Genomic DNA, 115343 nt, shown 5'->3' with positions numbered 1-115343 from the left:
GTTCAGATAATTGCAACAAGAGAGCCGAAAATCGCGTATTAAGAGTAGCTCGCGCATTCGACGCGGCGGACAATAGATCAGGGGGGGGGGTATCGCCATGTATGACTTCGGGCCCGGTTCATCCTTTCCCGGCGGGGGCGGCGGATTCGATTTTATGTTTACGGTTGTGCCAATCATCATTATTATCGGGTTCATTTTTATGTTCGGGCTGATTGTTTATTCGATCATCATTCATTTCCGCAATGCTCGCGCTCCTCAAGAGAGCGCCTATGCAAGAATTATAGCCAAGAGGATGGATGTCCAAAGCCACAGCAATCACAATCATAATCACCATCACAATCACCATCATCATCATCATCAAGAGAATCATATCGGCCACACCAGCTCATCTTCGCACACGTATTATTACATCACACTCGAGTTCGACAACGGCTCGCGCAAAGAATTTCTGGATGTCAAAGGATTGTATGGACTGGTTGTGGAGGGTGATGCGGGTTACGCCGCGACCAAAGGCGACTGGATTGTCGCCTTCGAACGCAGCGCGGGGTAAGTTCAGAATGCGAGACTATCCGATCCTCTTCTCCATGCAGAGGCTGGAGGCACAGCCGATATATTCCCCGAAGGCAGGAATCTCGTGAAAGCCCAGCCTCTTATAGAAGGCAATCGCCTCAACCTGCGGAGCGCCCGTCTCCAGCCTGATGATCGAGCAGCCAAGCTCCAGCGCTTGCTGCTCCAGGTACTGGTACAGCTGACGAGCGACGCCATGTCTCCTCATCCGGGGATCTACATAGAACCGCTTCAGCTCCACAGACATCCCGTCCAGCTGCCGCAGACCTGCGCAGCCTACCGGCTCTCCATCTCCGTAGGCCAAGACGAATACCATCTCTCTTGTCTTCGGATCGTCGAAATCAACGACAAATATCTCCTCTGGAGGATACAATCCTTCCAAATAGCGGTCCAGCTCACGGATGAGCGCCGCAAGCCCGGGATTTCCGGCCGTCACTCTCTCAATGACAAGCTTCTCCATGCTCTAGCCTTCTCTCCCCGACATCTGCTTCTCGAACCAGTCCCATCCGAAGCCGACCTGCTCCGGCTTATGCGAATCGGATCCATATACGCATGGAATACCCAGCTTCACGCATTCCGCCAGGAACCACTCCGGCACATACGGCTTGCCGCAGGTTGCCACTCGCATCCCAGCCGTGTTGACGTCTACGCCAACGCCGGATTTCACCAGCAGCGGCAGCATCCCTTCCAAGCGGCTGCGAATGAGGCTCTCGTCAATCTCTGGAAGTGCCTGATGGAACTTCTCGATCAGATTAATATGGCCGATCCGCTTGCGCATCGGGAATCTCCCCGCCCATTCAATCGCAGCTTCGACATGGTCATAATATTCATTCACAACCCGCTCCATGGAGCCATAATACGACAGCAGCTGCTCCTCGAAGTGCTCCGCTTTGAAATCGATGCAGCGCATTCCGTCTCTTCCTGGCAAGTAGTGCACCGAATAGACGACATCCTCCAGCTCATCCTGCCATCTGTCCAGCATGCGCTCCGTATAGTCCAATCTTCCCGGCAAATAGTCGAATTCCAGCCCGGCTGCTACCTCAATCTTGCCTTCATAGGCCCGTTTCATCTCTTGTACATAGGCCATGTAAAGCGAAAGCTCTTCCTCCGGCATCGCTAGCTCGTCCCATATGTCATGATCGGCAATCCATCCTTGCGGCAACGGAGGATGCTCGCTAATCGTGTAACGCTCAAATCCAAGCTCAATCGCCCGATTCAGATACAGCTCCTGCGCCGCATCGCTGCCATGATAACAAAACCTGGTATGCGTATGCCCATCCCACTTCAGCATGTTTGTCTCGCTCCTGTCCCTGCCCCTGTTCCCATCTGATTCCAATACCGCAGCGAGGCTTCTTTTTCAACTAGCGTATCATGCGGCGAGCCTGGCGTAAATATCGTCAAAAGTCATAGAAGCCTCCCTATTTTCCGACATTCCGATAAATCTGCGGCATATCGGCTCGAAATAAAGGGTTTTTTGGGGTTATGTCGAATAGGAGGAAGTTGAAGACGTATTGGAAAATGTAGGAGGAAAAACATGAAGTGGATGTCGAAGCGATTCACGTTCGTCGTCATACCGGACGCGAATCAATCTGTCCAGCGCTACAGCGTGCCTGGACTTATCATCGTACTCATACCCGCCCTTATTATACTGCTGGCGATTTGCGCAGCCCTGTTCATCGTATTATTTTCGGGAAAGGCCAGCCATCTCAACAATGTGTTGCATCAGCTGTCCCTCTCCGAGTCGGGTTATGAGGAGCAGTTGAAGGAACGAGAGGATCTAATCGCGGCGCTGGAGGCCGACGTATCCGCCTTGTCCGCTCAAGCGAAGCATGTCGAGAGCAAAATGTCCGAAATTACCGAGCTTGAGCTGCAGTTGAAGGAGATTGCGGGCATTCAAGAGACTGAGGTGCGGATCTCATCCGGCGTAACCATGGAGGAAGGCGGCCAAGGCGGCGAAGAGCTTTTGTTGCCCGCCAATGCGGATGATTCTCTTGCAGCGGAGACGCTCCAGGATCTGTCCACGATGTCCTCGCAGATGGACGAGCTGAAGCCAAGTCTGGAAGCAACGAAGGAAGCGCTCCTGAAGCACCAGCGCATACTGGAAATTACGCCAACAATATGGCCGGCCGATTCCCGCAAAATCACGTCCACCTTCGGCGTGCGCCGCGATCCGTTCACGGGACGGGCAGCCGTGCATTCAGGTCTGGATCTGGGCGGCAATCGCGGAGATCCGATCTATGCTGCGGCAGACGGCGTGATAACCTTGTCAGAGAGATCGTATCCCCATGGCAACAACATCATAATCGACCATGGACGCAGCATTGAGACCCGTTATCTGCATCTGAACAAGCGGCTGGTCGAGGTTGGCGACAAGGTGAAGAAAGGTGATCTGATCGGCGAGCTTGGCAACACGGGCCGAAGCACAGGGCCCCATCTTCATTACGAGGTAATCGTAGGCGGCGAGCATGTCGATCCTATGCCCTATCTACAAGAAGACAGAGAGGAAAAGTGACCATGTTCAAAAGCAGCAAATCGGGAAGCGGAAAAATCAATCCGGATACGACGGATACGCTAATTGGCGAAGGCACCATCTTCGAAGGCAAAATTAAATCCGAAGCCAGCATCCGCATTGAAGGCAGCATCATCGGTGACATTATCTCGAGTGGGGATGTGATCGTAGGAGAAAACGGTGTAGCCAACTCGAACATTACAGCTCGTGACCTGGTGCTTGCCGGACAGCTGAACGGCGATGTCGAAGCAAGAGGCAAGCTCACGATCTGCGCCACAGGTATCTTGAACGGCAATATTACGGCTCAATCGCTTATTATAGAATCCGGCGGCGTATTCAACGGCAGCAGCAAGATGGCAGCCTCTCCTGCGACTGCAGCCCAATCCCAGAAGGAACTAAAAGCAACCTCATAATGAAAGAACCGAAAACGGCCGCTCTTGCGCCAGTCTTCGGTTCTTTTTTCTATCTAGGGACCGCTGGCGATTTTAACAAACCTTCATATCGCCTTGACATTCCCTTCACATTCATTCGCTACACTGAACCTGATCCGATAACCGTGATGAGGAGGAGTAAGCGATGAAACTGCCATTCCGTAACACGATCCTGATGCTAGTGGCTGCCGTCACGCTGTACGGCGCACTAGCGAGCCCCCCTGCACCGGAGCAAGCGTCTATCGTAGCGCCGGTTCTATCCGCCCATTCTCAGTCCGCATTCAAGCTGGCATCCGCGAAGAGCGCTGCCTACACGCCGCTCCATGAGCTGGTGAATGAATACAGCGGCCAACTGACCTATAACCGAGAAACCGATACCATCGATCTGACCGTAGACGGCGCGAATTTTTCCCTCCTGCTGAAGAGCGGAAGCGTCCTCCAGAACGGCTATGAAGCCCCTGGAGACTACTACATGGAGAACAGGCTTATCTATATAAGCGCAGATCAGTTCGCGAAGCTGGCTGCGCTTACCTTCATCAGCTCTTAATGTTGCGATGCTTCTCTATCCAATTGACGCCAAACTCAACCAAGCTGCGAATCGGCATAAGCCGCACGTCCGCATCTCCAACTTTCCCTACACGAACCGCTTCGCCATATTCCTGCTCGAACGCTTCTCCGATGATATCAAAGTCGCCTGAATCATAATCCAGATCCTGATATACGGTCCATTCGCGCTGACCATTCACGAGACATGGCGCTCCTTGCTGGCGGTGTTGCTTGATCGCATACTCTCCTCTATGCTCCGACAAGTGCAGGGAGGTATTCCGATTGTAGCCTACGCCCAGCAGCATGACCCACCCGTCCAGCTCATATAGTCTGGCCAGCGGCGATTGCTCGCCCAAACTATCCGTTAAGGCATGATTCTCTGTTATTCGGCGTGCATGCTGACCGCGAGCGGCGAACGACACTTGCGGATGCGAGCTTCTCAGCGTTCCCTCCTGCTTGCGGAAGCATTCTGCCATACTGCCCATATGCCTGGAAGGCGTCAGATGCGCTTCGAACGGCGGCATCTCCTCCCGGATAATAGGCCACCACGATTCCGGCACGGGCGGATTCTGCCAATCCGAGGGCTCCGATAGATCCGACGTATGCGTCGGCATGACCAGCGTGCCTTGCGGTCCCAACGCATGCTCCAGCGCAAGTACCACGGCGGAAGGACCTCCTACAATCCAGCGATTCGTCGACTTCAAAGAAGCGTGAACGATTAGTGACATGCCCGCTCCCACACCTAGCGACTGGAAGTCCCTAGCCATTCCCGATACAGTTAACGGCAATTGTTGTATATTCATAGGCTTACTCAGCCTCCCCTTTCGCATTCGCCTACAGCGATTATTGTATCGCTATTCAAGCGCAAAGCGCCAATCTTCATTTGATTATAGTCAAAAAATACAAAAAACCATGTCAACACAGCGCTTGGCTGCGGTGACATGGCTATCATCTCAACTCGTATTTATATCTGTCGAATGGCCCTGCGGGTTACAGCTGATCCGCATTCTTCAAGGCATGATCCCAGCTAGGAAAATAGAACAGCGCATTCCGCATTAACTCAGGATCACTCTGCTTCACCTGCTTCTTGCTGGTAGACCCTCCGCTCGATTGCAGCTGCTTAATCCGGCGAACGACTTCGTCCGCGCCAAGTGTGAATTCCATCGGCTTCGCTCCTTTCCTAGGTTGCCCCCACTCTCTAGTTTTTCATATCAAGGGAGATCTATACCTAAGAAAGAGCAATTTATGGAAACTGCTAGAACTGGAAGTAAATAAAGCTGCTTGATTCGCCCTTCATCAGCAAGAAGAGCAGCACAATGGCAATAACCGCATAAACCGCGCCACGTATGATGGAAGGCACGTTGAACTGCCATGCCAGCGACCATCTCTGGAATCGGGATACGACGATATATTCGATGATGTGAAGCAGATACAGTCCCGCCGCTACCGCGAGCAGCAGCAGATGCTGCTTCGTGAATTGAATGCCGTCCAGCATCGTCATCTTCTTGAGCATGTAGATAGCGTCAGACCAGCTATTCGCACGGAAGAATACCCAGCCGACGACCGTCAGATGGAAGAATACAAATACTGCAAATACTTTGTAAATCCGGTTATTGAGCGCATTCTTCCATCCGAGGCGCGCAATGCCCTTGGCATACATCCGATGCCCTGCCGACAGCAAGCCGTGGTACAAGCCCCAGATGATGAATGTCCAAGCCGCGCCATGCCAGATGCCGGATATTGTCATCGCGGCAATGAGATTGGCATAAATCCGCCAATTCGCCACACGCGAGCCGCCGAGCGGGATAAAGATATAGTCACGAATCCATTGGGACAGCGTAATATGCCATCTTCTCCAGAAATCTGCCGGATTCGCGCTTAGGTAAGGCGTCTTGAAGTTCAGATCGAGGCGCAAGCCAAGCAGGAAGCCAATGCCGACCGCCATCTCGCTGTAAGCCGAGAAGTCAAAGTATATCTGGAACGCGAATAGGTAGGAAGCGATCCAGGACTCGACGCCGCTAAGCGTCTGCGCCTTGGAAAAGTAGTCGTTCACATACGGCGCGATCTGCTCAACGATCATCACTTTCTTGAACAAGCCGAGCAGAATAAACGCCAGTCCCAGCTTTACGCGCGGCGCGCGGAACAAGATGGTGCTGATCTTGCGCAGCTGCGGAATAAAGTCGTTGCCCCGCAGAATCGGACCTGCCGCCGAATGCGCGAACAGGGAAATAAAAACCCAAAACTCCAATAGCGAGCGGCTGGGCTTCAGCTGTCCTCTATGTACATCTACGAGATAAGCAATGAGCTGGAACGAGTAGAAGGATATCCCGATCGGCAGCGCAATGCTGCGGTCGTCGAACGCCGTTCCTTGCAGCGAGAAGGTCATTCCCAGCATGCTCTCGATATTCTCCAGCAGGAACATAGAATATTTGAAGAACAGCAGGTTACTTAGTACGACCGCTAGTCCGAGGCCAAGCGCCAGCTTGCCCCGTGGCCCCTGCAAACCCTTGGAGATAAAGTACACAGACGCAACGATTGCGCCGAACAACAGGAAGTAGCCAACTCCCGCATAGGCATAGAATGCCGCATTCGCCAACGCGAGAATGATCATTCTTCCGCGAGGAATCGCATAATACAAACCAAAGACGACGGCCAGGAATAATAGAAATGTAGGTGAATTAAATAACATGATTAGGCCTCCTTGCCCGTCCAGGCGTCCCAAATGATACGGGCAAGCAGTTGATTGCCTTCTTTGGTCAGATGAACATGATCAGTAAATAAGTCCGGTTCAATACGATCCTGCAGCATGACATATTCCGCGCCAAGCTCCGATAGATAAGAATCGATTTTTTCCATATTGGCCACATAGCCGGGATGCACAACTTCCTTCTTGGACAGCTCGCCGTTGCTTCCGGCGACAAATACAAGCAGCCGCTTCCCTTGCTGATGCTCGGCGATCCGGTTCATGAAGTAGACGCTCCAATTGTTCTCCGTCATATCGAACGGCTCCGGATTAAAGAAATTCAAATATTGCGGCGATGTAATCCATTTCTCCGAAAATTGCTTTTCGTTCCATGCGCGCGGGTCGCCCATCACGTCGCTTTCCTTGCCCATTTGCTTAATGGCTTCCGGAATAACGGTCTTATATTTGATAACCGGCACCCAATCCGAGAGGGCGGCGATCGCGTTATGCTCGGTTTCCTTCCAGCCCGTCATATGCTTGTAGCCGGCCGCTTCCAGATGCGGCAGCACCTTCTCGAATGTAGCCGAATCTTCTCTTTTCAAATCATCACCCAGCCAAAATACCTTCCGTACCCCGGGATTCCCCCCTACAAACGAGGAGTAGGTCAGTCCGATCATGACGTTATCCGTCTTAATGCCATGCTCGTCCAGCATAAGAAGCAGCGTTAATGCGTCGCCCGCCATCATCGAAGGCGCCGACAGATTGAATACCGCCTGCAGCTTGCCGTCTCCATCCGCAGTGGCAGAATCGGACAAGTATCTCCCCAAGGAATGCTCCGAGCTTTCATTCGTGCCCCAAGCGACGGAGTTGCCGATCAGAATCGCATAGTCAGTCAAGCCCTCGTCCTTAATATGGCGGGCAAGTTCTTCGACCGCGATGCCCATCACCTTGGAGTCTGCAAGGAACATATCATAGTTCAGCCTGTGCTTATATACGGTATCCAGCTTCACCATATAGCTTGCCGCAAACTGTGCCACAATGAAAAAAAGTAACGCAAATGCAATGCCGTAATATCCATATCTTGCCTTTCGAAGCTTGGCGTATGGCGCTTTTGCTCGCGCAGGCCGTTCATTTGTCTGCGAAGAAGTGTTTAATTCGGGATTCATAGTCGTCCTGCAAGCCTCTTTTCACCTAATAATGTGTGGATGTCGAATAATGTCACTACCATTTATACCACGCATGGCGGGAATTGGATAGATGTGTTGTCAATCCCGATTGCGGCCCGCTATAATGAGTCGTTGAGATTCGGGGAGGCTATCGCTGCATGCTGCTCGCACTAGGTATTTTTGTATTTACTATAACATTTGTGATATGGCAACCGAAGGGATTGGCTATTCGGCAGCAGGCGGCGCTGCAATCGCCCTTCTGCTGGGAGCAGGCGTATCCATCTTCTTCGCCAATGACGGAGCTGTGCTTATTCTGACGCCGATCGTGCTGGCTATGGTTAGAGCGCTGCAATTCGATGAACGGATGGTACTGCCCTTTGTTATGGCTGGCGGATTCATCTCGGATACGGCCTCACTCCCGCTAGTCATCAGTAACTTGGTCAATATCTTGTCGGCTGACTTCTTCGGGATCGGATTTATGGCGTATGCCAGCCGCATTTGTGCTGCTGATCACCGCGCGCAAGAGCGAAATGGTCCGTACGCGCGAGGTGCTCGTTAGAGCGCCATGGTCCATCGTAGTCTTCTCCGTCGGTATGTATGTTGTAGTCTACGGCCTTCGCAACGTCGGGTTGACCGACCAGCTTGGTCTGGTGTTCCAGTGGGCTGTCGATCAAGGCTTGTTCGCCGCTACAATGGTCGTCGGCTTCTGCGCCGCGTTCCTCTCCTCGATCATGAACAACCTGCCGACGGTCATGATCAACGTGCTTGCGATTGAGGGTGTCTCCGCCGAAGGCACGCTGCGGGAAGCTATGATTTACGCCAATGTCATCGGTTCCGACCTGGGTCCCAAGATGACTCCCATCGGATCGCTGGCGACGCTCTTATGGCTCCATGTCTTGTCCAGGAAAGGGATGCGGATTACATGGGGCTACTATTTCAAGGTCGGACTCATCCTGACGCTGCCCGTCTTATTCCTAACGCTGCTGGGCTTATATTTGTTGCTTTTTTCCATCCACTAATTTGTGACAAAATAGATAAGAGAAAGGTATCTCTAAAGTGGCGCCTGCCCTTAAAGAGATACCTTTTGTAATTGATGCATGAAAGCCTGGCCCTGCTCTTAAACTACCCCGTCCATTTTGTGCCTTGCCTAACGTAGCAATCACTGGGAGCGTGCTGCTCGGATCGGCTCTCTATTGACCGCTATCCCCCAACTCCAAGCGCTCCGCCAGCGGCGCCCAGCACGACAATTATCCATGGCGGCAGCTTCCAATAGGAAAGCAGTACAAACAGGATCGCGGCGAAGGCAACGTCCTGCGGAGAGCCTATGGCGCTCGTCCAGATCGGGTCATAAAACGCGGCAAACAGCAGGCCGACGACTGCGGCATTAATGCCGGCAAGCGCCCGGCGTGCCAGCGGGATCCCCCGCAGCGTATCCCAGAAGGGAAGCACGCCCGCGACCAGCAAGAAAGCAGGCAGGAAGATCGCGATCGTAGCCATTGCCGCGCCTAGGGGGCCTGCCATGACGGCCCCAAGATAAGCCGCGAACGTAAAGAGCGGCCCTGGCACAGCTTGCGCCGCGCCGTATCCGGCCAGAAACTGCTCGGCGTTTACCCAGCCCCGGCCCGCTATCTCATCCTCCAGCAGCGGGAGAACGACATGCCCGCCCCCGAATACGAGAGAGCCCGAGCGATAGAAGCTGTCGGCCATCGCCATCATACTCCCCGAATCCCGCAGCAAGGGCAGAACAACCAGCAAGCAAGCGAATAGCGTTAGGCAAACAAAGCCGAAGCGACGCGATAGCGTCGTGCGATGCCCCAGCGCCGCTTCTCCCTGCTTCATCGCTCCGGCTTCGTCCGGATGATTCCGGCATAACCATATTCCTGCTGCTCCTGCCACTGCAATAATAGCGATCTGGGTATAGGCAGTCGGCCAGATCAAGGCTGAAGACGCCGACGCGGCAGCTATCGTAGCCAGCAGCCGCCCCGAGGCCAGCTTCTGACCCATACCCACGATGGCATGAGCAACAATCGCAACCGCCACAAGCTTCAGCCCGTGCAGCCATCCGCTCCCGTCCATTCCCGATGCTTGCATATACCATCCGAAGAGCATCAGGGCTAGTACAGAGGGCCACGTAAAACCGATAAACGACAGTACCCCGCCAAGCAGCCCTCCCCGCTTCAGCCCGATACCAATACCGACCTGGCTGCTTGCTGGGCCGGGAAGGAACTGGCATAACGCAACCAGCTCCGCATATTCCTGCTCGCCAAGCCACTTCCGACGGCGCACATATTCATCATGAAAATAACCTAAGTGGGCAATAGGCCCGCCGAAGGAAGTCAAACCGAGTTTTGTCGATACCCCTAACAGCTCCAGCCATACCGCCATCTTGCTTTTCACGTATGAGGTCCTCCCTGTTCATTCCGAACTTATAGCTACCGTCATTGTAAGATAAGAGCAAGCGATTGGGAAGAAGCATGTTTCACAGCGGCAGACAAGAGCACTTAGCGGACAACGCTTATCCAGCTAGCGTGCTTCCATCCTTCTTCGAACGGACCGCTTCGAGACATGCCCGTAAGCTTGCTGCCGTCGTCACGATGAAAAATGCGAGCGCCGCAAGCGGCAGCAGCGACCATTCCAGCAGTGTTCTCTCCTGCAAGGTTTGCAAGCCGATCGCCAGCAGGCCGCCTATGAACGACACCCCGGCAATATGAATCAGTGTCCGCTGCAATCGAATCGTCATCGAGCTTCTGATTGCTAACCACGCGGTTATCGGCAGCACCTGCAGCGCGTGAAACCCAAGTCCGTGGAACCAGATCAGATTGCCTTCCAAGCCGATGAATCTGCCGCCGTTAATGGATATGCAGATACCGCCTGCAAAAGAAAACAATACGGCAACCATGGCATAACGAACGCTCAACACTACGCTTGGCTGCAGCTGCGAGGCGCGCTTTCGGAAAAACGCCGCCGCGAAGCCCAAATAAAACACGACCAGCAGCATAGCGGCCATTCCAAAGCCATTCGCGACCGCAAGATCAAAGGCGGAGCCATCCATTGCGAACCGGGGATTAACTCCGCGGATATGCTGAACCGTCTCGGCGAAATAAGAAAATAGCGCAAGCGCAATGTAAGACCATCGGAAGAACGCTCTGCTCTTCCGTCCCCATCCAGCGAACGGGCTAACGGCTGCCGTCGATAGCAAGAAAATGCCGAGTGCCGCATTGAACGATACAGCTTTGGCCATGCCAGAGCCCGGCGTTTCGTCCGTGCCTAGCAGAAGCGCGCCTAAGCCGCATACAAGCGCCAGCGCGAAGCCCAGAAGTCCCGTAACGACCATCCACTTCTCGCCTTTAAACCATAACGGTTGATCCGTCATCTTAACCATTCCTCCTGTAAAATCTGATAGCTCAACTTTACAGAAGGAACAGCGGCTCAGTTACGGTCGGAGGCTGTATCTTGCGTTACGACATTGGTATATGGCGAAGCCAGACCGCAGTCGCATTGGCGGTCATCCTACAGACAGAATTTGGCCATCGCCTCCAGGACTCCCTCTCCATAACTCTGCTTGCATACATAATCAGCTTCCGCTTTCAGCTCTTCATGCGCGTTCGCGACGGCTACGCCAATCCCGGCATATTGAAGCATATCCAGATCGTTAAGCTGATTGCCGAGCGCCATAATTTCCTCGCGCTTAATGTTCAGCCGCTCCGCAATTTTGCGCAGGGCTGTCCCTTTGCTTTGTCCGCTTGACATGATCTCCCAATAGTCCGCCTCCGACTGGAAGGCGGCAAATCGGGCATGGACAGGCTCGTGCAGCGCCCAAACTTGGCGAATGACCGACATATCTCCGATTAGAATGACCTTCTGAACATAAGCTTCCTTCCACTCGTTGTCGCCTTCATCTAATTGGATGCAGCGGACACGCTCCTTTTCCTCATAGCGGTGGACCGCCTCAGACGGGCGGAAGACGAACACGCCATCCTCGCGGAACAGGAACGCATCGAGGTCGGCTTGGCTTGCATCCGCAAGCAGTGCATTCACGTCTCCAGCCAGGAAGGAGGCCGACTCCATCACCTCTCCCTTCTGAGCAATCACGGAGCCGTTGCACAAGATATAAGGCATCCCCAGTGTCAATTCGCGTTCAAACGAGGCGGCTGTCAGCAGCGGCCTGCCCGTCGCGAAGGTGAACAGCCCGCCACGCTTTGTGAATGCAGCTACGGCTTCCTTAACCGGTTGCGTCAGCTGATGCTCAGGCGACAACAACGTGCCGTCCAGATCGCTCACTATAAGACGTATCGTCACCTTACTCCCTCCCAAACAAGCTCTAATCGCATTCAAGTCCCATTTTGCGGCAACAAAAAAACCGCGTCGCCACACGAAGCGAACGGATGACTCGGACCCGTTCATCGCCTGATTCCTCGGTTATCTCGTCAACTCCATATTAGCTATTGCCATACTCGCATGTTATGTCCAGAAGCTCGGATGTCCGACGGAGACATAATCCGCTCCGCTATCCAGCGCTTCTTGAATCTCTTCTTCATAACGAATCAATCCGCCGACAATAAGCGGTCTGTTCACCTTGGCTTTCACTTCACGGATAATGCGCGGCATGAGGCCCGGCATCAGCTCCACTTCGTCAGGCTTGCTCGTGCCCGTCAGCCGAATTCCCGTCTCCACCGCAGCGGTATCGATCGCGAATACACGTTGAATGCTGCGAATGCCAGCTTGCTTGGCTGCCGCGATAATATGGCTCTTCGTCGTCACGATGCCGTCCACGCCAAATTCTCTTGCGATATAGTGAACGGCAGAAGCGTCCCGCCCAAGGCCGTTCACCATCTCCATATGGACATAGACCTGCTTATCCATGCTATGCAACTGACGCACAATATCGCCAAGCGTTGTAATGTCGCCGGTCATGAGAATGACGCGTGAGAGCGAAGCGCTCCATACATGCGACAATTGCTCCTCGTTCGTAATCGAGGCAATGATCGGGCTGCCCATCTTCCATACCTCCCCTTATATGCTACTTGATGCCCGAATGAATAAAGCTGTTCATGAACTGGCGCTGGAACACCATAAATCCGAGCAGCAGCGGCAGGATCACCAGCATCGTCGCCGCCGTTACCTCGCTCCATTGCGCCCCTGTCTCGAAGGATTGGGCGAAGATCGCCAGACCGACCGTAAGCGGCCGGTTCTCAACGGAATTTGTAATGATCAGCGGCCAAAGGAAGTTGTTCCAATGATAGCTGACTGAGACGAGCCCGAAGGAAACATAGGCTGGTCTCGCCAGCGGCATATAGATGCGCCACAGGATTTGCCATAGACTGCAGCCCTCCATGCGGGCTGCTTCATCCAGCTCGAACGGAATCGTCTTGAACATCTGCCTGAGCAGAAACACTCCGAATGCGGAGGCGAAATACGGAATCATAATGCCTAGCTTCGTATCCAGCAAGGACAAATCCCTTAGCACCGTATAGTTGGGGAAGATGAGAATGTCGGCTGGAATCATGATTTGAGCGAGAAACAGCAGGAAGATAGCCGACTTGCCCCAAAACTCTACCCGCGCAAAGGCAAACGCAGCCATCGACACCGTTAGAAACTGTACGGTAAATACGCCGGCAACGATCACTATCGTGTTCAAATAATAAGTGCTGAACGGCGCAGCGTTCCATACATGAGTAAAGTTAGAGAGTGTGAAATCGATCGAAATCGATGACGACAGCGCCAGCCGTTTCGGACGAAAGGCGGTCCATACGGTCCATACCAGCGGAATCAGCCAGACTGCCGCCATTATATACATCAAGCCATAGCTTATTTTCTTCATCATTATGCGCTTCCTCCTATCGGTAATGAATGCGGCGGTCGAAGCCGAAAAACTGTATAGCCGCAAGCAATAGCAGGAGAATAATCATAACCGTCGTCAGAGCCGACGCCATGCCTTGGTCCCAGAAGCTGAAGGCCGTTTCATAAATGTAGAACAGCAATAGATTGCTGGCGTTCTCCGGGCCGCCTTTGGTCATAATCCAAAGGTGATCGACCAGCTTGAATGAATTGGTGAGCGCAATAATCGAGACGAACAGCGTCGTCGGCATAAGCAGCGGGAATGTAATCCGCCAGAATACGCGCCATGCTGGAACGCCGTCCACTCTCGCGGATTCATACAGCTCCTCGGAGATATTCTGCAGTCCAGCCAGATAGAACAGCATAAAATAGCCGGCTTCCTTCCATACAATCATGATAATCATTGCCCACATGACCAGATCCGGCGTACCGAGCCAGTTGGGGCCCTTGATGCCGAAGGTTTCGAGAAAACGGCTGACGATGCCGTATTCCGGGGTATAGATGAACAGCCAGATGTTGCCGATTGCAATCATCGGCACGACTGTCGGGTAGAAAAACGCGGTTCGCACCAGTCCTCTGGCCCGCATAACTTTGTTCGCAAACATCGCCATCAGGAGAGACAGCAGGATGCTGGTCGGCACCGTGCCGATCGCGAACCAAATATTGTTTTTGACCACTTTCCAAAACACGCTATCTTCCGCCATGCTGTTGTAGTTGTCCAGCCCGATATAAGAAGGCTGCGGAGTGCCGAGATCAGCCTGGAACAGGCTGAGCTTCAGCGCCCCCGCAACCGGATAGAGCGTGAACACAAGGAGGAAGATGAGCGAGGGGAGCAGGAGCATCCACGCGAACGCGTTAAGCTTCCATGCCCGTCTGCGCCTTGTCGCCATCTTCATGTCATAACCCCCTGCTTATTTGTTGAATGGCGCTAGCGCTTTGTCCGCTTCTTCCTGTGCCTTCTTCAGCGCAGTAGCGGAATCAGAAGAACCTGTCAGTACGGATTGGATGGCGTCGCTGAAAATTTTGGACACCTTGCCGTTGTTATGCGTCGACAGCTCTGCCGAAGCGTATTGCAGCTGATCTCGTGCTACAAGAGCGGCAGGGAATTCCTGCACGTACGTCTTCATCTTGTCTGTCTCATAAGCCGAGATGCGCGGCGCTACATAGCCTGTATCGATACTCCACTGTGCTATGCGCTCCGGCTCCGTCATGAACTTGATGAATTTCCAAGCCGCTTGCTTCTTCGCTTCGCTGATGCCTTTGAACATATAGAAGTTGCCGCCGCCTGTCGGCGTGCCGTATTGCTTGTTTTTCGGAAGCATCGCAACGCCGAAGTCGAACTTGGCATTGTTCTTCACGTTCGTCAGGTTGCCTGTCGTATGATACATCATCGCTGTCTTGCCTTCAATAAAGTCGGACGGAACCGTACCCCACTCGATCGCGCCTTCCGGCATCGCCTTATGCACCGCTGCGAGGTCTCTCCAGAATTGCATGGACTGTACGTTTTCCGGTGTATCAAAAAATACTTTCTTGCCGTCTTGCGTCATAATGTTGTCGCCGCTTTGAAGCGCGAATGTCTGGAACATCCAATACAGGAAGCCTGTCGATGGAATTTCAAGACCCCATTGGCTGTCCTTCGTCAGCTTCTTCGCGTAGTCGGCCAGCTCTTCCCAAGTCGCAGGCGCTTTCTCCGGATCAAGGCCAACCGCTTTGAACATTTCTTTATTGTAGAAGAGGACGATTGTACTGCGTTGGAACGGAATTGACCATGTCTTGCCGTCAGTCTGGCCGTTAGCCAGGAAAGCCGGATAGAAATCCTTTAGGTACTCATCGCCGCCGTCAGCCGCAATCAGCTCATCCAGCGGTTCAATCGCATCCATATCCAACAAAGTGAACAGCTCCGTGCTCAGAAGCACCGCGAGATCAGGCGGCGTCTTGCCTTGGATAGCCGCTTGCGCCTTGACCATCGTGTCGGCATAGCTGCCTGTGTATACCGGCTTCACCGTAATGTCTGGATTTTCAGCCATAAAGTCCTTCGCCATGTTCTCGATCACTTCCGTAATCGGGCCGCCTACCGCAACCGGATAATAGAAGCTGAGCTCTACCTTCTCCCCTGACGGCTTGTCTGCTTCCTTAGTCGGAGCCGGTGTTGCTGCGCCGTTGTTGCCGGCATTGCTTGCGGATGGTTTCGCTCCGCCATTGCCGGAACAGCCGACGACAAACATGGCGCAAGCACAAAGGATAATCAGTGCTTTCATCATTGAACGCATGGGTGGATAACTCTCCTTTTTCTTGTCTTTTTTTATATAACATGGCGACCCCCGGTGCCGTGCGCGCTGAAGCGCGTTGAGGCGGAAGAGCTGCCAACGTTATTGCGGCATGTTGCAAAAGAAGGCATTAAAAAAGAAAACACTTATTTGAGCAGAAGTCATCATCACGGCATTCCCCTTGCGGAATAATCGCACGCGAACGACCGTACATCTTTTCAAACAAGGGTTTTCTCATATTCTCAACCCGTGTGCCCTCATATTCTGTTGGTGTCTTGCTTCTAGGACAACTATAGCGCCCAACTATTAAAGCAGTGTCAACGGAATATAGAGATGTTGTAAAGGGGGGAGTGCTGCTGAAAAAAGAAAAAACCCCGGGCTTCATCAGCCCGAGGCTTGCTCTATTGATGATTGGATTAAGGCAGCAATTGCAGCCTTGCCATAAGATTGTACAAAGACTGTACGCTCTCGGCGCGGCTTGCTTGCTCCAGTGGGGCAAAGCGAAGATCGGCGCGCCCGTTCATCAGTCCAAGCTCTAGCGCTTGCCCGACATCACCCTGGGCCCAATCGGCAATAACCCCTTTGTCGCTAATACTGTCTAGTGTTCGGGAAGCCCCGCTGCCCTCCAGCGAGTTCCCTTGCTGTTGCGCCCACTCCGAGGCGCGTACAAGCAGAATCGCCATCTGCTGGCGCGTAATTCGCGCCTCAGGCGCAAAGGCATCCTCCGTAACCCCGCTTACAAGTCCTGCTTGATAGGCTGCCGCAACGGAATCGATATACCATTCTCCGCTGTCCATATCCGTGAACGGCATGTTCCCCTCAGTTGCCTGCAAGCCCAAAGCTCTGACAAGAAGCGCTGTAAATTCCGCGCGCGACACTGCCCGGTCCGGCGCAAAGCTGCCCCCTCCCGTACCTTCCACGATATGCTTGGCAGCGAGTCTCGTAATCGCTGCATGTCCCCAATGGGAGCTTGGCACATCATGGAATGCCGGGCTGTACTCCATGACCGCATAGCGGCTGAAATGCGTGCTGCCCGCTTCTATATATCCGTTGCTCACCTTTCCTCCGGCATAGCGCGGCGTTCCGTCATTCATCAGCTGATAGATGCCCGCAAGCCATAGGTCGGTTCCTTCCTCAAGCTGGAAGCGCAGAGTAGCCTCATCGCTGAAGGATGTCACGAACGTCCGCTTGCCGTCGCGATCAACGGCCTCCAATTTGAAATCCATGATCATACCGCGCTGCTTCATTCCGTCAGCTTGGTTCTGTTTTTCCTCGACAGGGGTCATAGACAGCTCCAATCTGCCCTCCCCGCGCTGTCCTTCAGGCAGTGCTTGCAGCGCTGCCAGCAACAGCTTGGTTGGGAGCTGCAGCGTCCACGAGCCGGATTGAACGGACAAGCCATCCGCTGGAAGCCACTCGCTCAGGCCGCCCGGCATGGACAGCAGCGTCTGCTTGCCGCTAAGCTTCAGCTTGCCGCCTAGCGATGCAATCTCCGCTGCTGTTGGTACATATCTGGACGTATTCTCTGCGCTCTGTCCTCCGTCACTCGGCTGGGTTGGCGTTGTCTGATTCGCTACCGTCACCCGAATAGGAGCCGAATAAACTCTCCAGCTCGATTCCGGCACAGCCTCACCTTCCACCGGCTGGAATAACGGGAAGTCATGATAGAGCTGCACAATCGCATGGCCCGTTTTAGTTCCCTTGATCAGGCTGCCATCCAGTTCCACGGCACCGGAAGCTTCGCCTAGAATCCGAATTCCGCCATTCAGCGGAATGTCCGCTCCTGCCCGTGACGCAATGGCAACAAGCTCATCCCAAGACAGCTCCGCTCTCGGACGCAGCGTATAGCTGCCGTTCGCGCGCAGGCTGCTTAGACCAGTCGGCAGCTCATTCATCCAGTTGGCATAATCCGTAATGATGCCGCCAACGCCGCGCGCTACCAATTCCTGCATGCCGCTCTTCGTATTCACCGTCCAGCCGACGACGGCAACGCCGCGCTGCTTGGCATAAGCGACAAGCTCAGGCGTCATCAGCGTCGTATTGGCCAGCAGGAATGCGCCAAGCTGCACGTTATCCGTGATCAGTTTCTCCGCTTGCACCAGCTCTTTGCCCGCCTCGGGCGTGCCGCCGTCCAGCACGAAGCCAATGCCGACCTGCGAATTCTGTTCCTGCACCCGCTTCAGCACCTCGCTGCTAAAGCTGGAGACATAGACATCCGCCACCATATCGTATTCCTCAATCAGATCGACAAGCTCCCGCTCGTATCCGATTCCTTTCATCTCCAGCGCCAGCACAATATCCTTGTCCTTGGCGTAGGCAAGCAGCTCAGCCAGCGTCGGGATGCGGGCATCCGGGAATTGATCGTAGATCGGCTGCCATGCTGCCTGATCCGTGCGATTGGCCGTCAGCGCCTTCAGCTCCTCAAGCGTCATCTCGCTTGCCCGTCCGCTGCCGTTCGTGGTCCGGTCTACCGTAAAGTCATGCAGCAGCACCAGCTCGCCATCTTTGGTGCGCAGCACATCCGTTTCAATGACATCGGCATTCATCTCTACTGCAAGCTTGAAGGCGTCCATCGTATTCTCCGGCGCCAGCGAGCTCATGCCGCGATGCGCAATGAACAACGGCGGAACGCCAAGCGTCGCTTGCTCGCCATAGCTCTCGATCGCTTCGACCGCCGCTTGCGGCTTGCCTGTCACCAGGCCGGTAACGCCTGCCGCAATCGCTTGGTGAAGATCAGCCTCCTGCTCCATACCGTATGCCCACACCGTGATTCCTCGTGCCGCCAGGTAAGAGGTCAGCTCGGCGCTTGCTGACCGGTAATTCAGCAGCACTGTCAAGCCCGTGCTGTTTCTTACGTTAATGACGATATCGCTCCACTGCTCCCGCTTGATGCTGTTGCCTTGAATGCGTACGACTCCGCGATATTCGTCATTCAGCTCGCGCATGTCCTTCACGACAGCTGCATTCCCCGACACGATCATGACATCCTGCATGCCAAGCTCGCCAAGCAAGCCGTGTACCGCCAGTATAAGCGAACGGTCTTGCAGCTCCAGCATTGGCAGCCTGTGACCGCCCAGCCGCTCCAGCGCATCCTTCAGCTCCATCTTTACATTGGTCGCCATCAGCTTGCCGCCCGATAGGCCAACCGTCAACAGAAAGGCCGAAGTTCCCTCGGTGAAGGTGTCAGACAGCACCCCCGACGCATCTGCCACCGTTGGCGCAGCCGCCAGCTTGCTCTCCGGCTCCTCGGTCAAGAGAACATTCTCCTTCAAGTCGGATACCGGAATCAGATCCGGGCGACCATTCGGTCCGAACAGCAGCAGTCCTGGCGTCGGATTCGGCTGATCGATAAAGTCGGCGCGGCTGTTTTTTGTATCCACTTCGCTAGTACGCTCCAAAGAGTGTCCGCCCGCAACGCCCGGATGGGCTTCCATGCCCATGTACATGCCGGAGCGGTACACGACGACATCGATCAAAGCTTTGTTGCGGTCAAGCAGCAGCACCTCATCGCCCGTATTCGCAAGCTGCATATTGCCGCAGCCCCAGTCGCAATTCGGAATCATTTTCGCCACTTCGGGATCGGATTCGTCAAGCTCGAAATCAGCCTTGATGCCGTAGCGCTCCTCGATTCCCTTAGCATTCTTGGCTACGACAATCACTTCATAAGGAGCAAGCACCGTTCCTTCCGGGAAGTTGTACATCCCTTCCGCAGCCGCTTGTCCTTCCGTTTCTTCATCGCCCAAATAATAACCGCTTATATCGATCGGCTGAGAGGAAATATTGGTCAGCTCGATATACTCGCCCGTAATTTCTTCAAATAGCGGATCATACACCACTTCGGTAATTAGCAGCGTCTGGCTGGTCGGAATCGGGATCGGCCTGTTCGGCAGATCCGGCGGCGCAGCCGCAAAGTCTGCTGCCGGAACGCCGGTATCGCTGATGCGATGAATCGCATTGCCGTTGCCTCCCGCCGCAGCCGTTACTCCTTTGTAAGCAATACCGCGATAGGTCATATCTTTCAAATACGGCACAAAATCAACAACCTCGTTGGCTCTATCCATTAATAGAATCTCGTCGCCGCCATTCGCCAGCTGAATGACGCCGGTGGACCATGCCGTCGGCAGCAAGTCGGGAACAGACGGATCATCCTGAGGCTTGAATACGCCCTCCCACGGCACTTCGAAGTCAGGAGATACGCCGTATGTCTGCTTGAAGATAAGCGCGGATTGGCTGACAACGATAACCTCGCCCGGCTCGATCACCGTGCCGGCAGGGAATTCGGCCATGCCTTCACCGCCGCCTTCGTTAATGCCGTCGCCCAGCTTGAAGCCTCCGATATCCGCCGGCTTCGTGCCGTAGTTGCGCAGAACAATATATTCTTTGCCGTCATCGGCTCCCGGCGCATCATACATGAATTGCGATACGCGAACCGGCGGCCGCTCCGCTGCCGGAGGCTCGGTGCCATAGTTCTCCCATGCCGCCAAATCCAGCTTCAGCATCCGGTCCATGATAAGCGTAGTCGTATATCGGTATTTGTTCGCCCCGGATTCCAGCAGGACATACAGCTCTCCCCCGGCCACGGCTATGCCTTCCGACATGGGCACCGTCACAAGCGAAGCATTCGTTTCTGCAGCGGATTGGCCGTCCAGGAACCACAGCGGCACAGTAACGCCATTCACAACAGCGCTCGCATGCGGCGTTCCTGCCAAATCCGGCGTACGGTAGCGGTATAGCGTGCTGTCATTGGCGCGCCCGTACGAGGTGCTTAAATAGACAGTGCTGTCGTCGAATGCTGCGCCTTGCACTTTTTCACGGATAGAGAACAAATAATCAGGAGTTGCTGTTGTTGTCTGCTCGCCATTCCAGTTGTCTGCGCCCGGAAGGCCTGTGTCCGCCGACAGCTCGTAGCCCGCCATCCAGGCATAATGCGTCTCGCCATCCCGGTTCGCAATATGATGCTGAGGATCGGTCGGATACGACTTTGCCTCATAGAACTCGCCTACCCACAGCACTCCGTCCGCATAGGTCATAAAGGCTGCTTGCAGCGGCACCGGAATGACGCCAGTGAATTGCACCTCTCCGCCATGCTCCGCCGCCCCAATAGCTGCAAGGCTCAATCGGTACAGATAGGTCTCCGACGCGACCCATACATCGTCCCCGATAATTGCTACGCCCCCGGCGTGGCCCAAGTACGGCGTGCCGTCCTCATTCATCAGCGCGAGCGACTTCAGCTGGACGCCTGTCGATTCCTGCATGACCGACAGCACGCCGGGACGGCCGTCATCCATATACGACACGGTTACAAGCCAGTCCAGCCCTTCGTCGTAAGCGATGCCCTGCGGCACCACGCCTTCGGCAAGACCAGGAATAACCGGTCCGGCTTCGCCGATCTCCCAAGTCAGCGCGTATTTCTCCGGCTGTTGGAGAGGCGCGCGTTCCGTCTGCGTCAGCTTCTGATGCCCAGGCTCTGCCGAAGCAACCGAAGACGGAGCGGATTCCTTATCCGATGTGTTCACTGCGCTTACCTGAAAGTCGTACGAGACATTGCCGACCAGCCCGTCAACTCTAAAAGAAAGCTGCGATGCCGGCACTTCAAACTGCAATTGGCCATCCCTATAGATGCGGTAGCTCCACACATCGGATTCTTCATTCGGAGACCAGCTGAGGCCTACCGACCCCTCGCCTGCATCAGCGGTAAGTCCAGCAGGAGACTGTGGCGCTTCGGCATTCACGACCGGCTTCGGCGGAGCTTGTCCCGCCACTACATAACCCGGCGTCGGCGCCTGCAAGCCGCCGATCAGCTCCATAGCCGTACCGCCGCCGCTTGAGTAGCGGAACGTAATCGATTTGCCTTCCGCCACATGCGCAGCGGAATAGGAGGCTTTGGCGATCTCGTTGCCGGAGCCGCCCCGAATCGTAACGTTCTGATTGCCGCTGTTCGTCAGCCCGCCAATGTTCTCAAAGATGCGATAGCTGCCCTCGCGTACATATTTGCCACCATATTCGGCGTAATAATAGCTGTTGAATGCATCCATGCCAATCGGCGCTATCTCTCCTCTGCGCGTCCAGATCACATAGCTGCTCCACTCCGGCAGCACTAGTGAGTCTTCAATGGTCACAGACCAGCTTGCAGAAGCAACCGTATGACCTTGAAGCTCTACGGGATGGCTTGCTGCGTTGTACAGCTCGATAAATTCAAAGGCGTCATACCCGGCAAAGTTAGCCGTATCCGGTATCAGCTCCGTAATAAGCAGCTCTCCCGGCAGCGGCGCCGCAATATCGCCCTCGCCCGGCGTTGGTGTAGGCTCAGGCTCGCCACCTGGATCAGGCGCTCCCGGCAGCTGCTCCGCGAGAAGCGTGCCCGGCGTTGGCGTCTCGTCATTGCGCAGCCGATTCATCTCCGCGGAGTCTCCCGCCTTATAGATGACGCTGCGGTTCAGAATGCCGTCGGCAGCGCCTTCGTTGAACAAGGCCGACACTAGCGGCTGACCTGCGGTGTCCGCTATCGCTACTTTGCGCAATGCGCTGTCATGAAGACCCTGAGCCGATGTTGTAAGCGCTATCTCAATTACGTCTGCTGAGTCCAGAGAAACGCCGTAGTTGGCGTTAAAGTCATCCAGCGGGACATTCGGGTAGTCGAATTTTTTTAGCCATAGCACCTTCGTCTCCCCTGCCCCGATTGTCGTATCGGCAATAGGCCAGCGATTGGCCGGATTCGTCATGCTGCTGGTAAAGTATTGAAGCTGATATTGATTCAGATTGATCGCTGCCGTGCTGCTGTTGTACAGCTCGATAAATTCGTAAGGCTGGCCCTCCCCTGCGGAACGCGGCACAATCTCGGTGATCCACAGCGCTGACGGCCCCTCGGCTGCATGAGCGCGATCTGTCCATGGCTGCGGCCACAGGCCTGCCAGCAATACAGCAACCAGCACATACGCACTCCACTTCTGAAACTTTTTCTTCAACACGATCCCTCCCAGAAATATTGGTTTCTACCAATCTCACAACCTGTGAATCCGGGTCTGCCTGGCTTTTGCAACAAAAAAAGAGAAAACCCCGTTTGATTCAGGTAGAAGCAATTGCTTCCAGCCTTCGTGCAAACAGGGTTTTCTCGTTTTCTCCGACCCTTATTCCATTCAGTTGTTAGCCTTATTATATACACGAATGTTACGAGAGTGTGAAGAAGTTTTTGAGAAATTGTAAAAAAAGATGCAGAAAAAGAGGACGAAGGCCCTAAAAAAGAGAGACTAATAGACTTGTAATCTTCAAGAATGACGGGCCAACGGAATCCATAGAATAACAAAATAACAGGAAAGCGCGAAAGGAGTCCTTTGGACATGACGATTCTGAACAGAAACGAAAGAGGAACGGAGAAGGAAAGCTGCGATCTTACAATTGAAGTAAGCGGAGAAGGTGTAATTGCCGCGGCTCCTGACCGGACGATCATTACACTGGGTGTTGTGACAGAAGGCAAGGAGGTCGCGCCGGTACAGCGCGAGAATGCGGCCGCGATCCGCGCTATTATCGAAGCATTGACGGAGCTTGGGGTACCCCGATCGAATGTGCAGACGAAGTCATACAGCATCGATCCGCAATATGATTATGAGGACGGCAAGCAAGTATTTCGCGGATACAAAGCGACGCATTTACTGCAAATTTCGCTGGATGGCGTAGAGCATGCCGGTACAGTGCTGGACACGGCTACCGCTCATGGCGCCAATCTGATCTCCGAGGTTGCCTTTGCCTCCTCAGAAGCAGAGAAGCATCAGGAGGAGGCACTCGCGCAAGCTGTGCGCCGCGCACAGCAGAAAGCAGCCAGCATTGCGGCATCGCTTGGCGTCTCTCTATCCGCCGTGCCGTGCAAAGTGCAGGAGATTGGAACCGAAGGGGAGCCAGTCCGCTTCAAAACGATGATGGCGGCCAGCGACGCTACGCTGATCGAGCCGGGTCAATTGACCTTCAAAGCGGCTGTGCGGCTTTGGTATCTCTTCGCGTAAGAAGCATGCAGCTTATGGCGATCCAGCTCAGGGTAATCGGCCAGCTTGCCTTCGTACACCTTCTCCATCCGGGGATCATGATGGAAGTGCTGAGGCGTCACGAGTGCTGGCGGCAGCACTCCCGTTTCCGGGTTGTTCCATAACGAAAGTCCTCCTCTACGGAGAACCTCCGCTACGAATTGCGAGCAGAAATATGCGTCCGGGATTTCAAGGTCTCGGTTAAGCAGAACACCGACAAGACCGATCAAATTGTAGGAATAACGTTCCTGTTCTAGGCGGAACTGTTCGATCGCCGCGGCGACAGCTTCCTTCTCCTGACGCGTCACTTGGAGCCTCAGCAGGATGCAAGATGTATTTTGATAATAGCTGTAAGTGCCATAGTAGATGTCCTCTTGGACAAAGCCCGCATTCAGCGGATTGCGCGCCGTCTTGCGGCCGAAGCTGTACAGCTCGTTCAGCTCGGAGTCCAGCGCGATGGACGCATGGTTATAGGGAGCGTTCGTAAAGCATTGAATCAGCCGCGAAAACGCCGTTCCCGTATTGGTAAGCAAAATGTATAAGTATGATGGGCGATTCGTTGGATTCTTTGGACGGTTCGATTTTCCTGCTGTCATATCCGTCATATCCGTCATATCCGTCACCTCTTTGTTCATAATGGCAGCCAGTCGTATTGTTTATGACTTGGTACCAATATATCAACGCTCCGAGGGATGGAATAGTACCAACTCTGTCTGGTACTGGTCTTTGGCAAGCGCTTGAATGCTAGTGAAGAGCAGATCATACGGAGCACAAGCGCGTGGTGATTCTTTGCATGACGATGTTCGGTTGACGGGCTGCTGGTGCCCTTTGGGTACTCGTTTGGTGCTTGTTTGGTGCTTGTTTGGTGCTTGTTTGGTACTCTTTAGGTGATCTAGTAGCGTAGCACTATTATGACGGAACTTCTAATGCTCATCTGCTGCTGGCTGATGTTTTTAGCTCCTGCTCCTAATTAACGTTTTGTGGCATCACTATTCGTTCCAGATTGGCTTAAACGTGCGATTAGTGTTTTGTAGAAACGTTAATTCGGGATTTTTAGCTCCTGCTCCTAATTAACGTTTTGTGGCATCACTATTCGTTCCAGATTGTCTTGAACGCGCATTTAGTGTTTTGTAGCAACGTTAATTTGGGATTTTTAGCTCCTGCTCCTAATTAACGTTTTGTGGCATCACTATTCGTTCCAGATTGGCTTAAACGCGCATTTAGCGTTTTGTAGAAACGTTAATTTGTAGTTTTTAGTTAACCGACCTGAATAACGGTGCGACTCAACGCGAACCATATGGGTTAAAGACAAAGTGTCCCAGCAACACACAAAAAAGCCCCGCAATCTTTCGGCTGCGGAGCTTCTTTGCGCATTCTTATGGGCGGCCTACAACTGACCTGCCAGTCTATTAGCCCCGGCTCATCGTCTGAGCGACGTCGTGGTGACGACACCGTAACGGGACAGCAGCCTGCGACCGATCCAGGCGACGCCGCGATCCGTCAGGAAGCCCATAAGGCCAAGGCAGATCAGACCGACGAAGATCCAGTCCGTGCGGAAGAACAAACGCGAATTCCAGATCAGATAGCCTACGCCCTCATTGGATGCAATCATCTCCGCTCCGATAATTGCCATAAAGGATGTGCCCATCGCCAGCCGAATGCCGGTGAACATATAGGGTACGGTAGCTGGAATAATTACATGCAGGACGATTTGCCACTCCGAAGCGCCCATGCTGCGGGCAGAACGTACTTTATCCTCCTCCACCGACAAGACCCCGGTCAGCGTGTTCAGCACGACGATAAAAAAGGTCGCGTACAGAATCAATGCTATTTTCGAGGTTTCGCCAATTCCGAACCAAACCAGAAACAATGTAATAAACGCGATAGGCGGTATGAACCGGATAAAGTTCAAAAACGGCTCGGCTACAGCACGGATCGCACCTACCTTGCCAATAATCAGACCCACCGGAATTGCGACCAGGCTGCCCAGCGTCCACCCCGTCAGCACCCGGTACGAGCTAATGCCGATATATTGCAGCAGCGTGCCGTCCTGCAGCAGCTCATATCCCCCTTGCGCTGTGTAGATCGGCCCCGGCAAGATCTCCGGTCCGTACACTAACGATAGCAGCTGCCACACCGCCAATCCTCCTAGCAGGAAGAGGCTATGGACTCCCCATTTTTTCAACCTTGCGCTCATGGCGATCACTCCGTTTCCCAATTCAAATCTTGCGCCTGCCATGACGGCTGCGCTCGCTATTCTTCAAAATGCGACTGGATAACCCCGTGAAGCTTATGGAAATCCGGAGAGGCCAAGTCGCGCGGATAGGAAAGCGGCACATCGTAAATATGTGAGATGTACGACGACGGTCCCGCCGACATAATACCGATCCGTCCGCCCAAGAGAAGCGCCTCCTGAATGTCGTGCGTCACAAAGATAACCGTCTTGTCGGTGCTGCGCCAGATGTTCACCAGTTCACGCTGCATGGTTCGACGTGTCATAGCGTCGAGTGCCCCGAACGGCTCATCCATGAGCAGAATGTCGGGATCATTAGACAGTACACGTGCAAGCTGAACCCGCTGCTTCATGCCGCCCGACAGCTCGCGCGGGAATTTCAATTCGTGCCCGGAGAGGCCGACCATCGCAATGTACTTGTCGGAGATCTCCTTCCGTTTGGCAGCCGGTATCCGCTTCATCCGCAAGCCGAACTCCACGTTCTCCCGAACGGTTAGCCAAGGGAATAAAGAAGAGTCCGCCTGCTGGAAGACGACGGCTCGATCCTGGCCGGGACGCACCACTTCCTTCTCCCCGACACGCACCTCGCCCGAGGTTTTGGAGACGAAACCGGCGATGAGACTAAGCAGCGTCGACTTGCCGCAACCGCTTGGCCCAAGCAGGACAAAAAACTCTCCGCCTTTAACGGTCAGGTCCACGTCCTTAATAATGTAATGCAGTTCTCCCGCCGATGGCTGCGAGTAGCTTTTATTCAATCGCTCGATGTAGATTTCATTGCTTTTCGGCGCTGCGCTCATCCCATCATCCTCCTATTTCAACTTGGGCGCGATCCGGGAATGCCTCCCGCACCAAATCCAGATTCAACTTATCGTCCAAATTAAAATCCTTCTCGATGATGCCGTTGTCCACCATATACTGCTTTTGGCCCGCCATGCCCTCGTACGCTTTCTGCGTAAAGCCGATGTTCCACGGATTTTTCGGCAAATCCTTCAGCGTCGCCTCCCGAGGCTGCTTCACTTCCTTGTACAAAATGTCGGCCGTCTCGTCAGGATGCTCCTGAGCGTACCTCGATGCTTCGTCGACCGCCTTCAAAAACGCGATGATGCCTTCCCGGTTGCTGCCAATCTGCTCGTTGGAGGTGATTAGCCCCGTTCCGAGACGCACCGGCGTCTGGGACATATCCGTCAGCTCATAAGCTTCTTCCAGCGCCCCGAATTTTTCGTTCAGAACCGCGCCATAGACCCATGCCCCGTCGATCTCTCCTTTCTTCAAAGCAACATAAGCTTCATCAAAGCCGCCTTGACCGATCAGCTCGACCTCCGACAGGTCAATGCCGTTATCCGCCAAGTAAACGTCCCATAGATAAGGAATAAAAGTGCCTCTGGAGAAGCTCAGCTTCTTTCCCTTCAGATCCGCGGCGCTGCCGATCTCCTTGCGCACGAACAGCTTCCACTCGCTCGCGCTCAGATCGGTAGCGGTGCCGGAGGAGGCGATAATGGAATAATCGCCTTTGCTGACGGCGTTCAGCAGCGGGAAGTCGGCGCCGAACGCTACGTCTACTTGCTTGATAAAGAGCGCATTGACACCTTCAGCCGGAGTCGCGAACGTCACCAGTTCAGCGTCTATGCCATGCTTGTCAAAGAAACCTTTGCTTTTCGCAACCTGGAATACCGTGTTCGTCGTAATGTCTGCAATTCGGAGCTTGAGCTTGGCGTCTCCACTTTTGCCGCTGGAGCAGCCAGCCGTCAGAGCCGCAGCTACAACCAACGTTAGCAGCACCAAACTCCAACGCGTAATCGCGCTACGATTCTTCATGGCTATTCTCCTCCTTCGCGGGAGCTTCATCGGCGCGCGCCACGCATAAAGCGCCCTCTTCATAAGACAACGTGCCTTCTACTTCAACGGCTGTAATCGCTCCTCTTGGCGCTGCGCCCGGCAGACGATAATCTGCCACATCCAATGGCGCAATCTCCGTCTCGACCGGCAGCTCCAGCTGGGGCACCCACTCGTACGGCACACGGTAAGCACGATACACCATATTGGAATTTCGCTTGTTTTTGTACGGGGATATATGCTCCCATACCAGCTCATGCTCGCGCGTTACTTCGAAGATGCGTCCGTCCGCACCTTCCGTAATAAGCGTATTGCCGTTCGGCAGCCGTTGTGCTGAGCTAATATAAGGGCTGTAAAACCGGTAGGAGTCAAGCGGTGCCTGGAAGCCCGCTTCCGTCGGCGTATACTGCCATTCGATCTCCAGCGTAACGGGATTAATCTCCAGAATGCGGGAGTGGTCGCGCCGTGCGTTTTTCAGACCGTCAGGGGATTCCGGATTCGGCAAGCCGTAGCCGCCCCAGCCGCCGTTGTCGAAGATGAGAATATTGCCCTCTCCCGGCAGCCCTCTCGGAATCATGTGGGCATGATGCTGGCCGATAATCCAGCCGATATGCTTCGTCGCTTCGTCATTGTAATTCGGACCGAGCTTCCATACGATGTTCCCCGTTGTTTTATCGATAATGGCAATTATATTCGTCTCGCGCGCATCCCAAATGATATTGTCCGGATGGAATCGCTCGTCACCCGCGTCATAAAATTTGTTCGGACCAAGCACCGAAGCGGAATTGATATGCATCCAGTCGCCTGCATTGGCGCCAAAGAATCTCGTGTTGGGGTCCTTGTACAAAGTCCGCTTCGCATCCTCGTCAAAGCCTAGCTCCTCGAAGTGATCGCTGCACGTCCACTCCCAGATGACATTGCCTTCCCAGTCGACTTCAAGAATCGTGTCGTCCAGCAGCTCCTTGTCAGAGATATCCGGCCTGCTTACATTTTTGTGGGCCAGCACGATCGTATTGCCGGAATCCGTCTTCGGCTCCTGCCCGGGAACGTAGTAACCGACGGGATTGCCTTCACGCTGGTAATCATGATGCTGACGCGCCATCCACTGCGCAGGATGCCCGGGATCTTCAATCCACTGATAGCGGTCAAACTTCCAGACGATGTTGCCGTTCCAATCCACCTGCACCAGATTCAGCTCATCCTGGAAGCCGTACTGCGGATCGCGCTCCGCCGTGCTGCCCAGCACATAACCGCCGGGAAGCAGTTTGTTCGGAAAGCCTCTGAGCCCCTTCCACAAATGCACCTCTCTGCCGTTCATATCTACAAGCAGCGCGCCCGTCTCCGCTGCCTGATAGAGCGTATAGCCGCTCCATGCCTTGCCCGGATTATATACCGTCGTTCCTGTCGGATAAATCGTAGGGTGTCCCATCATTATTGCTCCTCTCTCACGCCAAATTTAATAGGATATAAATCGATTCGTCCGGTTCGTTGATTCCGCGCCTTTAGGCTTCTGGGCAGCCTGCTTCTCTTCCGCATAAGCCATCACGGTATCCGAGAATCGTTCCACATTGTGACTCAATCTTTTGAAAGTCCCGATTTGCGCAGCCAGTTCCTCGGACGTAAAGCCCTCGAACAATACCGAGATCATATAAGCTCCCGCATCCCGATTGCGCTTCAGCAGCTCCCGTCCTTGCTCGGTAATCCGCAGGACCACGGTACGACGGTCTTCCTCGCTTCGCACCCGGACGGCGAACCCGCCATCCTCCAGCTTGTCGCATAAAGCAGTAACCGCTCCCGACGTAAAATCCAGCTGTTCCGCCAGCTCTCCGAGGCGCTGCTCTCCCTGCTGATGGACCGAATTCAGAATGAGCATGCCCGGCAGCGAAATGCCTTCAATCGTAATTTTGTCGCGCTCTTTCACGAAACGCCTGACGAGCTTGCGGAACAGCCAATCCGCTTCCTCAAGCAGCTCCCAATCCCTGTTGTCCATGTATCCCCCTTCATCCACACGCCGGAGAACAAAAAAAACTCCTGGCTTCCTCTAGCAAGTAGAGAAAAGCAGGAGCCTTTGGCGGTCCAATCGGCGACTGGTTAATTTAATTTTAAGATAATGAACATTCATCAAATGAATCGTCATTAAATGAGTGTTCGTTGATTTGCGTTGGATTCAGACTAAACCAATTATTCACACCTGTCAAGTAGGAATAATTTAATTTGATGATACATAAAGAAGCCTCCACCACCCCGTTCAAGGATGCGGAAGCTTCCCGGCTTTCAAGTATTTCGAAATGTAATAGCGAAATTAGCTGAAAGTTACATCCGGTTAAAAGGCTTGCCTCCAACTGGCTGCTTTCCGGAAGCGGCAAGACCCGTCTTGCGCAAATATACTCTCCAGCTTGTGCACCACAGCGCCGGATCATCCAGGGAGGATTCGTCGATGCGATGCACGGTGCTCGCATGCGGCGCATCCTTGACGATTTGCGGCTCGTTGTAAGCCTCATAGGAGATATGCTCCAGCGCGGTGATGTACTCGTCCAGATCGTCCTTGGAATACGATTCCGTCGGCTCCAGCGTGAACGGCTGCGGCACGATGTACGGATGATGGCTGGTCCAGTAGTGGAGGCCGAAATCGCACATTCTGCGCTGGACATCTTCAGTTGTCACGCCTGTTTCTTGCGCAAGCTGTTCCCAGCTGTAGCGCACTTGCTCCAGACGCATGCCCTCGACATACGGCGCGCTGGCTCCGCGGATTTTCGTAATATGGTAATACAGATAGTTGTTGTATCGAAGCCATGGCGAATAGCGCCTGCGTGCCGCTGCTCGGCTGGAAGCTGAATGCGTCCATGCCTGAAATCTCGCGCATCGCCAGATCCATGCGGTGATAGATTTCCAGCATGCCCTGCACGGTACTCTCGTCCTGCAGCGGATGCAGATCAGCTATCTTGTCGCTGCGGATCAGAAACTCGTTGACGCGCGCAGACTTGCATCAGTCGCTTATTGCTCTCCATTTTGTTCGGCCCAAGCTCCAAAAGCGCTTACATTCGTTCTTTTGTTTGCCGCCCTTCTCCCTTTTGTCTTGAATAATGTATATATATTAGCTCACCATCTATGTATAATTAAGGATAATCGAATTATAAATGGGTTAATTGGTGTGTTGAAGGGGGTTGTGCAGTGTTATTAAAAAAGAAAAGTACACTCATTTCATTGGGCTTGGTTTTGATCCTTGCAGCAGTAGCTTACTATTATTTTACGATTTATCATTCTGTTCGTGACATATCCACGGCTGCGTCCTATAAAGGCTATCCAACGGCAAAAGCATTGTTCTCGGGCGCTGATTTGGTTGTTATTGGAAGCCCGATTAAAGGCTTTGAGGATCGTGAAGTGCTTATGAAAGAGACTTCAACGGGTGTTATTATGTATATTCTCACTTCTACAGAAATTAAAGTTGAAAAGGTATTGAAGGGGCCGAAAGAGGATGCTGTTGATCTTAAAGTAATTGAACCTATCGGTCAAAGGCAGACGATTAGAGGTAAAGAAAGAATCGCAATAGAAGGATATACAGCCATGAAAAAAGGCAGCCAATACTTGATTTTTTTAGGTAAAAACACGTTTGGTCAATATGGTGTCATTAATATGCAAGCTGGTAAATTCAATCTGGATGGAACAGACCCAGCTGATCTTTCAGGAGAAAATCACATAATAAACAAAGAATATTTACAGAAATAACAACAGAATTTTCTAATGAATTAAAATGAGACGGGGATAAATCTCCACTATTCCTTAACTCATCACATAGAAAAAAAATGTAGCCCGGTCCTATTCGACCGGGCTACATTTATTTTTCATTCTATATTACACGTTCACTTCTGTGTAAGCCTCATTTAACTTGCTGCTTATTTAAATACTTTCACACGCTCTTCCATCGATCCGAATTGCTTCTCGCCTGCAGGAGCAACCGGCTTGCCGAACGGCATCTGAGCTAGCAGCTTCCAGCCGGCAGGAATGTTCCATTCCGCCTTCACCGCTTCGTCGATAAGCGGGTTGTAATGCTGAAGCGACGCGCCGAAGCCTTCAAGCTCCAGCGATGTCCAGATGACGAACTGCAGCATGCCGTTCGATTGATTGGACCATACCGGGAAGTTATCCGCATATGCTGCGAATTGCTTTTGCAAGCCTTCCACGACGGTTTGATCCTCGAAGAACAACACTGTTCCGTAGCCAGCCCCGAACGCATTCATTTTCTCTTGCGTTGGCGCGAATTGATCGGCTGGCACAATAGCCTTCAATGTATTGGTAGTGATTTCCCACAGTTTTTTGTGTTGGTCGCCCAGAAGCACGACAACTCTAGCGCTTTGCGAGTTGAACGAAGATGGCGTATGCTTCACGGCATGATTAATCACTTCATGGATGCGCTCGTCCGATACGACCTGTTCATTGCTGATGCCATATATAGAGCGTCTTCCCGCAACGGCCGCGTAGAAGTCCGTTGCCGCCGCTTCCGAATTTTTATTTCCTGCTCCAAATAAAGTGTCCATAATTCCCATTTCTCGTTCCCTCCGATTGATTGTTCTTGTTGGTTTGCGACATATTCCTTATCCAATAAAGCTTTATCTATGTGTAACGCGCCGGCTGGATTACGCTTCGCCGACAACGGTGTATCTTTCATTGAGATGTTTCGGATTTTCGATTTCATCTACTACCGCAATGGCATAGTCGGCATAGCTGATATAGCTGTCGCCTTTGGAATTGATAAGCAGATGATCCTGGCCGGATTCATACGCGCCTGTTCTTCTGCCTTCCGCATGGAAAAAAGCCGAGGGACTAAGGAATGTCCATGTCACATCTTGCTGGTTCTGGAGAATCTCCAGGTTTTTGCCCTGATTCTGCGCAGTCGTCAGATAAGCCGCAGGGAAATCCGGCGTTTCGAATACGCGGACCGACTTGGCTTCGTCAACAAATAAGCTGCCTGCTCCGCCTACGACGAACAGACGCACCGAAGTGCCTTTCAGCGCCTCAATAAGCGCATTCCCTGCATCCACATGAAGATGCTCTTGACCGGGTGCAGCGCCGAACGCATTCACCACTACATCGAAAGAAGTCAGATCAGCTTGCTTCAGATCAAATACATCCTTCTCCAGCACGGCTGCGCCCGTTACTTGAACGCTCGCCTTATTGCGGACAATCGCTGTAACCTCATGGCCTCTGCTAAGCGCTTCCTGCGCAATCAGCTTGCCTGCTTTGCCGCTTGCTCCGACAATAGCAATTTTCATTTATCTATTCTCTCCTTTATTCTTCGTTTGAGCTCAAGCTTGTACTCTTAGTTGTACCGCGATACCATTGGGGTCCATTGTCCACCACGATGTCTCTCGCAGCTCCAGCTCTACGCCTAGCCGCTTCGCCCGCTGAACCGTCGATTCCAGTTCGGCTTCATTCGGCACGATTATCGTAAAGTGCTCGATGCCCGTACCGTTTGGCTTCACAGGCGGCGCACCGGCTCCAGCCCAGATATTCAGTCCCATATGATGATGGTAACGGCCAGCCCCGATAAAGAGCGCGCCCATCTGCCGCATCAAATCCGCCTCTACCTCGAAGCCGATCGCATCGCAATAAAATTGCTTCGATTTGTGCAGATCGCCGACATGGAAGTGAACATGCCCGATGACGGTACCGTCCGGCAGTCCGTTCCACTCGCTGCCTTTCGCTTCTGCAAGCAAGCCTTCCCAATCGATCGGATCGGTCGCCATCTTCACAAAACCTTGCGCATCGTATTCCCATTGTTCCCTCGGACGGTCCCGGTAAATCTCAATACCATTCAAATCCGGATCAGATATATACAGCGCCTCGCTGACCAGATGATCCGCTTGCCCGATTTTCACGCCTGCATCCATCAATCTGCGAAGCGAAAGACCAAGATCCTTTCGAGTCGGAAGCAAAATTGCAAAATGATACAACCCGCTCGATGAACGGAGCGGAGTAATCGACGCGTTCGGCACTTCTTCCAGCACCAGCAGCACCGTACGGCCGTCGGCAGTCAGATGGGCTATGCTTTCGGTTCGCGACAACACGCGGAAGCCGACAATGTCTTCATAAAACTTGAGCGAGCGCTCCAGATTGCTGACTCGCAACTTGACTTCGCCTAAGCGCGTATCGGCATGCAGCTTGTTAGCCATGCGATCACCACCTTGTTTTTCACTTGTTACTTACTATTTGTAATTAAGTATATAATCAATATATACTTCAGTCAAGTGTTATATTTTCCTCCAGATGTAGAATGCCCTCTTGCCGTTATTTCAAGCCCGCACACATACAAAAGGACCAGAGAGAACGCCGTTCCCCCTGATCCTCAATCTCTATTTATTTCGTTTTGGCTTTGTCCAGTTAGAGTGGCAATCTCGGATATATGAAGTGGGGATCGTATCCTTTTTATATTTTCATACGCTGCAGACGGAGCGCATTCAGCACCACGGATACCGAGCTCAGTGCCATAGCCGCGCCTGCCACCCATGGGGCCAGTAAGCCGATTGCCGCGATCGGGATGCCCAGCGTATTGTAGCCAAGCGCCCAGAACAGATTCTGCTTGATGTTCGCCATCGTCTTGCGGCTCATCATGATGGCATCCGGAATGCTGTACAGATCGCCTCTCATTAGGGTTACATCTGCCGCTTCCATCGCAACGTCGGTTCCGGTTCCTACCGCCATGCCGACATCTGCTGTGGCAAGCGCCGGGGCGTCATTGATGCCGTCTCCGACCATCGCCACCTTTTTGCCTTGTGCCTGCAGCTTCTTCACTTCCTCGGCTTTGCCCTCCGGCAGCACTTCGGCCAGTACATGGTCGATCCCGACCATGGCCGCTATCGCTTTGGCGGTGCGTTCATTATCGCCTGTAATCATGACAACCTCGATGCCCATGCTCTTCAGTCTCGCTACGGCAGCTGGCGAGGAATCCTTAATCGTATCGGCTACTGCGACCATGCCTGCATACTCGCCGTCAACCGCTGCCAGCATCGCCGTCTTGCCTTCCATTTCAAGGGCAGTCATCGTACCCAGGGCATCTTTCACATCAATCCGATAGCGTTCCATCAGTCTTCTTGTTCCTACTAATACTTCCTGCTGATCAATCTTCGCCAGGATTCCGAAGCCCGGAATCGCTTCGAAGGATTGCGCGTCTACAAGCTTGATACCGCGGGCTTCAGCGCCTGCTACAATGGCTTCTGCAAGCGGATGCTCCGAGCCTTTCTCCGCCGATCCGACCAAACGGAGCAGCACTTCTTCATCCCAAGCGGTAACGACATCTGTCAGCTCCGGCTTGCCTTTCGTCACCGTTCCGGTCTTATCCAGAACGACCGTATGGATGCGATGAGTACCTTCCAGATGCTCGCCACCCTTGAAGAGAACGCCCAGCTCTGCCGCACGGCCGGAGCCCGCCATAATCGAGGTAGGTGTCGCCAATCCAAGCGCACAAGGACATGCGATAACCAGAATTGCAATCGCCTTTTCCAACGAGCCTCCGAAGTCGCCCGGCGTTACGATAAAGTACCATACCAGAAATGCCACAACCGCAATCGCTACTACAATAGGTACAAAGATGCCGGAAATCACATCCGCTACCCGCTGAATCGGCGCCTTCGATCCTTGCGCGTCTTCCACCACTTTAATAATTTGCGCCAGTGCTGTATCTTTGCCGACTTTCGTCGCGGTAATGCGCAGCAGGCCGTTTTTGTTCATGGTGGCGCCAATGACATGGTCGCCCCTATTTTTCGTAACGGGGATGCTTTCGCCTGTCAGCATCGACTCGTCTACCGCTGAGCTGCCCTCCAGCACTTGGCCGTCCACAGGGATTTTTTCGCCCGGCTTCACAATGACGATATCGCCTGTCAGCACTTCTTCAATCGCAACAGCGCGTTCTACTCCATCGCGAATGATAAGCGCCGTCTTCGCCTGCAAGCCCATCAGCGACTTGATCGCTTCCGAGGTCCGGCCTTTGGCCAGTGTCTCGAACAGCTTGCCTAGCACCACAAGTGTAATCAGAACGGCACTAGTCTCGAAATACAGGGAAGGTCCATGATGTGCAGACGCTCCACCCGCCCACCATTGCAGTGTCAGGTAGATACTGTAGAAATAAGCCGCCGATGTACCTAGCGAAATCAGCACATCCATGTTCGCGCTTCGGTTGCGAAGCGCCTTATAGGCTCCTTTGTAGAACGGTGCGCCTACATAGAATTGCACCGGCGTAGCCAATACTAACTGGAACCACGGATTCATGAATAAATCCGGTACATACATCCATGAAGTGAACGAGAAATGGCCGACCATGCTCCACAACAATGGCAGTGAGAGTAGCGCAGACAGGAGAAGCGTCAGCTTGTGCTTTCTCGTTTCCCTGGAACGTTGCTCCCGTGTCTCTTTCTCTTCTGCCTTCAGCGCCGCAGCGTAACCCAGCTGCTTCACTTTGCTCTGCATATCTTCAACGGAAATCTCCGAAGACGAGAAGCTGACGCTGGCGGTCTCCATTGCGAAGTTAACGCTGGCCTGGGACACGCCCGGCATTTTGTTAAGTCCCTTCTCAATACGGTTGGCACATGCCGCGCAGGTCATGCCGGATATATCGAATGTCACTTGATCGGCGCTTACCGTTGAAGCTTCCTGTTTCATATTGAACACTCCTATGCTTCTTGATCGGTTATAAGGTCTGTCTCTTCCCTCACAGCTTCACACTGGCTTTCGCTCCTAAGCGGGGCTGATAAGGAACAATTCATTTTCTGTCGACATCATCATTATACCCCGCCCCCCTATATTAGTCAATAAAAATTACAATACCCCCGTACCCTATTTTAATGTTGCGTTTAATCGTTGTTATTTATGTCTTTCAGTATGGTCCTTTTTCGCTATAACTAAAAAAACGACCTGACTTGCGCGCTAGACTTATGTGTGTTCCTTCTAAATAGTAAAAAGCCTTGAATCACCTATTGGTATATAGGGTTCAAGGCTCTCCACTATAACAATTATTCGCATGCTGTTCTATTCCATCGATCGAACCGGTACCCAGCGCCGTTCTTCCGCCGCCTGCATGACGGCCTCCATAACAGACTGTGCGTAATATCCGTCGGCAAAGGTAGGCGCATCGACTGATGCTGCCGCCGTACCATCCTTCCGGTCGATGATACGGTCGATCCACTTCCATACCTCATTGCGGTCCGTCAGACGCCAAGGCCTGAAGCTCGTCTCCGAGGAAGGGTCGTCTTCATTCCAGGCGGGAAGGCCATTCTGCTGAAGATCGATAACTCTCTTGCCGCCCTCATGAAGCGTATACGATAGCGCGGAGCCCAGATGGCTCACGGCAAATTCGATTATGCCCAGCTCGCCGATCAGATGTATGCGGATCGTCTGCCCCTTCGTTCCTTGATGCTCAATCCAGCTTGTGCGGAACGTATGTTGAGCGCCCTGCAAAGAGCGGGCCAAGAAGATGACGGCATCCGCCGCCGCATCGGGGTTCACATCCCGATGCTTGAACGCGGCATCCGCACTAACCTCAGACAGGCCGTCTCCGGTAACATATTGCGCCAGATCGATCAGGTGGGAGCCCAGGTCCGCGAGTACGCCGCCTATGCCGCCCTTCGCAATCGAGCCTCTCCAGCCTGGAGGACCGGCGACGCCATAGTCCCCTGTATATTCGAAATGTCCAGATTGCAGCCGGCCGATTAGACCTTCCTCCACCAGCGCCCTAATCCGGCGCACCCCGGGATGTTCCCTATACGTAAAATTAACGCCATGGATAACGCCGCTGCTCTGTGCTGTTCGAAGCATTTGCTCCGCTTCGTTCAGATTAAGTGCCAGAGGCTTCTCGCTCATCACGTGAATACCCCGATTCATAGCGGCCTCCGCGATCGTCACATGCACATCGTTGGGCGTAATGATACATACACCGTCAAGTCCCGCTTGCTCCAGCATCTCCTCATAAGAGCCGAACACATGCGGAATGCCGTATTTGTCCGCCATCCGTCTCGCGCTGCCGCCGCCTTCGCTGCATATCGCATACAGCTCCGCATTCGGATGCATCTGAACGACCGGCAAATACCACAGGTCAGCAAACCAGCTTGCTCCGACCAATCCTATTTTCACTTGCTCCTGCTCAGCCAACCGCAATCCCTCCTCGATTGATGTTGTCTTGCGTCAATCCCCGCGCGAGCGCCAGACCCATCCTGCACCAGCCTATTGCTCCGGTCCCGACTCGCGACTTGTCTCTATTGTAGTATAGGCTGTGCCTTGTTGCACGGAAATGCCTGTACCGGTTGCTTTTTGTACAATAATGACTTTACGCAAAAGCACCGCTCCTAAGGCAAAACTCAATAAAGCCATTACGATTACACCGGCAATGACTGCCGCTTGAAGCGATCCCCACTCCGCCCATAAACCGAGCACTGCTGTCGTTATTATAATCAAGATAGCTTCAATAAAGCCGTTCATGCTGCCGAACCGGCCCATCATCCGGGACGGAATGTTGTTTTGGTAGAATGTCGCAAAACCCGCATTGGCGAATGCGATAAAAAACGCAAGAACAAAAAATCCAGCCGCCGCCATCCCAAATGCAGAGGAGGTCGCATACAGCAAGTACCCCCCGCTCACGCCAAGCACGCCGAGTCCAATCAATGCTGCTGTCGGCGCTCTGGCCGCCACCGCTGTATTGACCAAAGCGCCTGCAATAATACCCGCTCCGGAGACGCTCACCAGCAAGCCATAGCTGCTCTCCGACAAGCTCAGCACCGTCAAGGCAAAAACCGCCTCCAGCGAATCAACAGCCGAAGCCATGACCATCATGATAGCACCGAATAATAGGCATACAGCCGTAACGTATACATGCGAGCGATAGAATCGAAGCACGGTTACCCAGTCCGCCTTGATCACGGACCATTCCAGTTTGCCGCTGTCCCCTTGGACAAATGCGTCCTTCTCCAAATTCGGCATAAGAAGCGTAATCAGCCCGGACAAAAACATCGCGGCGGCGTTGATATAGATCGCCATAACCGGAGAGCCTGCAAGAAATAGCAGTCCGGCAATAGCCGGTCCGATTAAGAAGGCGCCGGAGCCGATCAGCGCGTTCAGCGAGTTGAAGCGCGGTCTTTGCTCAGGCGGAATCAGCATCGTGATATACGTGCTGGAGGTCGGACCGAATACGGAGCTCGCCATTTGAATAAAGAACACCAGGACGTACATATACCAGATAGACGAATAGAGGGGCAGAAGAACGATCAGCACTGCCCTTATTACATCCAAAATCGCCATCAAGCTGCGCTTGTTTGTCCGATCTATGAGACTTCCCGCCCATAGATTGCTAGCCAGCGTAGACAACGGACGGATCAAATAGAGCACGGATACCGCCAGAGCGGACTGTGTCATATCGTACACGATCAGATTCAGCGCGATAAAATAGATCCATCCCCCGACATTGGATACGCCTATGCCGAATAATAGAATGGACGGATACTTCCACTTTGCCAACCAAACATTCCTTTTCATAGTTGTGGCTCCCTTCACCTCATGATGATCAACAACAAAAAAATCCCACCCCCAAGACTTTGGTCTTGGGGGCGAGATTGATCATCGCGGTGCCACCCCATATTCGCCAGCCTGTCGCCAAGCCGGCCTCTTCAAGTACGGCATGAAACATGCTTATACTCTAGCCCTGTAACGGGAGCACCCGTCACACCATCCCGGGGCTGGTCGCACCCGTTCCAATGTGCCGCTCAGAGGCTTGGTTCAGCCATATGTCCGACGACTCCTTTTCAGCAAGGGGGAGCTCTCTGTACAGGGACATGAAGGCTTACTCTTCTCGTCATTGCATTTTTGATACTCTACCAGATCAACCCATTGGTTGTAAACCGCCTTTTTGCAAAAAGTTTCGTACCCGTTAACGGACGTGTAATCTCGTCGCTTGAATCATGCCTCTCGCCGCCCGCGGGGCCAGTCTTGCAAGCGCAGGCAGCGCGCGGGACAGAAGGGCGGAGCTGAGCAGAGATTCTGCGAATCGTCCCCAGCGCAGCGGCTTGCTGAATTCCCGCATAATCGCCGCTTTATATTCGCGTTCCCAATCGCCGAGCAATAGCTCGCCGCGCAAATACCGATCCGCGGAAGCGGAGCAAAGCTCGGCGGAACGCAGCGCCATCGACATGCCGTCTCCGCATAGCGGCGGTATCCGGCAAACAGCATCGCCGATCAGCGGAAAACCGCTCCAAGCCACGGGCCGCATGCTGATTCGGACCGGAGATACAGCCGCTGCTGTGTCGGGGAGCGCAACGAGCCCCGCGATTCGTTCTTGAAGAGCGGAATGGCGGGAGACCGCTTCCTCCAGCATCGCGGATACGGAGCGGCTCTTCGCCGGTATGTCTCCGCGATTAAGCAAGGCCGCAATATTCACTTTGCCGTCCTCTACCCGGTTAAGTCCCGCATACCCCCCGCGAAAGAAATACAGCTCAACCGCATTATTCTCCTGTACGCTGTGCGGAGCGGAGTCTGCAATCCGGTAATGCATCTTTACGCCGACAAGACCCGGCACTTGCGGAGATTGGCGCACTGCCTCTCTTCGAACGAATGGCGCGATTCCTACACCTCTCCGTTCACCGGAAAGATCGCGTCCAGCAAGCAACTCTCCGGCAAGTCCCGCTCCGCCCCAAGCCGCGATAACAGCACGCGCCCGCAGCACTTCTGTTTGGCCTCCGCTTCGCAACGTCAGCGAATAGCGCCCATCCTGCAGCTCCGCCGACAGGACCGTTACGCCTTCCCGAATACAGGCGCCCGCCGCAGCAGCCTCCTGATGAAAGCAGGCATCCAGCCTATAGCGGCTTATGCCCAGCGCAGCACCCGGGAGCGGAAGCCGAATAACGCCCCCACTTTCCAGATACAGACTCGTACTGGTTATTACACTGGGCGACAGCGCATGCACTGCATCCAGCAGCCCGAGACGGGAGAGCGTCTCCTGGGATTCCGGAGACAGAAATTCTCCGCATACCTTATGCCTCGGGAATCGCTGCCGATCCAGCAAGACGGTGTTCCAGCCTTGCGAGGCAAGCGACTTCGCCGCCGCGCTGCCTGCCACTCCGGCGCCAAGCACTGCGACATCATAGATCGTCGTCATAGGTCACCACCTCGCTTGATGCGTGTCGCCGGCCTTCCTGATCATGACCGAATACCGGAACAACGGCCGCCAGACATACTTGAAGTCCGAAGGAGCAAGCGATAACGCCTTCCGCAGCTTCCCCCAGTCCTCCCCCCGGAACCCTTTGGCTACCGACAGCGGTCCGTCGTGCCGAATGTAAGGATTGCGCGAGATCAACCGGGTCGCCAGCCATACGGCTGTCCATGGCACGGAATGCCGGTGAATATCATTAATGACAACGCCAATTCGCGAAGCCTTCATCATCTGTCTGACTGCCTGCTCCAGCTCATCTCCTGTGAAGTGATGCAGGAATTGGGTGCCCGTGACCACATCTGCCGAATCGGTCTCCAGCTCGAACAGATCGCCTTGGCATACACGGACCCGCGACTCGTTCCAATAGTACAGGCTCGCCTCCTTCACCGCTTCCTTGGTCGTATCGACAAGCGTCACATTAAGGCGCACGCCCTCCTCCAGCGCCCATTGGAGAAGCTTCCTGTTCACATCTCCCGAGCCGGCCCCGATATCCAGAATCGACAGCTCCTTGGGAGAGCCCGCTGCCTTCCACAATCGCTTCACGCCGTATAGGGTCGGAGAAGCCGCGCCGAACAGACGGTTCAGTCGGCGCAGATGAACCAGCGCTTCTTGCAGCTCCGGTCCCCCCTGTGTCGTATCGTCCATGTATTCAGGCTTCAATTCCCGGTTCTGAAGGGCTTTAAGCATAAGCATCAGCCTCTGGAGCGCTTTGTAACGAACCTCCCGCCTTGCGACCATGCGGAGTTGGCAAATAAGTGATGCGGATCATCTCTGCAGTTACACCGGGGCCGAAGGCAAGCGCCACGCCCTCCTTGTATCCAGACTCCTCTTCGCGGAGCGTTCGCTTCATCTCGCTCAACACAAACAGAATCGTAGCCGAGGACATATTGCCGTAATTCCGCAATATCGTTCGGCTGGCGGAGATCTGGGCATCACTCAGCGCGAACGTCTCCTGCATGATGTCGACAATGCCTCTGCCGCCGGGATGAATAGCCCATAACTCCGGCTTTGGAACCCCCTCCAGCAGATGATCAACTTCGGCCGGAACATGCTCACCGATCAGCCGGGGGATCGATGGCGACAGGTACAGATCGAACCCGTGGTTGCCCACCTCCCAGATCATCTCCCCTGCGCTGCCGGGCAGCAATACCGATCTCTCGTCTCCCAGCAGGAAGACGTCCCGGTGATGCTCCTCCGGTCTCCCGACTACGCAGGCGGAAGCGCCATCCCCGAAGAAGGATGCGCCATAGAGAGCCTCACGATCGCTGGACGGCTGAATATGAAGCGTGCATAGCTCCACACATACGACCAGCGCCCTTGCATCCTTCTGATTCGCAACAAGCCCCTTGGACAAGCAGACCGCCTTCAGTCCCGCAGCGCAGCCAAGGAACGTAAGCGGTACCCGCGCAACGGTCGGACGGAGCCCCAGCTCCCCCATTAGCGCAGCGTCCAATCCTGGGAGGAATTGCCCTGTACAGCTCACTGTAATCAAATGGGTAATCGCCTCCGGATGCGTACCGCTATCCGCCAGCGCCTTCACCGCTGCCTCCGCCGCAAGCGGAACGGATGCCCGCTTGTACACCGCCATGCGCCCGCTGGTCGAAGGCACCTCCGCTTGTCCGTTCGCACTTGGAAAGTACCTGCAGCTTGATGCGGGTTCCAGCAAGTTCGGCTCGCAGGTATAGCGGCTTTCGACACCGCACTGCCGAAATATTCGCTTTGCCCACCGGCTGGAATTGGAATGCCCGGCATCTGCCAGCGCCTCCGTCAGCCTGCGGGACGTATTCTCCTGATCCATTCGATAGGGCGGTACAGCCGTCCCCAGTCCCAATATTGCCGCGCTCGATTGTTCTATATTCATTATTGCATCCCTCTTCCCCTCTATAATCAGACTTGTCCCCCAATCTGACTGACCGTCAGACAAGCCGCCTGTTAAGGAAAGTATATTCGGGCTTGGACGGGATTATGAAGAAAGGCGGCTGCCATAGGAAACTGAATCGCTATTCAAATAAAATTTGGGCCAAGGAACGCAAAAAAGTCCCGTCCCTTGCAATCTGCAAGAGAACGAGACTTCATGAAAGCCGGGCTATTGCCAGTTAAGAATGGTCTCCCGTGGAGTGGCGGAGCTTCAGCTCATGCGGCACCCAAATCTTGACGGGAATCGTATAGCGCCGGTTCAAATAATCGAGCAGCGTACCCGCCGCGATCATGCCCATCTCCATCTTCGGCACATGGATTGTGGTCAGCGGCGGCGAAGTGAACTGCGACAGCTCAATGTTGTCGACGCTGAAAAAAGCAACATCTTCAGGGATGCGAAGCCGCTGCTCCGTCGCAGCCCGCATCGCAGGGATCGCCATCATGTCACTGGCGCAAAAAAACGCCGTCGGACGTTTCCCTTGACTGGAAAATGCTTCTTTCATCCTTTCATAGCTTTGAGACACATCCCAGTTGACGTTAATAATCCAATCGGGATCAATGGCGAGTCCCGCTTCGACCATCGCGTGCTGGAAGCCGCGAAACCGCTTCTCCCGCTGAATATCGCCGTATCGGCCCGGTCCTCCGACAAAGCCGATCTCGCGATGGCCTTTGGCGATCAGATGCGCCACAGCCGCTTTGGCCGCAGCGACACGGTCGTATGCGATAACGGGCACTTCATGATCGGAGATATCGATGCCGACGACGGCGCGGACATTTTTTTTGATCCAGTGATACGCTTCGGGCTGAATGCCTTCCACGACAATCATGCCATCGACGCCGTGATCCTTCACCAGCCGTTGCAGGTCGCTCAGATCGTCGCCAGTGGCCATGCTGTGAATAAACTCCAGCCGGTAGCCCTGTGAGGACAACCCGCGTTCCACTCCCTCCAATATAATGGAGAAATAAGGGTGGTTATATTTATTTTGAGGAACGGCTACGACGCAGCCGACGTGAAACCCCGGCATGGCGGCATCGCGTTTCCCTTTAGCGGTTTTCCCTAGTTTATTGGTCTTATAGCCAAGCGTGTGCGCGGCCTCCAATATTCTGTTGCGCGTATCTTCGTTAACCGAACGGCTGACATCGTGATTGATGACCCGGGACACCGTAGACACCGAGACGCCAACCTGATCGGCAATATCCTTAAGCTTTACCAAAATTTGAGTGCCTCCTTCCCTTCAACTTAGTTATATCATTTCTACCCGTTTGCGGCAAATGTTTTTTGTTTCGAAAAAAATTGCCGCAAACGGAATGTTGCCCTGTACCCTATGAGCCTTCATCTGAAGGAGGGGCCAGCTACAAGGAAGATCAGCCTGCATAAGACGATACGACTGTACGATACCCCACACAGGCAACAAAAAAACTCCCCCGGAGCGCCTTCATGAGAGAAGGCGCTTCGGGGGAGCGACTTAGAGATAATAGCTAACGCTGATTACTGGATCTTGGATGCCAGATCCGCGATCGCCGCGGCAAGATCGCCGTCGCCTGCCAGCGGATTTTTCATTACTTGCTCGCCGTATGTCCAGACAAGATCGGTTTTCTTCACGGTAAACGGCGATACGATGCCGTACTGCTGTGCGTCCAGGAAGATTTGGAACTCCGAACCGGCTGTCTCCAGGTAGGGGCTTGCCGCCTGCTTATTGGCTGGAATCGAGAAGCCTTGCTTCGCCAGCGCCGTCTGCCCTTCCGAGCCGGCAAGCCACGACAGCAGCTTGTAGGCCGCTGCTTCATGCTTCGTCGAAGCGCTCATCGCGACGCCCGCAGGCTGCACGACCGTTTGCGTCGTCTTGAACTTCGGCAAATGCGTAATGCCGTACGTAATGCCCGCTTCCTTATAATGCGTTGTATTCCAGCTGCCGCCTGCATTCATGGCAACTTTGCCCGTCGTGATACCAAGGTTCGCTTGACCGCCAAGTCCCTCCATTTGGGCAGGTGTCGTGTTGATATTCGAGTTTTTCGTCATATCGATAAAGAAGTTCAGCACTTCCTGCGCTTCAGGCGTGCTCAGCGCCAAGGTGTCGTCGTCGTTGATCAGCTTGCCGCCGTTCGACCACAGCATCGGCTCCAGGAACCAATCCATTGTAGAGCCTGGCACCAGCGAAAGGCCCCATTGCTTGATCGAGCCTTTATTGAAGCCGTCTTCGCCCGGATTTTTGTTGTTCGAGTCAAGCGTCATCTTGGTGGCGATCTCGACTACCTCCGCCCAAGTCGGTTCCGTTCCCGGGTAAGCCGCGCCTTTCGGGTTTGTCTCCGGATTGTCGAACAGGCCTTTATTATAATAAAACACGATTACGTTGGCGTCGATCGGCATGGACACCTGCTTGCCTTGATACTGATGCAGGCCAAGAAGGCTCGGATCGACGTCTGCAAGCGGGAAGCTATTGCTTCCCAGCAAACCGTCAAGCTCCTTGAAGATGCCGAGCTCGGCATATTTCTCAATAAACGCGTAGCTCGTCTTCATCACATCCGGCAGCGTGCCGCCCGCAGCGTTGGCCGTCAGGCCGTCCCAATAGCTGCCCCAGTCCTTGCCTTCCAGCTTGACCGTAATGTTCGGATTGGCTGCCATGAATTGATCAAGCAGCTCCTGCATGCGCTGCAGCTCCTCCGCTGTTCCCCACTGGGAATACGTAATCGTCACTTTTTCTTCAGGCTTCTTTGTGCTTTCGCCCGCGCTTTCCGATGGCTGGCTTGTGTTTCCGCCGTTGTTTTTATCTCCGCTGCCGCAACCCATCATAACCATGGAAAAGACGAACATCAATGATACGATCCATACCCATTTCTTCGAAACTTTCATGGACAAAACTCCCCTTTTCGATCCGATAGAATGATGATGCCGTCATACCTAATGCCTAATGCCCGCTAACCTTTCGATCCGGTCAGCACCACCCCCTCGACGATATACCTTTGCGCGAAGAAATAAATGATGCCGATCGGCAAAATGCTGATAAACGCGCCTGCCGCAAGCGCGGGAAAGTCTTGGCTCGTTTGCCCGATCAAAAACTGCAATCCGACGCTCAGTGTATAGTTTTCGCTCGATTTGAGATACAGGAACGGACCGAGAAAGTCCAGCCACGAGAATACAAACGCAAAGATCGACGCTGTGATGATAATGGGTTTGGACAGCGGCATCACAATCCGCCAATAGACCGTAAACCGTCCGCCTCCGTCCAGATAGGTCGCCTCGTCAAGCTCCCGAGGAATCGTCATAAAGAACTGGCGGAACAGGAAGATGTAATACGCGCCTCCAAGCCAGGCCGGCACAATCAGCGGCAGCCAGGTGTCGATCCAGCCCAGCTTCGTATACAGCACGAAGGAAGGTACGATCATGACGGAGGCCGGGATCATCAGCGTAATCAATACGATAAAAAATAGAGCGGTTTTCGCGCGGTTATCGAAACGGGCAAAGCCGTAAGCCGCAAGCGAGCTTGAGATCACCGTTCCGAGCGCAACCAGCACCGAAATAAGTACGGAGTTGCCAATCCACTGCCACATGAGCGGCTGCAGCGTGAACAACCTCTCAAATGCCTCAAACGTCACGGTCTCCGGAAACAGCGACGGCGGATATTTGTAGGTTTCCGCTTTCGTTTTGAGCATTGTGGAGAGCATCCAGAGCAGCGGACCGGCGAACAAGGCGAGGACGCCAATCAATAGAATGTAGCTAAGCGCTTTGGAGGCTGCTTTGCTTCTTTTGTACGATACGTTCATCCGTTAGCTCCTCCCTTCGCCTTCATAATAAACAAACCGGTTGGACGCCTTCAGGATGAACAGGGTAACCGCCAATATCATCGCGAACAAAATGATCGATTGGGCCATCGCCATGCTGTATTTCAAATCCGTAAACGCCGCTTTGTAAATATGGAACACATACGTGTAGGAAGCGTAATTCGGGCCGCCGTTCGACAGCAGCATCGCTTCCGTGAACATCTGGAAGTTGTACATCGTCTGAATGACGAGCACGAACAGAATGGATGGACTAATCATCGGCAGCGTAATGGAGAAAAATCGTCTGATCTTGCTTGCGCCGTCGATCAGCGCCGCCTCGTACAGATGGGACGGCACGCCCTTCAGCGCCGCGAGGAATATCAGCACGCCGCTGCCCGATATCCATACCTGGAGCAAGATAATGACCGGCTTAATCATGCCCGCCCCGCCGAGCCAGTTCACCTTGCCAATGCCCAGCAGACCGAGGAAGCCGTTCAGCACCCCGAATTCCGAGTTGAACACCAGCCGCCATATAATAACCGTCGCAACGATCGGCACCAGCGTCGGCAAATAATAAAACGTGCGGAACAGCGCAATGCCTTTCACGTCCAGATTGAGCAGCATCGCAATAAGCAGCATGCCGACGGTCACGATCGGCACCCCGAGCAGGACAAAATAAATCGTGTTCGTTACGCTCTTGCCGAAGATCGGATCGCCCATTAATGCCGAGAAGTTGCTCACCCCGACAAAGTTGAACTCCGTGGAGCCTGGCAGCCGGGCATCGGTGAAGGCGTAAAATACAGCGGTTCCAAAAGGAAGAAGAAAGAAAATCGTGAAGCCGATTAGCCACGGGGCGATAAAAAGCAGAAACTTCCACCCGTCCAGCCGTTTTGAAGAGATCAAAGGATTGCCCCCCAGCTATTTGATTTCGTCGATGTAGACGTACCGTTCCTCGCGGATCGACTTCTCCGCAGCCAATGCGACCAGAAGGGCGTCGCGTCCAATCTGTCCATTCGCGAACGGCTTTCTTCCCTCGAGAATGCATGCGACAAAATCTTTGCGCTGCGTCTGCCCGCCGGTATGGCCGCCCATGATGGAATCGGATCGGACATCGACATCGATATATTCCTTCGTGTAGTCGTCGCCGCCGTAAATGCCGATGCGCGAATCTTTTTTCGCAGTCATTTGCACACCGTTATTGCCGATAAGTCCAAACTCCAGACCGTCCTCCATTAGATTGCGAGGCTTCAGATACATGCATAACCCGAGATTGGCCTTGCTCCCGTTCTCGTATTCCACGATGACCCAAGCATGGTCGACGATCGAGCTGTCGGAAATGACCTTGGCAGGATAATGGGTATAGGAGTTGGTAATGAGGATGTCCTCGCCGTTTCTGATGACATGCTGTCCGCCGGAAGCAAATACGCGCTTCGGCCGGGAGCCGATCATCCAGTTGAAAATATCGAAATGATGGCAATCCTTCTCCACCAGTGCCCCGCCCGACTTCGACGAATCATAGAACCAGTCTGCCGGAGGGAACGGATCGCGGAACTCCTTGCACCACATCATCGATACTTGGCCGAGCCTTCCCGAAGCCAGCTCCTTGGCCATGCGGCGGTACAAATTGGAGTAGCGATAGACCAGGCCGATCTGAAGCAGCCTGCCGCTCTTCTCCGCTGCCTCGATGATGGCGTCGCAATCCTCGATGCTTGGCGCAACCGGCTTTTCCAGAAAAACATGCTTGCCTGCGTGAAGGAAAGCAACCGCGATCTCGCGATGCAAATAATTCGGCACGCTGATGACAACCGCGTCTATATCTTCCTTATCCAGCAGCTCCTTGTAATCCTGGAGGATGACCGGATTCCCGTTGCGGATTTCCTTCAGCGTCCGTTCAATATTGCCCTCATGGAAATCGCAGATGTAACGCACTTCGCATTCCGGCAGCATATCGAAGCCGATCGCATGATGGGAACCCATATCCCCTACGCCAATAAATGCCATTCCGATTTTAGTCATTGTACTCTCTCCCTTGCTGTGTCTGCTGGTATCATTTGCGCCAAATTTTACGCAACTTATCTGCATTATTTGCGCCAAATATTACTTAAATAGTAATCCAAACGGGCGCCCTTGTCAACGACTTTTTGCCGTGCCTTTTGGCTTTTTATATCCCGCCATACCTGCAAATCATAAGACAGACACCGTCGTCCCATTGGGTGCCTCTAACGCCAAAACGCATCAAAAAGGCAGGCGCAGCGGCCTGCCTTTTCCCTGCGTCAGAGCAGAAGACGCTGCAGCAATTGTGCTGCTTCCGCTCTTGTCGCCTGCTTACCGGGCTTGAAGCTTGTATCCGGATATCCGTGCAAATAACCGGCGTCTGCCAGCGCTTGAACGGCAACTACTGCCCAATCGCTGATAGCGTTTGCATCTGCGAATGAATCCGATGTGATATTTTGCGCCAAACTTTTATCCAAATGATTAAGAGCACGAACGATTATAACCGCGATTTCCTCACGCGTAATCAGCGCATCCGGTTCAAAACGGCCTTCACCCTTGCCGGATACAATACCCGCAGCGTGCAATGCCGCGGCATATCCGCGATACCAATCAGCCTCGCCCACGTCGCCGAACGGTGAACCCGCCGCTTCCTTGAGGCCGAGCGCACGCGCGACAAGCGCGGCGAATTCCGCACGCGTCACCGCTTGATCCGGCGCAAATGCCTCTGCCTTCGCCCCCTTAACGATGCCTTTCGCAGCAAGCAGCTTCACGGCGTCAAGCGCCCAATGGGTGTGCGGCATATCCGCAAACCGCTTGTCGTACAGCAGAACCGCATAAGCGCCTGGCTCTACTGCTTCGAATGTCCACCGTCCGTTCGCATACACGCCTGCCGCATACGCCGGCAATCCGCCAGCTAGCCGGAAGACGCCTGAAAGCGGACTCGCATCCAAAGAAGCCGAAGCCGCGGATTGGGTTAGCTCCACCCGTACAGGAGCGGCAAAATCGCCAATCTCGACTCGCTCGCCATCCCCCTTCACCAAGGACAAGCCGAATACGAACGTCCGGCTAAGCTCTTCCAGGCTGGCATGCTCCTTCATACCGGCCGCTTTCCAGCCCGCTTCATTCGCCAGACGGACATGGAGCATCAGCTTGGCTCCGGAATCAGCCCCTGCCATCTCGCTGAGCTGCGCAATCAGCTCCGCAGGCAGCTCGACGGCAAAGCCGTCCCCTTGCAAACCTAGCGCGTATTGCTCCTTGCCGCTCCACACGGAGAGAGGCACGATTACCTTCGTTTTGTCTTCGGCGATTTCAATGGCAAACTTGCCGTCGCCGGACACGGCTGGCGAATCGACATGCAGCTCATCAGTTGGATGAGCAACGCTCTCGCCACCTCCGCCTCCGCCGCCGGAACCGCCTCCCGCAATTTGAATTTGGCCGATCAAGTAGCCGCCGTCTGCCCCTCTGCCTTCGTTCGCCAGCCGAATGCCAGGCTCTCCCGTCTCAGGATCGAGGATCGCGACAGTCAGAGCGTAGCTGCCGGCAGACAAGCCGCCAGGCAGCTTGAGGCTAGCTGTCGCTTCCGTTCTTCCCGGCAGCCACTGCCGGATATCTACGTTCTCCGCTGTTGTGCTGGCTGCAATACGGCCGCTTCCGTCGACAAGACGAAGCTGGAGCGGCCAATCGAAGTAGAACGGAGCCACGCCTTTGTTGTTCCAAAGCATCGAAAGGTTAAGCTGTCCGCCCGGCACTGCAGAGCCGGTCAGCTTGGCCGCTTCCAGTACAAAGCGGTAGCCCATCAGCTTGTGCATCGCGTCGATGTTGCGCTGCAGCTCCGAGCCAAGCGGCACATCGCTCGGCGCGGCTGGCCCTAGCCAGGACGTATGGCTTTCGCGCGTTTGGCGCAGCGTCTCCATAATGGCATCGTCCCTCAGCCACTTGGCTGGATTGCCCTCGGCGAACTCTCCTCCGGAGAACGAATATTTCCAGAAGTCAGGCATTGCAGAAGCTGCCTGCTTCTCGGCAGGATCATCGCCCGGATCAACAAACTCGCCAATGCCCGCCCAGCCGTTCTGCGTCCAGCCCAGCCATTCGTTGGTTGAAGACTTGATGCCGAACACGTCGTTGAACAGACCCAGACTATTCTCATTTGCGATGGGGAACGGCTTTCTCATGCCGATTTTTTTGTCTGTAAAATGCGTCAGGTAATGCCCGACATATTGATCCGATACACTCAAATACGGGAACACGCCGGAGCCTGCCGGCCATGTATGCCATTCACCCCAATGCCCAAGGCTTCCCAGCTGGATATAGGCGATGCGCGGATCATCGTTGTAACGCTCCGCTACCGCTGCAATCAAGCGCTCATGCTCCTCCAGCAGCAGCCCGCTGTTGTAGTTCGGGCTGAAGCCTGCGCCGATCTCCGCTGTGTCGTACCAGACGCCCGCATCGCCCTCATCCTGCAGGCTGTCATACAGCCAGTCCGGGATGTCCATATGCGCAGGGTCCGAGGTTGGCAGATCGAGCACGATCCGCAGATTGATCCGTTTGCCGGACTGCGTCCAGAAGTCGAACTGGTACTTTTCTTCAACTCCCGCCCAGTCGAACTGCCCGCGCACCGGCTCCAGCTCTCTCCATGAAATGCCGGCATAGACGAGGCTATGCGGCTGCGCATAGCTTTCACCGTCCGGCTTGCTCTTGTCCTTCGCCCACGGCACCCATCCTGCGTACGGATTGTTCAGCACCTCGAACGATTCCTTCGGATAAAACAGGCCTTGACCGCCCGGATGCGCAACCGTGCTGTCCACCGTCAAGGCCGGATCACCGGCAAGCGGGAGCTGAAGCATATCTCGGCCCGCATAGCCGATTTTGATGCCGCTGTCCATAGTCGCGCCGATATCGGACAAATACAAGTACATTTCCGCCGTTTCGCTTGTCACGTTAGTGTAGACAGGACCGCGCTGCTCCCATTCGCCTTCGTCGTAAGCGTACAGAATGCCGCCGCTCACCTTGTAGTCCATGCCATCATCCGGCCAGCGGTCGCTCTGGTAGCCGGTTGCGGCATTGCCGTCGCTGTCCAGGAAATAGTCATTGTCGAGATTAAGCTGACTGCCCGACACAAGCGTATACAGCTTCCGGTCGTCGCGTACCGCCCGCAGCTTCGTGACGAGGCCGGAAGGAGCGGCGCCAACCGCAATATCGGCCCAATCGTCCTCTTGTCCGTCCACGACAATTTCCGCCGAAGTTGCCTTCAGCGCGATAGTGGCAGGATCGCCTGCGGCATCGGGCGCTGCCTGCGTATTGGACAGGAACGCCACATTGACGCTGTCAGCGTCCGACAGGCCGAGCACATCCAGCAGGATGCTCCATTCAATGATTTTATCCGCGCCAGTGCCTGCGCGGGCGTAATCAAACGCTGTACCGGTATCGTCCCAAGCCCAGCCTCCATCCGCCGCGCTTTCATACAGAAGGCCGGATTGGACCAAATATTCCGAACCAAGCGTATTCGCCCATGCCCACGACACGCCCCCCGTTGCGGGATTGCGATCAGTATCGATCAGCAGATGCTCCCATACGCCATCGGCAAATTCGTTCGTATCGATCTGCCCCCGGATCAGCATATGGAGCGAGCCGCCCGATACATGGGCATATACTTTGGTGGAGTCGTCCGCAGATGCCGCCAGCGGCTCCACGCCGGCCCACTCCGAAGGATCGCCGTCCGCTTCTACAGCGATGGACAGAGGAACCTGCACATATGCGGGATCGCCTGCGGCATCGGGCGCAGCCAACGTATTGGTCAGAAACGCGACATGAATCGAGGTCGGCTCATCCAGTCCCAGCACCTCCAACGGAATAGCCCACTCAATCACCTTGTCCGCGCCCTTGCCGGAACGGGCATATTCGAACGCCGTGCCTGTGTCGCTCCAGCTCCAGCCGCCGTCCGCCGAGCTCTTGAACAGCGAACCCGACTGCACGAGGAAATCCGCGCCAAGCGTACTCGCCCAAGCCCACGAGACGCTGCCTGTCGCCGGGTTGCGGTCGGTATCGATCAGAATATGCTCCCACAGCCCGTCCGCAAATTCATTCGTGTCGATCTGCCCTTCGATCAGCATATACAGCGTCCGATCGTAGATATTCGCCTTAATCGTCGTGGATCCGTCGGCCGTCGCTGCAAGCGGCGCAAGCCCCGCCCAATCCGCAGGATCGCCGTCAACGGCAATCGCTTTGCCATCGCTTGCCGGCACGCCGCCTGCCGCCGCGTCTACGGTCAGCATGGCTCCGCCCATCTCCGGCAGCATGCTTGCCCCGTCTTTCACATATCCGACCCTAAGCTTGCCGGATGCGGCAAGTCCAAGCTCGGACAGGCCAATGCCGAACTCGGCGAAGCCTTCTTCATGAGCTGCGGATACCGGCGAACCGGGCGTCCAATCACCGCTCTCGTAACGGTGCAACAGTCCGTCCTCCACCTTATAATCAATGCCTCCGCCATTGCTCCAAAGAGCGGAGCCCCAGCCGGTGGACGCATCATTGTCGCTGTCGATGTACAGCACACCCCCTTCGGACACGGCTTCCCCTTCGATCGCTACGTGCAGCGTTTCACCCGTTTGAACCGCTTTCAAACTTAGCAAGCCATTGGCCGCTGCCGCCTCGTCATAGGCGATGCTTTCCCATTCTTGCGGCGTACCCGCAAACGGCGGTATCAGCCCGCCTTCGCCCGTACCCTGCGCGGATAATCCCGGAATGTGAAGCAGCCCCATCAGCAGAAAAACGGTAAGAGCGAGCGATAATTTCTTTGACCGCATTTCATATCCCCTTTCAAACGATCACAAATTTGGCGCAAATATTACGCAAAAATAGCATAAATTGCACAAGGTTTCTTTGTCAATCCAAAAAATAAATCGGGCATTTTTCTAGGGACGGTTTTGTTCACGGCCAAAAAAATAAGAAAACTAGGGGATTTACAATCATTGGAACGCCACTTATAATCTCTACTGAAACCGCAAATCCACAAAAATTTGCGCCAAATTCAAAATCGGAGGTGCTTCATGAAACAAATGAAATCATCCTCACCCGCATTACCCAGTCAACAGTCTCGTCCGTTTAAATCCGTTTACCGGCTGCTGCTGACCTTGCTGCTCGCAATCGGCAGCTTGGGCGGAATTGCGCCCGCCGCGCAAGCCGCCACCTTTTACCCTGCCGAGCTGAACAGCCCGCTCAACAATCCGTTCAAAGGATGGGCGCCACGAGCCGAAGGCGGTCCGTACGCGCAGTCGCACAAGCTGGTTTACGCCGGGGTCACCTGGAAGGAGCTTGAGCCGACCAAAGGCGTATACGACTGGGCTGGTGTCGAAGCCAAATACAAATTCAGCTACTGGAGAAGCCAAGGCGTACGCATCGTGTTCCGCCTGCTGCTCGACAGCCCTTCCGGCGTAGCCCATCGCGATATTCCCGACTGGCTGTACAACGACATGATTGCCCAGGAAGGAACAGCAGGAAAGCCCTACCAGGATAATACAGGCGGCATGGGAACCGGCAACAACACCGGATTTGCGCCCAACTACAGCTCGCCCTACCTCATTGCACGCCACCAGCTCCTCATCAACGCTATCGCAAACCGCTATTATACGCAGGATGCCCCCGTCGCTTTCATCCAGATCGGCTCACTCGGCCATTGGGGCGAATTTCACAGCTGGCCTTATGTCGGGCCAAACAACGAGCAGAACTATACCGGCGTCTTCCCTCCCAACTCGATATCCAACCAATACATCCAGCACTATATATCCGCTTTTCAAAACAAAACCGACCGCATTCAGGTGATGATACGCCGCAGCGTACAGCTGGCCGTGAGCAACCAGCTTGGCATGTTCAACGACATGTTCGGCGATCAGCCGAGCTTTGATTCCTCGTGGGGCTGGTACACCGGCACCCAGAACGGCTATTGGGATGATATCGGCCAACAGCAGCCAGCTTATGCGAACTTCTGGAACAACGCCATCTCGGCAGGAGAGTTCTATGGCGGCGCGTCCGGCCTGCAAGCCAGCCTGACAAGCGGCGCAGGCTTCAACGAAACGCTGCGCCAGCTAGAGCTCAGCAAACCAAGCTGGCTCGGCCCCAATTCACCGGCGTCTTACGCCATCGGCAATCCGTACCAGGCGAACATGGACGCGCTGGAGAAGCGGATGGGCTATCACTTTGTCATCAAGCAGGCTGTGCATGATGCTTCGGCTTCGCAAGGCGGCACGCTACCCGTCGCGCTGACGGTCGAAAACAAAGGTGTGCAGCACTTCCCGTTCAACTGGCCGGTCGAGCTGCAAATCCGCAGCGGCACCACGATTCATGCCAAAACGACCACCTCGATCCAGCTCAAAAACTGGAAGACCGGCACATACACGCATAACGCGTCCATCGCCATTCCGTCCGGGCTTCCGGCCGGCAGCTACACCGTAGCCGCAGCCATTCTCGATCCAGCGACGAATACGCCTGCCGTTGATTTCGCCAATGTCGGCCGACTCAGCGACGGCTCGTACCCGATTAGCACGCTGAACGTTACGTCCGGAGGCGGAGGAGTTACTCCTCCGAACATTACCGTAGACGGCTCGGCATCGGATTGGAACGGCGTGGCGGCGATCGCCAGCGGCAGCAGCTCTGTCTCCACCCTGAAGGGATTGCGCTCAGGCAACAATCTGTACTTGCTGGTGCAAGGCAGCGGCCTGACGGATACGGGTGCGTTCTACATCAATGCCGACAACAATACGGCAACCGGCTATAACGCCACGGGCTGGCCGAGCAGCGGCGCTGACTATTTGCTGGAGAACAATATTCTGTATCAGTACACCGGCAGCGGCAATAGCTGGTCCTGGAGCCAGGTCGCCACACTCGGAACCGGACAGTATGCCAAAAACGCGTCCATCGTCGAAATCGGGCTGCCGCTCACTTCGATCGGCGCAAGCGCAGGCCAGACGGTACGCGTCGGATATATCCGAAACGGCTCCGCAACGGAACGGCTTCCGGTGCAAAACGCCGCCTTGCCTCCCATTACGCTCTAGGAGGTATGCGATATGTTCGCTGAATTGAAACTAAAGCGGCTTGCCTTCCTGCTGAGCCTGGCCATGCTGCTGACGGTCATCCCGCTGCCGGGACCGACGGAAACGGCGGAAGCGAATCCCGCTTTCGAGCTGGGCAAGACGCCTTTCTATGGCAAAGTACCGACTTTGAGCGCCTACAGCCGAGTCGCCTTCTGGTACGGCGCGGTCGACCAGACGAAGCTGAATCAGTTGAAAGGCTATGATCTCGTCATTCTGGAGCCGACGCTTCGGGTCATTAACGTGAAGCGGAACGAGTTTTATTTCGAAAATCTGACCAGTGCCCAGGTGCAGGAGCTGAAGCGCGGCCCCGACGGAGAGCTCGGGACGGCAGACGATGTGATCGTCCTCGGCTATATCTCTGTTGGAGAGATGCTGTCCACGATTATCCCGGGCTCAAGCGGCCATATGACGATCCAGCGCGGCATCGAGCTGGGCTTGCTGCCCGAAGGATACAACGGACCGTCCGGCCCGCTGCACGGACCGAATCCTTGGAATTACAATAGCAGCGGCTCCTATATTTCGGTCGAAACAGGCGCTCTGCCGGACGGGACGTACGACGACGGCTATCAAGCGTACGCCGGTCTTCATATTGCCGGCGATTACTCCTCCTGGGGCAATCGTCTAAGCTGGAAAAACCAAGGCGTCATGCCCTGGTATCTGGACCAGCAGGGCACATGGGTCTCTGACAGCCGTTATTTGTATGGCGGCTATTGGAAGGATGGAGACGGAGTCGTCGATACGAACAAATATTACGGCGGGGGTTATGTGAACGGCGGCGATCCTGCCTGGAAGAAGTTCGTCACCTACCAGGTCGAGAAGATCGTCCATGACGGGGAGTTCGACGGCGTATTCCTCGATACGGTCGATACGCCCGATCCCGTCGGCGGCGCAGGGCCCGGCATATCATGGGGACCGCGCGGCAACTTCGGCTTTACGGCAGAGGGCATGGTCGAACTGGTGGAGGAGATCAAAGCGGTCGATCCTGCCAAGATCGTAGCGGCCAACCGGGGCTACTGGTATTTCAACCCCGACGAAGGCACCTCGCAGTTTGCAGACCGCTACCGCCATGCCATCAACTTGTTCGTGACCGAATCCTGGTACTACAACGCATATATTCCGGGCTTCTACGACGAGCATGCCGCTTATGGGGACAACTGGAATACGAATCCGGCTTCGCCGTCCTACCGTTCTCGCGACAACTTCGGCGGCTTCTGGAAGGAATATATGAACGCCCACGCCAATCAGCCGGACGGCTTCAATACCGTCATTATCGACTTTATGATTCCCTCCGGGGGTACGGGCAAATGGATGAACGAGATCGTGATGAACAGCGGTTATTTGGGTTATGACGTCAGCGGCTCCACCCATTTCAATACCGCAATCTACGACGCGTCCAAAAACTGGCTAGACACGAACGGCTATGCCGCGCCAAGCCAGACGGGCACACACCCGACCGATCTGAACGACGGCTTCCTCGTTGACGGCCAGTTTGACGAATGGAACGGAGAAGTTCCCATCTACCACGATTCGAGCGGAGCGAACGGCAATGGGATTACGAAGGTGTATGCCAAGTTTGCCGGGGATTCGTTCTTTATGATGGTGGAGTCCAATACAACGCTCAATATGAGCCAGGAAATGATCTATTTCGATTACGATCAGGACGGACCGGACGGCTGGCAGGTATTCTGGCCGACTTCGCCTGACGCCAGAGTGTATTTCGAGAATATGAATCAGGTCTACGCCTTGCCTCACCAAGGTCCGGGCGACGTATTCCGTTTCGAAGGGTCGGGAGCGCCGACCAACCGCGGCTGGCCGGTGCGCGCGATGCAGTCCGGCAACAAGGCGGAGTTCGAATTCAAGCGCGACTACCTGTTCTCCGGGGTGGAGCATAGCGGCAAGGAAATCTGGACCTGGTTTCGTAACGCTAACTTCGGCGGCCAGACCGTCAAATTCACCGTTCCGGCGGAAGGGCCGCAGCTCTCGGACGTGCACGCAACCGTATCCAGCGATACATCGGCCGTCATTACTTGGACGACAGATGTCCCCGCCTCGTCGACCGTCCGTTACGGCATTGCATCGACAAGCCAGCATACGGCAAGCGGCAGCTCGGATGTTACCCAGCATAGCGTGACGCTATCCGGATTGACCCCCGGCACTGCTTACCGTTACAAGGTTGTATCCCAGGATGCGGACGGCCGCATCGCCGAAAGCTCGGAGCGTGTCTTTATGACGTCGGACGCGAACGCGCCGCCAGTCCTAGGCAACGTAAGGGTTGAAGCGATCGGGGATAACAAGGCCACCATCAAGTGGGAAACGAATCAGCCGGCTACCAGCGAGGTGCAATACGGCTTGTCTTCCGCTTACGGTATGACCGCCGGTTCCACCGTCTTGAAGACCAGTCATTCCGTAGAGCTGACGGGCCTTGCAGCCGGCACCACCTATCACTTCCGGGTCCGCTCTCTGAATGCGGGCAGCATTGCGGCGGTCAGCGGCAACGCCTCCTTTACAACAACGTCGCCGAATCCGTATCCGGTCATTGCCGTTGACGGCAATGCAGCCGACTGGAGCGGCATTCCGGCTATTGCCACGGGCACGGCTGGTGTTACATCCCTGAGGGCGGCGTATGACGCCACCTATCTGTATGTGCTGGCTGAAGGGACGGGACTGAATACGATGGCACAGTTCTATATCAATGCCGACAATTCCGTCACGACCGGCTATCATGCGACCGGCTGGCCTTCCACCGGCGCCGACTACCTGCTGGAGAACAACACCCTGTACCGGCACAACGGCTCCGGCTGGTCCTGGACCTCGCTTGGCGCTGTAACGTACGGCAAGACGGCGTCGGCTGTGGAAGCGGCGATTCCGCTTAGTACGCTTGGCCTTGTGCCCGGCGACACCATCACATTCGGCTTCCTGAGTAATCATGCCGCCACCGAGCGTCTGCCCGGTCCTAACCTGCCGCTCCCTTCCTACACGCTAACAGCAGGATCGCAGCAGCCAGACACTACGCCGCCGCCCGCTCCGGCCAGTCTGTCCGGCACGCCGGGCAACGGACAGGCGGCGCTGCAATGGAGCGCCGTCATCGCTGCCGATTTGGCCGGTTACCATGTATACCGGAACGGGAATCGGCTGACTCAGTCACCCGTTCCGGGTACAGCTTATACGGCGACAGGGCTGACGAACGGCAACGCCTATTCCTTCGCCGTCACAGCTATAGATACGAGCGGCAATGAATCGGCAGCAAGTCAAGCTGTCGGCGTAACACCGTCCGGCATATCTACGCCGTCCATTACCGTGGACGGCAACGCCGCCGACTGGAGCGGTGTTCCCGTTCTGGCAACCGGGAGCACGAGTGTGCAGACGATGAAAGCTTACAGCGACGGCACGAATTTGTATTTGCTCGTTCAGGGATCGGGGCTGAACGTGTTTACACAGTTTTTCATTAACGCGGATCAGAACGCTTCGACTGGATTTCAGGCGGCGGGCTGGGGAGCAAGCGGCGCAGAATTTCTGCTGGAGGGCAATTTCCTCTACCGCCATCTCGGCAGCGGCTGGAGCTGGACGCAGCAAGCGATTGTCCCGCACTCGCGCAACGATGCCGTCATCGAAGCTTCAATTCCGCTGAGCAGCCTTAACCTGTCGACCGGAGCAACGATTCAGATCGGCTTCATCAAAAACAACTCCGCCACAGACCGGCTGCCCGGAGCAAACGGAGCGCTTCCAGCGTTTACGCTGTAAACTGCAGGCTTGAGGCGACGCTCTGCCGCTGCCTTGAACACCGGCAGGGCGCTGCTTCTAGGAGCCATTATTTGAAACGCAGCTTTGCATGGAGGATTCCTCCATGCAAAGCTGTTTATTATATCGTAAAAACAAGCTACCTAACGCTACCCAGCACACCTTTTTCACGCCAATATCCCGTTTCGCACATTTAAGCGTTTCTCACACCACTAAATCCCTCAAACATCCCGTTTCGCACATTTAAGCGTTTCTCACACCACTAATCTCCTCAAACATCCCGCCTCGCACATTTAAGCGTTTCTCACACCACTAAATCTCTCTAACATCCCGTTTCGCACATTTAAGCGTTTCTCACACCACTAAATCCCTCAAACACACCGTTTCGCACATTTAAGCGTTTCTCACACCACTAAATCCCCCAAACATCCCGTTTCGCATATTTAAGCGTTTCTCACACCACTAAATCCCTCAAACATCCCGTTTCGCATATTTAAGCGTTTCTCACACCACTAAATCCCTCAAACATCCCGCCTCGCACATTTAAGCATTTCTCACACCACTAATCTCCTCAAACACCCCGTTTCGCACATTTAAGCGTTTCTCACACCATTAATCTCCTCAAACACCCCGCCGCGTACTTTTAAGCGTTTCTCGCAACACATCTCCCTCTATCCACACGTCTCGCGCAAATAAGCGTTTAATACTTTGCGAGTTCCCTCTAACTCCCCCCATGCACCAGTTAACCCAATCCGCTTCGTAACTAGTGAGACGATAGTATCCAACCAATAAAAAGCGGTTAACCGGAGTACCGCTTCCCGTTAACCGCTTTTTCCATCACGCCTTGAACCCTTACGACGAGCCAAGCAGCGCGTCCATCTTCCACGCTGTATCATTCAACGTGGTTCTGACATCCTTGCCGCGGATAAATATATCTTCCATTGCTGTGTCATACAGCTTCTCAATCTCGTTCCATTGCGGAATCGACGGCCGATAGAAGGCATCCTGGATGCCCTCCATATATGGCGCGAGATAGCGATTGACTGGAAGATCGGAGGCTTTGCCCTCCTCGAACGCTTGCGTATTAACGGGAATCAATCCCGCTTCCATCAGCTTCAGCTGCGTATCCTTGCGGGTCATCCAGCTCATAAAGATCCATGCCTCCGGCTTGTTTCTGGCGTTTTTGGTCATAACCAGATTTTCACCGCCGATGATGGAGCGGTACTCGCCCCCGCTCGGGAACGGCGCCGGCTTCGTGCGCTCCAGCAAATTGACGTCCACGCCCGCGCTATTCAGCAGGATGCTGTAATACCAAGGCCCTTCGTCCATCATGAGAAACCGCTGCGAAGAAAATATCTCCCGCCACAAATCCGCTCCGCTCTCCAGCAATTGAGGATTAATAATTCCCTCGCGGAACATCCGCAGCAGCTCTTCGATTGCCGCGACGCTCCGCTCGCTGTTGAAATACCCCTCCGTCCGGGCAAACGCCTCATCCGCAAGCTGACCCCCCACGGCAAAAAAATACGGCAGGCTGTTCCACAGCTCAATGCCCGACATGCCCAGCGAATACCCATTATCCTCCGCAAGGGAGACTAACTCCGCAAAGGATGCAGGAGGCTCCGCAAGCCGAAGCTTCTCCAGCAGCCTCATATTATAAACCGCCGCTTTGGTCGTAATGTTAAGCGGCAAACCGTATACGTGGTCCCCATAACGGTTGGTGTCCAGCATTTTGCCACGCAGCTGCTCTGACACCTCTTCGAACATCGGCATCGTCTCGACCGGATGCAGCAGCCCCCGCTCTGCAAAAACCGGAATCCAGGTGTAGTCCATCCGAATAATATCGGGCGTCTTGCCAGCCGAAGCGCGCGCAAGCAAAGCGGCGTGATACTCCTGGTTATGCGTCTGCCGGACAGATTCAATAACAATGCCGGGATGCTCCGCCTCAAATGCCGGCAAAATCTCCTTCTCGAACAGCATCGTCTCCTCGTCGCTATACGTATGCCAAATCACAATCCGCTTTTGCGACTCCTCGCCAAGCCGCTTCACAGATGCCGGGTCATCGATAATCGAATTGCCCAGACAGCCAGGCAATATGAGAAGGAGCACCAGAGCAGAGACCCGCCTCCATGCAGTTCGCCTCATGACGGCTCCTCCTCTCGGGGCAATGCACCGCCGGGAAGGGGAGGCAACATGCGCTCGCGATACTCGATCGGAGAGTGGCCGGTCAGCTTCTTGAACAGCTTGCTGAAATATTTGACGTCGTTGAAGCCGGATTGCTCCGCCACTTCATATACCTTCAGCTCCGTGCCGCCCAGCAGCTCCTTCGCCCGCTGTACGCGGAGCGTAATGACATAGTCGATAAAGTTTTGCCCGGTTACCTTCTTAAACAGGATCGAAAAATAGTTTTTGCTCACATGCACATAATCGGCTACCTGCTGAAGAGTCATCGATTCCAGATAATGTCCGCGGATATATTCCAGCGCCTTGTCGATCGGATGATGGGACCCCGGTGCATCGAAGCCTGCCATACGCACCTTGCGCAGCTCGCTTATACCGGATTGGAGCGCATCGCATAGTTCACCGAGCGTCTCGGTTTTGAACAGCCGGTCAAAGGATTCGACCAGGACGTAAGGATCGGCCTGTTGTTTGAACATGATCGACAGCACCCGGCTTGCCTCCTCCTTCAGCTCCAGCGGCGGACAGCCGCCTTGCCGCCAATCGTCCCGCCACTCCCCAAGCAGCTCCGCAAGCCGCTCGTCGCCTGCCCCTTCGTTCGCCCGGTACAAAACCGGCAGCCGCAAGCCTTCACGCCGTTCTGCGTCCGAGAGCTGGTAGCGGTAAATGCCGCTGCCCCGGAAAAACCCGCGGCCCGACGCCAGCTTCCCTTGCTCGAACGTCTCGCGGATCGAGACCGTATCGCGTCCCCATGCATAACCAATCGTTACACTTGCCCCGCTCTCCTCCTCCATTCTCGCCTTCAGCTCGGCCAACCGTTGTCCCGCATCATCGCAAGATGCGGCAGGCAGCAGGAAAAACAGCTCATGCTCTCCCGTCTGCACGCCAATGCCTTCCGGAACCGCAGTGTACAGCACATCCGTCAGTTGCTCCAGCAGGACGGATTTGAACAAATACCCCTGCTGCTCCTCGATTGCAGACACCCGGTTCAGCACAATGGCCAGACCCCAGTAACCGTCGCCAAGCCATGCGGGAAACTCACCGCTTGCCGGCAGCGCGCGCTGCTGCAGCAATAGCCGCTTCAGCTCGCCTTCCCAGTGCTTGCGCTGACGCGCCGCATCTCCACTATCCGTGCCGGGACGCTGTTCCCTGCCGCGCTCTTCCTTCTCCAGCATAACGAGACAGCGCCGGACAACCTGCTGCAGATCCTCCGGCTCCAGCGTGTGCTTCAGTATATAGTCGGCAACGCCCAGTCTGAGGCCTTCCCGGACGTATTCAAAATCGTTATGGCTGCTGACCAGGATAACTTTGGTCGCCGGGTGCAGCTCCAGCACCCGCTTCGTCAAAGCAAGACCGTCCATGACCGGCATCTTGATGTCGGTAATCAGCAAGTCGACTGGCTCCTCCTCGATCAGTTGCAGCGCCTCCGCGCCATTGGCGCAATCGCCCGCCAGCTCGATCCCTTCTTTACTCCAGTCGAGGGACGCTTTGATCCCGAACCGGATGATCGGCTCGTCATCTACGATGATGGCTCTCCACATATCGCTCCTCCTCTCTGTCCGCCACATTGCAATGCTGCGTCTGCTACCCTGCGATTATCCTCTCCCGTCCGGGAACAGCATAATTCGCGCCAGCGTGCCGCCTTCCTCCCGCGCATGGATTGATACACCTGACCCCCTGCCGAAATAAAGCCGCGTACATTCGTAGACATGCTGCAAGCCGATGCCCGTATCGCCGTCCTTGACCGCCCGCTCGACCGACTCCTGCACCTTCTCCTTGCCGGGCAGCAGGCCGATGCCGTCATCGGTTACTGTAATGACCGTTGCTTCACCTTCTCGCGCCACCTCGATTCCGATGTCTCCGTCGCTATCCTTTGGCACAATGCCATGGAAAATCGCATTTTCGACCAGCGGCTGTATAAGCATCCTTGGCACCAGCAGCTTCGCCGCCTCTTCATCGCTGCGGATCGTCAGACGGAACCGCCGGTTATAGCGCATCTCCAGAATGACCAAATATTTTTCGATAATATCCAGCTCTTCCGTGATCGTCACAAAGTTGCCTTTGCGCCCCATATTGGCTTCAAGCAGCCTGGTCAGTGCGGAAATACCTTCGTAAGCCCGCTCGGACTGGCCGTATTTGATCAGCCAGCGAATCGTGCCTAGCGTGTTAAACAAGAAATGAGGGTTGATCCGGTGCACAGCCGCCCGCAGCTCCGCCTCCTGCTTCAGCCGCTGCTCCTCCGTCACCTGCTGCATCAGTACATTGATGTCGCCGATCATTTTGTTGAATTGATGGCTCATAAGGCCGAACTCATCATTTGTATTGACATCGGTTCGCACCGTCAAATCGCCTTTTTGCACTTGCCTCATACCACGGGTAAGGCGTTTGACAGGCTGTGTGACCCGGCTTGCGATAACCAATCCCACACCTATGCCAAGCAATGTGAAAATGCCGAACGACAGCAAAATGTTGCGATGCAGCGCGCTGAGCCGATCCGTTATTTCATGCACCGGCACGGTGCCGACGAGCAGCCAGCCGTTGCTCAGCGTCTGCTTTACGCCGTAATAGGGCACCCCGCCTTGCTTGAATTCAAACTCGATATAAGGATCATCGATAATATGGCCCAGCAGCTCGCCGTTATCTACCGTCTGCCCGATCCGCTCTGTATCGGAGGCGACCATAATCCGGCCCGCTTCGTTGACGACTAAAAAACTGCCCGTTTCGCCCAGCCTCATTTCATCGATCTTGTCGATCACCTTCCGGCCGTTCAGATTCACGAGGATATATCCGATCGTCCCGCCATTTGTATAGTCTTTGACCGCTCGCCCGATAGGAAGAACAAGCTCCGTATTGTCGCCTCCGCTGCTAAGCTGGTCCGCCCGGATCTCATTCCAGACAAGTCCGCCCTCCAGCCCTTCCGCCTGCTTGGCCCAAGGCTGCTCCTGCACGAAGTAACGCGCAAGCTTGATCCGGGAAAACGTACCGCTCCCCCAGCCTGTCTCATGGTCCTTAAGCACGTAGACGATATTGACGAAGGAGCTGGAGTACACGATATTGTTCAAAAAGCTTTTCATATATTCTTCGTTCTCCCGCCACAGCAGCAAGTCCGCACCGCTCGCCGGCTGGTTCGCGATCACATGCCGCACTCTGGGATCGATATAGATCATGTCGGACACGTCGCTGCCCGCATTCAATATAAACGACAACGAATCAGCGCCTTGCTTGGCGATTTGAACGGATGCCTCGCGCACGTTCTGCTTCACGGTAGAGTTGGACACGACATAGAAGGAGAAGCTGGTGAACAGCGTCGGAATTAAGATCACGAGAACAAACGCCAAGATCATTTTGGTCGTAAACGACATGCGCAGACGTTTTTGCAAATTATCGAACACGCTTCTTCTCCCCCTTTGTTGTCCAGTATACAATGCCGCAGAGACATTTGCCCTGCAACGGCGCAAAGACGCCCTGCCAGGGCGCCTTGCTTTTTCATTAATATTCCAGAACGACCATATTCCAATACTTCAGCTTAGGCAGAGTAACGGTCAGCTCTCCGTCCTTCTGCGTAAAGTCCAGCCCGATAGCCGAGCCGCCGTAGTAATCCGGCGATGCTGCCCATACCTTCTTCACTTTGCCGTCCGCCTTCACAGTCAGCTTTATATCCTGAACTTCTTTCGGCTCCGCTTGGGAAGCCTTGTTGTCCTGCCATTCCATCGTTGTCGCATCGTTGAAATTGATGAAATGAAGCATTGTGCGGCCTTGCGCTTCCTTGGCAAAGCTCCATACCTTACCCCGTTCCGGCATCGCCGACAGCTCTGCTCCCTCTGCCGCCGCAACGTCCAGCTCCTTGTCGACAGTTCCGTCGCGCAGCAGATTTTGATAAGCGGTCAGGAAATCATAGTACGATACCAGCGATGCCTCCAGCGCATCCGGTATGCTCAGATTTCGGTTCGGGAAATATTCCTTCGCCAGCATGTTCTCGCCCAGCTCCAGATGGGAGCCGCCGGATGCGAAGATAACGGCGTTCGTCAGCAGGACACCCGGCGTATTGAAGTCTCCCCTGGAGTCGGCGTGATCGTAGTTCATGTAAGCCGCGAACACGGTATTCAATTTTCCTGCGCTATACTTCAGATTTTGGTCCACGATCTCCTTCAAATTGCGGTATTGCGGATGCGCGTCCCATACCTCCGTGTACAGAAACTTCACCGGCGTCCTCGCAATGTAGCTCTGTCCGAATTGGCCGACCGCATTCATCACATAGTCGACATCAACGGCTTTCTTCGCCGCATTCATGAATGGAACATACGTTTCCGGCAGATTGACCTTATCGGCATTATCGTCATACAGAATGCCCCGATCGCCAAGCTGGTCGACATGCCAGCCGTCGAATGGCAGATGCTTGAACACTTCCTTCTCTGCCTGGAACAAATAATTCTGCCAATCCTCATTCGCCGGGTTCATCAGCATAATGTCGCTGACCCAGCTGTCCGGCAGCGGATGGCGGTCCTGAGTGGCAAGCAGAGGATCTCTGAACAAGCCCCACTCCCGCTTCACGCCATCCTGCTCCGCGTCCTCGAACGCGCCGAAGAGCAGATTGTAGTTCATCGCCTTCATATTTTTGCTATGCGCAAGGTCGATGTAACCCTTGACGGTATCGTACGATACCAGCCGGCCCGCAATCTCCGGCCACTCGCTTGCCGGCCGGCCATTCTCCAGCTTCATCGGGATGTGGTGCTTCCACTGCCAGTCATAGAACTGGATGCCGTTGATACGGAAGCGGTTCAGCCGATCGATCGTATTCTCCTGCTCGCCCGCTTCCATCGCCATAAAGTCGGCCAAATAGCCGTACCGGGGGAATTTGCCCCAATCGGAAGATACATCGACGGCAATGTTCGTATGATCGACAATCTCTTTGCCCTGTTTCAAATAAATCTCTGCCAGGTAGCCCTTGTAGTCATCTGACTGAGGCTTCCACTCCCATTGCACCTCCGCAGCCGAGCCATCCCACTTGATCGTCGACTCGCCGACGGTCTTATCGAGATGCTTATAGCGGACAATCAGATCGCCGCCCTCATCTGACGGCTTCATCGTCAGCGTGTAGTGAACCGGGTCTCCGGGGTTATATCTCGCCTTGTCCGTCGTGACATACGTCAGCAGTCCGCCTGCGCCGGCTTTCTGCGGGTCAACGGCAGTCTGCTTGTTCCCGAAGCAGCCGGTCAGCAAGCCCGAGATGACGAGTACGCTGGCGCAGACCGCTGCTGTTTTTTTGCGAAAAACATGTCCTGGCATCCGTAGTCTCCTTGTATTGGGATTCATAGTAGATTGGTGCGTCCCTTATCACATGCCTCTCCATACGCTGTGCCTGAAGGCTCCAGCTAGGACATGATGGCTGAACGCAATCTGTACGCTGTCCGCTTGACCGGCATGATGATGGCTAGCCCTTCACGCCGCCCTCATTATAGCCGGACTGAACGAATTTCTTCTGGAACGTAATGTACAGCAAGATAACCGGCAACAACGCAATCATCGAGGCTGCGAATACTTGGCCGTAATTGGTCGAATATTTGTCATTGAACATTAGGATCGCAATCGGCAGTGTACGCATCGCTTCGCTCTTGATCAGGGTCAGCGCCAGGAAATATTCCTCCCACGTTCCCTGGAAGATGAAGATTGCCAGCGTACCGAGCGCAGGCAGCGATTGAGGCAGGTAAATGTTCCAGAAAATGCGCCAGTTGCCGCCTCCGTCGATCAGGACGGATTCCTCCAGCTCCTTCGGAATACTCTCGAAGAACCCGCGCAGGAAGAAGACGTTCCCGATGACACCGCCCGCAATATAGATCAGCCATAAGCCGCTGTACGTGTTGACCAGGCCCATATCCTTGATGATAACGAATTGCGGAATAATGTTGATGACGCCCGGAATGAACATCGTCAGCAGGAAAATCCGGAAGACCAGCTCCTTCCCTGGAAAGGTGAACCTGGCAAAGCCGTAAGCGGTCAGCGCGCCCAGGAAAAGCGAGCCGACCATGGCCACGGATGTGACGATGACGCTATTCATGAAATAATTGACGAAATTGTTTTTATTCCAAACGGTCACGTAGTTGGCGAAGTTGATTTTGACCGAAAAAACTTGCTCCGGCTTAGGCAGTGTATTGGTGCCCTGGAAGAAGGTCGTCAGGATCATATAGATGAACGGGAAGACGAAGAGAAGGGCGCCCGTTATGATGATCGCGTAGACGACGATCTTGTTGATAAGTGATGTTTGCATAGGCGATCCTCCTTAGAACATTCTCTGTCTTCCGATTTTTTTCATCTGCGTATAGGTCAGTATAAAGACGAGCACGCCCATCATGACGCCCATAGCCGATGCCGGGCCAAACTTCAGGTTCTGGAACGCTTCTATATAGATCAAGCTTGGAATAACATGCGTCTGGTTCATCGGTCCGCCCTGCGTGATGAAGTATACCTGCGGGAAGAAGCCGAATGCCCCATTGATCAGATTGATGACGATGAATAGCGTAATTGGCTTCAGAAGCGGAATCGTAATCTTCCAAAACTTCTGCCCTGCGTTCGCCCCGTCGATTTCAGCTGCCTCATAGAGATCCTTCGGAATTCCCTGCAGCGCGGCAAGGTAGATCACGACCCCCCAGCCGACGGTCTTCCAGATATGGAACAGCCAGATCATGACCATAGCGGACCAGTAGTTGTTGCGCCAGGAGATGGGCTCGGCGATGATGCCCAGTTGCTTATGCAGAATGAAGTTGATAAAGCCGCCGTCGCCGTCTGCGAACAAATATTTGAACAGAAGCGCAATAATGATCCATGAGGTGACGATTGGCAGATAGTAGACCGTGCGGAATGCAATCTTAAACTTCACAAATCTCGCATTGATCAGGACGGCAAAAAACACCGCCAAAAACCAGTTGACCGGCACAGTCGCCGCTACGTTCAAGAACGTATTGCGCAGCGCAATCAGAAAGCGGTCATTCGGGTCCTGAAACACCTTCGTATAGTTGTCGAAGCCGACCCACGGATTCGCCGCGTTCGGCATAATGCTGTAATCCTGAAAGCTGATTATGATGTTGCGGATCATGGGATACATGACGAATACGGCGATGCCGATAAAGCCGATCGCAACAAAAGGCAGTACGGTCATCCATTGCCGCAGGCCCAGCCTGAACTTGCTCTTGCGCATCATAGTCGATTGCTTGGTGTCCGGCGTTAACGCGGAATCGGGCATGAGCAGTTGGCCTCCTTTCGCTGGTTGGGTAGATGTCTTGGTGTTGCAAGGAGGAAAGGGCGGCTTCGCCGAAGCAGCCGCCCCGCAAAGTTACCCTTCCCGTCGATGTTGCTTATTTCAATATCGCTTCGATCTGCTTCACGGCTTCGTCCAGCGCAGCCTTCGGCTCTTGCTCGCCGCGGATCGCTTTCTCGAACGCCAGGTTGAAGATCGCTTCCACTTCACCCCATTGCGGGATTGGCGTGCGCGGCAGCGCCGTCTCCAGCTGTTCCACGAACGTATCGACGAACGGAATATCCATCGACTTCATCGCATCAGCCGCCGCTTTGTTGGAAGGAATCAGTCCTGTCTCCGCCATAATTTTTTGCGGCTCTTCTGTCAGCATCCACTTCGCGAACGTCCACGCTTCCTCTGGATGCTTCGAATTGGCGAACATCACGAGATTCTCGCCCCCGATAACCGAACGGCTGCCGCCGTCTCCCGCAGGCATAAGCGCTCTGACTGTCTCCTCCAGCGGATCGAAGCCCGTCGCTTCCTTCTCCGCAATCTTCGTACTGTAGAACCAAGGACCGTCGTCACTCATCAGATATTCGCCGCTAATGATGCCGTCCCATGTGCCCGGCTCGCCGCCCAGCATTACTGGCAATACCAGACCCTTGTTATTCCAGTCCATAATTGTTTGCAGTGCCTTCACGCTTGCTTCGCTGTTCAGATAACCGTCTGCTTTGGTGTAATCGTCGTTCGTGATGGAGCCGCCCAGGCTCCAGAACCATGGAGCGAGTCCCCAGGCATGAATGCCGGATACGCCCATGCCGTATTTGCCCTTCGCCTTCAGCGTCTCTGCCGCAGCGACCAGCTCATCTATCGTTTTCGGTGCTTCTGTCAAGCCCGCTTCGGCAAGGGTCGCCTTGTTGTAGATCGCAACCTTTGTGTTCGTATTGACCGGTACACCGTAGTAGCCATTGTTATAATTGTTGGTTGCCATCGGCGCATCGAATACGCTAGCTTTCAGCTCCTCGAAGCCGTCCAGCTTGCCAACCTCCATCAGCGCGTTCTGGGCTGCGAACTCCGGCACCCATACGATATCCATGCGCATCAGGTCCGGAGCAGCATCGCCGGCCACACCGGCAATCACTTGCTGCTTCAGCCCTTCATAAGGCATGCGCGTCAGCTTCAGCTCGATATTCGGGTAAGCTTCCTCGAAAGCGGGCTTGATTTTGTCTGTCAGCACCATCTCTTCTGCGTCGCTGTACGTATGCCAATATTCAATCGTTACTTTTTTGCCGGCAGGCTTATCGGACCCGCCGTTACCAGTCCCGCCATTGCCCGATGATCCATTATTGCCTCCGTTGCCGCCAGAGCAAGCGGCCATTACCAATACGAGAACAAGCGCCATAACGGCGATTGCCAATTTTCTTGCCTTTTTCATTCTCTGTTTGCTCCCCTCATGATTTGATAACCACAAATCGATTATCACCGAGGAAGGGCTGCACAAGTAACCGCTTACGTTCTCATCATCGTGTCGTATATTCTCTTCTTCTCTATGGACACAAAAAAGACGGTGTACAGGGGCTTTGAAAGGTTTAGTGTCCGATATTATGGGAAAGTGTATTTTATTCTCTTGAACACAGGGCAAGCAGATGGTGAAGCCGAAGACTTGCGGGGGCATTGTTTGGACAAAGCGCAATTGCTGGGGCAAGGGGTATAACATTACGGTGGGATGATGATATAACACCCCACCGCAAGAGAAGGACTTATTTCATTATGGCGTATACCCTCGCTTCGTAAGGGCGGAGCGTAATCTGGCTGATATCGGCATCCGGGTCGATATCGTCATAATTAGCGATAATCAGTTCTCTGGCGTTATGAGCCAGTTCGTCCGGAAGGCTGAATAGTGTCTGTTCTCCGAAAAAATTAAGCATAATTAGCCACCGCTCTCCGTTCAGTTCGCGGGTATAGGCGTAGATGCGTTCATCCTCTGGCAGAATCAGCTCATAGCTGCCATATACCATAATGTCATGGCGCTTGCGAAGCTGGATCAGTTTTTTGTAATAATGGAAGATAGAGTCCGGATCGGCGAGAGCCTGCTCCGCATGGATCCGGTCGTAATTGGGATTGGACGCCAGCCACGGGATACCGGTCGTGAAGCCTCCATTCGGCGAGGCGTCCCATTGCATCGGCGTACGCGCGTTGTCCCTTCCTTTCGCATAGATCGAGGCCATGACCTCCTCTTCGCTCCTGCCATGCTCATGCCGGTGCTCCCGGTACATATTCAGCGTCTCAATGTCGCGGTAATCGTCAATAGACGGGAAGCGAACGTTGGTCATGCCCAGCTCTTCACCCTGGTAAATATACGGCGTTCCTTTGAGCGTATGCAGCAGCGTAGCCAGCATCTTGGCGGATTGCTTATGATACATGCCCGTATCTCCGAACCGGGAAACCATGCGCGGCTGATCATGATTGTTCAGATAGAGGCTGTTCCAGCCATCGCCCGCTAGCCCGGCCTGCCACTTATGCAGAATATCTCTTAGTCCTTTCAGCGTCCACGGCTTCAGGTCCCATTTGCCATGCGGCCCGGAGTCTACATCCATATGCTCGAATTGAAACACCATGTTCAGCTCGCCGCGATCCTCGCCTGTATAAAGCCGGGCCTGCTCGACCGTTGCGCCCGGCATCTCGCCGACTGTCATGATGTCATACTTGGACAGTACTTCGCGATTCATTTCCTGCAAATAGTTATGGATATTCGGTCCGTTCATAAAATGCTCGCCGCCCCAAGCGTAGCGATCGTCTCCAACGCTTGGCAAGCCCGGCGTCTTGGAGATGCAGTTAATGACGTCCATTCGGAAGCCGTCGATCCCTTTATCCAGCCAGAACGTCATCATGTCGTATACTTCCTGGCGAAGAACAGGATTTTCCCAGTTTAGATCAGGCTGCTTTTTCGAGAACAAATGCAAGAAATATTCGCCCGTCGCTTCATCATACTGCCATGCCGAACCGCCAAAAAACGAAACCCAGTTATTCGGCTCCTCCCCTTGCAGGCTTGCGGGCCGCCACATGTAGTAGTCGCGGTAAGGGCTGTCCTTAGAGGAACGCGACTCCATGAACCAGGCATGCTCGTCCGAGGAGTGGTTCACAACGAGGTCCATCATCAGCTTCATGCCGCGCCCGTGAATACCCTTCAGCATCTCCTCCCAATCCGCCATCGTTCCGAATTCATCCATAATGTCGCGATAATCGCTAATGTCGTAGCCGTTGTCATCATTAGGCGACTTGAACACGGGACTTAGCCAGATGACGTCAACGCCCAGCTCCTTCAAGTAATCCAGCTTGGAAATGATGCCTTGCAGATCGCCGATTCCATCGCCATTGGAGTCCATAAAGCTCCTCGGATAAATCTGGTACACAACCGCTTCCTTCCAAAATGCTCGCTTCAGCTCGCTCAATCCTCGATCACTCCTGTTCGCTCTCTTAGTCGTATCTGCTTCCTAGTATGAAGAAGCCGCCAGCGCGCGAAAACGTACATCCTTCACACGTTGCGGAATATAATGCACCCTCAGGTGCGTAACGCAGCTACTGCTCCGGGCTGCATTTAGAGCGCACAGCGCGGGCCTTGCGAGGGCTGCAAGCCGAGTTTCTCGGCTTAGAGCGCACGGCGCGGGCCCTTCGCGGGCTGCTAGCCGAGTTTCTCGGCTTAGAGCGCACGGCGTGGGCCCTTCGCGGGCTGCAAGCCGAGTTTCTCGGCTTACAGCGCACGGCGCGGGCCTTGCGAGGGCTGCAAGCCGAGTTTCTCGGCTTAGAGCGCACAGCGCGGGCCTTGCGAGGGCTGCAAGCCGAGTTTCTCGGCTTAGAGCGCACGGCGCGGGCCCTTCGCGGGCTGCAAGCCGAGTTTCTCGGCTTAGAGCGCACGGCGCGGGCCTTGCAAGGGCTGCTAGCCGAGTTTCTCGGCTTAGAGCACACAGCGCGAACCCTTTGCGGGCTGCAAGCCGAGTTTCTCGGCTTAGAGCGCACAGCGCGGGCCTTGCGAGGGCTGCAAGCCGAGTTTCTCGGCTTAGAACGCACGGCGCGGGCCCTTCGCGGGCTGCAAGCCGAGTTTTTCGGCTTAGAGCGCACGGCGCGGGCCCTTCGCGGGCTGCAAGCCGAGTTTCTCGGCTTAGAGCGCACGGCGCGAGCCCTTCGCGGGCTGCAAGCCGAGTTTCTCGGCTTGCAGCCTGTCGCCTCAGATTGCTGCTGGAGCTCAGCTCCTCATGCCTCGCTAAAAGCAAATAGGCCCTGTCTCTCATGCTGGACCAAAAGAGAACAGAACCTACTTTTCAGGGTATGCCAGCTGCTTCAACTTTAACCGGCCGGCTTTATACTCCAACCATACAAACCAAAGCCAAAATCAAATTTTGCTTACTTGTCTTTTCCGATCGGCTCGATTGGTTCCATGCGTCCGGATCTCGTAGCTGCACCCGCGATTGGCGCAGCCCAACGAACAGCGTTGCCGATGACCTTCAACACTTCCGGCTGATGGTAGATCGGGAATGTCTCATGGCCTGGCCGGAAGTAGAACAGCTTGCCCTTGCCGCGACGGTAGCAGCAGCCGCTGCGGAATACTTCGCCGCCCTCGAACCACGAAATGAAGACAAGCTCGTCCGGCGCCGGAATCTCGAAGCGCTCGCCGTACATTTCTTCCTTCGGAATTTCGAAGTAATCGCCCAGACCTTCCGCAATCGGATGACCATGCTCGATGACCCATACTCTCTCGCGCTCGCCGTCATCGCGCCATTTCAGCGTGCCCGTCTTCGTGCCCAACAGACGCTCGAACAGCTTCGATCCATGACCGGAATGAAGCACGATGAGTCCCATGCCGTCCGTCACTACGCGGTCGCGCACCTTCTCAACAATGTCGTCGCGCACTTCGCCATGCGCCAGGTGTCCCCACCAGATCAGCACATCCGTATTCGCCAGCACCTCGTCAGTCAGGCCATGATCCGGTTCATCCAACGTTGCTGTACGAACCTCAACCGGCTCATTGGACTTCAAATAGTTGCCGATGGCATTGTGGATGCCCTCTGGATAGATGCTAGCTACATGCTCATTTTCTTTCTCATGCCGATATTCGTTCCATACCGTTACGCGGATTGTCATAATATCTCCATCTCCTATTCCTGCTGCAATTTGTTTGATAACACTTCCGGCATTTCCCTGCATCTGAATTACATGGCTTCCCGCTTGACTGCGCCGTCGGCTTCAACCGTCGACACCCAGCGCTCCTCCGTAAACGATTCAATAATGGCGTCCAGCGTCAGCTGATTGATATAGCCATCCTCGATCGTCGCATCCAGCCCATCGCCTTTGCTCTGCAGCAGATTGAAGAAGGACTGCATTTGCTCCGCTGCGCAGCTCTCCGGCACGGCAACATTCCTAAAGCCGCCCTCTTCATCCGCAAAGTTCACCTGCAGCGAGTCCGATTCCTCCAGATGGTACACAAGCGACCCTTTGGAGCCGTAAATCTCAATACGCTGGTAATTCCCGCGCCCGAATGCAAACCGAGAGATCTGCATAGAAGACGAGATACCGCCCTCCATCCGGCCAAGTACATGGCAGAAGTCATCGACATCCACCTCGCCTGTGCCATTGCCGCCGATCAGCTCGCGCTCACGGACAATTGTGTCGGCGTGCGCAATGACCTTCTCCGTCTCACCTGCCAGGAAACGATGCAGATCCAAAATATGCGAGCCAAGATCGCCAAGCGCGCCAGAACCGGATAGCGCCTTGCTGAAGCGCCATACGAGCGGAAGCTTCTCATCGATCGCCCACCCTTGCAAATACTGGCTATATATATGATGGATGCGTCCAAGCTTGCCTTCGGCAATCAACTGCCGCGCATAGCGGGCAGCGGACTTATAGCGGTACGTAAAGCACACCATATGCGCGATTGGAGACTTGCGCAGCTCCTCGCGGAGCACAAGCGCCTCCCCCGTATCCATCGCAATCGGCTTCTCCAGCGCAAACGGCTTGCCGAATCGAATCGCGTCGCGAGCCACCGTAAAATGGTTGAAGTTCGGCGTGCCGATCATAACCGCATCGATTTCCCCGTTTTGCAGCATGTCCTCGTGGCGCACATAACGTCTCTCCACGGGAATACCCAGCGATTCTCCCCGCTCTGCAAGAGCATTATCATTCACGTCACAGATGGCCCACAGCTCGGCATCCGGACTTTGTTCAATGCCCCAGATGTGATAATTCGCAATTCCACCAAGCCCAATGACTCCGATTTTCAGCTTCCCCATATCCACCATCCATTTCACATTCGAGTTGGCCGTTCACCAACAGTATAGAGTGTGCTAGAATGATCGAAAATGAGCAAAGGTGACGCTTTTTGTACAATACCGACTTTTCCAATAGAGGGTGTGAACCTGCATGCTAAAAATGAATGTCGACAAGGTCCCTAAAATCATGCTGATGGGCTTCGTTTCCTATACGGCTCCATGGATTCATTTCTACCGCAATACCGACGAACACATTCTGTACATTGTAAAAAACGGAGAGCTTCATATGAGGGAGAACGGTCGTGATTACGTGCTAAGGCGCGGAGATTCTCTGCTGCTGGAGCCCGGACTTGATCACGAGGGGACTAAAAAGGCTGCTTGCGACTATTATTACTTCCACTTCAAGCATCCGGGCATGTCCGCCGTCGAGGGCTTGAACCCGCTTGAGCTGGCCAAAAGCATCCTGCTGGAGGAGCAAGCCGAATTCGAGGAGGATACCAGCTACTACTTCCCCAAGCTGCACAGACTCTCGGACAAAAACAGCTTTAGCCAAATGATGCATGCGCTTAATGAGCTGCTCATCCTCTACAGGCGCAAGCACTACAACCGTGGATTAACCGCACTGCGCTTCTCTGAGCTGTTAATTGAGCTGTCGCGCGACTACTTCCTGCACAAGCTGCGGCATGAGGGCGGCAAAGGCTCCAAAGCCGTCGCCAAAGTCCATGCCCTGCTTGACTATATCCATCAGCACTATACGGAGAAAATCGGCAGCGCCATGATCGAGAGGGAGTTCGAATCGAATTATGATTATTTGAACCGGATCTTCAAGGAGACGACCGGGTATACCATTACGCGGTACGTCAACAAGGTGCGCATCCAGCATGCGCAGGAGCTCATTCAGGCGACGCATATGAGCTTCGGGGAGATCGGGTATTTGACAGGCCTTGAGGACCCCTATTACTTCAGCAAAGTGTTCAAGCAGTTCACGGGTGTATCGCCGGGGCAATATTATAAGCAAGTGAGGGAGTTGTAGCTCGCGTCCATAAAGAGCAAACGGCCATCCAGTGAAGGATGGCCGTTGTTGATGAATAAGGTCTTTCGCAGTCATTACTCATCTTCCATAACGTTCGGGATGCAATCGGCTGCCACAGCTCAGACGATAGATGCCTATCTGCGGGACTACCTAATAAAGCAGCCGCCATAGATAAAACGTCGCATACGCCTCCCAGCCTCGCCAGCCTTCCGACATGGCGATCAGCTCCGGCTTGGTCGGCTTACGGTCCATGCCAAGCTGCAGCTTGACCGCGTTATGCAAGCCGACGTCATCGATGGGGAACGCGTCCGGAAGCCTCAGGCAGCGCATAATGGCGTAGTGAGCCGTCCACGGCCCGATCCCCCGCATGCCGGTCAGCAGCTTCTCCGCTTCCTTCAAGCTGCCAGCGGCAATGAGCCGCTCTTTGCTGAGCGCGCCTGATGCGATAACTTCGGCAGCGCCGATCAAATACTCGCATTTCTTCACCGTCATGCGCAGCGGCTCCAGATCGGAGACCGACAGCGATGCGATCAGCTCCGGCTCCGGGAACAGCCAGTGCGTGACGCCTTCTGCTTCCACCGGCACCCCGTATGATTCAACTAACCTTCTCTTCAGCGTATAGGCAAATGCCAAATTAATCTGCTGCCCAATAATTCCCCAACAAAGCGCCTCGAACAAATCTGGTATGCCCATCAGTCTGAGTCCATGAAATTGCTTAACAGGCTCCTGCAAAAGACGATCGCCTGACGCAAGCTCATAAAAAGGCGTCAAATCCCGGTCCAGGTCGAACCATTCCCGCACATAAGCCTCGGCGGCTTCCAATAGTCCATCGCGGGCAGCTGCGCCCTCCGGTGATCCGAGCAGCTCTAACGAAAGCCCTCCAGCAGCCGGACCCACCTTCATGACGGCCGTATCGTTCCCTCGCGAAATTGCTTTATAGACAAAACCATCCGCGATCCGATACATGCATTCATTCGCCGATCTCTGCAAATAAGCCGCGTTTCGCTCAAAATGAAACGTCTCCGGAACCTGCAACTCTGCTATCCAATTACTCAATCGTATTCCTCCGCTTCCCGTACGCATTCTTCTATTCTAGTTGTAGCATAATTACGGAATAATTAAACTACGGAATCTTGCTCTTTTAGTCTGCGGATGGCAGTATGCATGCATGCGATCGCCATATAAAAAGCGCAGCCCCTAAGCAGGAACTGCGCCACGATTATTAAGCGATTAATCTACTAAAAAATCATATTGTAAGCAGCACCATGCTTGATGGTGTCGCCTTCCTCCGCCGGCAGAGACGTGCGGTCCACGCCCTCCTCCACACAGGAGAGGAGACAGAAGAAGTTGCCCGCTCCAAAGCCGCCGTCGTCCGCTGTATATTTGCCGCCCTTGAAATGAGCGCCAATCGAATGGAGACGGTTGCCCGTGCCCTCGATATGGAAGTGGGCGGTATCCTCATCGGCAGCTGCGCTGACGATCTGGCCGATGTTGAAGGTAACGGCGTTGCCCGCTTCGGTGCTTTTGAAAAAGGCTTTTTCGCCGTTGGTGCCGCTGAAATGAGCCCCTCCGCCCAAGGTGACGCTTTGCGCAGCATTACCGGTTGTCGACTTGTCCCATGCACCGGTCAGCACGAAGCCGCAATTTTGGAAGCCGCCGCCTTGTATGACGATCTCCTTGGTGCCTACCCGGACCTTGCCCGTCGTCGGCGAAGCGCCCTTGAACCAGGTGTTGATCAGTGTCAGCTTGTTCAGGCTTCCGATATTCACATCCTCAACATTGAAGAATTCGCAGTTCGATATATGCAGATCGCCGTTAATTGGCGTGTAGCCGACGGTATTCGCCCGAATCGGACGGGCAATCTCGTAGCCGTTCAGCATGCCGAAGGAGCTGCTGTCGATGATGTTTTTTCGTTTGGACAGGGAGGAGCCTTTTGACAGCGTTATCATATTTTCCGCTGTGCAGCCGCGCATTTGCAGTCCGTCGACGTTGGCCCAGATCGAACCCGAGTTCGCTAGTCCCTCCTTCACGATCGCATAACAATCCTCCAAGGTCAGATCCGTCAGCCGTTTGTTGGCGACGATGCGCGTAGCAATATGCTTTTTCACCGTAATCCGCTTAGCACTGTCTCCCCAAGTCGTACCGCTGTTCGCGAACGAGAGCAGGCCCGAATTCCCGATGTAAACCAGATCATGCTCATACTGGCCGTGTGTCACGAAAGGACCGTAGTCATCGCCGTCGCCATGACAATTCTCCACCATACTGTAAGCTGCGCATGTGAAGTCATTCAAGTGACGGGCGTTGCTCGTATTGCAATCGCGGACATGCCCGTACAGCACGTTAAGCTGTTGAGTCAAATATCCCGTGCCGCCCCAGTCCCGCTCCTCCGGGTTAATCAGCTCGCATTGCTCGGTTATGTAGTGGGAGCAATAACGCCGCTGAATGACCGGCCAAAACACTTTGGTCGCACGAATGCCCGACACATTGCACTCCACCGCAAATTCGTAAGCGACGGGGTTGGAGCCGATCTGATCCCATGTCTCAAATGGACGTACGCTAGCCGATGGATTGTGAGGGACAGGCACCCCTACAAACTGCATGTTGCGCACATGGCAATGGAAGACCGGATTCATCTTCGTATAGGTAATCGTTCTGCCTGCCGCGAGCGGCCAGCCCAGCTTATAATTGATACGAATGCTTTTGGAGGAAATGATCTCCGTCACTTTGACCAAATAATCCAGCTCACGCTGCGCGCTGCCGCCGGAATTATTGCTGATTCTCGCAAGCCACCAATCGCCGACCTGGAACGCGGAAGCACTTGATACCTCCAGCACATCGCTGCCCTCCGGTATCGTTGCACTAATCGCAACCGACTGGTTGCCGCCCGCCTGCGTGCCTTGGAAAAACAGCACCGCGCCAAACGGATTGTCTCTCGTATTGAGCTCAATTCCCTCGGTGGTGACTGTATGTCCCCCAAAGTCCAGCTCAATATGACTGCGATGGAAGACATGCCTTCGGGCAAAGTTCAGGTCGGTATGCGCTTCAATCCGATGTATGGAAGGATCATTCACCATCGCATCCAGCGCGTCATCGGCATTCTGGTTCGGCCCGAATATGCCAAACCAGCGGAAGTCCGCCACTCCGTTATGAATGGTCAGCCAGCGGCCGCCGCTCATGCCGGAGGACTGATGCACCGTCCCCCCGTTAGCCTGCGCCGTGCTGCTTTGCGACCAGCGGACAATATGACTGCCACCGTCCCCAGCCGAATAGTATCCGCTTACATAAACAAGCGTGCCTTCTTTCAATTGACCTTTCGGTATGGACGAGAGAGCTTGTACATTGGCCACTTGGAGCATGCTGGACGGAGCGCCCTTATCGAGCTTCTGATCATCCTTGCTCTGCAATTCGCTGTCGGCGAAGGCAAGCTTGGGAAATAAGGCGCTGCCTGCAAGCATAACACTGCCGATCCCAATCGCTTGCAGCATCTTTCTTCTGCTGATTGACACCTCTTCCTTAGGTTCAGCCGGAAGGCCGACTACCGTCTCTGTTATAGTAGATTGCATATCCCCAGCGAGATTATTGATGTCTTTCTGATTCACGAAGATTCCTCCATTCAATCAGTTGGATTGCAAAAACTCATAGTTAGGATTCTTATTTCTTTTCGCCGGCTTGCTCTACTGGCTTTCCCTGCTCATCCTCCGCCACAAGCGCTCTCGTGCCGCTTCGAAATTCGCGAATTGTTGTTCCTACAGCTTTTCCCAGCTCAGGAAGCTTCTTTGGTCCAAATAGCAGCAACGCCAAAATCACAACGAGAATAATTCCGGTAATCCCGATATTAGGCATATACAACCTCCTCGTTCTGTATTTGATTCCCATCTAGTGTACATTATTCAAGATAACCAAAATAGTAAATCAATTAATGTACATCTGATATACAGATTATACAAGCCGTTATTTTTGGATGTCAATCTAATAATTTGAATAGTGTAAATTATAAGATAATTTTCTGCACTCTCGCGATTGCGCTAAGCAGGCAACAGTCAGAAGGCATAATAAAAGACGATCTCATAAGAGATCGCCTTTCTAACGCCGCAGCCCATCGGCCATGACGAAGGATACCGTTCCTCCTAAGCGACATCCACCCGATCGATATTCCGGATGCTAAGAAGCGTTAGCAGGATGCCCAGCGCCCCCAGCGACAGCGGAATTGCAATGATCGTGCCGAGGCTGAAGCCCATATTGTTGGAGCATACAAGCATAACAAGCAGCACGGCTGTCACGATCGTGGACGGAACGGACTTCTTCCTCATCCCGATTGTCAATGGAAGCAAGCTCATGCCCGCTGCTGCTATCGCATTGGTTATAATTGAAGTCCCATGATTGATCAACAGCTCTGATGTAATCGTATCCGGCACATAAGCCAAATTAGCATTGATAGTCAGAAATATCGTGCCAATAACAAAATTCGCAATGATAACATTAGCCAAGGTCCATACAAATACCATCGACAGCTTAGCCGTCAGCAGCTTCTTGCGGCTCACCGGATAGGCGAATAGAAGCGCCATCGTCTTGTTCTGGAATTCTCCGATCACGAGCTTGGACAACAGAACCGAGGCATAAATAATAAACGTAGCACGTATAAGCGTGTCAATCAGGCTAAGCATATCCGCATTGCTTTGGAAGATAGGCTCTTCTTGTGTAGGACCCTCTACCATATAGATGAGGAGCAGGAACCCGAGAATCACACCATACGTAATAAGCGATCCCCAGAGATACCCCGTCATTCTGCCTTTCTTAAACTCCAGCTTAATTAATTGCATCATGGCCGCCACCTCCCCGTGTCAATTCCAGGAAATATTCTTCCAGCGAGTGATGGCGCCTATTGATGGCGGTCACTGGAACGTCGTTCAAGATCAGTCCCTTGAACAGCTCCTCCTGCGTGGTCGACATCTCGTAGATGCGTACCGCCGTATTGCCTACAATCTTGTAATTGCGAATGCCAAGACGATCATCCAGCACATATGCGCATAGCTTCACATCCGATGTCGAAATTTCCACGTAATCCGTTTTGGATTTACGGATACTCTCCATGGATACTTCCTGCAGCAGACGTCCGCGATCCAATACGCCGATCGTATCTGCAATTTGCTCAATTTCCGCGAGCATATGGCTTGAAATCAAGAGCGTCATGCCATATTCATCGCATAGCCTTCTGAACAGCGATCTCGTCTCCTGGATGCCTTCCGGGTCCAGGCCGTTGATCGGCTCGTCAAGCAGCAGCAGCTCGGGGCGGGTACAGATCGCTCTGGCAATGCCGAGCCTCTGTCTCATGCCAAGGGAAAATTGCTTGACCGGCTTGTCTTCGATGCCGCGCAGTTGAACCAGCTCCAGAGCTTCCTTGATGGCTCCTGGGCGGTGATAGCCCATATATTCGCAGTGCAGCTCAAGATTCTGCTCCGCGGTCAGCTTCTCATAAAATACCGGCGCCTCAATCATATGGCCGATCCGCTTGAGCGGCTCGATTGTGCCTGGCAGCAGCCGCTCGCCGAACAGCTCAATCTCGCCTCCCGTTGGCTTGACCAGATTCAGCAGCATCTTCATTAGCGTAGATTTCCCTGCTCCATTCGGCCCAAGGAAACCGTAGATTTCTCCGCTGCGAACTTTCATACTGACATTTGTAACGACGTCTGCCATGCCGTATGTTTTGCTTAGCAGCCTCGTTCGGATTAATTCCGCCATGTGTTCACTCTCCCGCTTGAATTCGTTATAAGCTTATCTTATCGCGGGACTCTCACTTTTTTCTGTCTGAAATCTTACTTATTTCTTACTTCCCGCTTTTGCTGCCGCTGGGGATTCCGCAGCCCTTAACGACACGGTGAAGCTAGTACGGACATCCGGCACGCTCTGAACCGCTATGCTGCCGCCGATCCGTTCAATCAAGCGCTTCGTAATCGTAAGGCCAAGACCGCTCCCCTGTACGTTCTTATTCCGCGAATCCTCCAGTGTATATAGCCGCTCGAATATTCGTTTCTGCTCGCGCGGAGGTATGCCGGGGCCCCGATCCGCAACCTCAATGACGATCTGTCCATCCTGCCGTTTGATGGACAGCCCCAAATATTTGCCGATCGCTCCATACCGGACAGCATTCGAGAGCAGATTGTCCAGAATACGCCTCAGAGCCTCTTCATTGGCATAAACCTGAAGCGGCTCTTCCCTAATATCTATATCGACTTCGTAGCCCTCGGAAGCGAGCAGGTCGTAATAAGCCAAGATACGGTGGCGGGCCAGCTCCCCGATATCCAACACCGCCATTTCCATCTCAGAATCATTCGCCTCGAGCTTAGCCAGATCGAAAAACGCATTCATAAGCGCAAGCACTTCCTGCGTCTTTCTGTAGATCTGGCCGAGCAGGCGCCGCCGCTCCTCCGGCTCCAGATTCGGGCTTCGATTAAGCATCTCGGCATAACCAAGAACGACCGTAAGCGGTGTCTTCAAGTCATGCGATACATTAGACAGCATGCGGCGCATCGCTTGCTCCGTCATCGCATAATCGTAGGCAGATTGGCGTGCGCGATCCAGCAAATCGTTGATGGCGCGCAGCAGCCCCCGCAGCTCGTTCAGCTCCGTCATAACCTGCACTCGTTCGACAGAAGAAGCCGGACGAGCGGCAATCTCGTCCAGCTTCGACTGGATATAACGGAGATGATTCCGGGTTTCCCGGTTTCTGGAACGCTCACGAATATACAAGATGGCGAATACAAGCGCAAGGCCAAGCGCCAGCCACAGCATCTAGGCTTCCCCCAATCGGTATCCGATTCCCCACAGCGTACGGATGTAACGAGGGGTCGAAGGATCGTCTTCAATCTTCTCCCGCAGCCGCCTCATGTGGACGTTAATCACGTTCTCGTCGCCGTAATAGTCATCATTCCAGACCAGCTGATAAAGCAGCGCCTTCGTATAGACCCGTGTCGGATGCTGGACGAACAGCTTCAAAATCTGAAATTCCTTGGCTGTCAGCTTCACATCCTCGCCCCGCTTCGTCACGGTAAAGTTGTCCGGGTCGATACACAGATCACCGAACACCAGCAGCGCCTGATCTGCCTCTTCAGCAGCCGGGACGGGATCGGGCGCCGTCACATATTGCGTCGCTCTGCGAATCGACGCGCTCACTCTTGCTGCCAGCTCCAGCAGGGAAAATGGCTTCGCAATATAATCGTCTGCCCCGAACCGAAGGCCAAGTGCCTTGTCCACTTCGCCATCCTTCGCGGAGATGATCAGAATCGGCACTTTGCTTCGCTCGCGGATACGCTGCAGCAGATCAAGCCCGTTCACATTCGGCAGCATCAAATCCAGCAGCACCAGATCGTAGCTTCCTCCGTCGAACGCCCGCAGCGCGTTGCCGCCATCATTGACGGTCGTCACGTGGTAGCCTTCTTTGGATAGATAGTCGACGACCATCTCGCTAATAGACGGATCGTCCTCGATGAGCAGCAAGCTGCCGGTCATGCAGAGCGCCCCTTTCTTACTTCCTTCTAAATACGATCAGCAGCACTGTAATCAGCGTGAATGCGATCAGTGCGAGGAACGGAATCGTAACGAATCCGAACACGTTAATATACTCCGCGCTGCAAGGAACCCCTTGCGTGCAAGGCTTGATAGCTGCAAAGCCCGGGATCTTCTGCTCCATGTAGTGGAAGGAAGAGACCAGCATGCCCAGGATGGACAACGGCAGCACATACTTCTTAATGGAATGCTCGTCATAAAAAGCGGCGATGCCCAGCAGCAAGCTAAGCGGATACATCAAGATGCGCTGATACCAGCAAAGCTCGCAAGGGATAAATCCTTTGATCTCACTGAAATACAAGCTGCCCAGTGTCGCCACAACGGCAACCAGCCAAGCGAAATATAAGACGTTGCGTCTCATCAGCTCCATGGTTAACCTCCTATTTCAGCTGCTGCTCGATAACGGCCTTGATCGCCTCATAATCGAGAGGATTAGAGAGTTTCACATCATTGACCATTATGGTCGGTGTCGCTTGTACTCCAAACTGTTTCACAAGAATTTCGTCAAGCGCAACAAGCTGCGCCGCTTCCTCCGTAGCCATCGTTGCTTTCAACGCTTCTTCATCCAGATCCGGTACAACCGCCTTGGCCGTCTCCATCACCTTCTCCTCCGTCAGCCATAGGCTGTCATGGTCTGCGCCCGGCTGTGCGTCAAATAGCTTCTTGTGGAAATCCCAGAATTGATCCGGGTGCAGCTTCAACATCGATTCACTTGCAAGCGCGCCCAGCTTGGACTCTTCGCCATGGAACAATACGTTGATGTAAGAGAATGTTGCTTTGCCTGTGTCGACATAATCCGCTTTCAGCTGCGGCCAGATGATCTCTCCCCATGCTTTGCATGTCGGACATTTGTAATCGCCGAACTCCACGATGGATACTTTGGCTGCGGCATCGCCCATCACAGGCTGTGCTACGGTCGAAGGCGCGCTGCCAATCGATTCGTTCCCGTCTCCGCTCTTCGACTGCTGATTGATGACAAACAACGCAACGACAACAACAATGATGACAGCCGTATAAAGCACGAAATATCGCGATCCGCCTGGCTTGGTTCTTTTTTTGGAAGACATATTCGTAAAACCACCTTTTTCAACATAATAGATTGGCTTGCTATCTCACCAAACAATATCATATCAGGGGCTCTTCCACTATAGAGCAAGGCGTGCGAAAACGCACAATTTTGAAAACGCTGGCTACTTCATGCACATGCCTGCATTCAGCCTGATAGCTGCTGCCTCCCCCCTCCTAGAATGGTGCGTTCCGGCAGTAGACCAGATGGTCCGTCCACTCGCCGTGCTCGTACAGGAACGCTTTCCTGGTGCATTCCAATTGCATGCCTGCAATCTCCGCCAGCCTGATGGACGGCTCGTTATCCAAGTTAATATGTGCCTCGATGCGATGGAAGCTCAAGTCGCTGAACGCCAGGAGCAATGCCTCGCTTACCGCTTCCTTGCCGTATCCCTTCCCCCAATGCTGATTATGGACAGAATATCCGATTCTTCCCCATTGGAATTCGTCTCGTGCCAACGTCGAAAAATCGATCATCCCGATATGTACCCCGTCATCCTTCCGAAATACACCGTAGATATACGCTTTGTCATCCAGCGCCAGCTCCTGATGCCTATCGACCAGACGATAGAACCATTCTTCTGTACACTCGCTCATATCCCGCTTCCCTTGGTCATACTTGGATTTGGAAGGATGGCGCGCTTCAAACGCATGAAGCCAATTGCTGTAATCCTCTTTGGCCAGTGGCCGTATAACTAGCCGTTCTGTCTCCGAACGGGAATGAAATCCGTTCAACCTGTTAGCTCCTCTACAGCATCATGTATGTCTACTTTCAGTTATATCATGGCTCCCTGCATCCGACTATAGAATGGCAGACAAAAAAGCACAGGAGAGAGATTTACTCCCGTCCTGTGCTGATGCTGCGCATTTATTTCACTAGCTGTGGAAATCCGTACCGGAGAGAACAGGCTTCACATAACCCGTACGAATGACGAAATCGCCGAAATGTTCGTTATGATCGCGCTCCGCCGCATAGCGATGAAGAATCGGCTTCAGCGTATCGAGAATTTCATTCTCATCCACATTCTCGCGGTACAGCTTGCTAAGCCGGTCACCTGAGAAGCCGGCGCCCATGTACATATTGTATTTGCCCGGCGACTTGCCGATGAAAGCAATCTCGCCAAGCGCTGGACGCGCGCAGCCGTTCGGACAGCCGGTCATACGGATGTTGATCTCGTTGTCACGCAGGCCGACCTCCTCCAGAATCGGCTCCAGCTTATCAACCAAAGTCGGCAGGTAGCGCTCAGCCTCCGCCATCGCCAGTCCACACGTAGGGAAAGCTACGCAGGATAGGGAGCTGCGCCGAATCGCGGAATGCTGGCCGCCATCTGTAATGCCATGTTGACCAAGCAGCTCCATAATTTTGGCTTTTTTCGCTGTCGTGATGCCTGCAATCATCAGGTTCTGATTCGCCGTCAGACGGAAGTCGCCCGTATGGATCTTCGCAATCTCACGAAGTCCCGTCTTGAGCTGATAGCCCTCTTGGTCGGCGATACGTCCGCTCTGGACATACAATGTCAGATTCCAGCGGCCATTCTTGTCCTTCTGCCAGCCATAGCGGTCGCCGCTGTTCTCGAAGTGGAACGGACGAGCCGGCTCCAGCTCCCAGCCGAGACGCTCTTGCAGCTCAGCTACAAACCAGTCCAGACCGTGGCGGTCGATTGTATATTTGAAGCGTGCGTATTTCCGAACGGAACGGTTGCCGTAATCGCGCTGGATCGTCACCGTCTTCTCCGCGATATCATTGACTTGCTCCGGCCTGATAAAGCCGATCACGCGTCCAAGCTGCGGATACGTGTTGGTATCGCCATGCGTCATGCCCATACCGCCGCCGACCGTAACGTTGAATCCAACAAGCTTGCCCTTCTCAACAATGGCGATGTAGCCCAAATCCTGCGAATAGACGTCTACGTCGTTGGAAGGCGGTACTGCAATGCCGATCTTGAACTTACGCGGCAGATAAACCGGCCCGTATATGGGCTCTACCGGATCTGCTCCTTCGACCTTCAGCAGCTCCGTGCTGTCAATCAGCTTCTCGCCGTCCAGCCAAATCTCATGATAAGCCGGCGTGCGAGGAGCCAAATGCGTCGTAATCTGCTGCGCCCAGTAGTAGACGTCCGAATGCACCTGAGATTGCTCCGGATTCGGGTTGCACATGACGTTGCGGTTGACGTCGCCGCATGCGGCAAGTGTCGTCAGCAGCGTATCGTTAATGCTTCTGATCGTGTCCTTCAGGTTCCACTTCAATACGCCATGAAGCTGGAATGCTTGTCTGGTCGTCAGTTTGATGCTGCCGCTGCCGTACTTCTCGGCAAGCTCGTCAATGACGAGCCATTGCTCCGGCGTCGAGACGCCGCCCGGCGTTACGACGCGAAGCATGAATTGGAACGAAGGCTCCAGCTTCTGCTTTTGGCGCTCATTACGGACGTCGCGGTCATCCTGCATGTAGCTGCCGTGGAATTTCAGCAGGCGGTTATCCAGCTCGGAAAGCCCGCCTGTAATCCGGTTTTGCAGCGACTCCACAAGTGAACCGCGCAAATAGTTGCTTTCCTTCTTCAAATGTTCAACGTCGCTCGGCGGTCCGCCGATCGGCTCTACTTTATGTCCCTTTGTCATTGCTGCAGGCTCCTTTCTCCGATGCGCCTTCAAGCGCACGCGCTATCTCTATCGATTCGATTAATATACGTCACGTTGGTAGCGCTGCTGCGCCTGCAATTCGGCCAGATAGGCTTTCGCCGCCTCGGCGTCCAGTCCGCCTTGCTGCTCAATAATGGTCAGAAGCGCGTTATGCACATCATGCGCCATATGCTTCTCGTCGCCGCACACATACACATGCGCGCCTTCTTGCAGCCAAGCGTACAGCTCTGCCGCCTGCTGCAGCATCCGGTGCTGTACGTACACCTTCTCCTTGGAATCGCGGGAGAATGCCACATCCAGCTTCGTCAGCACGCCGTCCTTCAGCATGCGCTGCCAGTCGGTCTGATACAGAAAGTCCGTAACGAAATGACGGTCGCCATAGAACAGCCATGTCTTGCCTTCTGATCCAAGCTCTTCTCTCTCTTCCAGGAATGCGCGGAAAGGAGCGACACCCGTGCCCGGACCGACCATAATAATAGGCGTCTCCGGATTGGCAGGAAGCTTGAAGTTCGGATTATGCTGAATAAAGATCGGCAGCGTGTCGCCTTCTGCCAGACGCTCCGACACTTGCACGGAGCATACGCCTCCGCGAGCGCGCCCATGCGCTTCGTACTCAACTTTGCGAATCGTCAGATGCACTTCATCCTCGTTCGCCTTGTTGCTGCTCGCGATGGAATAGAGACGCGGCGGCATTTTGCGAAGGATGGATACCAGATTCGCCGCTGTCAGCTTCCAAGGACCGAAATCCTGGAGCAGATCAAGCAAGTCCCGTCCGTTCGTATAGGCCTTCAGTTCAGCCTTCTTCTCGGGAGCGATCAGCTCAGCCAATTGCCCATTATCCGTAAAGGCTGCAGCCTTCTCCAGCAGCGGCTTTGTCAGCACGGTAATCTCGAACTGGCGAAGGAGCGCGGAACGAAGAGTGCCTTCGTCTCCGTCTTTCCCTGATACGACAACTTCGGAAGGTGACCAGTTCATCGCTGCAATAATCGCATCGACAAGAGCCGGATCATTCTCCGGATAGATGCCTACGCAATCGCCCGGCTCATAAGAGAGGTCAGAACCTTCCAGCGACAGCTCCAGATGGCGTGTCTCGCGGTCAGAGCCGCGGCCATTCAGGTTAATGGTCGTCAGCACTTCGGCCTTGAACGGATTGGAACGCGAATACTCGGATTCTGCCGGTGCTGCCGCAGCGGATGCGGATGGAGCGCCAGCTGTAGCTGCAGCAGTTCCTGTTCCCGTTGCCGCGTCAAGCGCGCCGATAACGCTTGCCATCCACTCGCCTGCAGGCGCTTCGAAGTCGAGATCGCAGTCTACGCGGTCAGCCAGACGCTCTGCGCCAAGCTCGGCCAGGCGCTCATCGAAATCGATGCCCGTTTTGCAGAAAAATTCATACGATGTATCGCCGAGTGCCAGTACGGAGAACTTCAATCCGTCCAGCTTCGGCGCGCGCTTGGAATATAGGAACTCGTGGAATGTCAGTGCATTATCCGGTGGATCGCCTTCCCCATGCGTGCTTGCCACGATAAACAAATGCGCCGTCTTCTTCAGACCGTTCGTTTTGTAGGCACTCATGGCAGACAACGTCACTTCAAAGCCTTGCCCCTTCAGCTTATCCGCCAGCTTGCCAGCCAGACGCTGCGAGTTGCCCGTCTGCGAACCGAATAAAATCGTTGCTTCGCGCGGAGCTGCTGGCGCGCTTGCAACAGCTTGCACTGCTTGCTCCAATGCTGGCGCAATGAGTTGCGCGCTAGCCGCGGTTTCGGCTGATGCCGCACCCGCCCGATAAAATGTCAAAAAACCGCCGAGCCATTGTGTTTGCGCCTCCGTCAACGTCGGCAGGAGCTTGTTAAGCAGTTCGGCTTGCTCCTCCGTAAACGGACTGTTCGTCACCTTCAGTTGCAACAATATCCACCTCGCATCAAATCTCATTCATCATCAATTCATGATTCACGTTCGTTCATTTTCAGGGCTAATCCCAAGTATAGCACTATGATTTTATTTTCTGCTCTAAACCTATCACAGACTTACATATATGGTCAACGAAATCCGTCGCATTCTGTCTATAAGAAGTTTTGAATTTAAAGTGGGGGTTTGCTTATAGAAAGGATTTGGTAATTGGATTATGTATTCTGAAATGATACCATCCCTAGTATATAATTTAGGGAGCATGACCCTTCGCTTAAAATAGATATTAGCTTAGTTTCAGAGAATACGATTTGTAATTGATGTTTTTTTGTTTTCAATCAAAGAAATTTATACAAGATAACCTACACTAATAAAAAATAACTGCTGCCCCAGTCATCTCCATGACTAGAGCAGCAGTGTATATTCAATCTATTACCCCCGCGCCAAGCTATACCGCTGCTTATGCAGCCAGTCGATATCCTCGGCGAGCGCACTTAGCGGGGAGGGGCCGAACCATTCCAGCGAAGCGTAGCAGTCGAGATGGGAGGCTTCCTCCAGCAGCTTCCTGTAGTCGAGGAAGCCCTGATGCAGCGGCACCATGCCTTCGCGATCGCCGGAAGCGGAATAGATGTTCCCAGGGTTGAACAAGCCAACCTGGCTTGGCGATGCGATGTTCTTAAAGTGGAAGTGATCGATCCACGGCTCCAGTACATGCAGCATGTGCAGCAGGTCTCCGCCATATTCCCATACATGGAGCACATCGAAGTTCAGTCGAAGCGAGTCCTGGCCGATATCCGACAGCAGCGTCAGCGTGGAATCCAGATCGTCGGCCAACGTGCCGGGATGCGTCTCGACGATCAACTGCACGCCCTCTTCCCCGCACATGTGGCACAGCTTTCTTAGCCGCTCCGTGTACACATCCCGCTCCCCAATCGTCACAAGGCTGCTCGCCTTGTTCCCGGCAAACGTCCGCAGTCGCGGTGTGCCAAGCCAATGCGCCAGCCGGATCAGCTGCTCGCACTTTTGCTCCGACCGGGCAAAGCTCTCCTCCTCGATGTCCAAATAATCGCTAAGCATCGACACAGCCAGATCGTCCTCCGCCATCCCGCGCAGCAGCTCCTGCGTCTCCTTGCGTTCATGCTCATACAGACCCATCGCATGTACGCCCCATATCTCGATGCCTTCGAATTGCTTCTCCCTCATAAACCGGAGAAGCTCGGCGAAGGAGATCAGCTGGTGCCGGAAGGAGATCGTACAGAAGGAATACTTCATGGCATCGCCTCCCACAGACCGTACAGCCGGTACAGCTCGCGCTTGATTTCCTTCTCTACCTTATCCATCTCTTCAAGCTTTCTCAAAATAGCCGGCAGTTGGCTGCCATTCCCGATCATCGCAAACTTCATGCCTTGATACTGAATATTATGGAAGCCGCGTACAAGCAGCTCCACCTTATCCGTATAAGCTTCGAACATCTCGTCGCTGGAACCTGTTTCTTCAATAAAGTACATCAGCGCATGCTCGTAGCTGTACTTGCGTATCGCCAGCACGGGCAATTGCTTGACCGCCTTCTCTACCATATCCACGGTAAATCCGGTATCGCCTCTGCCGATAGCCGCTAGTCGATTCCGCAGCGTATCCGTCAGCTCGTTCTCCCAATGGAATACCTCCTTGAAGTAAGCAGCAACAGCCTCTCGCGTCGGCTCCATTACCCGATCCGAATCAACGTAGAATCCCCCTCCGAACGGATTTTCCAGAAACGCCTGAATGACTCTGTCCTTCTGCACAATGCCCTGCCACCTGAAGTCGGCGTCGATCATTTGCCACTCGTCCTCGCATTCCGTCTTGGCCAGTATGAGGAAATGCGGGAACGGCTTCTGATGAAATTTGTTTTCGCGCTCCGGCATAAGGGACAAGTCAATCTGAGCCATGATGTAACGATCGGGCGGACTGTGCTCGATCAAATCCAGCATTCGCTCCAAGTTAGCTTCTATCGACAATGCCGCATCGTACCATTCATGGACAGGGGCTCCGAACAGCTTTTCATACCATTGGAAGTAATGGCTGTGGTCCAGATCATGCTGATAATACGTGATTTGCCCATCTTCTGTGACATCGAATGGCGCATCCCATAAGCCTATGTAGAACGGGCGGTAATCATAATCGCTTCGCTCGCGAATCACCTCGCACAGACAGCTGACGATACAATGAACCTTAATGCTGACTTCTTCTTTGATCACCATGCGCGGTTCACCATCTCTACAGGCTGCGCTCCATCAGGCGCTTCCTCCGGATAAGGCTCCAGACTTTGCATGAAATCAAGCAATGAACCAACTGTAGCGAACGTTCTGGGATCAACCTGATCATCCGGCACTTGCAGCTTAAGCTCCACCTCAAGAAATACGATTAATTGCACAATCATAATGGAATCGACAGCCAAATCTTCATTCAACCTTAGTCCGTCATGCAGCTCATCGACTTTTATTTTAAACTTATGGCGTATGAGCCCTTGCAGCTCGCACTTCAAAGCTTCCCGTGTACGCTTCATCATTTTGGTCAAACTCCTTCCTGCTCCAGCAGCTTGCGGCTTATCTTGCCTGATGGCATTTTCTGAATGCTTGCGGTCATCCGTACTTCCGAAGGCGCCTTGTATGGCGGCAAATATCTTAAGCACCACTCCCGCACATCCCCTGCCGTCACAGCATCCGCTGCAACCACTTGGGCCCGAACCGTCTCTCCGTTGATAGGATGGATGCCCCGGTAGACGACCGCTTCGATAACGCCTTCCAGTCTGCAAATCACTTCTTCAACCTCAGCGGGCGTCACCTTCAGCCCCGATACATTGATCAAATCATCGATTCTGCCTAGAAATCGGATGTTTCCCCCGCCAAACGAACAGCCCAAATCTCCTGTCGGAATAGTCTTTCCGCCTACAGAGATGATCAACTCCGACGGCTCAGCCGCCGCTTGAATGGTCAGATGCCCCAGCGGAGTGCCCAGATCGTCATAAGATTTCATACCGACAACAAGGCTCGCGCATCCTGCTTCCGTACAGCCGTATTGCTGCAGCAGCAAGGCGGATGCTTTGTTATATTGCTCATACAGGATTGGCGACAAAGGCGCGCCTGAGCTCATAACGCTGCGCAGCTTGACACCTCCGTGCTCAAACAATGGACCAAGCCCCTGCAACAGCGCCGGCACTCCATAAAGCAAATGCTTCGGGTTCACCTTCAAGCATTGCGCGATCGCTTTCGGACCCTTGCCACTCATGACAATCGGCTCTACTCCCCGCTCCAGAGCGGATAATACGCCGGAGATCAAGCCATATGCATGCGTAACCGAAGCGAGCACAACTGGCGTATCCTCCGCGAACGCATGAGCCGCAAGCCGTTCATTATAAGCAGCAATTTCCACGTTTATCTCTTCCCATGACCGCCGGATCAGCTTCGGTTCACCCGTTGTGCCAGAGCTGAATTGATAGATCGATGGCGGTTCATTCGTACGGACAGCCGGTGCATCCGAAGGATAATACTGCTCCGCCGCCCCATAGAACAACCCGGTGCACCCAGCCCGCTCCGCCAGTCGTGATGCCGTCTCTATCGGCGTATCCCCGTGCAGCGGCAGGACTGACAGACCGCTCTCACGCAGGAATAGAATCATAGTCAAGGCGAATAGCGGGTCGGCAGAACATAACGCATAACAGCGTGTTTCGCCTATCCCGTGGCGGAAGACCTCCAATTGTGCATAACGGTCAAATAATTGCTTGTATGCAGAGCGGCTGATCCGTTCCTGATTTACTGCGAACATGATGAATTCTCCCTTTGAGTTTGATCGTCCGGCTGGCGGACTAGTGATAAAGGGTTAGGCGCAGGACGTGGCGCAATCTTGGTACCGCCGAACATTCTGCGCTGAACCAGCGGTTCGATCACATATTCGGGCGCAAAGATCCTAAGCAAATCGAATCGCTCCTGTAAGGCTGGGAATGATGCCCGATAGGAATCAAGCTCCTCAGCGACGATAGCCCATAACTCCCGCTCCCCAATCGGGAACCGGCTTGCCGCAAATGTAATAATCGTACCTATATTCATGAACCATAACGCATCCATCAGCATCTCACTTAGATCCTGCAGGCTGCCCATCTCAAAATAATCTCCTGGCTCCCCTTCGGCATACGCCGAATGCAAACGGGCGAAGTCAGGCACCAGCTCCGGCGATGTCAGGAATGGCCCGTAATATTCGACTCCCTCATGGAAGTCTCGCAGCGCCACACGCTCCGGCATGCCATTGCGATGCACTAGCACCATGTTCTGTCCATGGGATTCCATCACGATGCCATGAGCGACAAGCAAATGGACAACCGGGATCACACTTCGGCGCAGCAGTTGGCGGAACCAACTCTCCATGCCGTACCAAGCAATCCATGGGGCAATAAAGGCTGTACCGTCCACTTCTGTCGCTGCCAGCGTGAAGAACGGCACCGCTTCTTCTCCCGGCTGCAAATATTTCTCGACATTCTCCCGCCAGATCGCCCCGATCGCCCCATTCGCCGCAGACAAGGTAATACCCGCATATTCATGCAGCAGAATCAGCCCCGACTCCTGCAAATAAGGATCGGAATCCGCGATCTTCTGGAGCCAAGCCGATACAGCGGGCGCAGCTACGGTAGAATGTACCGTCAAGTGACGCATCGAAGACGTATTGACGATGCCAAGCGACAGCTTCACATCTCCTCGTGATGCCCCGCTTGCGCAGGACAGCGTTCGAATCGATTGCTGCGGGCGATAGAACTCTGAGCCATGCCCAAGCGGCACAATCCGGCAATTCGCAAGCAAATCCGGATGCTTCTCTTGCAGATAGCCCCACTGCCAAGGATGCACTGGAAGAAAAGCATAGTCATCTGCAGACAAGCCAAGGCTAGCCAACTGTTCACAAAAGCGGCTGCGATCCTCTGTCGCAAGCTCGCTTTCTATAACATACCGCCAGTCGCCCTCATCCCCGGCATTCCAGATAACCTCCTCATAGGCAGCCGCAAGCCAATCCAAACGGACATCCGGCTGATATTCGGGGCCATAGGACCGATTATGCTCAGGGGTAAAGCCTATTCTTGATTTATAGCAAGGATGATAGGGATGCCCTTCCGTCGAGATGGACTCCAGCTCTGCAAGCGAACGGCCAAGCAGCTTTCTCTCGCCTTCTTGGTGTAACACCCGTTCTTGCATCCACTGAGCTTGCTTGCGTATCGTCTCCTCCAGCTCAACCATAAAGGAAGACAGCACGGTCAAGGACGGACGATTCACCGCAACAGTCTCCTCCAGAAACAGCGCTACACTATCTGCTTCTCCGCTTTCCGGACCGCTCGCTTTGAAGCAATTCCTGAACATCGGGCTATCGCCCATCCGAATCATGCCGAATGAATACGCTCGCCAGCCTTCGAAGGAATACATCACGCGATTGCCGGCCCAGTCTCTCCCTTCAATCACGTATGAGTCAACCTTGCTCTCGTTCTCCTTATATAGCGCGATGCTGCTAGCTTCCAGCACGCCCTCAAAAATTAAAGCCTCCACCAGCCTGCGAAAAACTTGCCTGCGAGCCTTCACATTCATTTCAATCTTCCCGGTTGGGACCTGCAGCTTCATTTCACCTCTCCATTCCTGTTACGCTTGTCTGGATTGCTGAGCCTTCCTCTCCTTTCTCCACATCGCCGAAACGAGTCTTGCCTTGCGAATCGCCTCTTGATAGGGAAGCGCGGCGCATAGCGGGTTATCCATCTCGGCATAGACCGCCTGCTCCCATTCAGTCTCCAGTTCATCCACGTCGAATAACCGCGTGAGCAAATTCGCCTTGAACCGGAATGTACGGCGCGTCAGCCAGTCGCGAACAAGGCCGCTATGCGCCCCGGGGACCGCAGCTATGGACTCCAATTCGTCGCGAAGCTCCATAAGAAGCACTCTCTCATCCAGCACGCCAAACACGCCGAACGATTGAATCAACCCCAGTACATGATTAACGATCAAATAATAGCCGAATCGCTCCTCCGCCAGTTCATCGGCGTATACGTTCGGTCCCGACCCAATGCCGGGAACCAGCTCCTCAAGTTCGTTTACTCTCGACCTGGCGTAATAGTAGCCTTGGCTATCCCGATAATAGAATTGCTCCGGATATCCGCTCTCGCCGAGCTTCACGACACTATTCTGCAAATGCGCCTCAAGCGCGATGCCATATCTTGCATACATCATGATCATAGGCCTTAGCGAAATCGCCAAGTAAGCCCGGAACCAGGCCAGCCCGGCTTGGGCTGCCGAACATCCCTCCCGCTTAGCCAGTTCCCGGACTACATTCTCAAGCAACGGTCGCGAGCCATTCGAAGAGAACGCTTCTTGTGTAAAGGCGGCCGCCAAAAAAACACGTTCTCCCGCGTTCCGGGCAAATGGGTTCTCCCGAATAAGGAGTTCGAACCCGCTCTCTCCTGTGCCGGAATCGCTAAGGGTGATATACGCCCCGTCCTTTATGATATGAAATCCAGGGCAGTTCTCTCGGAGCCAAGGCTCAAGACCGTTAGCCAGCCGAGCAGCCTCAATCGCTCCGTACAGCTCATGTCTCTTATTCACTCTCATCGAGTTCGTAATTTTGGCGCGCAGCGACAGCTTATACATATAATCCGATTGGGGATCACAGACCGTGCGAATGGAGGAGGTCGGATAATACGTCCCTCCAAGAGCTCCTATGTACTCCAGCTTCCCTTCTCTCATCCAGCTCTGGATAAGAGCATCCTGCAGCAGTTCTTCTCCCTGTACAGGATGGACGGGGATCCATACATATGACGGATCATGGATGACATCTGCGGCAGCAGCGGACAACCTCTCGCCTGGATTGAACGACGCCAGTAGCTCGCGCTTCATAATCTCGGCAGCGCTCTCCCGCCATACGGTGCCTTCTTGGACAAGGCTTCGATGGGCGGCAAAATAATGCAGCTGGAAGCTGCCTTTCGACTCTGGTGAATAAAGATGCTGTCTCCATTCCGGAAAGCCTTGCCTGCTCTTGGGCGTCGGATGGAATACATGGCCGAATAGAAGGGATTGTTCGGACTGCAGGAATGTAAGCGAAGGACTGTATAACTCGGGGGCATCGTCATGTCTGGCTGACAAGAAAGTCTCAAGCAAGCTGCAGCTCTGGAGCGCGCGCAGCAGCAGCTCCTTCGTCTCAGCGCCTTCATGCTTCGAGCCCAGCTCATCGGCAAGCAGCCCCAAAGCCGTCGCGAAGCCGATCGGCCAAGGCTCGGCAGCACCGCTCTGCAAGCATATGGGCAGCTGGAATTGATGCCTTCCAGTCGGAGATTTATAATGCGCTGTTGCAAGGATGGCAAGCTGCCCGGAGGCAAGCGGAAGCCGCAAGACGCTGCGCTCGCCTTCGCTGCCCTTGCATTCAAGCCATTCGCCGTCTCCCGTTTCTCTTAAATAACAATTCAGGAAGCTGGTGACGGCGGCTCTCTCGGCAACTTGCTTCGGATTAACCATAGCTCTCCTTCTTCCTAATTAATAATGATTATCAGTATCAATATTATAAAGGTTCTTCCCCAAGGGATACATAGACAAAATTTCCAAAAGTTATGGATATTTCATTCACTTAAGCACAGCAAAAAAGCTTCCGCGCCATGAGGAGCGAAAGCTTTTGATTGCCTAGCCTTGATTATTTCATCGATGCAAGCCAATTCGATAGGGAATCGATATCGGCGCTGCTAAGCTGATCTTTGTATGCAGGCATGCCGCCTCGGCCGTTCGTAATCGTGGCTTTGATTTCGTCGACGGACAGATTGGCTCCTACCTTCTGCAGGTTCGGTCCTACGCCTCCTGACAAATCAACCGCGTGACAGCCAATGCAATTCTGCTTATAGATGGCTTCAGCCGCTGCCGCATCGACAGCCCCCCCTCCTGCATTATTGCCGCCATTCGTTGCCCCATTGTTAGTTCCATTGTTAGTTCCATTGTTTGTTCCATTGTCGGTCCCGCCATTCGTGCCGTTATTATTGTTCCCGCCACCGCAGGCTGACAGGGCAATAACAAGAATAACAACCGTAACCAGCAACAACCACTTCATATTGCGCATCATGAAATAGCCTCCTTGATTGGTAAATCTGTTATTACATTTCCCTATAACCAGCTTCCTATTCACATTCTTTACGCCCTTTCCAAACACAAACCACGAGAGTGGATTCGTTCCTTTCCCATACGCATAACGATCCGTACGGTGGACATCATAAGGTAAGGTCATGACAGTATTTAGCAAAATCTTTCGAATTGCTGAGGTGATGCCATTGAATAAGCAGGAGGATCTTATCGGTCATTTGGCGGAGCTGAGAAAGCGGCTAATTGTCGTAGCCGTGAGCTTCCTTGGGGCAATGTGCGGAGGCTTGTACGCTTCCCCCCATATCTTGCGTTACATCAAAGCAGGTCCAACAGCTGAATCAGTTGAATGGAATGTCTTCTCGTTCACAGACGGCCTGTTCATCTACTTGCGCTGCGCGTTTCTGTTCGCGATCCTGTTTGTTTTGCCCGTCCTGCTCTATCAGCTGTGGGCTTTCGTCAGGCCCGGATTAACAACAATCGAGGCCAAAGGAACTCTCGCTTATGTGCCCGTCTCCTTCTTGTTGTTCCTGGCTGGCGTGTCCTTCAGCTACTTCCTCGTCTTCCCCATGATGATGCAGTTCATGATGGAGATGAACCATAACATAGGCGCCGTAGAGACGTATGGCATCGACCGGTACTTCTCGTTCATGTTCAGCATTGTCTTTCCGCTTGGCATTGCATTCGAGATGCCGCTGGTCATGCTGTTCCTGACCAGACTCGGACTGCTGACACCGGAGAGACTGACCGCGACTCGCAAGTACGCCTACGTAGGGCTTGCAGTCGTAGGGGCCTGCATCTCTCCGCCGGATTTTGTCTCGCATTTGTCTGTGACCGTACCGCTGCTCATGCTTTTCGAGATCAGTGCGTTTCTATCGCGCCGTTTTGCCAAAAGAATGTCCACTGCCGCTCCGTCCCCTACTTAAGTTAATTCAACTAAAAAAGGAGTTTTGACCCATGTTCAACAATATTGGCGTTTCCGGGTTAATTATTATTCTGCTGATCGCGCTTATCGTCTTTGGCCCTGCCAAGCTTCCGCTGCTCGGGCGGGCATTCGGCGATACGCTTCGCGAATTCCGCAGCTCAACTCGCGGCATCGTAGAGGACGATACAGGCACACAGAGAATCGACAAGCCCGATGAGCTGGAAAAGCTTCTCTAGGCAGAATAAAGAACATGAAGAAGGCCGATCCCGCATCATCCGGGATCGGCCTTCTTCTTTGCTTATAGATGAGAACTGGCCTGGAGCCGCACAGATTATAGCAGCTCCGGGCTCTCTCCTCCTACACCAGCAGTCCGCCGGACTGTCTATACTTCAGGATGCCTTCCGCCGTGCGATAAGCGAAAGCGCCCACAGTCCCCGTCGGGTTGTAGCCCGCATTTTGCGGAAAGCTGCTCGCGCCTACAACAAATACATTGTCCGCATCCCACATTTGGCTGAAGTTGTTGACCGCCGATGTGCCCGGCTCGGCCCCCATAATGACGCCGCCCGTGTTGTGTGTGGACTGGTAGGACATAATCTCGTATGGGCCAAGCTCCTTCAGGTAATCCACCTTGTCGGCGCCCATTTCCTTCACGATCTCGTTGCAGCGTTCTGCGAGATACTTCGCCAGATTCTTGTCCTGATCGCGGAAGTCGAATGTAATGCGCATGAGCGGATCGCCGAACGTATCCTTATACGTGGGATCAAGATCAATGTAATGCTGCTTGAAGGACATGGATGAGCCTTGCGCGCCGACCGCAAGCGTACGGTTGGCATAATGCAGCGACTGCTTCTTGAATTCTGCGCCCCAGCTTGCCGTGCCGGAAGGGACCGGATTGTTCTGAATCGGCCTAGCGCCCGTCTGGCTGAACGCAATAACGCCGCCATGAATGAAGTCGACATCGGAATGGTCGAAGTTATCGCCATTGTAGTCATCGATCGAGACACCGAGCGAACCCGCGCCCGCGAATGTATTGAATTGTTTATTTTCAAAAAAGCCTACCGCGCTTCCCTTGATAACCTGATACGCATAGTTCTTGCCGACAACGCCTTTCCCGCTGGACGGATCGTAAGGCTTGCCCAGCTCAGACATCAGCAGCAGGCGAACATTGTTGAATACGTAGCTCGTCACGACCACGATGTCGGCAGGCTGAATAATCTCTTCGCCTGTGGTGACATCTATGTACATAACGCCGGTTGCTTTGCCGCCTTTATGGATGATGCGGCGCACATTGGAATGGGTGCGGATCTGGAATTTGCCCGTCTTGTTCGCTACCGGAATAACCGTCACGACAGGATCGGCCTTGGCTCCGTATTCGCAGCCATAGCGCTCACAGTAGCCGCAATATTGGCAGGCTGCCCGCGCAACGCCGTCCGGGTTCGTGTAGTTCTCGGACAGATTGGCCGCGGGCATCATATAGGGATGCAGATTCAGCTTCTTCGCCGCTTCAGTGAACATCTCGATCCCCTGTGTCTTCTTCATCGGTGGGGTCGGATATTCACCGCTGCGCTTGCCGCCTAGCGGATTGGGTTCCCCGGAGATGCCTGCCATCTTCTCAAACTTGTCATAATACGGCTCCAACTCGTCATACGTAATGCCGTAATCCTGAATGGTCATATCCGCCGGAATTTTGTTTTTGCCATAGCGCTCAATCGTTTTGCTTCTAATTTCAAAGTCATATGGCAGGAAGCGGTACGTCTGGCCGTTCCAGTGAATGCCGGAGCCGCCTAGCCCGTCTCCCAGCAGGAAGGAACCGTATTGCCGCATTGGCAAGGCGCGCACCTTTTCGTTGCTGCGGAATGTGATCGTTTCTTTGGACAAATCCTGCATCATCTCGTAGCGCATGGAATAACGCAGCTCGTCATGCACCATGAAGTAATCCTCGGTCTTCCGCTCCTTGCCTCTCTCCAGTCCGACGACATTCAGGCCGGCTTTGGTCAGCTCTGCTGCGATAATGCCGCCCGCCCAGCCGACGCCTACGATGACAACATCTGTTTTTGGCAATGTCTTGGCCATATCGATCCTCCCTTTCGTGGGCTTCGCTAGTGCGAGGCCAAGTGAGCCTGCAAGCTGCTCGGCTCAATCTGCGTAAATTCTTTGTCAATGATATTCAAATAGCTCATCTGCGAGCCCGGATAGCTGCGCATGCGCCAGCCTTCCATATTGGCATTGCCGCCGTAAAGAGGATCGCTGTATACGCCTTCGAGCGTAGCTGTACGCAGCGTCCGGAAGAAGAAGCTTTCGGAGATGGTCGGCAGATTGGCTTCCTCGTTCTCGAACACCTTGAGCACCTCGTCCTGCTGTGCGCCTTCCAGCTCGGCAAAGCCTTTGCTGTACTTCGTCAAGCTGTAATTCTCCAGTTCCTGAATGCCGATATCGAAAATTTCTTTCCGCTTCAGCCTGCCCTGATACCCTTGCACCTTCTCGCCTGTAAAGAATGGAGGACTCATGTAGTCCCGGCCGTTAAAGCCCCAGTCCCCCGCGAGCTGATGGTCGATGAAGAACGCAACTCCGAGTTTTTTTGCGCCCGGTCCATTGTCATCTTCAGGGAAAATTCGTTCCGTCGCGCTGTCGACGATACGAAATTGCGCCGGTGTAAAATACATGAGCGCGCGGTTGTAATTCGGATTCTCTGTTTCTTTTCCGCCATCCGGGGTCGCCGTTGGCTCCTGTGCATTGCCGCCGTTGTTGTCCGTACATCCGAATATTGTGCTTAGCGCTCCGCCAACCGCAAGCGTACCGAGCACATAACCGGAATTGACCAAGAACTTGCGGCGGGAGTTGTTGTTAACCTGCTCATTGTCATGCTCCGATCCGGAATGCTCGTTAACTGTGCCTTCTTTCGCTTGAACCAAAGGCCCCTCGCGATCCGTTTCTTTATCAGCTACAAGCCCATTGCCATCGTTCCCTACCACATCATGCACCTCCTGTATAGATCTTCTTGCTGTCTTCCTGCTTATTATTTTCCAACCGATCATGAATATTCATTTCAGAGGAAGGGCTATCCTAACGTCGAACGAGTGAACCCTTAGTGGAGGATGATATCTGATGATGAAAACAGTTAAGTTGATCGCTTGCGCATCCCTGTCCGCAGCAGCCTTGGCAGGCTGCGCCATGACTCCGGCAACCGACGGCAATAGGACAAACCAGGACAATACGGTTACCCAGCAAGCATCGCCAATGCCCAAGGGACCGCACAAAGCCCATGCGATCAATGATTCCTCGCTGATTCCGAGCGAGAACGGGCAGAAGAACTATACGACCAACAATCTGGGACAAACCACGTATGGCCTGGGCACATCCGTCTACAGCATGATCGGCAGCTCCGGGCTGCACGCGAACGGATTCTCCGCTCATCTGGAATCGCGTCTTAGCAGCGCAGGCATTCCGGATGTGCGCGTATTCGTCTTCGACGATACGGTCGTCTTGGCTACAGCCAAGCGTGAAGCGAGCGCATCCAGATATGACGAGCTTCAACAAAAGGTGCTTAGTCAGAACGAAGGCATGTCGTCTACAGGCTATACGCCAGGCGAAGGACTTGGCGGGGTAGAAGGCTCAGGCGGTCAGCATGATAATTTAAGCAGCGCTGCAAGCCAAATCAAACAATTGATGGGTGCTGAAGTGAAGATACTCCTTGCGGAAGGCGAAAAAGCGGTACAAGCTGTGGACAAAATCAGAAACGACGCGCTAGCGGACAATATCTCGCCCGATCAAATCGCGCAAGATATCCGCGTCCTGCTGAACATGACGCAGCAAGCGGGGCAGTAAGATTATTGAACCTTCAGGGGCGAACATAAAAGGACTGACTTCTTCCAGACCTGTTACCAGGTGACGGATAGGGCCAGTCCTTTCATGTATGTGGAAAATATAACTCCATCATGGCGCGACAGTAAACACCAGTTCCTCTCCAACTGCTTCAATCAACTCTTCATACTCTTTCTCTTCCCCAAATTCACCTACGTCGAACTCGGCAGAACCGGCGACTGTGTAGTCTCGTAAAACGGAGTCATCGCGTGATGAATCGTCACCGATTCACGATCCCCCACATATTCCAATCTCATTCCCTCCTCAGATTTACACCCCGGCCGACTTCCGCTATCATAAGTAGCGATATAGCGGAACAGAAAGCAGGGATTGATTGCATGGGTATTCTATTGTTCATTCTAGCCGGCATCGCCGAGATTGGCGGCGGCTATCTCATATGGCTATGGCTCCGGGAAGGCAAGTCGCCTTACCTGGGACTGCTTGGCGGCGGGGCGCTTATTATGTATGGAATCATCGCGACCTTCCAGTCGTTCCCTACATTCGGACGGGTCTATGCCGCTTATGGAGGCGTGTTTATTGTACTAGCCGTATTATGGGGCTGGCTCGTCGACCGCAAGACACCGGATCTGTATGACTGGGTCGGCGCAGCGATCTGTATCGTAGGGGTATTCGTGATGCTATACCCTCGATCTTAAGCAAGTTAAGGTATGCGAACAAAAAATTTTCATCTATATCTAAAAATAACTTGTCAAACTATCTGACTTCATGATAAGATACTGTTTGTGTCTGTGAGACACCTTGAAAGTGTGGAGCTGTGGTGTAGAGGCCTAACATGCCTGCCTGTCACGCAGGAGACCGCGGGTTCGAATCCCGTCAGCTCCGCCATTTTCGACTTAAATGCTCTACTGCTGAGCTATACATATGAACCAATGAAGAGCGGCGATGCCTGCTCTTTTTTTGCATGTTACTAGGAGTGTGATTGAGATGAAGCGACGCGGACGATTTGCTCCGACGCCTTCGGGATTGCTCCATATCGGCAATGCGTTCAGCGCTCTATCGGCTTGGCTTCAAATGCGCCAGTGCGGCGGCGAGTTCCTGCTCCGCATCGAGGACATCGACAAGCCGCGCTCCCGTCCGGCCTTTGCGGAGCAGCAGCAGGACGATCTGCTATGGCTTGGTATCGACTGGGACGAGGGGCCGCGTATGGGCGGTCCCTTCGCGCCCTATGAACAAAGCAAGCGCGAGCATCTGTACGAAGCCGCGCTCGATACTTTAAGAGAAAAGGGCCGAATCTACCCCTGCTACTGCAGCCGCAGCGAGCTCGCTTCCATCGCCAGCGCGCCGCATGGCCTTTCATCCGAGGGGCCCGCTTATCCGGGCCTCTGCCGCCATCTGACCGCGGAGGAGCGCGCGAGCAAAGCGGAGAAGAAGACGCCTTCTCTCCGCTTTATCATGCCGGAGGAAGCGATCGTCTTCGAGGATGGCGTGAGCGGTACGATGCGCTATGACGGAGAAGCTTTAGGCGACTTCATCGTCAAACGGGCTGACGGCATATTCAGCTATCAGCTAGCAGTAACTATTGATGATGCGGCGATGGGCATTACAGATGTGCTTCGCGGAGCCGATCTGCTCGACTCTACTCCGCGGCAGCTGGCGCTGTATGAGGCGCTAGGCCTTGCGCCGCCAGCCTTCTCGCATGTCCCCTTAATCGCGGACGAACACGGCAAGCGATTGTCCAAGCGGGACAAATCGCTTACGTTAGCTTCGCTAAGGGAAGACGGTGTCTCTCCCGAGAGATTGCTCGGAGCTATCGCCTATACAACCGGCTGGTCGGATCAATTGGAGCCCATTGCCGCGCATGAGCTTATTTCCGCCTATCACCCGCTGTGCTGCAATGACAAGCCTATTGCGATCACTCAGCGCATGCTCGATTGGCTTCGACACTGACAAAACCCGCCTTCCTAGGGAGGCGGGTTTGCCTATATCATCAACTTTCAAAGAACGACTTCCAAGCCTATCCTGCAATCGTCTTCACATGAAACTGTCTCGTGCGAGGCCCATCGAATTCGCAGAAGTATACGCCCTGCCAGGTGCCAAGCACCAGTCTGCTGTCTTGAACAAGCACCATCTGGCTTGTTCCCGTCTGGATCGCCTTCATATGCGCAGCGGTGTTCCCCTCAGCATGGCGATCCTTCGGATGCTCCCAAGGATAAAGCTCATCAAGCCGTCGCAGCACATCACGAACAACGTCCGGGTCTGCATTCTCATTAATGGCAATGCCAGCGGTCGTATGCGGACAATAGACGATCGCATAGCCATCCTGCACACCGCTCTCCCTGACCGCTTCGCGCACCTGATGGGTCACTTCCACCATTTGATCCCGCTCGCGGGTAGCGATTTGATACGTTCTCAGCTTCACGTCAAGTCCTCCCATCTTGCCCACAGCTCCTGCGGATTCAGCTCGTATACTTCTTTGTCCCGGTACATGTACTGATGCATAATGAATTCACGCCGAATGGTTGCGAAATCATCGTGATAACCTTTTATAAATTCGTTTATTTCCTTCTCGCTATACGTGCGTCCTCTCTCCAGAGAGGATACGATATGCTCCAGCACGATCAGCTTCTTCTTCAACTGGCTCGGGATGTTCTTCAGCCTGCCCTCCGCCGTGAAGAAATTGCGAATGACGGAAGCGCGCAGCGCCTCCTTTTTCTCTTCCATCGTTTCCACTCCTTTCTCCGATCTGCGGTAGATCAGCTCCTCCGTTGCGGCAGCGCTGTTTTTAATAAAATAATGGTTTAAGCTGAAATAGATCGTATTCTTGTCGCGCCTCTCATTAATGAGACTGGCTTCCCTCAGCTTCGTCGCATGATGGGTAATCGTTGCAGGGGTAACGAACAGCTTCTCAGCAAGCTCTCCCCCGTTCAACTCCCCTTCCGCAAGTAAAATAAGAATTTTGACTCTCGTCGGATCGGCTAATGCCTTGTGATAATTGACTACTTTCTCCAATTGCATGCTGATCGTCGCCCTCTCTACATTTTAACAATCATCTAATTAGATATATATTAAATTTATAGTATGCGAAATACCTTCATTTGTCAAATAGCCAAACTCAAGTAGAGCATTGAAGCCTTCACCAAATTCTGTATATAATAGGCTTCGGAGGGGATATATTGATCATTGCCAACCTGGTGAGAGAAGAATTGGAGAAGATGGATGACCGGGCGCTTGGAGCCGCTTGTTTTGCGCCGCTCATAAATGCCTACAAGGAAGTGGAAGGGAATGGCGGAGATTTCGTCCTAACGGTCTACAACCGGTTAAGCAAAGGACAGCAAGCGTTATTCGCGTTTTGGACGTATTACAGCCATATACGGGAATCGAAAGCCGATCTGTATTGGTGGAGCGCTTATTTCATGGCGATCCCGTTGCGATGGGAAGCACTGCAAGCCAGCTTGCGGCATGTTGGCGACAGCGGCACGCTGGAGATCGTGAAGGCGATGGAAGCGGCTCTGTCGGAAAGAGGGCATCCCCGAAGCATAACGAATTTCAATGTTTCGTTTGATGACTTGGATAACGATAAAGAGCTGTCCGCCATCGTATCCGGCCATTATGATCACCTGCTCTCAGCCTTGCCTGCAACACTTGGCAGCATCGCAGCCTATATTAGAGCTCATCCAGACGAATTTATCATCGTCCGTCCATAACGGCATGCCAATAGACCGATCAGGTAATTCCCTTTGCTTGACCGGTCTTTCTTATGCTTGATCGTGTTAAAAAGAAAAACACCCGGCTCTCAAGGAGCCAGGCGTATATTCTTCGTTACAACATGCGAGCAATCGGCAACGATATGCCGCGCTTGCCGCAAATTACGATACCGGCTGCTCCGACATCGCCGCACTCAGCATCGATTTCCAATCCGAAAACCGCGTTTCTCTGGCAACATGCCGATTAAGAAGCTCCTCAGGGATCAGGTTCATATCTTCCTTCGTGTAAGCCTGGAAGTTCCCCTTCTCGAGGAATTGCTGCATGCTCTTGCAATTGGAGTTTTTGCTCATGAACGAATCGTTGAACAGATAAGCCAGCGAGGATTGCTCCAGCTCCGCCTGATTCGCCTTTTGTTCCTTCAGCTCAACCAGCAGATCATCAAACGACATAGGTTTGTTTTTTCTCAAATTACCACTCCTTGGATTGTATACGTCATTATTGTATTAAGATTCGGAATTACTGCCGCTGCTATTCTTCGTTCCAGATGCAGCAGTGCCATCCTTCCTCTTCGTTCCTTTGCTCTTGTAAGGCTTGGGCGCGTTCTGAGCACGTCTGGCACCAGCTTGCCAACGGTTCCAGCCTTTCTTGTCCGTTCCTCTGCCCGTCCCGCCTTTACTTTTTCCTTTGCTCAAATGATCACTCCATAACAAATACTTGTCTTTTTCAAGTCGTACGTTTCATTATACGTGAAAATTCGATTACTTACTATGAATATCCTAACTTTGGCATTCATTAATCGCAAAAAAAGCTCCGCATGAAGCCGAAGCCTCATACAGAGCCAAATCCAAGTCTATATGTCGAGAAGCATGCAAGCCCGATCCATTAAGCCCCGTATACCTCGAATTCCCATAGCGAATAGCCATATGCCGTTGCTCTTGTTGTCGCATATACGCGAACGTATTTGGCGTTCGTCGCACTAAAGGTCACATCATCAATCGCGCCGTTGCCGGTCGTGGTGCTGTAGACTGTCGTCCAGTTCGTCGGCGTGCCGTTGTCGTTCGACACTTGAATGGAATACGCGGTAGCGTACGCATCTTCCCAGTTCAGCTTCACCCGGTTGACGCTTTGAGTCGATCCCAGATTCACATAAATCCATTGTGGAGCTGCGCCGTAAGCGCTGGCCCACCTTGTTGCCGCATTGCCGTCTACCGCTTTATCGCCTTCATGACCTGCTGTCTCCACAGAGCTTGTCGCTGTCGTTTTGTTCAGCGCAAGGTTAGAGGGGGCAGTGCTGCCCCCGTACACCTCGAATTCCCAGAGCGAATACCCATATGGCGTGCCTCTGACTGTTCCGTGCACACGCACATACTTGGCTGTGCGAGTCGTGAACGTAATGTCGTCGATGCCACCGTCGCCCGTGGTTGTCGTATAGACTGTTGTCCAGTTCGTCGGTGTACCGCTGTCATTGGACACCTGAATCGTATAGGAGGAGGCATACGCCGCTTCCCAGTTCAGCTTCACGCGATTGACAGACTGTGAAGAGCCCAAATTCACGTAGATCCACTGCGGGTCCACGCCTTCCGCGCTAGCCCATCTCGTTGTGCTGCTGCCGTCGAACGCTCTGGACGCCTCGAAGCCGGTTCCTTCAACCGAGCTTGCAGTTGCCGTTTTGTTCAGGGCTAGATTGGACCCTATAGGCGGATTCGTACCCGACAAGGTTGTCGCAGAAGCCGTATTGCTGTTGCCGGACAGGTTGCCTGCGGCGTCGACCGCCCTTACCGTATAGCTGTAGCTCGTATTCGGAGACAATCCAGAATCGGCATAGGACAACCCTGTTGCCGTGCCGACCTGGCTGCCGCCGCGATAGATTCGGTAGCCCGTTACGCCAACATTATCAGTCGAAGCGTTCCAAGTCAGATTAATACTGCTGCTTGAAGCTGCTGTAGCTGCTAAGCTGCCTGGAGCTGTAGGCGCCTGCGTATCCGTCGAGGATGCTGTCGGCTTCCACCAGTTGCCCGTAATGAACAGCATGGTCATCAGGTTGTAGGAATCGCTGAAGTAGTTCTCCTGCTTGTTCTTCATCCAATCCCAGCCCGCATTGACCCAAGCTTGGTGGCTTGTGCTGGTTGTGCTCGCCGCGATAAACGGCGATACGAATACAGCTGTCGCATAGCCGCCGATCGTTGTGCCGTTCAACTGATAGCCGTCCCGGATATTGGCAGGGCTGTTGCTCGCTTTTCCTTTAATCCAGACTGCGATTTTATCCGCAATCGTCTTGCCCCGCGTATCGCCGTACATCGCGTAATCCATCACGATGCGCAGCGGCACGCGCGCTGCGTTGTAATAATAAGCATTCGTCTGCTGGAATTCATTCAAGTACCACTCAGGTGCAGGCTGCGGAGGATTGTTGACGACAAAATCGGAAATCAATCCTGTCGATGAAGCGTAGTTGTTGCTCACTTGCGAGTAGACATTGTACAGATTGTTGATGACGTTATTCCAAGTCTGATCGCCCGTGAACTCGTAGAAAGCGCGAAGATGGGAGAGCATCCAGTCCGAAGGACGCGTAGCCAGCGAGCTCTTGGAGTCCCAGTCGCCCAGGTTCAGACGGTTGTTCGTCGTCACATAGCTGGCTTTGATGCCGTTTGTAATCATATTCTGTGCTTCGGCCAAATAATTGACCGTTCCGCTCGATCCCCATTGCTTATGAGCTAGCAGGAGGGAGTATGCGATGTCCAAATCCCCGTCCGTTGCAGAGCCAAAATGCCCTTGGGCATTGATATGGTCCGCTACAACCCAGCCCATCAGGTTAGGATTGCCCGAGCTCTTGTAAGCGCGTGCAGTTTTGAACAGTCCATTGAAGATGGTTTGGGCATTCGGATCATGTCCGGCCATCAGCGCCGTAATCACCATGCCGTAGCCCAGCCCCTCGGACGTGCCCAGCGGCACAAAGCCGTCCGGGTTGCCTGTAATCTCGCCCTTTACATAATATCCGCCCGGAAGCGAGGAGAGATTGTTTTTCAGATACTTGCCTTTCCAGTAATCATAGTAGGACGCTACGGCGGTATTCATGGCCGTCTGCGTCACATGGTTAGGCTTTATAATACCGGAATAACTGACTTGCTGCGGGAAAGGCATCATCTCGCCTGCGGCGTGAACCTTACCCTCATTGCCTTTTGGAACGAAACCAATCGACACGACCATAGCCAAGCACAGAAGCAGAAGAAACAGGGACTTCACTCTCGGTGAACCGAATAACGATGAAGTAAACAAACTGCAACGCCTCCTTGATTAGGATGTTGGCTAACCGCGGCCCATAAGTTTAAGCGCTTAAACTTTTTGACCAAAAAAATAGGGTTTCGAAACCTGCCTTTAAAATAACACATTTCAATTCCCATGAAAACACTTTCTTCTAAACCCTACAAACTCTCTATTAATTCGTCATTCTTCCGCTCTATTGTCGAATGGCGGGCAGCTCGAACAGGGCTAGCTTGACCTCTGGCGCAATCTCAATTGCTCCTGCATCCACGAAGCCGAAGCTTCGGTATAACGCGATAGCCGGTTCGTTCTTGGCTCCCGTGCTTACTTTCACCTTCTTATGCTTGCCTGCATCTTCCAGCACATATGCCAGCAGCGACTTGGCAATGCCTCTGCGAAAATAATCGGGATGAACCACCATACGACAAATATCCCGTGCATCTCCTTCATCTTCAAAAGAAATAAAACCGGCTAGCGCTCCATCCAGCCTGTACCCGACAAAGGTCTCGCTGCTTTTCATAATCGTTTCCGCCGTATCGCGAAGGGGCGGAATGTCCCAGAAGCCGATTATATCCGCTTCAATTCGGTATGCGGGAAGCTGAACCGCCAGCAATTGCTCCGCAACTCCCCGATTCTGATGATGTTCAATTCCAATCATATTGGTCTCTCCTACGATTCAGATGTGTGCCGGGCCGGGCATACCTGATTCAGATCGTTACCCGACCAATGTAGCATAACGGAATATGCATGGTCTATTTCCTTCTAATAGGAATTGTCTATATACCGCAAGTTCAAACGAAAAGGCCATAACAAAGGGCAGCCCGTCTTCCATTCGGAGCGGCGGAGCTGACCTTTCGCTTTTGCCTGTCACTTTTGCATGTCGGCTTTGAAGCAATCGTTTTTGCTGTATATGTGCTTGCCAGCCAAGGCTGCTCCCATCTGCCCTTCTATTCAACCGGCACCATGCAGCGCTTCTAAACCTTCTTTTTCTGTAGCCTTAAAGAAAAAGTTTTGGCCGTGGTTGCACTCATAGATAAAGTCTTTTAGACTTTTGCTGTTGTAGCCGCTGAAGTCGCCGACAATCGCCAGCTTGGTGCGATAATTCGTGCATTTTTGCAGGATTTCACCCGCCAGCCCTGTCTTCAGCTCGAAAAAATCCTCATGGATCAATTCCTTCCGAATCAGCACCTTGGCGCAGTCCAAATAATGAGCGTTCATGATTGCATCCAGCGCATCCTGCACGCTCACGATGACGACGCCGTCTCCGGACAAAATCGCGACCTTCGAGTCGCCTTTCGCATCTATCGTTAAGTTCATACTCTATTTCGCTCCTTCCTTGGCTTCAAGATCTTTTTTCATATAATAATGCGTGTATCCTCCGGCATTGTCAATTTGGCCATATACCTCAAACCCTAGCTTCTTATAAAAATCGAGCGCCTGAAAGCTGAGCGTATCCAGCTTGATAAAGTCGCATTGTGCCGCGCGTGCCAGCCGTTCCGCCTCCTGCATAAGCTTCCGGCCGCAGCCGTGCTTGCGTGCATACTCCTCGATATAAAGGATGTGGATCTCCAGCCAGTTCCAGCAAATCTCGCCGATAAGCCCGCCGCACGTCCGTCCATCCCCATCAATTAGAATCAAATTCACTTCTCGGTATCTTTCGCTCAATTCCGCCGGGAAATGATCCTTGTTGAATGCAATAAGACGATTCCGGACAAATGCTTTGGACTCTGCCGAATTTTGTTCTTTGATGGTATATTCCATGTTTCCCTGCTCCTTGTCTGGTGTATGAACCCCTGTACGCTTACCGCTATGCGACCGCTTATCAAATCTATCGAACCACTCTATTATCGGGTCAAAAGGGGGCACTATGATTGGCATTCCCAGCTTATGGCTAACTATTGGCGACCTGCTAGTTGAACGCATCCTCTTCATTGTGACGTCGCGCTCACTACGCCCGCATTAACAGCCGGCGATGTGATGATCGAAACCGGATAGGCCTTATCAAGCAAGACTCCGCTATCGTCACGGAATACCGGAACCTTCGGCGAATAAATTATATAGTCCGAATACAGGCAGATGCGCTGCCATGCGTTATGGCTATACATTTCCTTCATTTGGACAATGGTCGGATAGAGCCCGGAAGCGCGCGCCAGACTTTCCTCTTGCGCCCTTGCTCCTGTCAGAAATCCGCCTCCCGGATGCTTCGCCGAAGCGAAATTCAGACAGCATATCTCCTCTTCTTCCTTCGCTAACCTCGCTGCAGCCGCGAGAGTAGTTTCTTCCGTCACTTCTATAATCGTATCATACGAACGCTCCGCCTTTAGTGCCGACAACAGTTTGTCTAATGTCCTCTATCCGATAAAGCACTGCTTCATCAATCGCATGAGTCAATGCTGCGCCGATATCCACCGTCTCATTGCGAGCATTCCGATATTGCCCTTGCTCTAATATAGCCATCGTGTCTTCGGCAACTCTTGCCGCTACGTTTCTGTTCACGATCTTCCACCTCATCAACCTTCCGCATTCGTTACTGCTTATTAGGTCGATTGTAATGGATTTCAAGCTGCAGCCCTAGCGAAAAAATAGTTTAAACAAAATATTCCTCTCGCTTCAGCAAATAAAGCAGCAGCGCCTTCTGGGCGTGCATCCGATTCTCTGCTTGCTCATAGATAATGGATTGTGCCGATTCCACCAGCGCAGCTTCAATCTCGAACCCTTGATGCACTGGCATGTCGTGCATAATGTAAGGGGTAGAGCCTTGCAAATTTTGCTTGTTCAGCTGGAATGGCATCAGTCGGCTAATCCGCTCGTTTTTCTCCTCCTGATAATGCTCGTCGTGGTAAAACTCCATATCGATCCATGTGTCGGTGTATACGTATTGGGACCGGGCTACCGCATTCTGTAGATTGTCCAGCTGCTCCACATAACCACTCGCCAGCGCCGATTGCATCAGCGCTTCGTCCCATGATGGCTTGTTCACCATCGGAGTCACCAGAAGGAGCTTGATTCCAAGCGTTACGCAGCCTGCCACCAAGGAATTGGCCACATTGTTATGGATACCGACGTACGTTAAGGTAATCCCTTCGAACGTGCCAGACTTTTCATAAATGGTCATCAGATCCGCCAATGCCTGACATGGATGGTACTTATCGCAGCAGCCGTTAATAACGGGGACGTTGGCATACTGGGCAAGCTCCAGCAGATCGGCATGGTTCTTCAACCTGGCTACGATCGCATCGCAGTTGCGCGACACATACCTCGCCTCGTACTGAATAGGCGACAAGCTGAAATTGCTGGCGTCCCAGTCCATCGTGACCGCATATCCGCCCAGTTGATGCATGCCAGATTGAAAAGAAAGGCTAGTCCGCGTCGAGGTTTTCTGAAACAGCATCAGCAGTCCTTTCCGATGCAGCGCATTGTCCGTTTTTTCGGGGTTGTTTTTAAGCTCGATCGCTTTCTGAATAAGCTGCATCAACGTGCCGCGATCGAATTCTTGCAATGAAACAACATGGTTGGGATAGGTGCTGAGTGGCTTGTTGGACCGTTGGATCGAATGATGCGGCGATACGCTGCTCGAAGCTGGATGAATGTCATGGCTTGTACGTTGTCTTGACTGTCTTGGCATAATGAATACACTCCTTTTATTGATGTTCAACTTGCAAGGTTAACTAACCATTACGGGCTCATACTAACCTGCTACTGCTCAACTGTTGCCTGCTACGGATAGCTGGTGCTGTTCGGTCGACAAACTAATCAACTTCTATTCAGCTATTTCCTACTACGGATAACTAGTGCTGCTCTTTCGACTAACTAATCAACTTCTTCTCAACTTTTAGCAGCTTGCTGTGATTACGTTTGTGAATTGGCCGATATACAGCTGCTGTTCTACCTACTAACGAATTCATTACTTCTCAAACTTTCGTCGTCTTGCTGATTGAACGATCCTGCTTCTACCGGGAACTTGTTTTACTCGTGTGAATAAATATGCATTAATATAAATATTTATACATATTAAAAGCTAAAGGATAATCTTGTCAATCCTTTTCCTATTAACAGTGGCGATTCAGATGGAGGCAAGCAGAACTTTTCGGCTTGCACTTTCCCGGCTCGCTCTAGACGACTGCAAGACGAGGTTCTAGGCTTGCTGCTCTCGATGCGGCGATCTAGACGGCTGCAAGACGAGGTTCTAGGCTTGCTGCTCGCGCGGCGGCGCTCTAGACGGCTGCAAGATGACTTTCTAGGCTTGCTGCTCGCGCGGCGGCGATCTAGACGGCTGCAAGACGACTTTCTAGGCTTGCTGCTCGCGCGGCGGCGATCTAGACGGCTGCAAGACGAGGTTCTAGGCTTGCTGCTCGCGCGGCGGCGATCTAGACGGCTGCAAGACGAGGTTCTAGGCTTGCAGCTCGCGCGGCGGCGATCTAGACGGCTGCAAGACGAGTTTCTAGGCTTGCAGCTCGCGCGGCGGCGCTCTAGACGGCTGCAAGACGAGGTTCTAGGCTTGCAGCTCACGCGGCGGCGCTCTAGTCGGCTGCAAGACGAGTTTCTAGGCTTGCAGCTTGCGCGGCGGCGAGCCAGATAACTGCAAGACGAGTTTCTAGGCTTGCAGCTCGCGCCGAGGCAGCCTCCCACTGCAGCCGTGCAAACAAAAAAAGTCCCTGCGCAACCGCGGGGGACTTATACTTGCTCACTGTATTTGCTTATAGATACCGCAGCATCAATTGCTCAACCCATGCGTAGCAAGCTTCCAGCTCCTTGTCGCTGACGAGATCGGAACGATGCTCGAACATGATGTTGACTTGCGGATTGCTGCCCAGCGCGATATCCAGGTAGTCCTCGATCGGCGCCCAGCCGTGACCGGGATGCTGGGTAGGCAGCGCTGGATATCTGCTTTTGAGCACCGTATTGTTTGGGTCCAGCTGCAGGTTTGATAAGTGAATCAAATCCGCATATTTAGCATACTTCTGCAAAACAGCTCTCGCATCAAAATGACAATCAATCCGCTCCTGCAAATACAACCTCGCAGTATCCATACATAATCTGATCTTGGGATACTGCTCCAGTAATTCGATCAGAAACTCATCCTCATACACGTACCGGCTCAGTCCGTCGAACTCCAGTATAGGCCTAAATCCGTACGCTGCCGCCTTATCCGTCAACCACGCGAATAGCGACCTGCTCCGAATCTTGAGCTCATCCAGCGAATACCTGCCCTCATACACATACTCCCTCTTATCCACAAATCGCCACTGGCTCCAAGCGACCCGGTCATCCAATATGACCGGCTTCGAATAATGAAAGAGCACATACGCTGGATGAAGCTCTTTTGCCCGCAAATATTCCAGCTCCTGTCCAATTGCCTCATAAGCTTCTCTGCGAACTTCTTCCTTCTCGGAGAGAAACAATGCATCACGGACTGCCCCTCTCCGGGGTCGGAGCGGAAAATGTATTCCTACGGAAAACCGGGACGCAGCCGCTTCCCTTCGCAGCAGCTCCACATCCTCCCCCCGCTCGAACAAACAAGCCTCTATGCCGAAGAAGCCTGTGCGGAAGTCTCGCTCGTACTTTTTGAAATCGAATGAGCCGTATTGGCCGATGATAAACCGACTTCTCGCAGCAGTCCTCATTGCACACCTCTCCTGTTCAAGATGACCAGCCAAGCTGCACTTCCCTCTCCTTTAGACCAACACCGCTTCCTTCTTTGTGCTGGAATACAGCTCCTTCATAACCGAGTCGATGGGCAGCGCTTCAATAGACATGTCCCGAATGCCATAGATTTCGTTGAACTGCCGAATGAAATGCTTCAAGGGCAATATGCAGGTATCAATCTCCAGCTCCGCTTCCGTTTCATTCACCCGCTTGAGCAAGGTAACGCCAGGAATCGT

At 53.7% G+C, this 115343-nt stretch carries 97 protein-coding genes, 1 tRNA gene, 3 pseudogenes and 1 other annotated feature (2 of these 102 running past the window's edge); of the genes and pseudogenes, 19 read left to right on the top strand and 82 right to left on the bottom strand.

The window, feature by feature from the left end:
* Both D3P07_RS14760 and D3P07_RS14755 read left to right on the top strand, forming a co-directional pair.
* On the top strand, positions 1-10 hold the 3' portion of the coding sequence (locus D3P07_RS14760; protein WP_182914334.1) for an ABC transporter substrate-binding protein. It extends 1793 nt beyond the left edge of the window; 10 of the gene's 1803 nt are visible here — the last part of the coding sequence; the start codon falls outside the window, past its left edge; it ends in the stop codon at positions 8-10.
* An 87-nt stretch (positions 11-97) separates the two neighbouring features.
* Entirely contained in the window at positions 98-550 is a 453-nt protein-coding gene (locus D3P07_RS14755) for a DUF2500 domain-containing protein (protein ID WP_119800992.1), read from the top strand.
* A 15-nt stretch (positions 551-565) separates the two neighbouring features.
* Here D3P07_RS14755 and D3P07_RS14750 read toward each other — a convergent pair whose 3' ends face one another.
* Positions 566-1027, bottom strand: coding sequence for a GNAT family N-acetyltransferase (locus D3P07_RS14750; protein ID WP_119800991.1), 462 nt, complete (start codon positions 1025-1027; stop codon positions 566-568).
* Positions 1028-1030: 3 nt separating this feature from the next.
* Positions 1031-1858, bottom strand: coding sequence for a histidinol-phosphatase HisJ (gene hisJ / locus D3P07_RS14745; RefSeq protein ID WP_119800990.1), 828 nt, complete (start codon positions 1856-1858; stop codon positions 1031-1033).
* A 243-nt stretch (positions 1859-2101) separates the two neighbouring features.
* Here hisJ and D3P07_RS14740 point away from each other — a divergent pair, with 243 nt between their 5' ends.
* From D3P07_RS14740 to D3P07_RS14730, 3 genes are all read left to right on the top strand, one after another.
* Positions 2102-3079 carry a M23 family metallopeptidase gene (locus tag D3P07_RS14740; protein ID WP_119800989.1) on the top strand — a complete coding sequence of 326 codons (978 nt, stop codon included), beginning with the start codon at positions 2102-2104 and terminating at the stop codon, positions 3077-3079.
* A 2-nt stretch (positions 3080-3081) separates the two neighbouring features.
* Positions 3082-3489, top strand: coding sequence for a bactofilin family protein (locus D3P07_RS14735; RefSeq protein WP_119800988.1), 408 nt, complete (start codon positions 3082-3084; stop codon positions 3487-3489).
* Positions 3490-3652: 163 nt separating this feature from the next.
* Positions 3653-4054, top strand: a complete 402-nt coding sequence (locus D3P07_RS14730; RefSeq protein WP_119800987.1) for a hypothetical protein — start codon at positions 3653-3655, stop codon at positions 4052-4054.
* Here D3P07_RS14730 and D3P07_RS14725 read toward each other — a convergent pair.
* The 4 genes from D3P07_RS14725 to D3P07_RS14715 form a co-directional block, all read right to left on the bottom strand.
* Positions 4044-4856: an AAC(3) family N-acetyltransferase gene (locus D3P07_RS14725; RefSeq protein ID WP_119800986.1), complete on the bottom strand. Its 813-nt coding sequence runs from the start codon at positions 4854-4856 to the stop codon at positions 4044-4046. The genes D3P07_RS14730 and D3P07_RS14725 overlap by 11 nt on opposite strands.
* 187 nt (positions 4857-5043) lie before the next feature.
* The gene (locus D3P07_RS27075) at positions 5044-5217 is read right to left on the bottom strand and encodes a hypothetical protein (RefSeq protein ID WP_182914333.1); all 174 of its coding nucleotides are present in this window, start codon (positions 5215-5217) and stop codon (positions 5044-5046) included.
* Positions 5218-5308: 91 nt separating this feature from the next.
* Complete coding sequence (locus D3P07_RS14720) at positions 5309-6742, bottom strand: MBOAT family O-acyltransferase (RefSeq protein ID WP_119800985.1); 1434 nt, start codon at positions 6740-6742, stop codon at positions 5309-5311.
* Between the two features lie 2 nt (positions 6743-6744).
* Positions 6745-7902: a hypothetical protein gene (locus D3P07_RS14715; protein ID WP_119800984.1), complete on the bottom strand. Its 1158-nt coding sequence runs from the start codon at positions 7900-7902 to the stop codon at positions 6745-6747.
* Between the two features lie 259 nt (positions 7903-8161).
* On the opposite strand from D3P07_RS14715, the pseudogene D3P07_RS14710 reads away from it, so the two are divergent.
* Positions 8162-8921, top strand: a pseudogene (locus D3P07_RS14710) (ArsB/NhaD family transporter); the annotation flags it as partial.
* 181 nt (positions 8922-9102) lie between these two features.
* Here the strand turns inward: D3P07_RS14710 and D3P07_RS14705 are convergent.
* The 8 genes from D3P07_RS14705 to D3P07_RS14670 all read right to left on the bottom strand — a co-directional run bounded on the left by D3P07_RS14705 (position 9103) and on the right by D3P07_RS14670 (position 22972).
* Entirely contained in the window at positions 9103-10287 is a 1185-nt protein-coding gene (locus tag D3P07_RS14705) for a chromate transporter (protein ID WP_119801214.1), read from the bottom strand.
* 130 nt (positions 10288-10417) lie between these two features.
* A complete protein-coding gene (locus tag D3P07_RS14700) occupies positions 10418-11275 on the bottom strand; it encodes a hypothetical protein (RefSeq protein ID WP_119800983.1) in 858 nt (285 codons plus the stop codon).
* Positions 11276-11412: 137 nt separating this feature from the next.
* Positions 11413-12201, bottom strand: coding sequence for an HAD family hydrolase (locus D3P07_RS14695; protein ID WP_259391510.1), 789 nt, complete (start codon positions 12199-12201; stop codon positions 11413-11415).
* Between the two features lie 162 nt (positions 12202-12363).
* Positions 12364-12900, bottom strand: a complete 537-nt coding sequence (locus tag D3P07_RS14690) for a glycerol-3-phosphate responsive antiterminator (RefSeq protein WP_119800981.1) — start codon at positions 12898-12900, stop codon at positions 12364-12366.
* Between the two features lie 22 nt (positions 12901-12922).
* Positions 12923-13726, bottom strand: a complete 804-nt coding sequence (locus D3P07_RS14685) for a carbohydrate ABC transporter permease (protein ID WP_119800980.1) — start codon at positions 13724-13726, stop codon at positions 12923-12925.
* A gap of 13 nt (positions 13727-13739) precedes the next feature.
* The gene (locus D3P07_RS14680) at positions 13740-14630 is read right to left on the bottom strand and encodes a carbohydrate ABC transporter permease (RefSeq protein WP_119801213.1); all 891 of its coding nucleotides are present in this window, start codon (positions 14628-14630) and stop codon (positions 13740-13742) included.
* A gap of 21 nt (positions 14631-14651) precedes the next feature.
* Entirely contained in the window at positions 14652-16010 is a 1359-nt protein-coding gene (locus D3P07_RS14675; protein WP_119800979.1) for an ABC transporter substrate-binding protein, read from the bottom strand.
* Between the two features lie 413 nt (positions 16011-16423).
* Positions 16424-22972, bottom strand: coding sequence for a lamin tail domain-containing protein (locus tag D3P07_RS14670; protein WP_147384521.1), 6549 nt, complete (start codon positions 22970-22972; stop codon positions 16424-16426).
* 372 nt (positions 22973-23344) lie between these two features.
* On the opposite strand from D3P07_RS14670, the gene D3P07_RS14665 reads away from it, so the two are divergent.
* Positions 23345-24004, top strand: a complete 660-nt coding sequence (locus D3P07_RS14665) for an SIMPL domain-containing protein (RefSeq protein WP_119800977.1) — start codon at positions 23345-23347, stop codon at positions 24002-24004.
* On the opposite strand, the gene D3P07_RS14660 is transcribed toward D3P07_RS14665, so the two are convergent.
* From D3P07_RS14660 to D3P07_RS27905, 7 genes are all read right to left on the bottom strand, one after another.
* Complete coding sequence (locus tag D3P07_RS14660; protein WP_119801212.1) at positions 23956-24618, bottom strand: C40 family peptidase; 663 nt, start codon at positions 24616-24618, stop codon at positions 23956-23958. The genes D3P07_RS14665 and D3P07_RS14660 overlap by 49 nt on opposite strands.
* Before the next feature lie 824 nt (positions 24619-25442).
* Positions 25443-26219, bottom strand: a complete 777-nt coding sequence (locus tag D3P07_RS14655; RefSeq protein ID WP_119800976.1) for an ABC transporter permease — start codon at positions 26217-26219, stop codon at positions 25443-25445.
* A gap of 56 nt (positions 26220-26275) precedes the next feature.
* Positions 26276-27052: an ABC transporter ATP-binding protein gene (locus tag D3P07_RS14650; RefSeq protein ID WP_119800975.1), complete on the bottom strand. Its 777-nt coding sequence runs from the start codon at positions 27050-27052 to the stop codon at positions 26276-26278.
* A 4-nt stretch (positions 27053-27056) separates the two neighbouring features.
* On the bottom strand, positions 27057-28070 hold the full coding sequence (locus tag D3P07_RS14645) for an ABC transporter substrate-binding protein (protein ID WP_182914332.1): 1014 nt from the start codon (positions 28068-28070) through the stop codon (positions 27057-27059).
* On the bottom strand, positions 28057-29517 hold the full coding sequence (locus tag D3P07_RS14640) for an aryl-sulfate sulfotransferase (RefSeq protein ID WP_119800973.1): 1461 nt from the start codon (positions 29515-29517) through the stop codon (positions 28057-28059). The genes D3P07_RS14645 and D3P07_RS14640 overlap by 14 nt, the downstream gene beginning before the upstream one ends.
* A 27-nt stretch (positions 29518-29544) precedes the next feature.
* A complete protein-coding gene (locus D3P07_RS14635) occupies positions 29545-30078 on the bottom strand; it encodes a MarR family winged helix-turn-helix transcriptional regulator (RefSeq protein WP_119800972.1) in 534 nt (177 codons plus the stop codon).
* A 323-nt stretch (positions 30079-30401) separates the two neighbouring features.
* Positions 30402-30806 carry a hypothetical protein gene (locus tag D3P07_RS27905; RefSeq protein ID WP_397334598.1) on the bottom strand — a complete coding sequence of 135 codons (405 nt, stop codon included), beginning with the start codon at positions 30804-30806 and terminating at the stop codon, positions 30402-30404.
* A 453-nt stretch (positions 30807-31259) separates the two neighbouring features.
* On the opposite strand from D3P07_RS27905, the gene D3P07_RS14625 reads away from it, so the two are divergent.
* Positions 31260-31814, top strand: a complete 555-nt coding sequence (locus D3P07_RS14625) for a hypothetical protein (RefSeq protein WP_119800971.1) — start codon at positions 31260-31262, stop codon at positions 31812-31814.
* 167 nt (positions 31815-31981) lie between these two features.
* Here the strand turns inward: D3P07_RS14625 and D3P07_RS14620 are convergent, their stop codons facing one another.
* The 15 genes from D3P07_RS14620 to D3P07_RS14550 form a co-directional block, all read right to left on the bottom strand.
* Positions 31982-32632 (bottom strand): nitroreductase family protein, encoded by a 651-nt coding sequence (locus D3P07_RS14620; protein ID WP_182914331.1) that lies wholly within the window; start codon positions 32630-32632, stop codon positions 31982-31984.
* 90 nt (positions 32633-32722) lie between these two features.
* The gene (locus D3P07_RS14615) at positions 32723-33358 is read right to left on the bottom strand and encodes an NAD(P)-dependent oxidoreductase (protein ID WP_119800970.1); all 636 of its coding nucleotides are present in this window, start codon (positions 33356-33358) and stop codon (positions 32723-32725) included.
* A gap of 33 nt (positions 33359-33391) precedes the next feature.
* Positions 33392-34258, bottom strand: coding sequence for a VOC family protein (locus D3P07_RS14610; RefSeq protein ID WP_119800969.1), 867 nt, complete (start codon positions 34256-34258; stop codon positions 33392-33394).
* A 253-nt stretch (positions 34259-34511) separates the two neighbouring features.
* On the bottom strand, positions 34512-36740 hold the full coding sequence (locus tag D3P07_RS14605) for a heavy metal translocating P-type ATPase (RefSeq protein ID WP_119800968.1): 2229 nt from the start codon (positions 36738-36740) through the stop codon (positions 34512-34514).
* Positions 36741-37106: 366 nt separating this feature from the next.
* Positions 37107-38225, bottom strand: a complete 1119-nt coding sequence (locus tag D3P07_RS14600) for a Gfo/Idh/MocA family protein (RefSeq protein ID WP_147384520.1) — start codon at positions 38223-38225, stop codon at positions 37107-37109.
* A gap of 72 nt (positions 38226-38297) precedes the next feature.
* Positions 38298-39602: an MFS transporter gene (locus D3P07_RS14595; protein WP_119800966.1), complete on the bottom strand. Its 1305-nt coding sequence runs from the start codon at positions 39600-39602 to the stop codon at positions 38298-38300.
* A 64-nt stretch (positions 39603-39666) separates the two neighbouring features.
* Positions 39667-39931: a binding site (T-box leader), on the bottom strand.
* 62 nt (positions 39932-39993) lie between these two features.
* Positions 39994-41217 carry an NAD(P)/FAD-dependent oxidoreductase gene (locus D3P07_RS14590; protein WP_119800965.1) on the bottom strand — a complete coding sequence of 408 codons (1224 nt, stop codon included), beginning with the start codon at positions 41215-41217 and terminating at the stop codon, positions 39994-39996.
* 3 nt (positions 41218-41220) lie between these two features.
* Complete coding sequence (locus D3P07_RS14585; protein ID WP_119801210.1) at positions 41221-41958, bottom strand: methyltransferase domain-containing protein; 738 nt, start codon at positions 41956-41958, stop codon at positions 41221-41223.
* Positions 41951-43132 (bottom strand): type III polyketide synthase, encoded by a 1182-nt coding sequence (locus D3P07_RS14580; protein ID WP_119800964.1) that lies wholly within the window; start codon positions 43130-43132, stop codon positions 41951-41953. Before D3P07_RS14580 ends, D3P07_RS14585 begins: the two co-directional genes overlap by 8 nt.
* 235 nt (positions 43133-43367) lie before the next feature.
* Positions 43368-44402 carry a LacI family DNA-binding transcriptional regulator gene (locus D3P07_RS14575; protein ID WP_119800963.1) on the bottom strand — a complete coding sequence of 345 codons (1035 nt, stop codon included), beginning with the start codon at positions 44400-44402 and terminating at the stop codon, positions 43368-43370.
* 275 nt (positions 44403-44677) lie between these two features.
* Positions 44678-46039, bottom strand: a complete 1362-nt coding sequence (locus D3P07_RS14570; protein ID WP_119800962.1) for an ABC transporter substrate-binding protein — start codon at positions 46037-46039, stop codon at positions 44678-44680.
* Positions 46040-46104: 65 nt separating this feature from the next.
* A complete protein-coding gene (locus tag D3P07_RS14565; RefSeq protein ID WP_119800961.1) occupies positions 46105-46950 on the bottom strand; it encodes a carbohydrate ABC transporter permease in 846 nt (281 codons plus the stop codon).
* Between the two features lie 3 nt (positions 46951-46953).
* Positions 46954-47850, bottom strand: coding sequence for a carbohydrate ABC transporter permease (locus tag D3P07_RS14560; RefSeq protein ID WP_119800960.1), 897 nt, complete (start codon positions 47848-47850; stop codon positions 46954-46956).
* 15 nt (positions 47851-47865) lie between these two features.
* Positions 47866-48963, bottom strand: a complete 1098-nt coding sequence (locus D3P07_RS14555; RefSeq protein WP_119800959.1) for a Gfo/Idh/MocA family protein — start codon at positions 48961-48963, stop codon at positions 47866-47868.
* A 257-nt stretch (positions 48964-49220) separates the two neighbouring features.
* Complete coding sequence (locus tag D3P07_RS14550; RefSeq protein ID WP_119800958.1) at positions 49221-53741, bottom strand: S-layer homology domain-containing protein; 4521 nt, start codon at positions 53739-53741, stop codon at positions 49221-49223.
* Positions 53742-53984: 243 nt separating this feature from the next.
* Here D3P07_RS14550 and D3P07_RS14545 point away from each other — a divergent pair, with 243 nt between their 5' ends.
* Both D3P07_RS14545 and D3P07_RS14540 read left to right on the top strand, forming a co-directional pair.
* Entirely contained in the window at positions 53985-55985 is a 2001-nt protein-coding gene (locus D3P07_RS14545; protein WP_119800957.1) for a DUF4832 domain-containing protein, read from the top strand.
* A 12-nt stretch (positions 55986-55997) separates the two neighbouring features.
* Positions 55998-59765, top strand: a complete 3768-nt coding sequence (locus D3P07_RS14540; protein WP_119800956.1) for a fibronectin type III domain-containing protein — start codon at positions 55998-56000, stop codon at positions 59763-59765.
* Between the two features lie 849 nt (positions 59766-60614).
* Here the strand turns inward: D3P07_RS14540 and D3P07_RS14535 are convergent.
* From D3P07_RS14535 to D3P07_RS14500, 8 genes are all read right to left on the bottom strand, one after another.
* Positions 60615-61904 (bottom strand): extracellular solute-binding protein, encoded by a 1290-nt coding sequence (locus D3P07_RS14535; protein ID WP_119800955.1) that lies wholly within the window; start codon positions 61902-61904, stop codon positions 60615-60617.
* A complete protein-coding gene (locus D3P07_RS14530; RefSeq protein ID WP_182914330.1) occupies positions 61901-63478 on the bottom strand; it encodes a response regulator transcription factor in 1578 nt (525 codons plus the stop codon). The genes D3P07_RS14535 and D3P07_RS14530 overlap by 4 nt, the downstream gene beginning before the upstream one ends.
* A gap of 54 nt (positions 63479-63532) precedes the next feature.
* A complete protein-coding gene (locus tag D3P07_RS14525) occupies positions 63533-65329 on the bottom strand; it encodes a sensor histidine kinase (RefSeq protein WP_119800953.1) in 1797 nt (598 codons plus the stop codon).
* Between the two features lie 97 nt (positions 65330-65426).
* Positions 65427-67223, bottom strand: coding sequence for a glycoside hydrolase family 66 protein (locus tag D3P07_RS14520; RefSeq protein WP_182914329.1), 1797 nt, complete (start codon positions 67221-67223; stop codon positions 65427-65429).
* Positions 67224-67368: 145 nt separating this feature from the next.
* Positions 67369-68202, bottom strand: a complete 834-nt coding sequence (locus D3P07_RS14515) for a carbohydrate ABC transporter permease (protein ID WP_119800951.1) — start codon at positions 68200-68202, stop codon at positions 67369-67371.
* Positions 68203-68214: 12 nt separating this feature from the next.
* Positions 68215-69174, bottom strand: a complete 960-nt coding sequence (locus D3P07_RS14510) for a carbohydrate ABC transporter permease (protein ID WP_220482026.1) — start codon at positions 69172-69174, stop codon at positions 68215-68217.
* 112 nt (positions 69175-69286) lie between these two features.
* Complete coding sequence (locus D3P07_RS14505; protein WP_119800950.1) at positions 69287-70603, bottom strand: extracellular solute-binding protein; 1317 nt, start codon at positions 70601-70603, stop codon at positions 69287-69289.
* 325 nt (positions 70604-70928) lie between these two features.
* Positions 70929-72611 (bottom strand): glycoside hydrolase family 13 protein, encoded by a 1683-nt coding sequence (locus tag D3P07_RS14500; RefSeq protein ID WP_119801208.1) that lies wholly within the window; start codon positions 72609-72611, stop codon positions 70929-70931.
* A 176-nt stretch (positions 72612-72787) separates the two neighbouring features.
* Between D3P07_RS14500 and D3P07_RS14495 the strand changes: the two genes are divergently transcribed.
* Entirely contained in the window at positions 72788-73516 is a 729-nt protein-coding gene (locus tag D3P07_RS14495; protein WP_119800949.1) for a hypothetical protein, read from the top strand.
* Between the two features lie 53 nt (positions 73517-73569).
* Here D3P07_RS14495 and D3P07_RS14490 read toward each other — a convergent pair whose 3' ends face one another.
* Positions 73570-74310 (bottom strand): ThuA domain-containing protein, encoded by a 741-nt coding sequence (locus D3P07_RS14490; RefSeq protein ID WP_119801207.1) that lies wholly within the window; start codon positions 74308-74310, stop codon positions 73570-73572.
* Between the two features lie 65 nt (positions 74311-74375).
* On the bottom strand, positions 74376-75452 hold the full coding sequence (locus D3P07_RS14485; protein ID WP_259391509.1) for a Gfo/Idh/MocA family protein: 1077 nt from the start codon (positions 75450-75452) through the stop codon (positions 74376-74378).
* 130 nt (positions 75453-75582) lie between these two features.
* On the opposite strand from D3P07_RS14485, the gene D3P07_RS14480 reads away from it, so the two are divergent.
* Positions 75583-76464, top strand: coding sequence for an AraC family transcriptional regulator (locus D3P07_RS14480; RefSeq protein ID WP_119800947.1), 882 nt, complete (start codon positions 75583-75585; stop codon positions 76462-76464).
* Positions 76465-76614: 150 nt separating this feature from the next.
* Here D3P07_RS14480 and D3P07_RS14475 read toward each other — a convergent pair whose 3' ends face one another.
* The 19 genes from D3P07_RS14475 to D3P07_RS14385 form a co-directional block, all read right to left on the bottom strand.
* Positions 76615-77547: a DNA-3-methyladenine glycosylase family protein gene (locus D3P07_RS14475; RefSeq protein ID WP_119800946.1), complete on the bottom strand. Its 933-nt coding sequence runs from the start codon at positions 77545-77547 to the stop codon at positions 76615-76617.
* Positions 77548-77702: 155 nt separating this feature from the next.
* Entirely contained in the window at positions 77703-80063 is a 2361-nt protein-coding gene (locus D3P07_RS14470) for a peptidase C14 (RefSeq protein WP_119800945.1), read from the bottom strand.
* 52 nt (positions 80064-80115) lie between these two features.
* The gene (gene tatA / locus D3P07_RS14465; RefSeq protein ID WP_119800944.1) at positions 80116-80307 is read right to left on the bottom strand and encodes a twin-arginine translocase TatA/TatE family subunit; all 192 of its coding nucleotides are present in this window, start codon (positions 80305-80307) and stop codon (positions 80116-80118) included.
* A 284-nt stretch (positions 80308-80591) separates the two neighbouring features.
* Positions 80592-81287 carry an ABC transporter permease gene (locus D3P07_RS14460; protein ID WP_119800943.1) on the bottom strand — a complete coding sequence of 232 codons (696 nt, stop codon included), beginning with the start codon at positions 81285-81287 and terminating at the stop codon, positions 80592-80594.
* Positions 81271-82203, bottom strand: a complete 933-nt coding sequence (locus D3P07_RS14455; RefSeq protein WP_119800942.1) for an ATP-binding cassette domain-containing protein — start codon at positions 82201-82203, stop codon at positions 81271-81273. The genes D3P07_RS14460 and D3P07_RS14455 overlap by 17 nt, the downstream gene beginning before the upstream one ends.
* Positions 82204-82281: 78 nt before the next feature.
* Positions 82282-83253, bottom strand: a complete 972-nt coding sequence (locus D3P07_RS14450; protein ID WP_119800941.1) for a sensor histidine kinase — start codon at positions 83251-83253, stop codon at positions 82282-82284.
* On the bottom strand, positions 83254-83970 hold the full coding sequence (locus tag D3P07_RS14445; protein ID WP_119800940.1) for a response regulator transcription factor: 717 nt from the start codon (positions 83968-83970) through the stop codon (positions 83254-83256).
* A 16-nt stretch (positions 83971-83986) separates the two neighbouring features.
* Positions 83987-84397: a disulfide oxidoreductase gene (locus D3P07_RS14440; protein WP_119800939.1), complete on the bottom strand. Its 411-nt coding sequence runs from the start codon at positions 84395-84397 to the stop codon at positions 83987-83989.
* 10 nt (positions 84398-84407) lie between these two features.
* Entirely contained in the window at positions 84408-85094 is a 687-nt protein-coding gene (locus tag D3P07_RS14435) for a DsbA family protein (protein ID WP_119800938.1), read from the bottom strand.
* Between the two features lie 175 nt (positions 85095-85269).
* A complete protein-coding gene (locus tag D3P07_RS14430; RefSeq protein WP_119800937.1) occupies positions 85270-85827 on the bottom strand; it encodes a GNAT family N-acetyltransferase in 558 nt (185 codons plus the stop codon).
* 141 nt (positions 85828-85968) lie between these two features.
* On the bottom strand, positions 85969-87708 hold the full coding sequence (gene cysI, locus D3P07_RS14425) for an assimilatory sulfite reductase (NADPH) hemoprotein subunit (protein WP_119800936.1): 1740 nt from the start codon (positions 87706-87708) through the stop codon (positions 85969-85971).
* A 60-nt stretch (positions 87709-87768) separates the two neighbouring features.
* Positions 87769-89631 carry an assimilatory sulfite reductase (NADPH) flavoprotein subunit gene (locus D3P07_RS14420; RefSeq protein WP_119800935.1) on the bottom strand — a complete coding sequence of 621 codons (1863 nt, stop codon included), beginning with the start codon at positions 89629-89631 and terminating at the stop codon, positions 87769-87771.
* Positions 89632-90066: 435 nt separating this feature from the next.
* Complete coding sequence (locus D3P07_RS14415; protein WP_119800934.1) at positions 90067-90906, bottom strand: sugar phosphate isomerase/epimerase family protein; 840 nt, start codon at positions 90904-90906, stop codon at positions 90067-90069.
* Complete coding sequence (locus D3P07_RS14410) at positions 90903-91874, bottom strand: DUF6005 family protein (protein ID WP_119800933.1); 972 nt, start codon at positions 91872-91874, stop codon at positions 90903-90905. Before D3P07_RS14410 ends, D3P07_RS14415 begins: the two co-directional genes overlap by 4 nt.
* On the bottom strand, positions 91868-92179 hold the full coding sequence (locus tag D3P07_RS14405) for a phosphopantetheine-binding protein (protein ID WP_119801206.1): 312 nt from the start codon (positions 92177-92179) through the stop codon (positions 91868-91870). Before D3P07_RS14405 ends, D3P07_RS14410 begins: the two co-directional genes overlap by 7 nt.
* An 8-nt stretch (positions 92180-92187) precedes the next feature.
* The gene (locus D3P07_RS14400) at positions 92188-93438 is read right to left on the bottom strand and encodes an AMP-binding protein (RefSeq protein WP_119800932.1); all 1251 of its coding nucleotides are present in this window, start codon (positions 93436-93438) and stop codon (positions 92188-92190) included.
* Positions 93426-95267, bottom strand: coding sequence for an IucA/IucC family protein (locus tag D3P07_RS14395; RefSeq protein WP_119800931.1), 1842 nt, complete (start codon positions 95265-95267; stop codon positions 93426-93428). The genes D3P07_RS14400 and D3P07_RS14395 overlap by 13 nt, the downstream gene beginning before the upstream one ends.
* Positions 95268-95285: 18 nt before the next feature.
* Positions 95286-97145 carry an IucA/IucC family protein gene (locus tag D3P07_RS14390; RefSeq protein ID WP_119800930.1) on the bottom strand — a complete coding sequence of 620 codons (1860 nt, stop codon included), beginning with the start codon at positions 97143-97145 and terminating at the stop codon, positions 95286-95288.
* 172 nt (positions 97146-97317) lie between these two features.
* Complete coding sequence (locus D3P07_RS14385) at positions 97318-97737, bottom strand: c-type cytochrome (protein WP_310732555.1); 420 nt, start codon at positions 97735-97737, stop codon at positions 97318-97320.
* Between the two features lie 160 nt (positions 97738-97897).
* Between D3P07_RS14385 and tatC the strand changes: the two genes are divergently transcribed.
* Together tatC and tatA (D3P07_RS14375) are read left to right on the top strand one after the other, a co-directional pair.
* On the top strand, positions 97898-98677 hold the full coding sequence (tatC, locus tag D3P07_RS14380) for a twin-arginine translocase subunit TatC (RefSeq protein WP_259391507.1): 780 nt from the start codon (positions 97898-97900) through the stop codon (positions 98675-98677).
* Between the two features lie 31 nt (positions 98678-98708).
* Entirely contained in the window at positions 98709-98912 is a 204-nt protein-coding gene (gene tatA, locus D3P07_RS14375; RefSeq protein WP_119800929.1) for a twin-arginine translocase TatA/TatE family subunit, read from the top strand.
* 121 nt (positions 98913-99033) lie between these two features.
* Here tatA (D3P07_RS14375) and D3P07_RS14370 read toward each other — a convergent pair whose 3' ends face one another.
* Positions 99034-100749, bottom strand: a complete 1716-nt coding sequence (locus D3P07_RS14370) for a GMC family oxidoreductase (RefSeq protein ID WP_119800928.1) — start codon at positions 100747-100749, stop codon at positions 99034-99036.
* 26 nt (positions 100750-100775) lie between these two features.
* The gene (locus D3P07_RS14365; protein WP_397334591.1) at positions 100776-101648 is read right to left on the bottom strand and encodes a gluconate 2-dehydrogenase subunit 3 family protein; all 873 of its coding nucleotides are present in this window, start codon (positions 101646-101648) and stop codon (positions 100776-100778) included.
* A 133-nt stretch (positions 101649-101781) separates the two neighbouring features.
* Here D3P07_RS14365 and D3P07_RS14360 point away from each other — a divergent pair, with 133 nt between their 5' ends.
* The 4 genes from D3P07_RS14360 (at position 101782) to gluQRS (ending at position 104445) form a co-directional block, all read left to right on the top strand.
* Positions 101782-102501 (top strand): hypothetical protein, encoded by a 720-nt coding sequence (locus tag D3P07_RS14360; RefSeq protein WP_119800926.1) that lies wholly within the window; start codon positions 101782-101784, stop codon positions 102499-102501.
* Between the two features lie 374 nt (positions 102502-102875).
* On the top strand, positions 102876-103193 hold the full coding sequence (locus D3P07_RS14355) for a YnfA family protein (protein ID WP_119800925.1): 318 nt from the start codon (positions 102876-102878) through the stop codon (positions 103191-103193).
* 113 nt (positions 103194-103306) lie between these two features.
* A tRNA-Asp gene (locus tag D3P07_RS14350) sits at positions 103307-103383 on the top strand.
* A gap of 99 nt (positions 103384-103482) precedes the next feature.
* Positions 103483-104445, top strand: coding sequence for a tRNA glutamyl-Q(34) synthetase GluQRS (gene gluQRS / locus D3P07_RS14345; RefSeq protein ID WP_119800924.1), 963 nt, complete (start codon positions 103483-103485; stop codon positions 104443-104445).
* A gap of 67 nt (positions 104446-104512) precedes the next feature.
* On the opposite strand, the gene D3P07_RS14340 is transcribed toward gluQRS, so the two are convergent.
* Both D3P07_RS14340 and D3P07_RS14335 read right to left on the bottom strand, forming a co-directional pair.
* Positions 104513-104932 (bottom strand): secondary thiamine-phosphate synthase enzyme YjbQ, encoded by a 420-nt coding sequence (locus D3P07_RS14340; RefSeq protein ID WP_119800923.1) that lies wholly within the window; start codon positions 104930-104932, stop codon positions 104513-104515.
* Positions 104914-105513: a DUF2087 domain-containing protein gene (locus tag D3P07_RS14335; protein ID WP_119800922.1), complete on the bottom strand. Its 600-nt coding sequence runs from the start codon at positions 105511-105513 to the stop codon at positions 104914-104916. Before D3P07_RS14335 ends, D3P07_RS14340 begins: the two co-directional genes overlap by 19 nt.
* A 158-nt stretch (positions 105514-105671) precedes the next feature.
* Between D3P07_RS14335 and D3P07_RS14330 the strand changes: the two genes are divergently transcribed.
* On the top strand, positions 105672-106202 hold the full coding sequence (locus D3P07_RS14330) for a hypothetical protein (protein WP_119800921.1): 531 nt from the start codon (positions 105672-105674) through the stop codon (positions 106200-106202).
* Between the two features lie 162 nt (positions 106203-106364).
* Here D3P07_RS14330 and D3P07_RS14325 read toward each other — a convergent pair whose 3' ends face one another.
* The 13 genes and pseudogenes from D3P07_RS14325 to D3P07_RS14270 form a co-directional block, all read right to left on the bottom strand.
* On the bottom strand, positions 106365-106670 hold the full coding sequence (locus D3P07_RS14325) for a hypothetical protein (protein ID WP_310732554.1): 306 nt from the start codon (positions 106668-106670) through the stop codon (positions 106365-106367).
* Between the two features lie 36 nt (positions 106671-106706).
* Complete coding sequence (locus tag D3P07_RS14320) at positions 106707-106895, bottom strand: DUF3934 domain-containing protein (RefSeq protein WP_119800919.1); 189 nt, start codon at positions 106893-106895, stop codon at positions 106707-106709.
* Positions 106896-107085: 190 nt separating this feature from the next.
* Positions 107086-107919 (bottom strand): discoidin domain-containing protein, encoded by an 834-nt coding sequence (locus D3P07_RS27585; RefSeq protein WP_259391533.1) that lies wholly within the window; start codon positions 107917-107919, stop codon positions 107086-107088.
* A 30-nt stretch (positions 107920-107949) separates the two neighbouring features.
* A pseudogene (locus tag D3P07_RS27900) lies at positions 107950-108156 on the bottom strand (fibronectin type III domain-containing protein); the annotation flags it as partial.
* Between the two features lie 21 nt (positions 108157-108177).
* Positions 108178-109425, bottom strand: a pseudogene (locus D3P07_RS27580) (family 8 glycosyl hydrolase); the annotation flags it as partial.
* Positions 109426-109657: 232 nt separating this feature from the next.
* Positions 109658-110119: a GNAT family N-acetyltransferase gene (locus tag D3P07_RS14310; protein ID WP_119800918.1), complete on the bottom strand. Its 462-nt coding sequence runs from the start codon at positions 110117-110119 to the stop codon at positions 109658-109660.
* A gap of 293 nt (positions 110120-110412) precedes the next feature.
* Complete coding sequence (locus D3P07_RS14305; protein WP_119800917.1) at positions 110413-110778, bottom strand: DUF4180 domain-containing protein; 366 nt, start codon at positions 110776-110778, stop codon at positions 110413-110415.
* Between the two features lie 3 nt (positions 110779-110781).
* A complete protein-coding gene (locus D3P07_RS14300) occupies positions 110782-111222 on the bottom strand; it encodes a GNAT family N-acetyltransferase (RefSeq protein WP_119800916.1) in 441 nt (146 codons plus the stop codon).
* Positions 111223-111389: 167 nt separating this feature from the next.
* Entirely contained in the window at positions 111390-111794 is a 405-nt protein-coding gene (locus D3P07_RS14295; protein ID WP_259391506.1) for a TIGR02452 family protein, read from the bottom strand.
* Positions 111763-111957 carry a TIGR02452 family protein gene (locus D3P07_RS14290; protein ID WP_119800914.1) on the bottom strand — a complete coding sequence of 65 codons (195 nt, stop codon included), beginning with the start codon at positions 111955-111957 and terminating at the stop codon, positions 111763-111765. The genes D3P07_RS14295 and D3P07_RS14290 overlap by 32 nt, the downstream gene beginning before the upstream one ends.
* Positions 111958-112048: 91 nt before the next feature.
* Entirely contained in the window at positions 112049-113086 is a 1038-nt protein-coding gene (locus D3P07_RS14285; RefSeq protein ID WP_119800913.1) for an ornithine carbamoyltransferase, read from the bottom strand.
* Positions 113087-114158: 1072 nt separating this feature from the next.
* Entirely contained in the window at positions 114159-115085 is a 927-nt protein-coding gene (locus D3P07_RS14275) for a TIM barrel protein (RefSeq protein ID WP_119800911.1), read from the bottom strand.
* A 51-nt stretch (positions 115086-115136) separates the two neighbouring features.
* Positions 115137-115343, bottom strand: the end of a protein-coding gene (locus D3P07_RS14270) for an ABC transporter ATP-binding protein (RefSeq protein ID WP_119800910.1). 786 nt of this gene lie beyond the right edge of the window; only the last 207 of its 993 coding nucleotides appear in the window; the start codon falls outside the window, past its right edge; it ends in the stop codon at positions 115137-115139.

Source organism: Paenibacillus sp. 1011MAR3C5 (genome assembly GCF_003591485.1).
Taxonomy (GTDB): Bacteria; Bacillota; Bacilli; order Paenibacillales; family Paenibacillaceae; genus Pristimantibacillus.
This window is presented reverse-complemented; position numbering and strand designations above follow the sequence as displayed.

What these genes read in the sequence shown, in the direction of transcription:
- D3P07_RS14480 (WP_119800947.1), top strand. Translation starts at nt 75,583, where the DNA reads ATGCTAAAAATGAATGTCGACAAGGTCCCTAAAATCATGCTGATGGGC.
- hisJ (WP_119800990.1), bottom strand. Translation starts at nt 1,858, where the DNA reads ATGCTGAAGTGGGATGGGCATACGCATACCAGGTTTTGTTATCATGGC.
- D3P07_RS14715 (WP_119800984.1), bottom strand. Translation starts at nt 7,902, where the DNA reads ATGAATCCCGAATTAAACACTTCTTCGCAGACAAATGAACGGCCTGCG.
- gluQRS (WP_119800924.1), top strand. Translation starts at nt 103,483, where the DNA reads ATGAAGCGACGCGGACGATTTGCTCCGACGCCTTCGGGATTGCTCCAT.
- D3P07_RS14395 (WP_119800931.1), bottom strand. Translation starts at nt 95,267, where the DNA reads ATGAAGCTGCAGGTCCCAACCGGGAAGATTGAAATGAATGTGAAGGCT.
- D3P07_RS14700 (WP_119800983.1), bottom strand. Translation starts at nt 11,275, where the DNA reads ATGACGGATCAACCGTTATGGTTTAAAGGCGAGAAGTGGATGGTCGTT.
- D3P07_RS14520 (WP_182914329.1), bottom strand. Translation starts at nt 67,223, where the DNA reads ATGCCAGGACATGTTTTTCGCAAAAAAACAGCAGCGGTCTGCGCCAGC.
- D3P07_RS14440 (WP_119800939.1), bottom strand. Translation starts at nt 84,397, where the DNA reads ATGGAGCTGATGAGACGCAACGTCTTATATTTCGCTTGGCTGGTTGCC.
- D3P07_RS14390 (WP_119800930.1), bottom strand. Translation starts at nt 97,145, where the DNA reads ATGGTTAATCCGAAGCAAGTTGCCGAGAGAGCCGCCGTCACCAGCTTC.
- D3P07_RS14275 (WP_119800911.1), bottom strand. Translation starts at nt 115,085, where the DNA reads ATGAGGACTGCTGCGAGAAGTCGGTTTATCATCGGCCAATACGGCTCA.
- D3P07_RS14510 (WP_220482026.1), bottom strand. Translation starts at nt 69,174, where the DNA reads ATGCCCGATTCCGCGTTAACGCCGGACACCAAGCAATCGACTATGATG.
- D3P07_RS14450 (WP_119800941.1), bottom strand. Translation starts at nt 83,253, where the DNA reads ATGCTGTGGCTGGCGCTTGGCCTTGCGCTTGTATTCGCCATCTTGTAT.
- D3P07_RS14580 (WP_119800964.1), bottom strand. Translation starts at nt 43,132, where the DNA reads ATGAATATAGAACAATCGAGCGCGGCAATATTGGGACTGGGGACGGCT.
- D3P07_RS14720 (WP_119800985.1), bottom strand. Translation starts at nt 6,742, where the DNA reads ATGTTATTTAATTCACCTACATTTCTATTATTCCTGGCCGTCGTCTTT.
- D3P07_RS14565 (WP_119800961.1), bottom strand. Translation starts at nt 46,950, where the DNA reads ATGAACGTATCGTACAAAAGAAGCAAAGCAGCCTCCAAAGCGCTTAGC.
- D3P07_RS14555 (WP_119800959.1), bottom strand. Translation starts at nt 48,963, where the DNA reads ATGACTAAAATCGGAATGGCATTTATTGGCGTAGGGGATATGGGTTCC.
- D3P07_RS14435 (WP_119800938.1), bottom strand. Translation starts at nt 85,094, where the DNA reads ATGTCTTCCAAAAAAAGAACCAAGCCAGGCGGATCGCGATATTTCGTG.
- tatA (WP_119800929.1), top strand. Translation starts at nt 98,709, where the DNA reads ATGTTCAACAATATTGGCGTTTCCGGGTTAATTATTATTCTGCTGATC.
- D3P07_RS14590 (WP_119800965.1), bottom strand. Translation starts at nt 41,217, where the DNA reads ATGACGACGATCTATGATGTCGCAGTGCTTGGCGCCGGAGTGGCAGGC.
- D3P07_RS14615 (WP_119800970.1), bottom strand. Translation starts at nt 33,358, where the DNA reads ATGAAAATTGCTATTGTCGGAGCAAGCGGCAAAGCAGGCAAGCTGATT.
- D3P07_RS14645 (WP_182914332.1), bottom strand. Translation starts at nt 28,070, where the DNA reads ATGAAGAATCGTAGCGCGATTACGCGTTGGAGTTTGGTGCTGCTAACG.
- D3P07_RS14360 (WP_119800926.1), top strand. Translation starts at nt 101,782, where the DNA reads ATGATGAAAACAGTTAAGTTGATCGCTTGCGCATCCCTGTCCGCAGCA.
- D3P07_RS14485 (WP_259391509.1), bottom strand. Translation starts at nt 75,452, where the DNA reads ATGGGGAAGCTGAAAATCGGAGTCATTGGGCTTGGTGGAATTGCGAAT.
- D3P07_RS14610 (WP_119800969.1), bottom strand. Translation starts at nt 34,258, where the DNA reads ATGGCTAACAAGCTGCATGCCGATACGCGCTTAGGCGAAGTCAAGTTG.
- D3P07_RS14300 (WP_119800916.1), bottom strand. Translation starts at nt 111,222, where the DNA reads ATGGAATATACCATCAAAGAACAAAATTCGGCAGAGTCCAAAGCATTT.
- D3P07_RS14530 (WP_182914330.1), bottom strand. Translation starts at nt 63,478, where the DNA reads ATGTGGAGAGCCATCATCGTAGATGACGAGCCGATCATCCGGTTCGGG.
- D3P07_RS14550 (WP_119800958.1), bottom strand. Translation starts at nt 53,741, where the DNA reads ATGCGGTCAAAGAAATTATCGCTCGCTCTTACCGTTTTTCTGCTGATG.
- D3P07_RS14640 (WP_119800973.1), bottom strand. Translation starts at nt 29,517, where the DNA reads ATGGGACACCCTACGATTTATCCGACAGGAACGACGGTATATAATCCG.
- D3P07_RS14650 (WP_119800975.1), bottom strand. Translation starts at nt 27,052, where the DNA reads ATGAGCGCAGCGCCGAAAAGCAATGAAATCTACATCGAGCGATTGAAT.
- D3P07_RS14690 (WP_119800981.1), bottom strand. Translation starts at nt 12,900, where the DNA reads ATGGGCAGCCCGATCATTGCCTCGATTACGAACGAGGAGCAATTGTCG.
- D3P07_RS14680 (WP_119801213.1), bottom strand. Translation starts at nt 14,630, where the DNA reads ATGGCGACAAGGCGCAGACGGGCATGGAAGCTTAACGCGTTCGCGTGG.
- D3P07_RS14730 (WP_119800987.1), top strand. Translation starts at nt 3,653, where the DNA reads ATGAAACTGCCATTCCGTAACACGATCCTGATGCTAGTGGCTGCCGTC.
- D3P07_RS14310 (WP_119800918.1), bottom strand. Translation starts at nt 110,119, where the DNA reads ATGATTGGAATTGAACATCATCAGAATCGGGGAGTTGCGGAGCAATTG.
- D3P07_RS14385 (WP_310732555.1), bottom strand. Translation starts at nt 97,737, where the DNA reads ATGATGCGCAATATGAAGTGGTTGTTGCTGGTTACGGTTGTTATTCTT.
- D3P07_RS14705 (WP_119801214.1), bottom strand. Translation starts at nt 10,287, where the DNA reads ATGGCGGTATGGCTGGAGCTGTTAGGGGTATCGACAAAACTCGGTTTG.
- D3P07_RS27905 (WP_397334598.1), bottom strand. Translation starts at nt 30,806, where the DNA reads ATGCGTCTGGAGCAAGTGCGCTACAGCTGGGAACAGCTTGCGCAAGAA.
- D3P07_RS14355 (WP_119800925.1), top strand. Translation starts at nt 102,876, where the DNA reads ATGGGTATTCTATTGTTCATTCTAGCCGGCATCGCCGAGATTGGCGGC.
- D3P07_RS14665 (WP_119800977.1), top strand. Translation starts at nt 23,345, where the DNA reads ATGACGATTCTGAACAGAAACGAAAGAGGAACGGAGAAGGAAAGCTGC.
- D3P07_RS14655 (WP_119800976.1), bottom strand. Translation starts at nt 26,219, where the DNA reads ATGAGCGCAAGGTTGAAAAAATGGGGAGTCCATAGCCTCTTCCTGCTA.
- D3P07_RS14740 (WP_119800989.1), top strand. Translation starts at nt 2,102, where the DNA reads ATGAAGTGGATGTCGAAGCGATTCACGTTCGTCGTCATACCGGACGCG.
- D3P07_RS14570 (WP_119800962.1), bottom strand. Translation starts at nt 46,039, where the DNA reads ATGAAAGTTTCGAAGAAATGGGTATGGATCGTATCATTGATGTTCGTC.
- D3P07_RS14515 (WP_119800951.1), bottom strand. Translation starts at nt 68,202, where the DNA reads ATGCAAACATCACTTATCAACAAGATCGTCGTCTACGCGATCATCATA.
- D3P07_RS14725 (WP_119800986.1), bottom strand. Translation starts at nt 4,856, where the DNA reads ATGAATATACAACAATTGCCGTTAACTGTATCGGGAATGGCTAGGGAC.
- D3P07_RS14335 (WP_119800922.1), bottom strand. Translation starts at nt 105,513, where the DNA reads ATGCAATTGGAGAAAGTAGTCAATTATCACAAGGCATTAGCCGATCCG.
- tatA (WP_119800944.1), bottom strand. Translation starts at nt 80,307, where the DNA reads ATGCCTAATATCGGGATTACCGGAATTATTCTCGTTGTGATTTTGGCG.
- D3P07_RS14535 (WP_119800955.1), bottom strand. Translation starts at nt 61,904, where the DNA reads ATGAGGCGAACTGCATGGAGGCGGGTCTCTGCTCTGGTGCTCCTTCTC.
- D3P07_RS14540 (WP_119800956.1), top strand. Translation starts at nt 55,998, where the DNA reads ATGTTCGCTGAATTGAAACTAAAGCGGCTTGCCTTCCTGCTGAGCCTG.
- D3P07_RS14410 (WP_119800933.1), bottom strand. Translation starts at nt 91,874, where the DNA reads ATGGTGATCAAAGAAGAAGTCAGCATTAAGGTTCATTGTATCGTCAGC.
- D3P07_RS14675 (WP_119800979.1), bottom strand. Translation starts at nt 16,010, where the DNA reads ATGCGTTCAATGATGAAAGCACTGATTATCCTTTGTGCTTGCGCCATG.
- D3P07_RS14475 (WP_119800946.1), bottom strand. Translation starts at nt 77,547, where the DNA reads ATGCGTACGGGAAGCGGAGGAATACGATTGAGTAATTGGATAGCAGAG.
- D3P07_RS14605 (WP_119800968.1), bottom strand. Translation starts at nt 36,740, where the DNA reads ATGAAACAGGAAGCTTCAACGGTAAGCGCCGATCAAGTGACATTCGAT.
- D3P07_RS14635 (WP_119800972.1), bottom strand. Translation starts at nt 30,078, where the DNA reads ATGGACAACAGGGATTGGGAGCTGCTTGAGGAAGCGGATTGGCTGTTC.
- D3P07_RS14595 (WP_119800966.1), bottom strand. Translation starts at nt 39,602, where the DNA reads ATGAAAAGGAATGTTTGGTTGGCAAAGTGGAAGTATCCGTCCATTCTA.
- D3P07_RS14545 (WP_119800957.1), top strand. Translation starts at nt 53,985, where the DNA reads ATGAAACAAATGAAATCATCCTCACCCGCATTACCCAGTCAACAGTCT.
- D3P07_RS14505 (WP_119800950.1), bottom strand. Translation starts at nt 70,603, where the DNA reads ATGAAAAAGGCAAGAAAATTGGCAATCGCCGTTATGGCGCTTGTTCTC.
- D3P07_RS14620 (WP_182914331.1), bottom strand. Translation starts at nt 32,632, where the DNA reads ATGGGAATTATGGACACTTTATTTGGAGCAGGAAATAAAAATTCGGAA.
- D3P07_RS14750 (WP_119800991.1), bottom strand. Translation starts at nt 1,027, where the DNA reads ATGGAGAAGCTTGTCATTGAGAGAGTGACGGCCGGAAATCCCGGGCTT.
- D3P07_RS14735 (WP_119800988.1), top strand. Translation starts at nt 3,082, where the DNA reads ATGTTCAAAAGCAGCAAATCGGGAAGCGGAAAAATCAATCCGGATACG.
- D3P07_RS14660 (WP_119801212.1), bottom strand. Translation starts at nt 24,618, where the DNA reads ATGACAGCAGGAAAATCGAACCGTCCAAAGAATCCAACGAATCGCCCA.
- D3P07_RS14370 (WP_119800928.1), bottom strand. Translation starts at nt 100,749, where the DNA reads ATGGCCAAGACATTGCCAAAAACAGATGTTGTCATCGTAGGCGTCGGC.
- D3P07_RS14445 (WP_119800940.1), bottom strand. Translation starts at nt 83,970, where the DNA reads ATGACCGGCAGCTTGCTGCTCATCGAGGACGATCCGTCTATTAGCGAG.
- D3P07_RS14400 (WP_119800932.1), bottom strand. Translation starts at nt 93,438, where the DNA reads ATGTTCGCAGTAAATCAGGAACGGATCAGCCGCTCTGCATACAAGCAA.
- D3P07_RS27075 (WP_182914333.1), bottom strand. Translation starts at nt 5,217, where the DNA reads ATGGAATTCACACTTGGCGCGGACGAAGTCGTTCGCCGGATTAAGCAG.
- D3P07_RS14455 (WP_119800942.1), bottom strand. Translation starts at nt 82,203, where the DNA reads ATGGCGGAATTAATCCGAACGAGGCTGCTAAGCAAAACATACGGCATG.
- D3P07_RS14340 (WP_119800923.1), bottom strand. Translation starts at nt 104,932, where the DNA reads ATGGGAGGACTTGACGTGAAGCTGAGAACGTATCAAATCGCTACCCGC.
- D3P07_RS14305 (WP_119800917.1), bottom strand. Translation starts at nt 110,778, where the DNA reads ATGAACTTAACGATAGATGCGAAAGGCGACTCGAAGGTCGCGATTTTG.
- D3P07_RS14585 (WP_119801210.1), bottom strand. Translation starts at nt 41,958, where the DNA reads ATGCTTAAAGCCCTTCAGAACCGGGAATTGAAGCCTGAATACATGGAC.
- D3P07_RS14415 (WP_119800934.1), bottom strand. Translation starts at nt 90,906, where the DNA reads ATGAAGTATTCCTTCTGTACGATCTCCTTCCGGCACCAGCTGATCTCC.
- D3P07_RS14285 (WP_119800913.1), bottom strand. Translation starts at nt 113,086, where the DNA reads ATGCCAAGACAGTCAAGACAACGTACAAGCCATGACATTCATCCAGCT.
- tatC (WP_259391507.1), top strand. Translation starts at nt 97,898, where the DNA reads ATGACAGTATTTAGCAAAATCTTTCGAATTGCTGAGGTGATGCCATTG.
- D3P07_RS14755 (WP_119800992.1), top strand. Translation starts at nt 98, where the DNA reads ATGTATGACTTCGGGCCCGGTTCATCCTTTCCCGGCGGGGGCGGCGGA.
- D3P07_RS14405 (WP_119801206.1), bottom strand. Translation starts at nt 92,179, where the DNA reads ATGAAGCGTACACGGGAAGCTTTGAAGTGCGAGCTGCAAGGGCTCATA.
- D3P07_RS14685 (WP_119800980.1), bottom strand. Translation starts at nt 13,726, where the DNA reads ATGATGAAGAAAATAAGCTATGGCTTGATGTATATAATGGCGGCAGTC.
- cysI (WP_119800936.1), bottom strand. Translation starts at nt 87,708, where the DNA reads ATGACAAAGGGACATAAAGTAGAGCCGATCGGCGGACCGCCGAGCGAC.
- D3P07_RS14460 (WP_119800943.1), bottom strand. Translation starts at nt 81,287, where the DNA reads ATGATGCAATTAATTAAGCTGGAGTTTAAGAAAGGCAGAATGACGGGG.